Annotated in this window: 108 protein-coding genes, 1 tRNA gene, 1 pseudogene and 2 riboswitches (2 of these 112 running past the window's edge); of the genes and pseudogenes, 70 read left to right on the top strand and 40 right to left on the bottom strand. The window is 66.2% G+C overall.

Annotated features, from left to right (window positions below):
- The 5 genes in view from ACQR1F_RS22665 to ACQR1F_RS22685 are tightly spaced (at most 38 nt apart) and all read left to right on the top strand, a layout consistent with a single transcriptional unit that may run on beyond the window.
- On the top strand, nt 1-312 hold the end of the coding sequence (locus ACQR1F_RS22665; RefSeq protein ID WP_434913911.1) for a branched-chain amino acid ABC transporter permease. 606 nt of this gene lie to the left of the window's left edge; the window shows 312 of its 918 coding nt (coding positions 607-918); its start codon lies off the left edge, out of view; its stop codon occupies nt 310-312.
- Nucleotides 309-1,256 carry a branched-chain amino acid ABC transporter permease gene (locus tag ACQR1F_RS22670; protein WP_434848373.1) on the top strand — a complete coding sequence of 316 codons (948 nt, stop codon included), beginning with the start codon at nt 309-311 and terminating at the stop codon, nt 1,254-1,256. The genes ACQR1F_RS22665 and ACQR1F_RS22670 overlap by 4 nt, the downstream gene beginning before the upstream one ends.
- Nucleotides 1,249-2,019 carry an ABC transporter ATP-binding protein gene (locus tag ACQR1F_RS22675; RefSeq protein WP_434838128.1) on the top strand — a complete coding sequence of 257 codons (771 nt, stop codon included), beginning with the start codon at nt 1,249-1,251 and terminating at the stop codon, nt 2,017-2,019. The genes ACQR1F_RS22670 and ACQR1F_RS22675 overlap by 8 nt, the downstream gene beginning before the upstream one ends.
- Before the next feature lie 16 nt (nt 2,020-2,035).
- Nucleotides 2,036-2,740 carry an ABC transporter ATP-binding protein gene (locus ACQR1F_RS22680; protein WP_315801771.1) on the top strand — a complete coding sequence of 235 codons (705 nt, stop codon included), beginning with the start codon at nt 2,036-2,038 and terminating at the stop codon, nt 2,738-2,740.
- 38 nt (nt 2,741-2,778) lie between these two features.
- Nucleotides 2,779-3,078, top strand: a complete 300-nt coding sequence (locus tag ACQR1F_RS22685) for a hypothetical protein (protein ID WP_434913912.1) — start codon at nt 2,779-2,781, stop codon at nt 3,076-3,078.
- A 33-nt stretch (nt 3,079-3,111) separates the two neighbouring features.
- Here the strand turns inward: ACQR1F_RS22685 and ACQR1F_RS22690 are convergent, their stop codons facing one another.
- The gene (locus tag ACQR1F_RS22690; protein WP_434913913.1) at nt 3,112-3,474 is read right to left on the bottom strand and encodes a hypothetical protein; all 363 of its coding nucleotides are present in this window, start codon (nt 3,472-3,474) and stop codon (nt 3,112-3,114) included.
- 218 nt (nt 3,475-3,692) lie between these two features.
- A riboswitch (guanidine-I (ykkC/yxkD leader) is annotated at nt 3,693-3,794 on the top strand.
- 74 nt (nt 3,795-3,868) lie between these two features.
- Between ACQR1F_RS22690 and ACQR1F_RS22695 the strand changes: the two genes are divergently transcribed.
- The 5 genes and pseudogenes from ACQR1F_RS22695 to ACQR1F_RS22715 all read left to right on the top strand — a co-directional run.
- Nucleotides 3,869-4,939, top strand: a complete 1,071-nt coding sequence (locus ACQR1F_RS22695) for a putative urea ABC transporter substrate-binding protein (RefSeq protein ID WP_316182023.1) — start codon at nt 3,869-3,871, stop codon at nt 4,937-4,939.
- 146 nt (nt 4,940-5,085) lie between these two features.
- Entirely contained in the window at nt 5,086-5,907 is an 822-nt protein-coding gene (locus tag ACQR1F_RS22700) for an ABC transporter permease (protein ID WP_315801612.1), read from the top strand.
- Entirely contained in the window at nt 5,907-6,680 is a 774-nt protein-coding gene (locus tag ACQR1F_RS22705) for an ABC transporter ATP-binding protein (RefSeq protein ID WP_434838122.1), read from the top strand. Before ACQR1F_RS22700 ends, ACQR1F_RS22705 begins: the two co-directional genes overlap by 1 nt.
- 40 nt (nt 6,681-6,720) lie before the next feature.
- A complete protein-coding gene (locus ACQR1F_RS22710) occupies nt 6,721-7,926 on the top strand; it encodes an arginase family protein (RefSeq protein ID WP_315801610.1) in 1,206 nt (401 codons plus the stop codon).
- A gap of 143 nt (nt 7,927-8,069) precedes the next feature.
- Nucleotides 8,070-8,438, top strand: a pseudogene (locus tag ACQR1F_RS22715) (hypothetical protein); the annotation flags it as partial.
- A 2-nt stretch (nt 8,439-8,440) separates the two neighbouring features.
- Here ACQR1F_RS22715 and ACQR1F_RS22720 read toward each other — a convergent pair.
- The 3 genes from ACQR1F_RS22720 to ACQR1F_RS22730 all read right to left on the bottom strand — a co-directional run bounded on the left by ACQR1F_RS22720 (nt 8,441) and on the right by ACQR1F_RS22730 (nt 10,101).
- Nucleotides 8,441-8,698 (bottom strand): hypothetical protein, encoded by a 258-nt coding sequence (locus tag ACQR1F_RS22720; protein WP_316237357.1) that lies wholly within the window; start codon nt 8,696-8,698, stop codon nt 8,441-8,443.
- A gap of 4 nt (nt 8,699-8,702) precedes the next feature.
- Entirely contained in the window at nt 8,703-9,053 is a 351-nt protein-coding gene (locus tag ACQR1F_RS22725) for a PilZ domain-containing protein (RefSeq protein ID WP_315801608.1), read from the bottom strand.
- A 127-nt stretch (nt 9,054-9,180) separates the two neighbouring features.
- The gene (locus ACQR1F_RS22730; protein WP_315801607.1) at nt 9,181-10,101 is read right to left on the bottom strand and encodes a helix-turn-helix transcriptional regulator; all 921 of its coding nucleotides are present in this window, start codon (nt 10,099-10,101) and stop codon (nt 9,181-9,183) included.
- Nucleotides 10,102-10,210: 109 nt separating this feature from the next.
- On the opposite strand from ACQR1F_RS22730, the gene ACQR1F_RS22735 reads away from it, so the two are divergent.
- The 4 genes from ACQR1F_RS22735 (at nt 10,211) to boxB (ending at nt 16,083) form a co-directional block, all read left to right on the top strand.
- Nucleotides 10,211-11,749: a benzoate-CoA ligase family protein gene (locus ACQR1F_RS22735; protein ID WP_434882501.1), complete on the top strand. Its 1,539-nt coding sequence runs from the start codon at nt 10,211-10,213 to the stop codon at nt 11,747-11,749.
- Between the two features lie 177 nt (nt 11,750-11,926).
- Nucleotides 11,927-12,730: an alpha/beta fold hydrolase gene (locus ACQR1F_RS22740; RefSeq protein ID WP_316237355.1), complete on the top strand. Its 804-nt coding sequence runs from the start codon at nt 11,927-11,929 to the stop codon at nt 12,728-12,730.
- 95 nt (nt 12,731-12,825) lie between these two features.
- Nucleotides 12,826-14,514: a 2,3-epoxybenzoyl-CoA dihydrolase gene (gene boxC, locus ACQR1F_RS22745; RefSeq protein ID WP_315801604.1), complete on the top strand. Its 1,689-nt coding sequence runs from the start codon at nt 12,826-12,828 to the stop codon at nt 14,512-14,514.
- Between the two features lie 117 nt (nt 14,515-14,631).
- Entirely contained in the window at nt 14,632-16,083 is a 1,452-nt protein-coding gene (gene boxB / locus ACQR1F_RS22750) for a benzoyl-CoA 2,3-epoxidase subunit BoxB (RefSeq protein ID WP_316237354.1), read from the top strand.
- Nucleotides 16,084-16,233: 150 nt separating this feature from the next.
- Here the strand turns inward: boxB and ACQR1F_RS22755 are convergent, their stop codons facing one another.
- Together ACQR1F_RS22755 and ACQR1F_RS22760 are read right to left on the bottom strand one after the other, a co-directional pair.
- Entirely contained in the window at nt 16,234-17,043 is an 810-nt protein-coding gene (locus ACQR1F_RS22755; RefSeq protein ID WP_316182009.1) for an SDR family oxidoreductase, read from the bottom strand.
- 113 nt (nt 17,044-17,156) lie between these two features.
- The gene (locus tag ACQR1F_RS22760; RefSeq protein WP_315801601.1) at nt 17,157-18,215 is read right to left on the bottom strand and encodes a polysaccharide deacetylase family protein; all 1,059 of its coding nucleotides are present in this window, start codon (nt 18,213-18,215) and stop codon (nt 17,157-17,159) included.
- A 164-nt stretch (nt 18,216-18,379) separates the two neighbouring features.
- Between ACQR1F_RS22760 and ACQR1F_RS22765 the strand changes: the two genes are divergently transcribed.
- The 4 genes from ACQR1F_RS22765 to ACQR1F_RS22780 all read left to right on the top strand — a co-directional run bounded on the left by ACQR1F_RS22765 (nt 18,380) and on the right by ACQR1F_RS22780 (nt 22,979).
- Entirely contained in the window at nt 18,380-19,774 is a 1,395-nt protein-coding gene (locus tag ACQR1F_RS22765) for an OmpA family protein (protein ID WP_315801600.1), read from the top strand.
- 4 nt (nt 19,775-19,778) lie between these two features.
- The gene (locus ACQR1F_RS22770; protein ID WP_315801599.1) at nt 19,779-20,084 is read left to right on the top strand and encodes a hypothetical protein; all 306 of its coding nucleotides are present in this window, start codon (nt 19,779-19,781) and stop codon (nt 20,082-20,084) included.
- Nucleotides 20,085-20,587: 503 nt separating this feature from the next.
- Entirely contained in the window at nt 20,588-21,643 is a 1,056-nt protein-coding gene (locus ACQR1F_RS22775) for a lysylphosphatidylglycerol synthase domain-containing protein (protein WP_315751236.1), read from the top strand.
- 28 nt (nt 21,644-21,671) lie between these two features.
- Nucleotides 21,672-22,979: an ATP-binding protein gene (locus ACQR1F_RS22780; protein ID WP_316237352.1), complete on the top strand. Its 1,308-nt coding sequence runs from the start codon at nt 21,672-21,674 to the stop codon at nt 22,977-22,979.
- Nucleotides 22,980-23,099: 120 nt separating this feature from the next.
- On the opposite strand, the gene ACQR1F_RS22785 is transcribed toward ACQR1F_RS22780, so the two are convergent.
- The gene (locus ACQR1F_RS22785) at nt 23,100-23,615 is read right to left on the bottom strand and encodes a GcrA family cell cycle regulator (RefSeq protein WP_315717142.1); all 516 of its coding nucleotides are present in this window, start codon (nt 23,613-23,615) and stop codon (nt 23,100-23,102) included.
- Between the two features lie 478 nt (nt 23,616-24,093).
- Between ACQR1F_RS22785 and ACQR1F_RS22790 the strand changes: the two genes are divergently transcribed.
- The 3 genes from ACQR1F_RS22790 to ACQR1F_RS22800 all read left to right on the top strand — a co-directional run bounded on the left by ACQR1F_RS22790 (nt 24,094) and on the right by ACQR1F_RS22800 (nt 27,500).
- On the top strand, nt 24,094-25,305 hold the full coding sequence (locus tag ACQR1F_RS22790; protein ID WP_316182001.1) for an aspartate aminotransferase family protein: 1,212 nt from the start codon (nt 24,094-24,096) through the stop codon (nt 25,303-25,305).
- 8 nt (nt 25,306-25,313) lie between these two features.
- Nucleotides 25,314-26,240: an ornithine carbamoyltransferase gene (gene argF / locus ACQR1F_RS22795; RefSeq protein WP_315801770.1), complete on the top strand. Its 927-nt coding sequence runs from the start codon at nt 25,314-25,316 to the stop codon at nt 26,238-26,240.
- A gap of 264 nt (nt 26,241-26,504) precedes the next feature.
- Nucleotides 26,505-27,500, top strand: a complete 996-nt coding sequence (locus tag ACQR1F_RS22800; RefSeq protein ID WP_316181999.1) for an Hsp33 family molecular chaperone — start codon at nt 26,505-26,507, stop codon at nt 27,498-27,500.
- Between the two features lie 127 nt (nt 27,501-27,627).
- Here ACQR1F_RS22800 and ACQR1F_RS22805 read toward each other — a convergent pair whose 3' ends face one another.
- Entirely contained in the window at nt 27,628-28,173 is a 546-nt protein-coding gene (locus ACQR1F_RS22805) for a TetR/AcrR family transcriptional regulator (protein ID WP_316181998.1), read from the bottom strand.
- Between the two features lie 75 nt (nt 28,174-28,248).
- On the opposite strand from ACQR1F_RS22805, the gene ACQR1F_RS22810 reads away from it, so the two are divergent.
- Nucleotides 28,249-29,217 (top strand): NAD-dependent epimerase/dehydratase family protein, encoded by a 969-nt coding sequence (locus ACQR1F_RS22810; RefSeq protein ID WP_434913914.1) that lies wholly within the window; start codon nt 28,249-28,251, stop codon nt 29,215-29,217.
- 193 nt (nt 29,218-29,410) lie between these two features.
- The gene (locus ACQR1F_RS22815) at nt 29,411-29,776 is read left to right on the top strand and encodes a hypothetical protein (RefSeq protein WP_315801593.1); all 366 of its coding nucleotides are present in this window, start codon (nt 29,411-29,413) and stop codon (nt 29,774-29,776) included.
- Nucleotides 29,777-30,266: 490 nt separating this feature from the next.
- On the opposite strand, the gene apaG is transcribed toward ACQR1F_RS22815, so the two are convergent.
- The gene (gene apaG, locus ACQR1F_RS22820; protein WP_315801592.1) at nt 30,267-30,662 is read right to left on the bottom strand and encodes a Co2+/Mg2+ efflux protein ApaG; all 396 of its coding nucleotides are present in this window, start codon (nt 30,660-30,662) and stop codon (nt 30,267-30,269) included.
- 323 nt (nt 30,663-30,985) lie between these two features.
- Here apaG and ACQR1F_RS22825 point away from each other — a divergent pair, with 323 nt between their 5' ends.
- From ACQR1F_RS22825 to ACQR1F_RS22835, 3 genes are read left to right on the top strand one after another with little or no spacing between them, the layout of a single operon-like run.
- Nucleotides 30,986-32,326: an OpgC domain-containing protein gene (locus tag ACQR1F_RS22825; protein ID WP_434913915.1), complete on the top strand. Its 1,341-nt coding sequence runs from the start codon at nt 30,986-30,988 to the stop codon at nt 32,324-32,326.
- Nucleotides 32,326-33,084, top strand: coding sequence for an SGNH/GDSL hydrolase family protein (locus ACQR1F_RS22830; RefSeq protein ID WP_434913916.1), 759 nt, complete (start codon nt 32,326-32,328; stop codon nt 33,082-33,084). The genes ACQR1F_RS22825 and ACQR1F_RS22830 overlap by 1 nt, the downstream gene beginning before the upstream one ends.
- Before the next feature lie 13 nt (nt 33,085-33,097).
- Nucleotides 33,098-34,258 (top strand): GDSL-type esterase/lipase family protein, encoded by a 1,161-nt coding sequence (locus ACQR1F_RS22835; protein WP_434913917.1) that lies wholly within the window; start codon nt 33,098-33,100, stop codon nt 34,256-34,258.
- A 132-nt stretch (nt 34,259-34,390) separates the two neighbouring features.
- Here ACQR1F_RS22835 and ACQR1F_RS22840 read toward each other — a convergent pair whose 3' ends face one another.
- Entirely contained in the window at nt 34,391-35,599 is a 1,209-nt protein-coding gene (locus ACQR1F_RS22840) for an O-succinylhomoserine sulfhydrylase (RefSeq protein ID WP_434913918.1), read from the bottom strand.
- A gap of 78 nt (nt 35,600-35,677) precedes the next feature.
- Nucleotides 35,678-35,757: riboswitch (SAM riboswitch) on the bottom strand.
- A 112-nt stretch (nt 35,758-35,869) separates the two neighbouring features.
- On the opposite strand from ACQR1F_RS22840, the gene ACQR1F_RS22845 reads away from it, so the two are divergent.
- The gene (locus tag ACQR1F_RS22845; protein WP_434913919.1) at nt 35,870-36,976 is read left to right on the top strand and encodes a 2'-deoxycytidine 5'-triphosphate deaminase; all 1,107 of its coding nucleotides are present in this window, start codon (nt 35,870-35,872) and stop codon (nt 36,974-36,976) included.
- Between the two features lie 128 nt (nt 36,977-37,104).
- Entirely contained in the window at nt 37,105-38,583 is a 1,479-nt protein-coding gene (locus ACQR1F_RS22850; protein WP_434838114.1) for an MATE family efflux transporter, read from the top strand.
- A 4-nt stretch (nt 38,584-38,587) separates the two neighbouring features.
- Here the strand turns inward: ACQR1F_RS22850 and ACQR1F_RS22855 are convergent, their stop codons facing one another.
- The 5 genes from ACQR1F_RS22855 to ACQR1F_RS22875 all read right to left on the bottom strand — a co-directional run bounded on the left by ACQR1F_RS22855 (nt 38,588) and on the right by ACQR1F_RS22875 (nt 41,499).
- Nucleotides 38,588-38,989: an SRPBCC family protein gene (locus ACQR1F_RS22855; protein ID WP_316218166.1), complete on the bottom strand. Its 402-nt coding sequence runs from the start codon at nt 38,987-38,989 to the stop codon at nt 38,588-38,590.
- Nucleotides 38,990-38,999: 10 nt separating this feature from the next.
- Complete coding sequence (locus tag ACQR1F_RS22860; RefSeq protein WP_434891665.1) at nt 39,000-39,359, bottom strand: VOC family protein; 360 nt, start codon at nt 39,357-39,359, stop codon at nt 39,000-39,002.
- A gap of 52 nt (nt 39,360-39,411) precedes the next feature.
- Complete coding sequence (locus ACQR1F_RS22865; RefSeq protein ID WP_434838112.1) at nt 39,412-40,251, bottom strand: helix-turn-helix transcriptional regulator; 840 nt, start codon at nt 40,249-40,251, stop codon at nt 39,412-39,414.
- Nucleotides 40,252-40,327: 76 nt separating this feature from the next.
- On the bottom strand, nt 40,328-40,900 hold the full coding sequence (locus ACQR1F_RS22870; protein WP_316218167.1) for a methylated-DNA--[protein]-cysteine S-methyltransferase: 573 nt from the start codon (nt 40,898-40,900) through the stop codon (nt 40,328-40,330).
- 170 nt (nt 40,901-41,070) lie between these two features.
- Nucleotides 41,071-41,499, bottom strand: coding sequence for an SPW repeat protein (locus tag ACQR1F_RS22875; RefSeq protein WP_434913920.1), 429 nt, complete (start codon nt 41,497-41,499; stop codon nt 41,071-41,073).
- Nucleotides 41,500-41,714: 215 nt separating this feature from the next.
- Between ACQR1F_RS22875 and ACQR1F_RS22880 the strand changes: the two genes are divergently transcribed.
- A tRNA-Gly gene (locus tag ACQR1F_RS22880) sits at nt 41,715-41,788 on the top strand.
- Between the two features lie 616 nt (nt 41,789-42,404).
- Nucleotides 42,405-45,785, top strand: coding sequence for a hypothetical protein (locus tag ACQR1F_RS22885; protein ID WP_434913921.1), 3,381 nt, complete (start codon nt 42,405-42,407; stop codon nt 45,783-45,785).
- Nucleotides 45,786-45,896: 111 nt separating this feature from the next.
- Here the strand turns inward: ACQR1F_RS22885 and ACQR1F_RS22890 are convergent, their stop codons facing one another.
- Both ACQR1F_RS22890 and ACQR1F_RS22895 read right to left on the bottom strand, forming a co-directional pair.
- A complete protein-coding gene (locus tag ACQR1F_RS22890; RefSeq protein WP_434913922.1) occupies nt 45,897-47,765 on the bottom strand; it encodes an AMP-dependent synthetase/ligase in 1,869 nt (622 codons plus the stop codon).
- 174 nt (nt 47,766-47,939) lie between these two features.
- Nucleotides 47,940-48,305, bottom strand: coding sequence for a nuclear transport factor 2 family protein (locus ACQR1F_RS22895; RefSeq protein WP_434913923.1), 366 nt, complete (start codon nt 48,303-48,305; stop codon nt 47,940-47,942).
- Between the two features lie 165 nt (nt 48,306-48,470).
- Here ACQR1F_RS22895 and ACQR1F_RS22900 point away from each other — a divergent pair, with 165 nt between their 5' ends.
- From ACQR1F_RS22900 to ACQR1F_RS22925, 6 genes are all read left to right on the top strand, one after another.
- Nucleotides 48,471-48,830, top strand: a complete 360-nt coding sequence (locus ACQR1F_RS22900) for a hypothetical protein (RefSeq protein ID WP_434874015.1) — start codon at nt 48,471-48,473, stop codon at nt 48,828-48,830.
- Between the two features lie 707 nt (nt 48,831-49,537).
- Nucleotides 49,538-50,062, top strand: a complete 525-nt coding sequence (locus ACQR1F_RS22905) for a hypothetical protein (RefSeq protein ID WP_315801575.1) — start codon at nt 49,538-49,540, stop codon at nt 50,060-50,062.
- A 159-nt stretch (nt 50,063-50,221) separates the two neighbouring features.
- Nucleotides 50,222-50,386 carry a hypothetical protein gene (locus tag ACQR1F_RS22910; RefSeq protein WP_434913924.1) on the top strand — a complete coding sequence of 55 codons (165 nt, stop codon included), beginning with the start codon at nt 50,222-50,224 and terminating at the stop codon, nt 50,384-50,386.
- A gap of 21 nt (nt 50,387-50,407) precedes the next feature.
- A complete protein-coding gene (locus ACQR1F_RS22915; protein WP_434913925.1) occupies nt 50,408-51,001 on the top strand; it encodes an SCO family protein in 594 nt (197 codons plus the stop codon).
- A 98-nt stretch (nt 51,002-51,099) separates the two neighbouring features.
- On the top strand, nt 51,100-52,005 hold the full coding sequence (locus ACQR1F_RS22920; RefSeq protein ID WP_316181978.1) for a transporter substrate-binding domain-containing protein: 906 nt from the start codon (nt 51,100-51,102) through the stop codon (nt 52,003-52,005).
- A 184-nt stretch (nt 52,006-52,189) separates the two neighbouring features.
- A complete protein-coding gene (locus ACQR1F_RS22925; protein ID WP_316181976.1) occupies nt 52,190-53,836 on the top strand; it encodes a lysine--tRNA ligase in 1,647 nt (548 codons plus the stop codon).
- A gap of 191 nt (nt 53,837-54,027) precedes the next feature.
- On the opposite strand, the gene ACQR1F_RS22930 is transcribed toward ACQR1F_RS22925, so the two are convergent.
- Nucleotides 54,028-54,789 (bottom strand): carbonic anhydrase, encoded by a 762-nt coding sequence (locus ACQR1F_RS22930; RefSeq protein ID WP_315801570.1) that lies wholly within the window; start codon nt 54,787-54,789, stop codon nt 54,028-54,030.
- A gap of 254 nt (nt 54,790-55,043) precedes the next feature.
- Here ACQR1F_RS22930 and ACQR1F_RS22935 point away from each other — a divergent pair, with 254 nt between their 5' ends.
- Together ACQR1F_RS22935 and ACQR1F_RS22940 are read left to right on the top strand one after the other, a co-directional pair.
- Complete coding sequence (locus tag ACQR1F_RS22935) at nt 55,044-55,388, top strand: DUF952 domain-containing protein (RefSeq protein ID WP_315801569.1); 345 nt, start codon at nt 55,044-55,046, stop codon at nt 55,386-55,388.
- Nucleotides 55,385-56,479, top strand: coding sequence for a quinone-dependent dihydroorotate dehydrogenase (locus ACQR1F_RS22940; RefSeq protein WP_315801568.1), 1,095 nt, complete (start codon nt 55,385-55,387; stop codon nt 56,477-56,479). Before ACQR1F_RS22935 ends, ACQR1F_RS22940 begins: the two co-directional genes overlap by 4 nt.
- 110 nt (nt 56,480-56,589) lie before the next feature.
- Here ACQR1F_RS22940 and ACQR1F_RS22945 read toward each other — a convergent pair whose 3' ends face one another.
- From ACQR1F_RS22945 to ACQR1F_RS22965, 5 genes are all read right to left on the bottom strand, one after another.
- Entirely contained in the window at nt 56,590-57,876 is a 1,287-nt protein-coding gene (locus ACQR1F_RS22945) for an MATE family efflux transporter (RefSeq protein ID WP_315801769.1), read from the bottom strand.
- A 107-nt stretch (nt 57,877-57,983) separates the two neighbouring features.
- On the bottom strand, nt 57,984-58,718 hold the full coding sequence (locus ACQR1F_RS22950) for an MBL fold metallo-hydrolase (protein ID WP_434891674.1): 735 nt from the start codon (nt 58,716-58,718) through the stop codon (nt 57,984-57,986).
- A gap of 13 nt (nt 58,719-58,731) precedes the next feature.
- On the bottom strand, nt 58,732-59,040 hold the full coding sequence (locus ACQR1F_RS22955; protein ID WP_315801566.1) for a DUF6460 domain-containing protein: 309 nt from the start codon (nt 59,038-59,040) through the stop codon (nt 58,732-58,734).
- Nucleotides 59,041-59,358: 318 nt separating this feature from the next.
- On the bottom strand, nt 59,359-61,239 hold the full coding sequence (locus ACQR1F_RS22960) for an ATP-dependent DNA ligase (RefSeq protein WP_434891675.1): 1,881 nt from the start codon (nt 61,237-61,239) through the stop codon (nt 59,359-59,361).
- Nucleotides 61,236-62,273 carry a ligase-associated DNA damage response exonuclease gene (locus ACQR1F_RS22965; protein ID WP_434900173.1) on the bottom strand — a complete coding sequence of 346 codons (1,038 nt, stop codon included), beginning with the start codon at nt 62,271-62,273 and terminating at the stop codon, nt 61,236-61,238. Before ACQR1F_RS22965 ends, ACQR1F_RS22960 begins: the two co-directional genes overlap by 4 nt.
- Nucleotides 62,274-62,394: 121 nt before the next feature.
- On the opposite strand from ACQR1F_RS22965, the gene ACQR1F_RS22970 reads away from it, so the two are divergent.
- The 4 genes from ACQR1F_RS22970 (at nt 62,395) to pdeM (ending at nt 68,544) form a co-directional block, all read left to right on the top strand.
- A complete protein-coding gene (locus tag ACQR1F_RS22970; protein WP_434913926.1) occupies nt 62,395-63,321 on the top strand; it encodes a methyltransferase domain-containing protein in 927 nt (308 codons plus the stop codon).
- Nucleotides 63,322-63,430: 109 nt separating this feature from the next.
- On the top strand, nt 63,431-64,660 hold the full coding sequence (locus tag ACQR1F_RS22975; RefSeq protein ID WP_315801562.1) for an ABC transporter substrate-binding protein: 1,230 nt from the start codon (nt 63,431-63,433) through the stop codon (nt 64,658-64,660).
- Nucleotides 64,661-64,953: 293 nt separating this feature from the next.
- On the top strand, nt 64,954-67,716 hold the full coding sequence (locus ACQR1F_RS22980) for a ligase-associated DNA damage response DEXH box helicase (protein ID WP_434913940.1): 2,763 nt from the start codon (nt 64,954-64,956) through the stop codon (nt 67,714-67,716).
- Nucleotides 67,717-67,896: 180 nt separating this feature from the next.
- A complete protein-coding gene (gene pdeM / locus ACQR1F_RS22985) occupies nt 67,897-68,544 on the top strand; it encodes a ligase-associated DNA damage response endonuclease PdeM (RefSeq protein WP_434913941.1) in 648 nt (215 codons plus the stop codon).
- 219 nt (nt 68,545-68,763) lie between these two features.
- On the opposite strand, the gene ACQR1F_RS22990 is transcribed toward pdeM, so the two are convergent.
- Nucleotides 68,764-69,630 carry a LysR family transcriptional regulator gene (locus ACQR1F_RS22990; RefSeq protein WP_434913927.1) on the bottom strand — a complete coding sequence of 289 codons (867 nt, stop codon included), beginning with the start codon at nt 69,628-69,630 and terminating at the stop codon, nt 68,764-68,766.
- A gap of 97 nt (nt 69,631-69,727) precedes the next feature.
- Here ACQR1F_RS22990 and ACQR1F_RS22995 point away from each other — a divergent pair, with 97 nt between their 5' ends.
- Entirely contained in the window at nt 69,728-70,648 is a 921-nt protein-coding gene (locus tag ACQR1F_RS22995) for a DMT family transporter (RefSeq protein WP_434913928.1), read from the top strand.
- Nucleotides 70,645-71,406, top strand: a complete 762-nt coding sequence (locus ACQR1F_RS23000) for an MBL fold metallo-hydrolase (protein ID WP_315801559.1) — start codon at nt 70,645-70,647, stop codon at nt 71,404-71,406. Before ACQR1F_RS22995 ends, ACQR1F_RS23000 begins: the two co-directional genes overlap by 4 nt.
- Before the next feature lie 13 nt (nt 71,407-71,419).
- On the opposite strand, the gene ACQR1F_RS23005 is transcribed toward ACQR1F_RS23000, so the two are convergent.
- The 5 genes from ACQR1F_RS23005 to ACQR1F_RS23025 form a co-directional block, all read right to left on the bottom strand.
- The gene (locus tag ACQR1F_RS23005) at nt 71,420-72,199 is read right to left on the bottom strand and encodes a TIGR02186 family protein (RefSeq protein ID WP_315801558.1); all 780 of its coding nucleotides are present in this window, start codon (nt 72,197-72,199) and stop codon (nt 71,420-71,422) included.
- Entirely contained in the window at nt 72,196-73,122 is a 927-nt protein-coding gene (locus tag ACQR1F_RS23010) for a sulfite exporter TauE/SafE family protein (RefSeq protein WP_315801557.1), read from the bottom strand. The genes ACQR1F_RS23005 and ACQR1F_RS23010 overlap by 4 nt, the downstream gene beginning before the upstream one ends.
- 153 nt (nt 73,123-73,275) lie before the next feature.
- Nucleotides 73,276-74,109 (bottom strand): hypothetical protein, encoded by an 834-nt coding sequence (locus ACQR1F_RS23015; RefSeq protein WP_316181962.1) that lies wholly within the window; start codon nt 74,107-74,109, stop codon nt 73,276-73,278.
- Between the two features lie 156 nt (nt 74,110-74,265).
- A complete protein-coding gene (locus tag ACQR1F_RS23020) occupies nt 74,266-77,787 on the bottom strand; it encodes a hypothetical protein (protein ID WP_434913929.1) in 3,522 nt (1,173 codons plus the stop codon).
- 188 nt (nt 77,788-77,975) lie between these two features.
- On the bottom strand, nt 77,976-78,563 hold the full coding sequence (locus ACQR1F_RS23025; protein ID WP_434913930.1) for a PadR family transcriptional regulator: 588 nt from the start codon (nt 78,561-78,563) through the stop codon (nt 77,976-77,978).
- 137 nt (nt 78,564-78,700) lie between these two features.
- Here ACQR1F_RS23025 and ACQR1F_RS23030 point away from each other — a divergent pair, with 137 nt between their 5' ends.
- The 4 genes from ACQR1F_RS23030 (at nt 78,701) to ACQR1F_RS23045 (ending at nt 84,663) form a co-directional block, all read left to right on the top strand.
- Entirely contained in the window at nt 78,701-79,099 is a 399-nt protein-coding gene (locus ACQR1F_RS23030) for a nuclear transport factor 2 family protein (RefSeq protein WP_315717936.1), read from the top strand.
- A 129-nt stretch (nt 79,100-79,228) separates the two neighbouring features.
- Complete coding sequence (locus tag ACQR1F_RS23035; RefSeq protein WP_315801553.1) at nt 79,229-81,019, top strand: acyl-CoA dehydrogenase C-terminal domain-containing protein; 1,791 nt, start codon at nt 79,229-79,231, stop codon at nt 81,017-81,019.
- A gap of 81 nt (nt 81,020-81,100) precedes the next feature.
- Nucleotides 81,101-82,309, top strand: coding sequence for an acetyl-CoA C-acetyltransferase (locus ACQR1F_RS23040; protein ID WP_315801552.1), 1,209 nt, complete (start codon nt 81,101-81,103; stop codon nt 82,307-82,309).
- A gap of 140 nt (nt 82,310-82,449) precedes the next feature.
- Nucleotides 82,450-84,663 (top strand): 3-hydroxyacyl-CoA dehydrogenase NAD-binding domain-containing protein, encoded by a 2,214-nt coding sequence (locus tag ACQR1F_RS23045; RefSeq protein WP_315801551.1) that lies wholly within the window; start codon nt 82,450-82,452, stop codon nt 84,661-84,663.
- A gap of 190 nt (nt 84,664-84,853) precedes the next feature.
- On the opposite strand, the gene gstA is transcribed toward ACQR1F_RS23045, so the two are convergent.
- Nucleotides 84,854-85,468, bottom strand: a complete 615-nt coding sequence (gene gstA, locus ACQR1F_RS23050) for a glutathione transferase GstA (RefSeq protein ID WP_434889756.1) — start codon at nt 85,466-85,468, stop codon at nt 84,854-84,856.
- Between the two features lie 146 nt (nt 85,469-85,614).
- On the opposite strand from gstA, the gene ACQR1F_RS23055 reads away from it, so the two are divergent.
- From ACQR1F_RS23055 to ACQR1F_RS23075, 5 genes are all read left to right on the top strand, one after another.
- Nucleotides 85,615-86,103 carry a MarR family winged helix-turn-helix transcriptional regulator gene (locus tag ACQR1F_RS23055; protein WP_434889757.1) on the top strand — a complete coding sequence of 163 codons (489 nt, stop codon included), beginning with the start codon at nt 85,615-85,617 and terminating at the stop codon, nt 86,101-86,103.
- 96 nt (nt 86,104-86,199) lie between these two features.
- On the top strand, nt 86,200-87,570 hold the full coding sequence (locus ACQR1F_RS23060; RefSeq protein WP_316181954.1) for a glutamate--cysteine ligase: 1,371 nt from the start codon (nt 86,200-86,202) through the stop codon (nt 87,568-87,570).
- Between the two features lie 249 nt (nt 87,571-87,819).
- On the top strand, nt 87,820-88,482 hold the full coding sequence (locus tag ACQR1F_RS23065) for a PAN domain-containing protein (RefSeq protein WP_315801766.1): 663 nt from the start codon (nt 87,820-87,822) through the stop codon (nt 88,480-88,482).
- A gap of 132 nt (nt 88,483-88,614) precedes the next feature.
- The gene (locus tag ACQR1F_RS23070; protein ID WP_315801547.1) at nt 88,615-89,013 is read left to right on the top strand and encodes a thioredoxin family protein; all 399 of its coding nucleotides are present in this window, start codon (nt 88,615-88,617) and stop codon (nt 89,011-89,013) included.
- 6 nt (nt 89,014-89,019) lie between these two features.
- Complete coding sequence (locus tag ACQR1F_RS23075) at nt 89,020-89,736, top strand: cytochrome c biogenesis CcdA family protein (RefSeq protein WP_316181952.1); 717 nt, start codon at nt 89,020-89,022, stop codon at nt 89,734-89,736.
- 91 nt (nt 89,737-89,827) lie between these two features.
- Here the strand turns inward: ACQR1F_RS23075 and ACQR1F_RS23080 are convergent, their stop codons facing one another.
- From ACQR1F_RS23080 to tldD, 4 genes are all read right to left on the bottom strand, one after another.
- Nucleotides 89,828-90,397, bottom strand: a complete 570-nt coding sequence (locus ACQR1F_RS23080) for a nucleotidyltransferase family protein (RefSeq protein WP_316237378.1) — start codon at nt 90,395-90,397, stop codon at nt 89,828-89,830.
- A gap of 83 nt (nt 90,398-90,480) precedes the next feature.
- A complete protein-coding gene (locus tag ACQR1F_RS23085) occupies nt 90,481-90,819 on the bottom strand; it encodes an MmcQ/YjbR family DNA-binding protein (protein WP_434913931.1) in 339 nt (112 codons plus the stop codon).
- Between the two features lie 10 nt (nt 90,820-90,829).
- Nucleotides 90,830-91,636, bottom strand: a complete 807-nt coding sequence (gene lepB, locus ACQR1F_RS23090) for a signal peptidase I (protein WP_409997896.1) — start codon at nt 91,634-91,636, stop codon at nt 90,830-90,832.
- Nucleotides 91,633-93,057, bottom strand: coding sequence for a metalloprotease TldD (tldD, locus tag ACQR1F_RS23095; protein WP_315801544.1), 1,425 nt, complete (start codon nt 93,055-93,057; stop codon nt 91,633-91,635). The genes lepB and tldD overlap by 4 nt, the downstream gene beginning before the upstream one ends.
- An 84-nt stretch (nt 93,058-93,141) precedes the next feature.
- On the opposite strand from tldD, the gene ACQR1F_RS23100 reads away from it, so the two are divergent.
- Nucleotides 93,142-93,642, top strand: a complete 501-nt coding sequence (locus ACQR1F_RS23100) for a GNAT family N-acetyltransferase (protein WP_316218186.1) — start codon at nt 93,142-93,144, stop codon at nt 93,640-93,642.
- Nucleotides 93,643-93,708: 66 nt separating this feature from the next.
- Here the strand turns inward: ACQR1F_RS23100 and ACQR1F_RS23105 are convergent, their stop codons facing one another.
- A complete protein-coding gene (locus ACQR1F_RS23105) occupies nt 93,709-94,338 on the bottom strand; it encodes an invasion associated locus B family protein (RefSeq protein WP_315801543.1) in 630 nt (209 codons plus the stop codon).
- 480 nt (nt 94,339-94,818) lie between these two features.
- Between ACQR1F_RS23105 and coxB the strand changes: the two genes are divergently transcribed.
- The 14 genes from coxB (at nt 94,819) to ACQR1F_RS23175 (ending at nt 107,980) form a co-directional block, all read left to right on the top strand.
- Nucleotides 94,819-95,655 (top strand): cytochrome c oxidase subunit II, encoded by an 837-nt coding sequence (coxB, locus tag ACQR1F_RS23110; protein WP_434888224.1) that lies wholly within the window; start codon nt 94,819-94,821, stop codon nt 95,653-95,655.
- Nucleotides 95,656-95,723: 68 nt separating this feature from the next.
- Entirely contained in the window at nt 95,724-97,337 is a 1,614-nt protein-coding gene (gene ctaD, locus ACQR1F_RS23115) for a cytochrome c oxidase subunit I (RefSeq protein ID WP_316218188.1), read from the top strand.
- Nucleotides 97,338-97,480: 143 nt separating this feature from the next.
- On the top strand, nt 97,481-98,419 hold the full coding sequence (locus tag ACQR1F_RS23120; RefSeq protein WP_316218189.1) for a heme o synthase: 939 nt from the start codon (nt 97,481-97,483) through the stop codon (nt 98,417-98,419).
- Between the two features lie 20 nt (nt 98,420-98,439).
- Nucleotides 98,440-98,616: a CoxF protein gene (locus tag ACQR1F_RS23125; RefSeq protein WP_315801539.1), complete on the top strand. Its 177-nt coding sequence runs from the start codon at nt 98,440-98,442 to the stop codon at nt 98,614-98,616.
- A gap of 34 nt (nt 98,617-98,650) precedes the next feature.
- Nucleotides 98,651-99,283 (top strand): cytochrome c oxidase assembly protein, encoded by a 633-nt coding sequence (locus ACQR1F_RS23130; RefSeq protein WP_315801762.1) that lies wholly within the window; start codon nt 98,651-98,653, stop codon nt 99,281-99,283.
- An 87-nt stretch (nt 99,284-99,370) separates the two neighbouring features.
- Nucleotides 99,371-100,228, top strand: a complete 858-nt coding sequence (locus ACQR1F_RS23135; RefSeq protein ID WP_315801538.1) for a cytochrome c oxidase subunit 3 — start codon at nt 99,371-99,373, stop codon at nt 100,226-100,228.
- Between the two features lie 166 nt (nt 100,229-100,394).
- Nucleotides 100,395-100,784 carry a DUF983 domain-containing protein gene (locus ACQR1F_RS23140; protein ID WP_315717920.1) on the top strand — a complete coding sequence of 130 codons (390 nt, stop codon included), beginning with the start codon at nt 100,395-100,397 and terminating at the stop codon, nt 100,782-100,784.
- 334 nt (nt 100,785-101,118) lie between these two features.
- Nucleotides 101,119-101,877, top strand: a complete 759-nt coding sequence (locus ACQR1F_RS23145; RefSeq protein WP_434913932.1) for an SURF1 family protein — start codon at nt 101,119-101,121, stop codon at nt 101,875-101,877.
- A gap of 146 nt (nt 101,878-102,023) precedes the next feature.
- On the top strand, nt 102,024-102,503 hold the full coding sequence (locus tag ACQR1F_RS23150) for a MerR family transcriptional regulator (protein ID WP_316237326.1): 480 nt from the start codon (nt 102,024-102,026) through the stop codon (nt 102,501-102,503).
- Nucleotides 102,430-102,861 carry a carboxymuconolactone decarboxylase family protein gene (locus ACQR1F_RS23155; RefSeq protein WP_315801534.1) on the top strand — a complete coding sequence of 144 codons (432 nt, stop codon included), beginning with the start codon at nt 102,430-102,432 and terminating at the stop codon, nt 102,859-102,861. The genes ACQR1F_RS23150 and ACQR1F_RS23155 overlap by 74 nt, the downstream gene beginning before the upstream one ends.
- A gap of 934 nt (nt 102,862-103,795) precedes the next feature.
- Entirely contained in the window at nt 103,796-105,211 is a 1,416-nt protein-coding gene (thrC, locus tag ACQR1F_RS23160; RefSeq protein WP_434913933.1) for a threonine synthase, read from the top strand.
- Nucleotides 105,211-106,500 carry a M16 family metallopeptidase gene (locus ACQR1F_RS23165; protein ID WP_434913934.1) on the top strand — a complete coding sequence of 430 codons (1,290 nt, stop codon included), beginning with the start codon at nt 105,211-105,213 and terminating at the stop codon, nt 106,498-106,500. The genes thrC and ACQR1F_RS23165 overlap by 1 nt, the downstream gene beginning before the upstream one ends.
- A gap of 132 nt (nt 106,501-106,632) precedes the next feature.
- The gene (locus tag ACQR1F_RS23170) at nt 106,633-107,220 is read left to right on the top strand and encodes a GNAT family N-acetyltransferase (RefSeq protein WP_316181937.1); all 588 of its coding nucleotides are present in this window, start codon (nt 106,633-106,635) and stop codon (nt 107,218-107,220) included.
- Nucleotides 107,221-107,362: 142 nt separating this feature from the next.
- A complete protein-coding gene (locus ACQR1F_RS23175) occupies nt 107,363-107,980 on the top strand; it encodes a hypothetical protein (RefSeq protein WP_315801760.1) in 618 nt (205 codons plus the stop codon).
- 106 nt (nt 107,981-108,086) lie between these two features.
- Here the strand turns inward: ACQR1F_RS23175 and ACQR1F_RS23180 are convergent, their stop codons facing one another.
- The 5 genes from ACQR1F_RS23180 to ACQR1F_RS23200 form a co-directional block, all read right to left on the bottom strand.
- Nucleotides 108,087-108,578, bottom strand: coding sequence for a F0F1 ATP synthase subunit B family protein (locus ACQR1F_RS23180; RefSeq protein WP_315801532.1), 492 nt, complete (start codon nt 108,576-108,578; stop codon nt 108,087-108,089).
- On the bottom strand, nt 108,578-109,153 hold the full coding sequence (locus ACQR1F_RS23185; RefSeq protein WP_315801531.1) for a F0F1 ATP synthase subunit B family protein: 576 nt from the start codon (nt 109,151-109,153) through the stop codon (nt 108,578-108,580). Before ACQR1F_RS23185 ends, ACQR1F_RS23180 begins: the two co-directional genes overlap by 1 nt.
- A 28-nt stretch (nt 109,154-109,181) precedes the next feature.
- Entirely contained in the window at nt 109,182-109,409 is a 228-nt protein-coding gene (locus tag ACQR1F_RS23190; protein WP_006615622.1) for a F0F1 ATP synthase subunit C, read from the bottom strand.
- Between the two features lie 40 nt (nt 109,410-109,449).
- Nucleotides 109,450-110,193, bottom strand: coding sequence for a F0F1 ATP synthase subunit A (locus ACQR1F_RS23195; RefSeq protein WP_316181934.1), 744 nt, complete (start codon nt 110,191-110,193; stop codon nt 109,450-109,452).
- A gap of 87 nt (nt 110,194-110,280) precedes the next feature.
- The gene (locus ACQR1F_RS23200; protein ID WP_315801529.1) at nt 110,281-110,658 is read right to left on the bottom strand and encodes an AtpZ/AtpI family protein; all 378 of its coding nucleotides are present in this window, start codon (nt 110,656-110,658) and stop codon (nt 110,281-110,283) included.
- A 287-nt stretch (nt 110,659-110,945) separates the two neighbouring features.
- Between ACQR1F_RS23200 and ACQR1F_RS23205 the strand changes: the two genes are divergently transcribed.
- On the top strand, nt 110,946-111,569 hold the full coding sequence (locus tag ACQR1F_RS23205; RefSeq protein ID WP_434874870.1) for a 2-hydroxychromene-2-carboxylate isomerase: 624 nt from the start codon (nt 110,946-110,948) through the stop codon (nt 111,567-111,569).
- A 102-nt stretch (nt 111,570-111,671) separates the two neighbouring features.
- A protein-coding gene (locus ACQR1F_RS23210) for a hypothetical protein (RefSeq protein ID WP_315801527.1) crosses the window boundary here: on the top strand, nt 111,672-111,928 show its 5' portion. 298 nt of this gene lie beyond the right edge of the window; the window shows 257 of its 555 coding nt (coding positions 1-257); the start codon lies at nt 111,672-111,674; its stop codon lies beyond the right edge, outside the window.

A 111,928-nucleotide genomic window follows, 5' to 3' on the forward strand; every position in this document is an offset into this window, starting at 1 on the left:
CTCGCCGGGCTGATGCAGGCGCCGATCCTGACCGTGCAGATCGGCATGGGCGAGAACATCCTGATCCTTGCCTTCGTCGTGATCGTGATCGGCGGCATCGGCTCGATCCGCGGCGCCTTCATCGCCGCGATCATGATCGGCCTGATCGACACGATGGGCCGCGCCTTCCTGCCAAACCTGTTGCGCCAGGTGCTGAACTCGGCGGCGGCGTCCACGGCGGCGCCGGCGATGTCGTCGATGCTGATCTATTTCCTGATGGCGATCGTGCTGGTGGCGCGGCCTGAAGGTCTGTTTCCGGCCAACCGCAGATGAAATCACAGCTCAACGTCTCAAGCCTCGTGGCCGCACTCGTCGTGGCCGGCCTGGTGCTGCTGCCGGTCTATTCCAACCTCTCCGGCAACATTTTCATCCTCACGCTGTTCACCCGCATCGTGATCCTGGCGCTGGCGGCCGTCAGCCTCAACCTCATCATGGGCTATGGCGGCATGATGAGCTTCGGCCATGCCGCCTATCTCGGCATCGGCGGCTACGCCGTCGGCATCCTGGCGCAGGAAGGCATCGGCTCCGGCTGGGCGCAGTTCGCGGTGGCGATCGCGGTGTCGGCGCTCTATGCGCTGGTGATCGGTGCGCTTTCCCTGCGCACCCGCGGCGTCTATTTCATCATGATCACGCTGGCTTTTGCGCAGATGGCCTACTACGTCGCGTCCGGCCTCGCCCGTTACGGCGGGGATGATGGGCTCACCGTCTACAAGCGCAGCGATTTCGGTGGCCTGATCAACCTCGGCAACCGCGTGCAGTTCTATTATCTCTGCCTGTTCTGCCTGCTTGCCGTCGTGGTGCTGATCTGGCGCATCGTCAATTCGCGCTTCGGCCTCGTGCTGCAGGGCCTGCGCTCCAACGAGCAGCGCATGCAGGCGATCGGCTTCCCGTCGAAGCGGTACAAGCTGGCGTGCTTCGTCATCGCCGGCATGCTGTGCGGCCTGTCCGGCGCACTGCTTGCCAACAATACCGATTTCGTCAGCCCTGCCGTGATGTACTGGACCCGCTCCGGCGATCTCATGGTGATGGTCATCCTCGGCGGCATGGGCACCCTGATGGGGCCGGTCGTCGGCGCGGTGGTGTTCCTCGTGCTGGAAGAGGTGCTGTCGCAGATCACCGAATATTGGGCGCTGATCATGGGGCCGCTGCTGCTCCTGATCGTGCTGTTCGGCCGCGGCGGCATCATGGGCATGCTCGGGAGGTTGAACCGTGGCTGAGCCGCTGCTTCGCGTCGACAATCTCGTGCGCCGGTTCGGCGGCATCGTCGCCACCGATCACGTCTGCCTGGACGTTGCCAAGGGCGAGATCCACGCCATCATCGGGCCGAACGGCGCCGGCAAGACCACGCTGATCAGCCAGCTCACCGGCCACCTGGCGCCGCATGCGGGGCGCATTTTCTTAGGTGGCCGCGACATCTCGCATTTCCCCGCCTATAAGCGCAGCGCACTGGGGCTGGCGCGTTCGTTCCAGATCACCTCGCTGCTGACCGACTTCACCGCGGCCGACAATGTCGCGCTGGCGGCGCAAGCCCATGACGGCAAGCACTCGTTCCGTTTCTTCGCAGCCGCGCGCAAGGACAAGCCGCTGCGCGCCGCCGCGCACGCCGCGCTGGAGCGCGTCGGTCTCGGCCATCGCGCCGACGTGCTGGTCTCGAAGCTCAGCCATGGCGAGCAGCGCGAGCTGGAGCTCGCGGTCGCGCTCGCGACCAAGCCGCAGCTCCTGCTGCTCGATGAGCCGATGGCCGGCTTGGGGGTGACCGAGTCGCAGCGCATGGTGAAGCTGCTCAATGAGCTGCGCGACGAGGTCTCGATCGTGCTGGTCGAGCACGACATGGAGGCGGTGTTCGCGCTCGCCGACCGCATCTCGGTGCTGGTCTATGGCCGCATCATCGCCTCGGGCAAGCCGGACGAGATCCGGCAGAACGAGGAGGTCAAGCGCGCCTATCTCGGCGACCAGCATGTGGTCGTCGGCCATGGTTGATCTGGGGACAAGCGCCATGCTGCTCGAGGTCGACGGCATCGAGACCTGTTACGGCCTGAGTCAGGTCTTGTTCGGCCTGTCGCTGGCGATCCGTCCCGGCGAGATGGTCTCGCTGATGGGCCGCAACGGCATGGGCAAGACCACCACGATCCGATCGATCATGGGCCTGACCCAGGCGCGCGCCGGCCTGATCCGCTTCAGCGGCCAGGAGACGCGAAAGCTGCCGTCCTACAGGATCGCCCAGCTCGGCATCGGCCTGGTGCCGGAGGGACGGCAGATCTTTCCGAATCTGACCGTCACCGAGAATCTCGTAGCGGCTTCGGCCAACCGGCTCGGCGCGTCCGATCCTTGGACGCTCGACAAGATCCATGCGCTGTTTCCGCGGCTCGCCGAACGCGGCAGCAACATGGGCAACCAGCTCTCCGGCGGCGAGCAGCAGATGCTGGCGATCGGCCGGGCGCTGATGACCAACCCAAAACTCCTCATTCTCGACGAGGCGACCGAGGGGCTGGCGCCGTTGATCCGCGAGGAGATCTGGAACTGCCTGTCGCTGCTGAAATCGCGCGGGCAGTCGATTCTGGTGATCGACAAGAATGTCGAGCATCTGACCCGCATCTGCGACCGCCACTATATCATCGAGCGTGGCCGCACGGTGTGGCACGGCACATCGGACCAACTGATGGCCGAGCCGGAGCTGCAGCACCGTTATCTCGGTATCTGAGGGCGGAGCGCTGCCGGCTATGACGACGTGGAAGCGGATTGACTCAAATCAAGATCGCGTCGCGCGAGGGGCGTAGATTTCATAATCGTGCTGGCATGCGCCGATTTTTCGCATTGAGGCGCGGCGTGGACGGGATTATTCTTCAGGGTAGTACTTTGTTTCACCCTTTACCAAAGGTTGAGCAAATGCGTGCGCCTCATCTCCGAATCGAAGCACCGAAAAAGGCCGCGGCCAGTCTGCGCAGCTTCTGGTCTGCTCATTCCGACCTCGAGACGGCGCTTTGTCTCGCCTTCATGCTGATCGTCGGAATCATCGTCAAGATGACGCCGCCAACCTAGGCGCCGCCGATCTGCGCATCGCCGCCTCCGCGCTCAGCGGTCGAACGGGATGTACTTCTGGTATTCCTTCGGCACCCGGCTGCGATAGCGCGAGGGCACCTTGCCGCTGCGCAGGGAGTCTTCGACTTCCTGCCGGGTGGTCTTGGTACGCTTCTTCTTTTTCGTGGCGGCCGCATCGGCGGCCGGCTTTGTCTCGGCCGGCTTTTCGGTCGCGGCTGCCGGCGCCGGAGCAGGTGCCGCCGCGGCAGGGGAGGGACTTGGCGTCGGAGAGGGAGTTGCGGCGGGAGCAGGCTGGGCCGGCGCATCCGCTGCCGGTGCGCTCTGCGCCATGGCCGCTCCGGACGCAAGACTCACGACCAGCATGCTTGCCATTGCGATCCCTGACAACTTGATCATGACAACGAGACTCCCAACACAGCACCGGATGTGCCGACCTGATGAGGTCGTTCGCGCTCGGCCACCGGTTCATGCCACTGATGAATGGCCGCCGAGCGCCAACGATCCTCATCGCCTAAGATGAATTCGTGATGCCGTCTTTTTGAGCATATGCTGTGATTTGTTCCGTTGAATCGCAAGCATTTTCCGTGGCACGCGGATTGCTCTTCCAGTTGCTCAGAGTTGGCAGCTAGGGTTCCGGTTCTCGGTCGAGAACGCTGGTCCGAGAGCAGCCGCCAGGGGAGAGCCCTGGTGCACGGCGGGATAAAAACCCGGGAGACCTCAGTGGCCGCGCTTGGCAGGCACGAGGTTCTTCATGCCAGTCCGCGGTCAGAAAACCGATGAGGGACTGGACATGTTCAAAGCGCGAAATCTGTTTGTTGCCCTGCTCGCGGCATCGACGCTGGCGACCGCGTCGCTGTCATCAGCGTCAGCCGAGAAGAAGAAGGAATTCAACATCGCCTGGACGATCTATGTCGGCTGGATGCCGTGGCCCTATGCGGCCGAGTCCGGGATCGTCAAGAAGTGGGCCGACAAATACGGCATCACGATCAAGGTCACGCAGATCAACGACTACGTCGAATCGATCAACCAGTATACCGCCGGCAAGTTCGACGGCGTCACCGTCACCAACATGGATGCGCTGACCATCCCCGCTGCCGGCGGCGTCGACACGTCGGCCATCATCATGGGCGACTACTCCAACGGCAATGACGGCGTCGTGCTCAAGAAGGGCAAGACCATGGCCGACATCAAGGGCCAGAAGGTCAACCTCGTCGAGCTCTCGGTGTCGCATTATCTGCTGGCGCGCGGTCTCGAGACCGCGAAGCTGTCCGAGAAGAACATCAAGACGGTCAACACCTCGGACGCCGACATCGTCGCCGCCGCGAAGTCGCCGGACACGACGGCCGTGGTCACCTGGAATCCGCAGCTGCTGGAGGTGAAGGCCGAGCCTGGCGCGACGCTGGTGTTCGACTCCAGCAAGATCCCCGGCGAGATCGAGGATCTCATGGTCGTCAACAGTGCGACGCTCAAGGACAATCCCGAGCTCGGCAAGGCGCTGGTCGGCATCTGGTACGAGACCATCGCGCTGATGAAGGACCAGAGCGAGAAGGGCAAGGCCGCGCGCGAGGCCATGGCCAAGCTGTCGGGCACCGATCTCGCCGGTTTCGAGACCCAGCTCAAGACCACGTTCATGTATTATGAGCCGAAGGACGCGCTCGCCTTCGTGACCGGACCGGAATTGCCGAAGATCATGGATCTCGTGCGCACCTTCTGCTTCGATCACAACCTGCTTGGCGAGAACGTGAAGTCGAAGGACGCGGTCGGCATCTCCACGCCAACGAAGACGCTGGGCGCGGCCGGCAATGTCAAGCTGCGCTTCGATCCGACCTTCATGAAGATGGCCGCCGACGGGAAGCTCTGAGCCGTCTGTCCGCTGCGCAACTCGTGTCACCCCTCACCCTGAGGAGCTTGCGTCAGCAAGCGTCTCGAAGGGTGAGGCCGAGGTGGGCCTCATGGTTCGAGACGGCGCTGCGCGCCTCCTCACCATGAGGAGTTAGGGAGCCATCCATGACGCGTGCGATGAACGTCGTCCCGAACCGGGGCAGCCGGCTGTTGCTGGCGCTGCTGCCGTTCCTGCTGATCGCGCTGATCTACGTGGTGGGGTCGGCGCAGCGGCGTGCGGACAATCCGGACGACAAGCTGCTGCCGCCGGTCTCCGAGATGGTCGCGACCTCGAAGCGGCTCGCGACCGAGCCGGATCGTCGCTCCGGCGACTACGTGCTGTGGTCGGACACGGCCGCGAGCCTGCAGCGGCTCGCGCTCGGGCTCGGCATTGCCGCCGTCATCGGCCTCGTGCTCGGACTCGCCATCGGCTTGCTTCCGATCGCCGGCGCCGGCTTCGGCACGCTGATTGCGGTACTGTCGATGATCCCGCCGATGGCGGTGCTGCCGGTTCTGTTCATCGTGTTCGGCCTCGGCGAGCTGTCCAAGGTGGTGCTGATCATCATCGGCGTTACGCCGACCCTGGTGCGCGACCTCTCGCTCGAGGTGCAGAACATGCCGCGCGAGCAGCTGATCAAGGCGCAGACCCTGGGCGCCTCGACCTGGCAGGTCGCGATCCGCGTCGTGCTGCCGCAGATCATGCCACGCCTGATCCAGGGGCTGCGGCTCATGATCGGGCCCGCTTTCCTGTTCCTGATCTCGGCCGAGGCGATCGCCTCCGATGTCGGGCTCGGCTACCGCATCTTCCTGGTCCGGCGCTATCTGTCGATGGACGTGATCCTGCCTTACGTCGTCTGGATCACGCTGCTCGCCTACATCTTCGACTATGCGCTGGTCTGGTTCGGACGGCGCGCCTTTCCCTGGGCCTATGCGCGAGGGAGCCGCTGATGAGCACGCTGTCCTTCCGCAACGTCTGGGTCGAATATGGCAACCAGGTCGTGCTCGAGCGCATCAATCTCGAAATCGCCTCCGGCACCTTCCTGTCGATCGTCGGCCCTTCAGGTGCAGGCAAGAGCACCTTCCTGCGCCTGATCCTCGGCCAGGAGAGGCCGACCGATGGCGCCGTGCTGCTCGATGGACAGCCGTTTCCGGCCGAGCCGGGGCCGGACCGCGGCATCGTGTTCCAGCGCTATTCGGTGTTCCCACATCTGACCGTGCTCGGCAACGTGCTGCTCGGCTATGAGCTTGCCGGCAGCCCGTTCACGGCGCGGCTGTTCGGGTCGGCGCGCAAGGAGGCGATGGAGAAGAGCCGTGCGCTGATCGAGGCCGTCGGCCTGGCCGAGCATCGCGACAAATATCCGAGCGCGCTGTCCGGCGGCATGCAGCAGCGGCTGGCGATCGCGCAGGCGCTGGCGAAGCAGCCGCGCGTGCTGCTGCTCGACGAGCCCTTTGGCGCGCTCGATCCCGGCACCCGTGCGCAGATGCATGGGCTGATCAAGCCGTTGTGGCGCGAGCACAACATGACCATCGTGATGGTCACCCACGATATCAAGGAGGCGTTCGGCCTCGCCACCCGGTTGATCGCGCTCGACCGCCCGCGCAAGGATCCGCAGGCGCCCGAGCGCTTCGGCGCGCGCATCACCTACGACCTCGATCTCACCCGCGACAGCGCCGTGCCGGTGCTCGGATTCATCCGCGCCAGCCTGCAGGCGGCGCAATAGTCAGTTCAAGAAACGTCGAAAGAAACGAAGGAGAGTCTCCATGTCATTCCCACTCATGCGCCGGTCGCACCGCGCCGGATTGCACGCGCAGCGCCGGCTCATGCGGCGTCACCATCCGGACTTCGACAAGATGGCGACGCAAGGCTGGCAGGCGCTGGAGGCCGAGGGCAGGCTGCCGAGCAACGGCTGGCGCAGGGAGAAGCAATGGGCGCTCGACATGGGTTTGCCCGGCGCCGACACGCTGACAGATCGCGAGATCCCGACCTTTGCGCGCGGCGAGCTGCCGCATTTCGCCGGGATCAACACCTTCATGAAGGCGCCGTATGTCGAGAACGTCCGCGACGTCGGCAAATACGACGCCGCGGTGATCGGCATCCCCTTCGATTCCGGCACCACCTATCGGCCCGGCACCCGCTTCGGGCCGCAGGGCATCCGCCGCATCTCCGCCCTGTACACGCCCTACAACTACGAGCTCGGCGTCGACCTGCGCGAGCAGATGACCCTGTGCGATGCCGGCGACGTCTTCACCATCCCCGCCAACCTTGAAAAGAGTTTTGACCAGATCAGCCGCGGCGTCGCGCATGTGTTCTCGTCCGGGGCGCTGCCGATCATGCTCGGCGGCGACCATTCGATCGGCTTCCCCTGCGTTCGCGGCATCGCGCAGTGCACCGACAAGCGCATCGGCATCATCCATTTCGACCGCCACATCGACATCCAGGAGAAGGATCTCGACGAGCGCATGCACACCACGCCCTGGTACTGGGCGACCAACCTGCCGAACGTGTCGCCGACCAATCTTGTGCAGCTCGGCATCGGCGGCTGGCAAGTGCCCCGCGAGGGCGTCGAGGTCGCGCGCAAGCGCAACACCAACGTGCTGACCATCGCCGACATCGAGAAGATCGGCCTGGAGAAGACCGCCGAGATCGCGCTGGAATTGGCCTGGAAGGATGCCGACGCGGTCTACATCTCGTTCGACGTCGATTCCATCGATTGCGGCTTCGTGCCGGGCACCGGCTGGCCGGAGCCCGGCGGCTTCCTGCCGCGCGAGGCGCTGAAGCTGCTCGGCCTCGTCGCCGCCGAGGGCCTGTGCGGGCTCGAAGTGGTCGAGGTCTCGCCGCCCTACGACACCTCGGACATCACCGCGCTGATCGGCGTGCGCGTCGTCGTCGAGGCGCTCGGCTCGATGGTCGCCCACGGCAAGCTCGGCAGCCACAAGTCCATCATCAACAAGCCGGTCAGCTTCTGAGGCTCGCGATGCGTCATCATCACCACCATCATGGCCATCATCATCACGATCATGGCCATGCTCATGATCATGATCACCACCATGACCACGATCACCCCCCGCACGGTCCCGGTCACAACCATCCCCACGGCGGCCGCTCGCCGGTACAGTGGCAGACGCCGCATCAACCGGACGGCGCCAAGCCCGCCGCGGCGGCCGAACCGGATCTCGACAAGGTCGAGGCTGCCTTTGTCGACGGCTTCATCGCCGCGCCGGATCCGACCAGCTTCCTGCGGCTGGCGCGGGTTCCGTTCGAGATCCTGCGCGACGGCACGAGCCTCAAGCTGCTGCGCGTCGAGATCGACGCGCTGACCGATGTCGGCAGCCTGACGCCGCATCTCGGCGGCGGCACCTTCCGCTACGATCCGCTGCCGTCGAACTTCGTCTCCCGCCGCCGCCGGTTGCGCTTCGTCTATTTCGATGGCGCCAGCCTCAAGCCGCTCACCTACGCGGAGCTGCGGGAAATGGAATGAGCTTACCGCAGCGGCGTTCGCTTGAGCGCCGCTGCGAGGGCCTCGAAGCGGTCGACGACCTCCGGCAGCACATAGGATCGCACGGTGGACGCCGCTGCGACGCCGATCAGCAGCACGATGACATATTGAGCGGCGAGCAGGAGGGCGACGCGCCGCAGCCACGCCAGCCGCGGCCGGCGCTCGGCAGCGCGAGCGGGGCTCTGCGGCGCATCGGGACCTGCAAGCAGCAGGTCGTCTCGGTCTCGCGAGACCTCGGACATCAGCTCAGTACCCCGACAGAATCTGTTCGAGGCGGGATTTGAGCCGCTTGTTGGTGCGTTCGCGGTCGCGCAGCGTGCGAGCCCATTCCAGCGAGACGACCTCGCTCTCCTTGTCGAAGGCGAGGCCGGCGCCGGCACCGTCGCGCCACACCATGCGGGCCGGCCGCGACCATCCGCGCCGTTCGATCGTGACGTCGACGCGGTCGGGCAGCAGCACGCTCCCTTCCAACTCGATCTTGATGCCTCGGTTGTTGAAGTTGCGCACGACGCAGGCGAGCGTCGAGCAGCCGGCGTTGAATGTCAGAACGCCGCCATAGTAGACGCGTTGGCGGGCCTCGTTGCGACGGTTGTCCATGACACGTCCTCCAGTCACTTAACGATCTATTAAGCAATCGGAGGGTGTGTGGCCACCATCGGCGGTATGAAAATGACGGCGGTGGTTAACGCATGCCGGGATGTGCCGGCATTGACGTTGCGCGCGTTCACCCTCGCGCAAACATCCTGGCCTCTTTGGCGATGACCGGCTTCACAGCTTCACCCAGCCGCGCGGCGGCCGCGTCGACCGACAGGCCCGCTGTATCCACGACGGCGTTGGCCCTTGCGTACAGCGGCTCGCGGCTGGCGAGGATGTTGCGCAGCTCGGCCATCGCCGAGCGGTCGTCGGCCATCGGGCGGAGGTCGCCCTGCTTGCGCACGCGCCCCATGTGCTCCTCCGGCTCGGCCTTCAGCCAGATCGTGTAGAACGAGGTCAGGATCAGGTCGAAGGTCACCGGTTCAGAGACGATGCCGCCGCCGGTCGCCAGCACCATCGGCTCCTTGCGCGCCAGCAGCTGCACCAGGGCGGCCTGCTCCATGCGGCGAAAGCCTTCCTGGCCGTAGAGCGCGATGATCTCGGCAACCGACAGCCCGTTCTGCCGCTCGATCTCCTTGTTCAGCTCGACGAAGCTCCAGCCGATCCGCGCCGCCAGCATCTTGCCGAGCGTCGACTTGCCGGCACCGCGCAGGCCGATCAGCGCAATGCCCGAGAACGAACGCCGCAGCGGCGCCGATGCGCCGCCGGCAAGCAGCTCCTTGACCTCGGCGATCTGGCTCGGGCTCGCCTTCTTCAGGAGATCGCGAATGACTGGCCAGTCCGGCGATGGCTCGCCGCCGGGGATGATGTCGTCGAGCGGCGCGTTGATCGCGTTGGCGATGCGGCGCAGCAGCACGATCGAGACATTGCCCTTGCCGCTCTCGAGCTGGGCGATGTAGCGCTCGGAAATCCCGGAGACCTCGGCCAGCACCTTGCGAGACATGCCGGCGAGGCCGCGCATCCGCCGCACCCGCTGGCCCAGCTGGTCGAGGAAATCGGTCTCGGCCGCGGACTGGCCGTCGTCGCGCGGGGCATCGCTGTGTGGCGTCATATCCCTGAGGTACTCTTTTGAGCAGGAAACATAATGCCGGGGAGGATTGACAGCAAGCGATGTTGGTGGCCTTGTATGAATTATAATTCAAAAATCCGGGGAGAATGCCGTGAAGTCGTACAATGCGGTATCGTGGTTGCTTGACCGCAATGTCGAGGCGGGGCGCGGCGACAAGCTCGCCTACACGGACACGGTCTCCGAGCTGACCTATCGCGGTTTGCAGCAGCAGACCTGCCGCGTCGCCAACATGCTGCGTCGCCTTGGCGTCCGCCGCGAGGAGCGCGTGGCGATGATCATGCTCGATACGGTGGATTTCCCCGCGGTGTTTCTTGGCGCCATGCGCGCGGGCATCGTCCCGGTGCCGCTCAACACGCTGCTGACCTCGGAGCAATACGCCTATGTGCTGGCCGACTGCCGCGCCCGCGTGCTGTTCGTGTACGAGGCGCTGTATCCGGTGGTGAAGGACATTGTCGGCCGGATGCCCGATCTCGATTGCGTCGTGGTCTCCGGCGCCAATGCCTTCGGCCACAAGCTGCTCACCGAGGAGCTCGCGCGCGAGAGCGATCAGTTCGACACGGTCGCCACCCACGAGGACGAGCCGGCGTTCTGGCTGTATTCGTCGGGCTCGACCGGCATGCCCAAGGGCGTGCGCCATCTGCACGGCAATCTCGCCGCGACGGCGGAGACCTATGCCAGCCAGGTGCTCGGCATCCGCGAGAGCGATGTCTGTCTGTCAGCCGCAAAGCTGTTCTTCGCCTATGGCCTCGGCAATGCGCTGACTTTCCCGCTCTCTGTCGGTGCAACCACGATCCTCAATTCCGAGCGTCCGACGCCGGCGCTGATGTTCAAGCTCCTCAACCGCTACAATCCGACCATCTTCTACGGCGTGCCGACCTTGTTCGCCGCGATGCTGCACGATGAGTCGCTGCGCCATGAGAAGGCCGGCAGCGCTCTGCGCATCTGCACTTCGGCCGGCGAGGCGCTGCCGGAATCGGTCGGCAATGCCTGGAAGGCGCGGTTCGGCGTCGACATTCTCGATGGCGTCGGCTCGACCGAGCTGCTGCACATCTTCCTGTCCAACGTGCCCGGGGACATCAAATACGGCTCATCGGGGCGCCCCGTGCCGGGCTATCAGGTTCGTCTTGTCAACGAGGCCGGTGAGGGCGTGCCGGACGGCGAGGTCGGTGAGATGCTGGTGCACGCGCCCTCGGCTGGCGAAGGCTACTGGAATCAGCGCCACAAGACCCGCTCGACCTTCGAGGGCTATTGGACGCGCACCGGCGACAAATATGTTCGCGATGCCGATGGCCGCTACACCTTCTGCGGCCGCTCCGACGACATGTTCAAGGTCTCCGGCATCTGGGTGTCGCCGTTCGAGGTCGAGAGCGCGCTGATCACGCATCCCTCCGTGCTGGAGGCCGCCGTGGTGCCGGAAGCCGATCCGGAGGGCCTGCTGAAGCCGAAGGCCTATGTCGTGCTGCGCCCGAGCGTCGATCGCTCGACCCTGCACGAGGCACTGAAGGAACACGTCAAGCAGAAGATCGGCCCGTGGAAATATCCGCGCTGGATCGAGGTGGTGGAATCCTTGCCGAAGACCGCGACCGGCAAGATCCAGCGCTTCAAGCTGCGCGAGGGGGCGAGCCAGTAATTGGTCTTCCTGCCCGTAAGTTGGCCCTGCTTTTAGTTGTCGTCATGGCCGGGCTTGACCCGGCCAACCATCCCGCCGCGACGAAGAAAGGCGTGGATGCCCGGGCCTTCGCCGCGTCGAAGCGGCTTCGGCCGCGCAGGCGGGTCAAGCCCGGGCATGACGAAGGAGAGAGTGACCGTGCAGCTTTCACCGAACGGCTTCCTCACCATCGACTCCGCCCAGCTCGAATATCGTCTCATCGGCCCGCAGCCGTCCGACGCCCCTTGCATCGTGCTGCTGCATGAAGGGCTGGGCTCGGTCGGCCTGTGGGGCGACTTCCCCGACAAGCTCCAACAGGCCACCGGCGCCTCCGTGCTCGCCTATTCCCGCGCCGGCTACGGCGCCTCGAGCCCGGTCACTCTGCCGCGCCCGCTCGACTACATGCAGCGCGAGGCGCGCGATGTCCTGCCAAAGCTGCTCGACGCGATCGGCTTCCGGCGCGGTCTTCTCGTCGGCCATTCCGACGGCGCCTCGATCGCGGCGATCTATGCCGGCAGCCACGCCGACCATCGCCTCCAGGGTATCGTGCTGATCGCGCCGCATGTCATCGTCGAGGACGTTTCGGTGTCGTCGATCGCCGCGATCAAGACAACTTACGAAACCACGGAGCTGCGCACCAAGCTCGGCCGCTGGCACAAGGACGTCGACAATGCGTTCCATGGCTGGAACGGCGCCTGGCTCGATCCGGCGTTCCGGACCTGGGACATCACGGCTGACCTCGCCTACATCCGCGTCCCCGTGGCCGTGATCCAGGGCGTCGATGACCAGTACGGCACCGTCCGCCAGGTCGAGATCCTCCAGGAGGAGTGCTACTGCCCGGTCGAGGTGACGATGCTGCCCAAGACCGGCCATTCCCCGCATCGCGAGGCGCCCGAGGCGACCCTGCGCGTTATCGCCCAGTTCGCCGCAGCCACCTTGCCGTCACCGGCATCACAAACATGAAACAAAGTGCATGTTCTGGCATTTAACGGTAGACGCCAGCCATAACATGAATTATTGTGCATCTCAACGATAAGCACTCCAACGAAGGGTGACTCATGGCCGGGGAAGACCGCGTGCTCGCGGGAGGCAAGACGTTCATCGATTTTCAGACCGATCCCTCCCGCTACAAACATTGGAAGCTCTCGATCGACGGCGAGGTGGCGACGCTCGCCATGGATGTCGACGAGAATGGCGGCCTGTTCGAGGGCTACCAGCTCAAGCTCAATTCCTATGATCTCGGCGTCGACATCGAGCTTGCAGATGCCGTGCAGCGGCTGCGCTTCGAGCACCCGCAAGTGAAGGTCGTGGTGCTGCGCTCGGCCAAGCCGCGCGTGTTCTGCGCCGGCGCCAACATCCGCATGCTCGCGGGCGCGACCCACGCCCACAAGGTGAACTTTTGCAAGTTCACCAACGAGACCCGCAATGGCTTCGAGGATTCATCCGAGAATTCCGGCCAGCGCTTCATCACCGTGGTGAACGGCACCGCGGCCGGCGGCGGCTATGAGCTCGCGCTCGCCACCGATCACATCATCCTCGCCGATGACGGCTCGTCTTCAGTGTCGCTGCCGGAGGTGCCGCTGCTCGCGGTGCTGCCCGGCACCGGCGGCCTGACGCGCGTCGTCGACAAGCGCAAGGTGCGCCGCGACCGTGCGGACGCGTTCTGCACGACGGAGGAGGGCGTCAAGGGCAAGCGCGCCGTGCAATGGCGTCTCGTCGACGAGATCGCGCCGAACTCCAAGGTCGACGCCAAGGTCGCCGAGCGCGCCAGGGAGTTCGCGGCCGCATCCAAGCGCAACGGCAGCGGCAAGGGCGTCGCGCTCACGCCGCTCAAGCGCATCATTGACGCGAGCAGCGTGCGCTACGGCTTCGTCAATGTCGACATCGACCGCGCCGCCCGCATCGCCACCATCACGGTCTCAGCTCCCGAGGCCGCGCCGCCGGCCGACATCGACGGCATGATCGGGCAGGGCGCCTCGTTCTGGCCGCTGCAGGTCGCGCGCGAGCTCGATGACGCCATCCTGCATCTGCGCATCAACGAACTCGGCATCGCAATGCTGGTGTTCAAGTCGCAGGGCGAGAACTCCCAGGTCCTGGCCTACGACGCCTTCCTCGAAGCCAACAAGGCGCATTGGCTGGTCAACGAGATCAGGCACTATTGGAAGCGCGTGCTCAAGCGCATCGACGTCACGTCGCGCACGCTGGTGACGCTGGTCGAGCCCGGCTCGTGCTTCGCCGGCACCTTGGCCGAGCTCGTGTTCGCCTCCGACCGCTCCTACATGCTGATCGGCACCATCCAGGGCGACAACCGCCCGGCGCCTTCCATCGAATTGTCGGCGATGAATTTCGGTCCCTATCCGATGAGCCACGGTCTGACCCGGCTGCAGTCGCGCTTCCTCGACGATCCCAACGGGCTCGAGCGCGTGCACGAGCAGGTCGGCAAGCCGCTGGAGGCAGATGAGGCCGAGGAGCTCGGCCTCGTCACCTTCGCGCTCGACGATATCGACTGGGAGGACGAGATCCGGGTCTTCCTCGAGGAGCGCGCCAGCTTCTCCCCCGACAGTCTCACCGGCCTCGAGGCTAATCTGCGCTTCGCCGGTCCCGAGACGATGGAATCGAAGATCTTCGCTCGCCTGACCGCCTGGCAGAACTGGATCTTCCAGCGCCCCAACGCGGTCGGCGAGGAGGGCGCGCTCCGGCGCTACGGCACCGGCGAGCGGCCGCAATACGACATGACGCGCGTGTAGTTATCATCCGTCATGGCCGGGCTTGGCCCGGCCATGACGGGCTCATCGACACGAACGACGTGGATGCCCGGCACAAGGCCCGGCATGACCACCGGGAAGATTTCAGGGAGGCACGCCATGAACATGAACATCATGAACGTCGACTACTCGACCAAGATTCCGAACAACGTGAATCTCGCCGAGGACCGCCAGGTCCTCAAGGCGCTGGAAGGCTGGCATCCCGGCTATGTCGACTGGTGGAACGACATGGGCCCGGAAGGCTTCCAGCAGTCGCTCGTGTATCTGCGCACGGCCTATTCGGTCGATCCGCGCGGCTGGGCGAAGTTCGACTACGTCAAGATGCCGGACTATCGCTGGGGTATCCTGCTGGCCCCGCAGGAAGAGGATCGGAAGATTCCGTTCGGCGAGCATTATGGCGAGCCGGCGTGGCAGGAGGTCCCCGGCGAATATCGCGCGCTGATGCGCCGCCTGATCGTGATCCAGGGCGACACCGAGCCGGCCTCGGTCGAGCAGCAGCGCCATCTCGGCAAGACGGCGCCGTCGCTCTACGACATGCGCAACCTGTTCCAGGTCAACGTCGAGGAGGGCCGTCACCTCTGGGCGATGGTCTACCTGCTGCAGAAATATTTTGGCCGCGATGGCCGCGAGGAGGCCGACGAGCTGCTGCGCCGCCGCTCGGGCGATGCGGACAGCCCGCGCATGCTCGGCGCCTTCAACGAGAAGACGCCGGACTGGCTGTCGTTCTTCATGTTCACCTACTTCACCGACCGCGACGGCAAGATGCAGCTGCACAGCCTCGCGCAGTCCGGCTTCGATCCGCTGTCGCGCACCTGCCGCTTCATGTTGACTGAAGAGGCGCATCACATGTTCGTCGGCGAGACCGGCGTCGGCCGCGTCATCCAGCGCACCGTCGAGGCGATGCGGGCCGCCGGCATCGACGATCCCACCGATATCGCCAAGGTCCGCGCGCTCGGCGTCATCGACCTGCCGACCATCCAGAAGAAGCTGAACCTGCACTACACGCTGTCGCTCGACCTGTTCGGCTCGGAGGTCTCGACCAACGCGGCGAACGCCTTCAACGCCGGCATCAAGGGCCGCTATCACGAGACCCAGATCCAGGACGATCACCAGCTCAAGAACTCGACCTATCCGGTGCTCAAGCTGGTCGACGGCGAGATCAAGCGGGTCGACGAGCCGGCGCTGACCGCGCTCAACATGCGCCTGCGCGACGACTACTCGCAGGACTGCATCAAGGGCCTGTTGCGCTGGAACAAGATCATCACCACCGCCGGCTACGACTTCCAGCTCAAGCTGCCGCATACCGCCTTCCACCGCGCCATCGGCGAGTTCAAGGACGTCCATGCGACGCCCGAGGGCATCCTGATCGACGAGGGCACGTGGGCGAAGCGCAAGGGCGACTGGCTGCCCTCGGCCGACGACGGCGCCTACATCGCCTCGCTGATGAAGCCCGTCACCGAGATCGGCGAATACGCGTCGTGGATCGCGCCCCCGAAAGTCGGCATCGACAACAAGCCGGGTGATTTCGAGTACGTGAAGATCGAGACCTGAGACCTGGACCCGGTCTGTTCCCTCCCCCCTTGTGGGGGAGGGCTAGGGAGGGAAGCCGCGGAGACGGTCGTTCGTGGCTTACCCCCCCTCTCCACCCCTCCCCCACAAGGGGGGAGGGAGCCGACCTTTCCTTGGGTTACTAATTCGGCCTCAACTATCCCAGCCCGCGCCTGGAATGCCGGGATTCGCGTAGACGATGCCGCCATCGACGGCGATCGTGTTTCCCACCACATAGTCGCCCGCCCGCGACGCCAGGAAGATCGCCGTCCCCGCCATGTCCTCGTCGGTGCCGATGCGGCCCGCGGGCACGCGCGCGGCGACCTCGTCGGCGTTGTCGCGCGCGGCCTTGTTCATGTCGGACTTGAACGGGCCCGGCGCGATCGCGGTGACCACGATGTGGTCCTTGATCAGCTTGGCGGCCATGCGCCGCGTCAGATGGATCAGGCCGGATTTGCTCGCCGCATAGGAATAGGTCTCGAGCGGGTTGACGAAGATGCCGTCGATCGAGGCGATGTTGATGACCTTCGCCGGCCGCTCGGCGCTGGCCGCCGCGCGCAACGGCGCCGCCAGCGCCTTGGTCAGGAAGAACGGCGTCTTGAGGTTGAGGTTCATCACCTTGTCCCAGCCGCTCTCGGGAAACTCATCGAAGTCGGCGCCCCAGGCGGCGCCGGCATTGTTGACGAGGATGTCGAGCCTGGGCTCGCGCGTCTTGATCTCGGCCGCGAGCATGTCGATACCCGCCATCGTCGAGATGTCGATCGGCAGCGCGATGCACTCGCCGCCATATTCCGCCGTCAGTGCCTTGGCAGTCTCCTCGCACGGACCGGCCTTTCGCGCCGTGATGTAGACCCGCGCTGCGCCCTGCGCGAGCAGCCCGGACGCGATCATCTTGCCGATGCCGCGCGAGCCGCCGGTGACGAGCGCGATGCGGCCTTCGAGCGAGAACAGGTTCTTGAGCATGGTGCCTCCCTTTTGCTTATGTCGTGCGCTTGTGTGCGGGACGCGCTGGCACTGTCAAGTGAGACGCAGTCGCAAGGATTTGCCGCAATTCATCGGGGGTGTGAAGACGCGGCCTATGCCGCGTCGATGCGGCGGAAGCCGTTCCACATCGCGGTCGCGGCGCCCGAGGTCAGCACCGGCAGCACGCGGGCGTCCTGGTAATGGCCGTTCAGCGAGACGCGCGACAGAGCCGTGAGATGATCGGCGCTTTCGGCGAAGATCATGCCGGGCCGGGTGGTGACGGCGGTCTTGTAGCCGCTCGCGGCCGCCAGCACGAATTCGCGCTGCGAGGCGGCGGCGCGGTCGCCGTAGGGGTAGGCCATGTGCAGCACAGGCCGCTGCAACTCGTTCTCGATCCGGGCACGGCTGTCGGCGATCTCGATGCGCGCCGTCTCCTCGGTCTGCTTGGCGAGATTGCAGTGACTGATCGAATGCGCGCCGATCGAGATCAATGGCTCCACCGACAGCGCCCGAAGCTCGTCCCAGGACAGGCAGAGCTCACGGCAGATCGACGCCTCGTCGACGTCGTAGCGCGCGCACAGCGCGCTGATCTCGCGCCGGACGTCGTGTTCGCCCGGCAGTGCGCGCAGCCAGTCGTGCAGGCGCTGGAACGTCACGCATTTGGCTGCCGGCGTCGATGCATCGAGCTGCAACGACAGCCCGCCGATCTTGATGTCGATCGCGTTGGTCTTCGCGACCAGCCGCTCCAGCGTCACCCACCAGAGCCGGCCGTTTCCGGACGCGAAATCGGTGGTCACATAGATCGTGAACGGCGCATCGAACTCGCGCATGACAGGCAGCGCGAAGTCGCGATTGTCGCGATAGCCGTCGTCGAAGGTGAAGCAGGCAAAGCGGCGCGAGAAGTCCTTCGCCATCAGCCGGCTGTGCAACTCGTCGAGAGTGATGATCTCGATGTCGTGGTCGCGCAGGTGCGACAACATCTCGCGCAGGAAATCCGGCGTGACCTCGAGGTGACAATTGGGCTGGAAATCGGCGTCGCGGTGCGGCCGCACATGATGCAGCGTATAGATCGCACCCACGCCCGAGAAGATCGGGCGCAGCCAGACATGCGCGCCGCTCAGATACAGCGCTTCCAGGCCGGCACGGATAAAGGTTTTGCGAAATCGCCTCATCTGAAATATGCGGCCCGGTGAGTGTCGGGACAAGGTTACCGACGAATGATTGAAGAAAACCTTAGCCTGCGGTCGCAACGTACCGTGCGGCGCTCCTCATTTCCGGTTTGACAGGCATGCAAGGGTTTGTTTTCTCTCTGCTTCCTCGATGCGACGGATGACGAATGCGCGGACTTTTCAGGTGGAGCGGGAAATGGTGGCCTGGTGTCATCCCGCTGATCGTGCTTTGGGGCTTCGCGGCCTGGACCAGCACCGTTCCCCTGGAGAATGATCTCGCCGGTCGCAGTGCGGCCGCTCTGAAGGGGGCGGTGCTCGACAGGACGAGCATCACGGTGGATGGCCGCGATGTCTCGCTGCGCGCCAATGCGTTTTCCGAGGCCGGGCGCCGCGATGCCGTCGCCGCGGTCGACGCCGTGGCCGGCGTGCGGCTCGTCAACGACGAGACTCGGCTGGTCCCCGAGGCCAAGCCGTTCGTCTGGTCGGCCGAGCGTGACGTCGTCCGGGTGACGCTGGGTGGCAGCGCGCCGTTGCCCGCCTTGAAGGGCAAGCTGATGGACGCGACCCGGGCGGCGCTGCCGGGCGTGGAGGTCGCTGACCAGATGGGCCTGGCGCGCGGCGCGCCGGCGCGCTTCGAGGATGCGGCGCTGCTGCTGATCGGCCAGATCGCCAAGCTGAAGGACGGCAAGTTCACGATCTCCGACGGCGACGTCACATTGTCCGGCATGGCGCGCGAACTCGGCGGCCGCGAGGCGATCGCGGCCGCGCTCGGAAAGCTGCCTGACGGCTTCAAGGTCGCCAGCAACGAGGTCAAGGCGCCGCCCTATGTCTTCCAGGCCTACAAGGACCCGGTCGCGGTGACCGTGACGCTCGCCGGCAACGTTCCAGACGAGAACATCCACGCCGTCGTCATCGGCTCCTCATCGCGCAAATTCTTCAGCGAGAAGGTCGTGGACAATCTCAAGAACAGCCTCGGCGCGCCGGCCAATTTCGTGAATGCGGTGGTGCCGGCGCTGGGCGCCTTGTCGCGGCTGTCGACCGGCACGCTGGTGGTGTCCGACCGCGACATCAAGATTTCGGGTGATGCGCTTTACGACGCCGCCGCCGCCCAGATCCGGACCGGGCTCGCCAAGGACGTGCCGCAGGGCTGGCAGGTGAAGGCCGAGATCACGGTTAAGCCGGCAGCCGCCCCGGTCGATCCCACGGTGTGCCAGCAGCTGTTCTCCGACCTGCTCGGCAAGGCCAAGATCCGCTTCGAGACCGGCCGCAGCGACCTCGACCGCGATTCCACCGGTCTGCTCGACCGCCTCGTCGAGATCGCGTTCCGCTGTCCCTCCGCCAATGTCGAGATCATCGGGCACACCGATGCTGAAGGCGACTCTGCGGCCAATCAGGTGCTGTCGCAGAAGCGCGCCCAGGCGGTCGTCGATTATCTGGTCAAGGCCGGGCTGCCGGCCGATCGTTTCAGCGCGATCGGCTATGGCAGCACCCAGCCGATCGCGGCCAACGACACCGCCGACGGCCGGGCGCAGAACCGGCGCATCGAATTCGTGGTGAGGTAACGTCATGGCCTATCTCGTTGCCTTTCACTGGGGCTGGCTGGCCGGCGCATTCGCCATCGGGCTGGCGATGGGCTGGGTCGCCGTGGTGCATCGCGCCCCGCGCGTGTCGGGCTGGCTGACCTGGCTGCTGGCGGCGCTGGCCGCCGGCCTGGTCGCGGCGGCCGTGGTCTCCCTGATCCCCGGCCGGGCCGGCTACTGGCTCGAGCTGTTGCTGATCATGTTCGTGCCCTACCTCGTCGGCTGCGCCATCGGCACCTGGCTGCGGGCGCTGGTGGTGATCCGCAGCATGCGGACGAAATCGGCGGCCTGAAACCGCCCGCACCGGACTGCCCCCGACGCCACCTGCCGAGACTGCGGCGGGCGCGCCCATCGTCCGCGTGCCCAGGTCATCGCAACTGCGAGACACGAAGGTTTGACGAGGCGCGAACCTGTCAAACGCGCAGCTCGCGCTTATCGTTGAGCCATGCCGACCCGCCGAGCCATGGGGCGCCCCGGAAAGCCCGGAGATCCGCGTTCCTCACCAAAGTTTAACCTGGGGTTTGCAGGCTGGCGGGAGCGTGCGCTGACCCGCCGTCCTGCATGAGGCCTTGCCTGACGTCTTTGCCTGATGTCTTGCCTCATGTGCGGCAAAACGGTGCATCGCATTTCCGTAAAGCCTGCTAAGTATATCCATGTGTACGCTTTTGTTCGCACGCTCCGTGTTCCCCAATGCGTCGAAACGCGCTACGAGGGCGTTGTATGCGCACATGATGCTGCGGCCTCCGGGGCGCGGCATCCCCGGCCGTCGTGATCGGATCACGGTGAGAGGTGTAGATGCTTGAAGCCATACGCAGAGCGGCCACGTTCCTGCGCGAGAAGCAAGTCCTGCACAAGCTCGGCGTGCTGATCAGCATCGCGGTGATCGCGGTCGCCTGCTACGTCCTCTACCACATGCTGCGCGGCATCGACACCTACGAGGTGCTCGAGGCGATCAAGAGCACGGAGCCTCATCAGATCGCGCTCGCCGCGCTGTTCGTCGCCGCCGGCTATTTCACGCTGACCTTCTACGATCTGTTCGCGGTGCGCGCCATTGGCCACGACCACGTGCCCTACCGCGTCAACGCGCTGGCCGCCTTCACCAGCTATTCGATCGGCCACAATGTCGGCGCCAGCGTCTTCACCGGCGGCGCCGTGCGCTACCGCGTCTATTCGGCCCATGGGCTGAACGCCATCGACGTCGCCAAGATCTGCTTCCTCGCCGGCCTGACGTTCTGGCTCGGCAATGCCGCCGTGCTCGGGCTCGGCATCAGCTATCATCCGGAGGCCGCGGCCTCGATCGACCAGCTGCCGCCCTGGGTCAACCGCATGGTGGCGATCGCGATCCTGGTCGGCCTGTTGGGGTATGTCGCCTGGGTATGGACCAAGCCGCGCGTGGTCGGCCGCGGGCCGTGGACCGTGGTGCTGCCGAGCGGCCCGCTGACCCTGTTGCAGATCGCGATCGGCATCATCGACCTCGGCTTCTGCGCGCTGGCGATGTACGTACTGGTGCCGGACGAGCCCAATCTCGGCTTCGTCGTGGTGGCCGTGATCTTCGTCTCGGCAACCCTGCTCGGCTTCGCCAGCCATTCCCCCGGCGGGCTCGGCGTGTTCGACGCCGCGATGCTGGTCGGGCTGTGGCAGATGGACCGCGAGGAGCTGCTGGCCGGAATGCTGCTGTTCCGGATGCTGTATTATTTGGCGCCGTTCCTCATTTCTGTAATCTTGCTGACGTTTCGCGAGGTTATCATCAGCACGCGGTCGAAGCGGCTGCGGCAGGCCGCGCTCAGCCTCGATCCGGGCCCCCCGCCCGAAGCCGCTTTTGTGAGGAAACGCAGCGATTCCGGTGCCTGACGCCAGTTCAAGGGAACAATCGGACCAGATGGCCCTCGACGCTCCCTCCGACACCTCGCTCTCGATCTTCACCCCCTGGCCGGACCGGCTGCGCCATTCCGCGATCATCCTGCTCGCTGCGGCGCTCGCGCTTGTCGGGCTCGTGCTGCTGGACGAGCTGCTGCCGCTGCGGGCCCTGGCGGTATTCCTGTGCATTGCCGCCGCCGCCCTGGTGCCGTGGCGGCTGCATGGCGCGGTCGCCAAGCGCGAGGAGGAGCGCCACGCCAACCCGGTCGAGGCGCCGGCCGTGAGCGCGGTGGTCGAGGGCATCCCCGATCCCGCCGTGCTGCTCGACCGCGCCGGCCGCGTCATCCACCTCAATGGCGCCGCCGCGCAGCTCGCGCCGGCCCTGCGCAAGGGCGAGCTCGCCCAGTTCGCGCTGCGCACGCCGGAGATCATCACCGCGCTGCGCGAGGCGATCGCCACCACCGAGATCCGTCGCGCCACCTATCACGATCACGTTCCGGTCGATCGCTGGATGGAGCTGATCATCACGCCGGTGCCGGTGCCGACGGCGTTCGGCGGCACCGACAAATGCATGCTGATGACGTTCCACGATCTGACCCCGCTGCGCCGGGTCGAGGAAATGCGCGCCGACTTCGTCGCCAATGCGAGCCACGAGCTGCGCACGCCGCTGGCGGCGCTCTCGGGCTTCATCGACACGCTGCAGGGGCCGGCGAAGGACGATCCGAAGGCGCGCGAGCGCTTCCTCGGCATCATGCACATCCAGGCGACGCGCATGGCGCGGCTGATCGACGATCTCCTGTCGCTGTCGCGGGTGGAGCTGTCGGCGCATGTCCAGCCCCACGCCATGGTCGACGTCGTCCCCATCATCCGCCAGGTCACCGACGGGCTGGAGTCGCTGGCCAGGGAGCGCCAGGTGGTGATCGAGACCAGCCTGCCGGAGGCGCCGGTGACGATCGCCGGCGACCGCGAGGAATTGCTGCGCGTGTTCGAGAACCTGATCGAGAATGCGCTGAAATACGGCGCCTCGGGCGGGCGCGTGATCGTCTCGCTGGAGCAGGCCGTCTCCGCCGAGAACGCGCCGGAGATCCGGGTCAAGGTGCGCGATTTCGGCCCGGGCATCGCGCCCGAGCATCTGCCGCGCCTGACCGAGCGCTTCTATCGCGTCGACGTCGGCGACAGCCGCGCGCAGGGCGGCACCGGGCTCGGCCTCTCCCTGGTGAAGCATATCCTCAACCGCCATCGCGGCCGGCTGCTGATCGAGAGCGTGCCGCGCAATGGCGCCGCCTTCACGGCCTGCTTTCCGCAGTCGAAGCCCGCGCGGGGCGCCTGATCGGCGGGCGCATCCTGCGGCCCGGCGCAGGCCGGGCACACGTCATCGATCGTTCTGAGTAAGCAGCCGGAGATCGCGGGGCGATGTGGAGCATCCTCATCGCCCGTCGCGGCCAACCGCTCAGCGCGTGGTCGACTTCGCCGGCTGGCGGCGGCGGTCGGCCGCAGGCTGATAGGCGACGCGCGAATGCTGCGCGCAATAGGGCAGGCCGGACAGCGCCTTGCCGCCGCAGAAGAAGAAATCCGCGCTCGAGGGATCGCCGACCGGCCAGTGGCAGGTCGCCTCGTTGAGCTCCAGCAGCGACAGCCGCTGGTTCATCGGCACGACGTTGTCGAATGCAACCGGATCGGGCTCCGCCTCGACCTCGAAAACCTGTGCGAGCGCCGTGTTGCCGCGCGCAACCGGGCGCGCCACCCGCATCATCGGCTGGGCCGGGCGGGCCGCCTTGCGCTGGCGCGGTGCCGCGGTGGCCGGGCTCTTGGCGCGGCCGGACAGGCCCAGCCGGTGCACCTTGCCGATCACGGCGTTGCGCGTCACGTTTCCGAGTTCCGCGGCGATCTGGCTGGCCGATAGTCCGGCTTCCCAGAGTTTTTTCAGTTGCTCGACGCGATCGTCGGACCAGGTCAATACGGTCATCGAACCTTTCCCTTCGCGTTGCGCCGGCCAATTCCGGGACGGCGCTGCGATGCTGTCTCAAGAAAATCCCTGGCGGCAGAATCCCTTATCCCTCGCCGGGCGCGCACGAGGCACCCGGACGTTACGCAAACTCAGAGAACTTCGAGAGGGATCAGAACTGCCGCACGAGATGTCGTACTCGACGTCGAAAACGCTACAATATGGCGTGACTCTCGCGCAAGAGTCGGTGGCCGCAGTCCACACATTCCGTGGTTCCCTGTGGCACGTCTCGAGCCGTGTCGTGCGTCCGCAATCTCACGGGCCGGCCCCGCCATGCATCGGCTGACGCGTAGTTGACTCCCACCGCTGCCCGCATACAATAGATGTACGTGCCGCCTTGAAAAGGCGGCACATTTTGTTTTCCAGGGTGGGGTCCCTGATGCGCGATGGCGCCGCGTGGCGCGTGTCTCGGCCGGCCCGTCAGCTCATGTGATCCGCCATGACCAGTGTTGCCGCTACGCATCTCCTCCCCGTATTCGCCCGGGTCGATCTTTCGTTCGAGCGCGGCGAAGGCGCGTGGCTGATCGCGACCAATGGCGATCGCTATCTCGATTTCACCTCGGGCGTCGCCGTCAATTCGCTCGGCCATGCGCACCCGCATCTGGTCAAGGCGCTGCAGGAACAGGCGGCCAAGCTCTGGCACATGTCGAACCTGTTCAAGAGCCCGGATGGCGAGCGCCTCGCCGCGCGGCTGTGCGAGCAGAGCTTTGCCGACTACGTGTTCTTCGCCAATTCCGGCGCTGAGGCGATGGAAGGCGCGATCAAGATCACGCGCAAATATCACGCCGCCAAGGGCCATCCCGAACGCTACCGTATCATCACCTTCGAAGGCGCGTTCCACGGCCGCACGCTGGCGACGCTCGCCGCGACAGGTTCCGCGAAATATCTCGACGGCTTCGGTCCGCCGATGGACGGCTTCGATCAGGTTCCGTTCGGCGACATCGAAGCGGTGAAGAAGGCAATCGGTCCGCACACCGCCGGCATCCTGGTCGAGCCGGTGCAGGGCGAGGGCGGCGTGCGCACCGCGCCGCTGCCGTTCTACAAGGCGCTGCGCCAGCTCTGCGACGACAACGGTCTGTTGCTCGTCATCGACGAGGTCCAGACCGGCATGGGCCGCACCGGCGATCTGTTTGCGCATCGCTGGCTCGGCGTCACGCCGGACGTGATGTCGCTGGCCAAGGCGCTCGGCGGCGGCTTTCCCATCGGCGCCGTGCTCGCCACGGCCGAGGCCGCGTCGGGCATGACGCCGGGCTCGCACGGCTCGACCTTCGGCGGCAATCCGCTGGCGGTCGCCGCGGCCAACGCCGTGCTCGACGTGATGCTGGCGCCCGGCTTCTTCGATCACGTCCGCAGGATGTCGCTGCTGTTGAAGCAGAAGCTTGGTGCCGTCCTCGATCGTCATCCCGACATCATCTCCGAGATCCGCGGCGAGGGCCTTCTGATCGGCGTCAAGGCGGTGGTGCCGTCGGGCGATCTGGTCGCGGCGCTGCGCGATCAGAAGCTGCTCACGGTGGGCGCCGGCGACAACGTCGTGCGCTTTCTGCCGCCGCTGATCGTCAACGAATCCGAAATCGAACAATCGGTCGAGATGCTCGATCGCGCCTGTGCGGCGCTGTCGGGCAAGCCTGCCAGGCAGGCGGCCGCATCATGAGCAAGACCATGGGCAACACGCCGCGTCATTTCCTCGATCTCACCGAGATGCCGGTCGAGGAGCTGCGCAACGTGCTGGCGCTGTCCAGCGCGATGAAGAAGACCTTGAAGGCGCGCGAGCCGGCGAAGAAGCCGCTCGAGGGCAAGGTGCTGGCGATGATCTTCGACAAGCCGTCGACCCGCACCCGCGTGTCGTTCGACGTCGGCATGCGCCAGCTCGGCGGCGAGGCGATCATGCTGACCGGCACCGAGATGCAGCTCGGCCGCGGCGAGACCATCGCCGACACCGCGCGCGTGCTGTCGCGCTATGTCGACGCCATCATGATCCGCATCCTCAGCCACGAGGCGCTGCTCGAGCTCGCCGCGCACGCCACCGTGCCGGTGATCAACGGCCTGACCCGGCGCTCGCATCCCTGCCAGGTGATGGCCGACGTGATGACCTTCGAGGAGCATCGCGGTTCGATCGAGGGCCGCACCGTGGCCTGGACTGGCGACGACAACAACGTGCTGGCGTCCTGGGCGCATGCCGCCGAGCGCTTCAAGTTCCGGCTCAACGTCGCCACCCCCCCGCAGCTGTCGCCGGGCAAGCCGATGAAGGATTTCATCCGCGCCACCCGCGCCGACATCCATCTCGGCCACGACCCGGAAGTGGCCGTGGCGAATGCCGACTGCGTCGTCACCGACACCTGGGTGTCGATGGGCGACAAGGACGGCGAGCATCGCCACAACCTGCTCAAGCCGTATCAGGTCAATTCGAAGTTGATGTCCTTGGCCAAGCCCGAGGCGCTGTTCATGCACTGCCTGCCCGCCCACCGCGGCGAGGAGGTTACCGACGAGGTGATCGACGGCCCGCAGTCCGTCGTCTTCGACGAAGCCGAAAACCGCCTGCACGCCCAGAAGGGCATCCTGGCGTGGTGCTTCGGCGAGCGGGCGTAGGGTTCGACGGCGCTACACCACAATTGTCGTCCCGGCCTTGAGCCGGGACCCATACCGCGTGATCGAACTGGTTTGCAGCGGTGGCCGTTGCTCTGCTTAGTTGTCGGGATCGTGGTTCGTTCGTCAAGGCCTGGTGTGGGCTACAAGACGAGTGACTACTACCGACGTCCCTCGATAGCATCCGCGGTATGGGTCCCGGCTCAAGCCGGGACGACAGCCGGGGGGTGCCCTTCCATTCGTGCCAAAAAACCCCAAATACGCCCCATGACAGCCAATCCCCCCGCTACCAACATCAACCTCGACACCAGCCGCGCGCCCTCGGCGGTGCCGGTCGACGACGCCGTGCTGCCGTTCGAAGTCGCGGCGCTCGATCTGCGCGGGCGGCTGACCCGCATGGGCCCGGCGCTCGACGACATCCTCACCAAGCACGCTTATCCCGCGCCCGTGGGCAAGCTGCTCGGCGAAGCCATCGTGCTGACGACCCTGCTCGGCTCCTCGCTGAAGTTCGACGGTCGCTTCATCCTGCAGACCCAGACCGATGGTCCGGTCTCGTTTCTGGTTGTCGACTTCCAGGCGCCCGACCGGTTGCGCGCTTACGCACGCTATGACGAGGCGCGGCTCTCGGAAGCGAAGGACTCCGGCGGCCTGCTCGGCAAGGGCCATCTGGCGATGACCATCGACCAGGGCGCCGACATGAGCCGCTACCAGGGCCTCGTCGCGCTCTCCGGCGGCAGCCTGGAGGAGGCCGCGCACGAATACTTCCTCCGCTCCGAGCAGATCCCCACGCGGGTGCGCCTCGCCGTCGGCGAGGAGTGGAGCGGCGGCAAGCACCGCTGGCGCGCCGGCGGCCTGCTGACGCAATTCCTGCCGCAGGCGCCCGAGCGCCTGCGCCAGGCCGATCTGCATCCCGGCGATGCGCCGGAGGGTACCGAGCTGCACGCGGTCGAGGAAGACGAGGCCTGGATCGAGGGTCAATCGCTGGTCGCGACAGTCGAGGATATCGAGCTGATCGACCCGGCGCTGTCCGGCGAGCGGCTGCTGTATCGCCTGTTCCACGAGCGCGGCGTGCGCGTGTTCGACACCGTGCCGCTGCAGGCGCGCTGCTCCTGCTCGCGCGACGCGGTCGCCAACATGCTGAAGAGCTTCTCGTCCCAGGACCGCGCCGACATGGTCAAGGACGACAAGGTCGTCGTCACCTGCGAGTTCTGCTCCTCGGTCTATCAGTTCACCCCGCACGAGGCGGGCGTGACGGAGAACTAGGCCGTCGATTCACGACGCGACGGCCCGGCAGGAGTGATTGGACGGCCGGCGATGCGCCAGCGAGCGATGCCGCAAGGCGTGATGCGCAACAGGGCGCCGGATCGTGACGCGATGGGATGGAGTCGCATTACTGATCAGTTCGCACAAACCTCGCGACAAGCGCCTCCAGCAATATGTCACTCGACCGCTTGATCTCGGCGGCCGGCACGTCCTGCAAGAACAGGGTCAGAACGCCGTTCGAAGCCGCCCAGATCGTTCGTGACGCGGTGTCCACGTCGGTCGTCAAACGCCCTTGGGCTTCAAGCCGCTCGACCACCGCCCGCATGAGTCCGAAAGCCTCTCTGGACGCGCCTGGGTCCGACCGGGTTTGATCGATCATCATGCGGAACAATTTTGGTCGTTCGAGTGCGAAAGCGATCCAGCCGTTCCAGCCGCGCTTCAGATCGGCGAGGGCGTCAGCGGTGTGACGGTTGGTCCGCTTCTGTGTCATGAACGTCTCGACCCCCCGCAAGACCAGGGCACGCAGCAATCCGCTCTTGTCACCGAAGTGGTGATAGAGCGTTGGCGCGGTGACGCCCGCCGCTTGGCACACCGCCCGCGTCGTCACGGCTTCGGGGCCCTGCCGTTCCAGGATTTCAGCGGCGGCGGATAGAATCTGATCTTCGGTCGACATCGACAGTCCCTGACGGATCTTGCATTGGCCTATAGCGGTGCTATATGAGTGCTATAGCAACGCTATAGAGGTAGCATGAAAAACGTCTTTGTCACAGGCGGCTCCGGCTTCGTCGGCAAGCGCCTCATCGCGCGGTTGCGGGAGATGAATGTGCGAGTGGTCGCGCTGGTTCGCAGCGACGAGGCGGCGGCGGCCCTCGAGGGCCCGGGTGTCGTGACCCGTCGGGGCGACCTTCAGGATGAGATGGCGCTGACCGAGGGTATGCAAGGGTGCGACACGGTCTTTCACGTGGCCGGGCACTTGAGCGAGTGGGACCCTCATACGCTGTTTCGCGAGGCCAATGTTGACGGCACGCGCAAGATGCTGGCCGCCGCCAAGGCGGCTGGCGCATCGACATTTGTCGCCGCCGGAGCCGCCGCGGTGGTGATGGGACGTCCGAAGCCGATGAGGGACGTCAGCGAGGATGCGACGCTGCAAAGGCCGTCCTGGGCGCCCTACATCGCGACCAAGGCGGACGCCGACCAGATGGTGCGGCAGGCCAACACGGCTGCGTTTCGCACGATCGTGGTCCGGCCGCCGCTGATCTGGGGCGAGGGGATGCCGATGCTCGATGCCATGGTCGAAACCGCGAGGGCAGGTCATTTCGCGCTGCCCGACGGCGGTGGACAGCTCATGTCCACGAGCCACGTCGACAATGTCGTCGCATGCCTGCTATTGGCGGCCGAAAAAGGCCGGGGCGGGCAGGCCTACCATGTCACCGACGGGCAGGCCGGCACGCTCAAGCAGGTGATCACCGATCTGCTCGGCACCCGGGACGTTCCCCCCATCCAACGATCCGCACCGTTCGGCATCGCCTGGCGCATGGCGGCCGTCATGGAGACCGTCTGGCGCATGTTTCATCTGCGCTCCAAGCCGCCGATCACGCGCCAGACACTGCGCATGATCGGCCAGGATTTCACGCTCGACATCAGCAAGGCGCGAAGCGACCTCGGCTACACCCCGGTCGTGACCTGGGCCGAAGGCATCGCGCGCATGCGGGGATGATCGAAGGGCGTCGCGCTGGCGGCACGGTGGCCCCGACGGCGCCTCCGAGCGTGATCGCGTTCCCACGATCGCGAGCGGTGGTCGCGGGCGGTGGGCACGGCGCCGTGCACTTGTGCCTCTATCGTCGGGCCTCCAAGTGCCTTTTGCCCGCCCTATGGTCCGGTGCTTCGTCGCTATTAGTTCATCCTGGATCGTGCCGACCGCACTGCCCGTCGCGCTCCTTTGTCGCAGCAACAAACAACTTGTGTCGTCGGGCAAATCACTGGCACATTTCCGCGCGTCTCTGCTGCCGCATGAGGGGCGTTTCGCGACCGTCACGAACCGTTGGCAGTGGGATGCGATGGGCGTGTATTGCCGCAGCGTGGATCAGTCCGCGCGGACGAACGGCGATGCACGCACGGTCAAGTCGCGCGGTCCTGATATCCCGACGCTGATATCAACTCACGCCGGAGCTTTCGCTTCGCGTGGGGATGGTGGCCAGAAAGCACGGCGCACCAGGGAGAACGCGAAGCAGCCGTTAAAACCGATCGCGCAGGGAGGGCCGGGTCGTTCCGGCTGAACCTGTGGTACCTGCCGCCTGCATTCTTTTCGCAGGCGGGCCACGGGCCTCAGCCGAGGCCCGGCCTTCCCTGCGCCCTCTGCTTGGAGAGGGCGAACGAATCGACAAAGCTCGGGCGCGGGATGCGTCGCGAGAACGCGAAGTGCTGTGACGTCAGTCAGAGAGGGGCGGTGTGACGCAATCTCGCTTCGACAGAAATGGTTTCGTCCCCGCCTAGTGCGCAATTGCGCACGTCGCGCGGGGAACCATAACCACAGGGTCTTGCGGTGAAACGGCATCGTCGCTCCAGCCGTCGCCAAACTGCACACTGTGGTTATGGGTCCCGGGTCGGCGCATCCGCCAACGCTGGCGCGTTGTCGGACGCTTGCCCGGGACGACAGCTGAGCAGAAGTCAGCGGGTGTGCCGGGCCGATACGCGATGAACGTTGAAAGCCAAGTACAAAAATGCGGGTGCACGATCGGTCATCAGCCGAACCAAGTGCACGCTCGGCTAATTCAACACCCGCTTGCCGCCGTCCGGGCTGTCGAGCGAAAACGCCGGCACGGCGATGTCGAAGTGCTCGCCGCTCTCGCTCTCCATCTGGTAGGAGCCGGCCATGAAGCCGGACGCGGTGGTGAGCGGCACGCCGGAGGTGTATTCGAAGCGCTCTCCTGGCGCGAGCACCGGCTGCTCGCCGACCACGCCCTCGCCGCGCACCTCCTGCTGCCGGCCGATCCCGTCGGTGATGATCCAGTGGCGGCTGCGCAGCCGCACCGTCTCCTCCCCGCTGTTGGTGATGACGACGGTATAGGACCAGAACCAGCGGCCATCGGCCACCGAAGACTTCTCAGGCAGGAAGTTCGGTTCGACGGTCACTTCGATGTGGCGAGTCACGGCGCGATACATGGTGGCATTGTAGCGGAAACCCGCGCCGGAACCAATCGCGACGCCATCGTGCTTTCAACACAGTTCCGCATTATGGCACCAGAATCGTGGACTCTGTCGGCCGTACGCGCGGTCCGTTCCTTGGACTCGGATCGGGCGCGGCCGGCAGAGCCTGGCGGCGATCGACCTGTCCTGCGTCGTGCGATCGCCCACCAGCTGGCCGCCAAGGTCGAAAAACTGGGCACGGCCCAGCTGATAAGTCCTTCATCGCTTGCGCAAAAACTGCGCAGCCCTACATTTCCCCTGCCGGGCCTCGAAGGCTGGCAGCCTTGACGCGGTGCCTGATGACGTCGATTGCCGATCGCCTTGCCGGACCGTCCGCCCCCGCAGCCAGCGCCGCACCCGCGCCGGCTGCGGAGACCGCCGCCGCGGCGAGCGCGGCTGCACCTGTGGTCGCATCAGCATCCGCCGTCGCGGCCGCGCCGGCCGTCACTGCTGCACCCGCCACCACCGCTGCTCCGGCGATCACCTTCCCGGCGGTCGGCGAGCGCGAGCTGCGGCTCGACCTGTTTCGCGGGCTGGCGCTATGGCTGATCTTCATCGACCATCTGCCGCCGAACCTGCTGACCTGGTTCACGATCCGCAACTACGGCTTCTCCGACGCCACCGAGATCTTCATCTTCATCTCCGGCTACACGGCGGCGTTCGTCTATGGCCGGGCGATGCAGGATGCCGGCTTCATCGTCGCCACCGCGCGCATCCTGCGCCGCGTCTGGCAGATCTACGTCGCCCACGTCTTCCTGTTCACGATCTTCCTCGCCGAGATCTCCTACGTCGCGACCAGCTTCGAGAACCCGCTCTACACCGAAGAGATGGGGATCATGGATTTTCTCAAGCAGCCGGACGTGACCATCGTGCAGGCGCTGATCCTGCGCTTCCGCCCCGTCAACATGGACGTGCTGCCGCTCTACATCGTGCTGATGCTGTTCCTGCCGCTGATCCTGTGGCTGATGCGCTGGCGTCCGGATGTCACGCTCGGGCTCTCGGTCGTTCTCTATGCACTCACCTGGGAGCTCGATCTCTATCTGACGGCCTATCCGAACGGCTTCTGGGCGTTCAACCCGTTCGCCTGGCAGCTCCTGTTCGTGTTCGGTGCGTGGTGCGCGCTCGGCGGCGCCCAGCGCATGTCGCGCATCATCAACTCGCCGATCACGCTCGGGCTCTGCGTCGCCTATCTGGTCGCGGCGTTCTGCGTGACCCTGACCTGGTACATCCCGCAGCTCGGCCATCTGATGCCGCGCCGAATCGAGCAGTGGATGTATCCGATCGACAAGACCGACCTTGACGTGTTGCGCTTCGCGCATTTCCTCGCACTCGCAGCACTCACCGTGCACTATCTGCGCAAGGATTGGCCGCTCCTAAAATCGCCGTGGCTGCGCCCGTTGATTGTTTGCGGGCAACACTCGCTCGAGATCTTCTGTCTCGGCGTTTTTCTGGCGTTTGCGGGCCACTTCGTTCTTGCCGAAGTGTCCGGCGGCGCCATGATGCACGCGGTGATCAGCCTTTGCGGCATCCTCATCATGTGGGGGGTGGCGTCGTTGATTTCGTGGTACAAGCGTGAGGCCGATAAGGGCGCGGCGCGAAAAGGTGCGCGCAGCAACGCCGATCTGGCGGGAGGGGGCTGATGAAGTCCGTCTCGTGGTTAAGGTTTGGTATCGCGGCGCTGGCTGTTTCGCTGGCGGCCTCCGCGCGCGCGGAAGACGCGCCGCAGAACTGCGAGGTGCCGGCCTACCTGCTGACCACCGAGAGCCCGCTCCCGAAGGTTGCAGACGCCGTCAAGAACGGCCGCACACTCGATATTCTCGTCGTCGGAAGCCGCTCGTCCTCGATCGTCAACACCTCCGACGCCAATGCCTACCCCGCCCGTCTGCAGGCTGCGCTGAAGGACAAGCTGCCAGCGGTCGCCGTCAATCTCAGCATCGAGCTGCAGCCAAAGAAGACGGCCGAGGAAGTCGCGGGCAATCTCGTTAAACTGGTGGAAGGAAAAAGGCCTAATTTGGTCATCTGGCAGACCGGCACGGTCGACGCCATGCGGTCGATCGATCCTGATGAGTTCCGGCAGGCGGTCGACGACGGTGTGGCGACGCTGCAGAAAGCGGGAGCTGACGTCGTCTTGATGAATCTGCAATACAGTCCGCGGACGGAAACATTGATCTCCGTGCCGCCCTATGTCGACAACATGCGTGTGGTGGCGCAGCAGCGCGACATTCCGCTGTTCGATCGGTTTGCCATCATGCGGCAGTGGAACGAGCAGGGCGATTTCGACCTGTTCAATCCGACGCACGGGGTCGAACTGGCCAGGCAGGTTCATGACTGCATCGGCCGGGCGCTGTCGAAGTTCATCATCGACGCGGCGCATATCGGGCCGGCGCAGCAGAACTAGGATTATGTCGTTCATGACGTCGAATGAGTGTCACCGCGTATCCGGGACATGGGAGAAGCTTTCGGCCGTTGCGGTCATTGCCATCGCCCTCGCGCTGAGCCCGCAGAAGCTACGGGCCCAGAGCGCAGCGCCGGTTGCACCCGCCGCGCTGTCCGATGTGGAGAGCTCCGGTCCGAAGACTCCGCTGATCAGCGAGCTGCGACCGAGCATCGGCTACGTCACATTGGCGCAGGCGAACGATCAGGTGCGCGGGCCGATCGCCGCGGTGCGCCCGGCGGCCACGACCGCGCCGTCTGCGGCGACGACTGCGCCGGCCATGACCGATGCACAGCCGCCGGCTGCAGCCGGGCAGGCCGTCGCGGCCGCGCCGCCGCAATCGCGCAGCATCACCGAGCGGGCGATCGACAAGGTCAAGCAGGTCGCCAAATCGGCCACCGACATCTTCAACCGCGTGCCGTGCCTGGCGCCGAAGGGCGTCGCGAAGAAGAATTTCATTTCGCTGCCGCACGTCGCCAACAAGCTCGCCTCCGGCCTGCCGATCGTGATCGTCGCCTTCGGCTCATCGTCGACGCAGGGCTATGGCGCAAGCGCGCCGGACTACACCTATCCGAATCGGCTCGCCGCGCAGCTGCGCCGGCAATATCCGATGGTCGACATCAGCGTCATCAATGCCGGCGTCGGCGGCGAGGATGCGCCGGAGATGATGAAGCGGATCGAGACGTCGGTGATCGACCGTCACCCGGATCTCGTGATCTGGCAGGTCGGCACCAATGCCGTGCTGCGCGATCTCGATCCGGCCGAGACCGCCAGGCTGGTCGAGGACGGCGTCGCCAAGATCCAGGCCGCAGCCTCCGATGTCGTGCTGGTCGATCTGCAATATTCGCCGCGCGTGAACGAGCGGCAGGAGAGCGCGGGTCGCATGAACAAGCTGCTCGGCCGCATCGCCGAGCTGCATCACGCCGGCATCTTCCCGCGCTTCGAGGTGATGCGCGACTGGCACGAGCGGCAGGCGATCCCGATGAACGAGTTCGTGATCTCGGACGGCTTGCACATGAGCGATTGGGGTTATGCCTGCTTCGCGCAGCTGCTCGGCGACGACATCATCCGCTCGGTTGGCCAGGTCAAGCTCGGCATCAACGCGCCGGCCGAGGTGCCGACCTATCGGCCGATGTGACGCCGCGGGCGTTATCCCGGGGCGCTCGCCGCGCGAGCGAACCCCGGGATCCGGAGGTGATGTGCGGATGAGGAATGACAAGTAGCGCGCAGCGATGAGATCGGTCTACTCGCGACGCCACTTCACCATTCGCTACGCCGCGCTGAGGGCGGCGTCGAGATCCTCGATCAGATCGTCGGCATGCTCGAGCCCGGCGGAGAAGCGGATGAAGCCCTCGCTGATGCCGAGCTCGGCGCGCGCGTCCGGCGTCAGCCGCTGATGCGTGGTCGTTGCGGGATGCGTGACCAGCGTCTTGGCGTCGCCGAGATTGTTGGAGATGCGCGCGAGCCTCAATCCGTTGAGCATACGGAACGCCGACGCCTTGCCGCCCTTCACCTCGAAGCCGACCAGGGTCGAGCCGGCGCGCATCTGCTTCTTGACCGTCGCCGCCTGCGGATGGTCCTCGCGTCCGGGATAGATCAGCCGCGAGATCTTCGGATGCGCGGCGAGGAAGTCGGCCACCTTCGCCGCCGTCTCGGTCTGCGCCCGCACCCGCACCGCCAGGGTCTCGAGGCCCTTGAGCAGCACCCAGGCGTTGAACGGCGAGATCGACGGGCCGGTCTGGCGCATGAAATTGTGGATGTGCTCGGCGATGAACGCCTCCGACGACAGGATCACGCCGCCGAGGCAGCGGCCCTGGCCGTCGATGTGCTTGGTCGCGGAGTAGACGACGACGTCCGCGCCGAGCGCGAGCGGGCTCTGCCAGAGCGGGGTGGCGAACACGTTGTCGACGATCAGCCGCGCGCCATGGGCGTGCGCGATCTCGGCGATCGCGGGAATGTCCATCACGTCGAGCGTCGGATTGGTCGGGCTCTCGAGGAAGAAGCTCTTGGTGTTCGGCCTGACGGCCTTCTGCCACTGGTCGAGATCGAGCCCATCGACCAGCGTCGACTCGATGCCGTAGCGCGGCAGCAGATCCTCGACCACGTAGCGGCACGAGCCGAACAGCGCCTTGGCCGCGACGACGTGATCGCCGGCCCGCAGGGGGGCCAGGATCGCGGTGGTGACAGCGGCCATGCCGGTTGCGGCCGAGCGGCAGGCCTCGGCGCCCTCGAGCTCGATCATGCGGCCCTCGAACATCGCCGTGGTCGGATTGGAGAAGCGCGAATAGATGAAGCCGGGGTCCTCGCCCTTGAAGCGCGCCTCGCACTCCTCGGCCGTGGCGTAGACGAAACCTTGCGTCAGATAGAGCGCTTCGGCGGTCTCGCCGAATTCGGAGCGCAAGGTGCCGGAATGCACCAGCCGGGTTTCGGGACGATACTGGGCGAACGACACCGGCGCCTTCGCGGGGGACTTCGACATGTGACCTCCATCGTGACCACCGCGCTCGGCGCGATGGGCACAAAAAAACCGGCCTGGGAAAACTCCTCAAGGCCGGGATCACATTCGTCCCCGGCCTGTTTAGCGACTTATTTAACGTGGCTGCAAGCCGGCCGGCTCAAATCACCACGGGATAAGTCGTGCTCATAGTCGCAACCGGCCTTTCCGTCAAGCCGGCCATCGGATAACCGGTCAAAAGACCCTATATTGGCTCCACAAGCCGCCGTTCCGGCGCCTGCAAAGGATCAGGCCTTGCCGTTTTCGCTTCCCGCCGACGCCCACGGCATCCTCCCCGATCGCATGATCGTGGCGATGGCGGAGGCCGGCCTGATCATTCCCGAATATGATTTCGTCGAGAGCCAGATCCAGCCGGCGAGCCTGGACCTGCGGCTCGGCGACGTTGTCTATCGGGTGCGCGCGAGCTTTCTGCCAGGGCCGGGGTCGACCGTCGCCGAGCGCATCGACGAATTGAAGCTGCACGAGTTCGCGCTTGCCGATGGTGCCGTGCTCGAGACCAACTGCGTCTACATCGTGCCGCTGCTGGAGAGCCTGGCGCTGCCGAAGGACATCGTCGCTGCCGCCAATCCGAAGAGCTCGACCGGGCGGCTCGACGTGTTCACGCGCGTGATCGCCGACGGCACGCGACGCTTCGACATGATCGGCGCCGGCTACCACGGCCCGCTCTATGCCGAGATCAGCCCGAAGACGTTTCCGGTCCTGTTGCGCGAGGGCTCGCGGCTGTCCCAGGTTCGCTTCCGCTATCGCGACGCGGTCCTGTCGGAGGACGAATTGATCGCGCTGCACCAGGCCGAGCGGCTGGTCGATCGCGATGATGCGGATCTCGCCGGCGGCGTCGCGCTGTCCGTCGACCTGTCCGGCAGCAATGCGAACGGCTATGTCGGCTACCGCGCCAAGCGCCATACCGGCGTCGTCGACGTCGACCGCCGCGCCGGCTATCCGGTCGAGGAGTTCTGGGAGCCGATCAAGGCGCGGCCCGACGGCAGCCTCATCCTCGATCCCGGCGAGTTCTACATCCTGGCCTCGAAGGAAGCCGTGCAGGTGCCGCCGGACTACGCCGCGGAGATGGTGCCGTTCGATCCGCTGGTCGGCGAATTCCGCGTCCACTATGCCGGCTTCTTCGATCCCGGTTTCGGCTATGCCGGCGCCGGCGGGCAGGGCTCGCGCGCGGTGCTCGAGGTGCGCTCGCGCGAGGTGCCGTTCATCCTCGAGCACGGCCAGATCGTCGGCCGCCTGGTCTACGAGAAGATGCTGGCGCGTCCCAACGCGATGTATGGCAGCCGCATCGGCTCCAACTACCAGGCCCAGGGCCTGAAGCTTTCCAAGCACTTCCGCTTCTAGCCGGCTGCGTCTGCCGCGCACCCCCAATGCGCCTGCCGCACAGGGCGCGCGCCAGCGCCGTGCTAGGAAAGCGAAAGCAATCGAACGATAAGACGGCCGCGACCTGCGCGGCCGAGCGGGGAGCTGAGATGTCCGAGATCGGCCTGGCCGACAATCCGGTCGGCGAGGGGCGTGCATTGCCGCCCCCCGAGAAGCCGATGCGGAATAAGCTCGTCGACGGACCCATCCTGCGCACCCTGCTGTCGCTGGCCTGGCCGAACATCATCGCCAACACGGCCGGCACCTGCGTCGTCATTGCCGAGACCTCCTATATCGGCCGGCTCGGCATCGAGGCGCTGGCGGCGATGGCGCTGGTGTTTCCGCTGGTGATCCTGACCATGACGATGTCCGGCGGCGCGATGGGCGGCGGTGTGGCCTCGGCGATCGCACGGGCGCTGGGCGCCGGCGACACCGATCGCGCCTCGACGCTCGCCTCGCATGCGCTGCTGATCGCGCTGCTGTTCGGCGCGACCTTCATGATCGGCATGCTGGTGTTCGGCCCGGCCTTGCTGGAGTTGCTCGGCGGCCGCGGCGCGGTGCTGAGCCATGCCACGGCCTATCTGCAGATCTTCTTCGGCGGCGCGATCCTGCCCTGGCTGATGAACTCGATGGCCGGCATCCTGCGCGGCACCGGCAACATGAAGCTGCCGTCGTTCATGATCCTGAGCTCGGCGATGCTGCAGATCGTGCTGGGCGGCACGCTCAGCCTGGTCCTCGGGCTCGGTATGCGCGGCGTCGCGGCCGGCGCGCTGCTGGCGTTCTGCGTCAGCATCTCGGTGATGGGCTGGTACCTGTTTTCGGGGCGCGCGCGCGTCCGGCCGAAGCTGCGCGGCCTCAGGATCAGCGGCGCGATGTTCGCCGACATTCTCAAGGTCGGCGCCGTCGCCTGCTTCTCGCCGCTGCAATCCGTGCTGTCGATCGCGATCTTCACGCATATGCTGGCGTCGTTCGGCACCGCGGTGCTCGCCGGCTACGGCATCGGCGCGCGGCTCGAATTTATGATGACCACGGTCGCCTTCTCCGTCGGCATGGCCTCGGTGCCGATGGTCGGCATGGCGATCGGCGCGCAGCGAATCGCGCGCGCCCGCCGCATCGCCTGGACGGCGGGGCTGGTGTCGTTCGCGTCGGTTGGCGCGCTGTCGACGCTGATCGCGATCGTCCCACAATTGTGGGTCGACATCTTCACCCAGGACGAGAGCGCGCGCGGCGCCGGCCGGCACTATCTGCAGGTCGCCGCGCCGATGTATGCCTTCATCGGCCTGGCGATCTCGATGTACTTCTCTTCGCAGGGCGCAGCCAGGGTGATCGGTCCGGTGCTGGCGCAAACGGTGCGGCTCGTGTTCATCGCCGCAGGTGGCTCTTATCTGTTGAGCCATGCCGCGACCGAGGGCGACTTCTTCATGCTGGCGGCGTCCTCGATGGTGCTGCTCGGCGTGCTGACGCTCGCGAGCGTCATGCTCACGCGGTGGGGGCCGAAGCCGGCCGCGGCGCTGGAGCTGCGCCCGGCCGTGCTGGCGGCCGGACGCGGTCCTGACGCGCACGCGCCGCCCCCGGCGCGTGTCGGCTGAGCCGCTATCCGCGCAGCCTGCCCAACGTGTCCTGCATCGCGCGCGCGCCGAGCTCCATCTGCTGCTCGATATAGGGCGCGATCTCGTGCGGCAGCACGTCGGTGGTCCAGATCACCCGGCAGCGCTCCTCGCCTTCCGCGATGATCTGAAACGACGCACTGTGCTGGCTGATGCGTTCGTTCCTGATGGCGTAGACGAGGCGCCGGCGCTGATCGTTGCAGTCGACCAGCTGCTCGCGCACCACGCTGCCGTTGGCGAAGCTGACAATGCGGACGTCTCCGTCGAGCCTGGTGCCGGTCACGAAGCCGCGCGCCACCCTGGTATGAACGGCGCCGAAATCGCGCACTGCGTCCCACACTGCACCGGCCGGGGCCGCGATCGGAATGTCCTTCTGGATGGATGCCATGACGCTGACCTCACGGACATACGGCTTCGACGTTGTTGCCGTCGGGATCGATCAGGAAGGCGGCGTAATAGGTCGGGCTGTAGTCCGTGCGCGGCCCGGCGCCGCCATTGTCGCCGCCTCCTGCCTTCAAACCCTCGCTGTGGAATCTGGCGACCGCCGCGTGGTCCTTGGCGCGGAACGCGATATGCGCGGTGCCTTTGCTGGCGCCCTTGTCGAGATACAGCCACAGCGCCGGCTCCCCCTTCGGGCCGATTCCCGCCGACGCCTCGTCCTTGGAGCAGAGGATGTGGCCGAGCGGCGCCAGCGCGGCGGTGTAGAAGCGGACGCTGGCGTCGAGATTGCCGACCCTGAGGCCGATATGATCGTACATCGATGATCTCCATGCTTCGCATGCGGCTGCCGCACGCGCCGGGATCATCCAATCAATGGCGGCTCAGACGGTCTTGGAGAATCTTGCGCTCGCCGCGCGAGGCCTTGCGAAACTTCGCCGGCGACACGCCGGCAGCGCGCGCGAAGGTGCGGGTGAAATTCGACAGATCGGCAAAGCCCGAATCGTAGGCGATGGCGGTGACCGGCGTATCCTCCTCGCTGAGGCGCCGCGCGGCGTGCCGCAGGCGGGAGCGGATCAGATATTGATGCGGCGTCACGCCGATCGTAGCGGCGAACATCCGGAGGAAATGAAACGGGCTGACGCCGGCCTCGCCTGCCGCAGCCGCCAGGTCGATGTCATCATGCGCATTGTCGTCGATCCACAACGCGCTCTCGACCGCGCGCCGTCGGTCGCGAGGGCCTGGTGTCGCGGCGCGCGCCTGCTGGCCCGTGGCGGTCGCGACGAAGCGGCTGGCGATGATATGGCCAATCTCGTCGAGGCCCAGGGTCTGCTCGCGCGCGGCGACGGCCTCTGCGAGCTCAGCGAGGACCATGAGCTCCGGCAGCGGCGGCATCGCGCCGGCCCGCCAGGCCTGCCTGTCGCCGCCGATCTCGTCGATCAGCGCATCGTCGAAGAAGAACGACAGGCATTCGTCGCCGCAGACGTGGTCGTGCGTACACATGAACTCATCGCCGGGATGCCCGACCAGCAGCGCGCCGGTGACCAGCTCGAAGACGCGGCCGCGGTGCCGACAGCCGAAGCTGCCCTTGCGCACATAGGACAGCGAGTAGCCGGCATACTGCTCGACATAGGGACGCTCGCCCGGCATCGCTGCACAGCGGAACTCGGACACGGTGACGTCACGGCTTTCGAACAGGATGGTGGCGGTCATCCTGCAAATCTAGCGCATTGCGGAGGAAAGTGGAGGGCGATGCGCGAGATAATATCGCGCGACGCGAGGCGTCCGCTTACGACGCGCGCGGCCGGTCGACGGCGAGAAACGCGTCGAACAGCGTCAGGCCCGCATGAGGCCGTGCGCCTTCGAGCGACAGCAGCCGACGCTTGGAGACGATGCCGCTGTTGGGCGACGGCTTGTCGAGGCCGTTGCCGATGTCGCGGACGCGATGGCAAGGGACGATCAGGACGAACGTATTCTTGGTCAGTGCCTGCGCGATCGAGTTCAGCGCCTTGGGCACGTGCAGTTCGTCTGCGATCGCGTCGGCGGTGCGCGTCTCGCCGCGCGGAATCGCGCGAATGCAATCGTAGACGCGCTGGTTGAAGGGCGTGACGCCGTCGAGGTCGAGCGCAACGTCGGAGAAGTCGACCTCCTGCCCGCGCAGCATGGCCGCGATGCCTTCGATGGCGAGTTCAGTATTCGAACACGAGCGCTGCTCCCGTGCGTCGGGAAACTGACGAAACAGGCGCCGCCGCGTCTCGATTTCCCGCGCTTCCGGCAATTGTACGCCGGTGATTCCGGCATCGCTCCATGCAATGCCGCAACGGCCGAGGGCCGTATCAAAGATCGTATACCCACGCCCCATGACGCCACCCCAACCCCACGCACATCATATCATCGTCACGATCGCCCGCATCAACTTTGTTTACAAAGTGTTAACAGCGCGGCGTGACGGGGGCGGGTTTGCCCTGATTTGGGTGATGGTTGTCAAGCGTTGCGTTGCGATCTCTGTTGTCGCAGGCGAGACGCGATCGATCAGAGCGCAGACGAGCGGCTCACCATTCCGGTGCGATCGCCAGCAAAATCAGGATCATGCGCGAGCCACAGCTCGAGGAGGCTTAGGAAGGTCACGGCGATCCCGACCGTGATGCTGACATGCATCGCCGATGTATGCGCGAACCCGAGCAGCCACGGCGCTGCAATCAGCCATACGCCAAGCGCAACCTTCAGCCACTCCTCCCAATCGGCGAACGCCACGAGGCCGCCGAACGAGAGCGCGACGACGGCAGCTCCCGCCAGCTCAGCATCGATCCGGCCGGCGCTGCGCGCGAAGCCGAACAGCGCGGGCGCGAAGGCCAGGAACAGGCCGCAACCGAGCGTGTAGAGGTCGAGCGCCGACGGGCCCGACATGAAGGCGAGGGTTTTCGAGGGGGCGGTCGGAGACTTGTGGCCATGGCTCTGCATGATGTGAACTCCCAGCACACGGCGCGGCGACGCGAGCGCCGGCTCCAATGGCAAGGCGAGATCGCCCAATCTGTTCCCGAGACTTGCGGTTGCGACCGATCACGATCGGGCGATCCGGCCATCGCAGACCTTTCGCGTTCGCCGTCTGGGCCCGCAGATCGCGCGGCAACAAGCCGCTTGGCGAAACGCATCGTGTCGGCTAAGCATTGGCGAGCGCGGGCGTAGTTCAATGGTAGAACGGCAGCTTCCCAAGCTGCATACGAGGGTTCGATTCCCTTCGCCCGCTCCAAGCTCCGCATTGGATGCCGACAATGCGAAGGTGAATTGTCCACCGCTTCCGATAGCGCCGGATAAGACGAGTACGCGGTTTATGCTGCGCGATGAGGTGCAGCTGCGGCGTCAGGACGGTATGCGTTGCGCGCGCCCGGTGGAGGGCGGACCTCCCCTGCCGCTCCGCACTTTCGCTGCAAATCGATCAGGACCGCGCGGTTTCGAACCTGACACCAACCCGACGTTCGCGGGAGATCGTGAAGATGGGCGTCGCGGCAGGTGCAGACCTTTTGGCTGTCGCGATCGACTGACGGGCAGGGACCGTGCGCGCGCCGGAGCGTCGTTGCGGCCCTGGCTTCCTCAACCTGCGCGGCTGACGACACGGCGGCCGGCCGGAGGAGCGGTTCTGAAGATCGTCCGGTTGCCAAGATGCAGCTGGGACATGATCACGCCTCTCATCCTCGAAAAACTGCCATCGAATACACCTTTAAGGTGTATTTCAATTGACTGGAAATTCCTGAGGGCGCAAGTTTCGCGGGTATATATTTTCATTACAATCATAGATCAAGCCCAATCATGGATTGTTAAGGGGCCGGATCGGCCCCGACATTCGTTTCGGCAAGGGGGAACGTCCAGTGGCAGAGCAGCCTGTCTCATCGACGGGAGTCGATAACTATTCCCGATACGGCGACTATCTTTCCGCGCAGATGCAGTCCAACCGCAGCTTCGGTTACGGTCTGTTCATTTGCAGGATGCAGGCGGCACCAGGTCCCGTCTGCTCGGCATTCTGGCTCTACTCCAACGCGCCCTCGGCGGCGCAATCGCCCGACGTAGCGCAGAACTGGAATTGGAACGAGGTCGATTTCGAGTTCGTCCCCTTCACCCAGGCGACCCAGGCGGCCTACGCCACCTTCGCGGGCGGGCTGCCAAAACCGAATGACCTGCAAACCTTCGGCGCAACCGTCGCTCTGGGAGATCCGCGTTCGCAGACACTCGATCCGGCCGCGACCTCTTGGACACTCGGCTTCACGCGGACCGATGAGGCCATCGCGCAGCAGATGTGGGCCTACTACAATACGTGGATGGGCGCGCCGGGCGCTCCGCCCAGCGGCGGAACGTTCGTCCTGGAGGACGGCACGACTGGCGCCAAGACCGGTGATCTTGCTTACAATATCAGTTCCGGCGACCTGCAGACAGCGCTCAACAAACTCAACAGCGGCACCGGCTTGTTCGGCGCAGGGCCGGTCACGGTCACCGTCGCGGCGTCGGGCGGTTCGGGAAACATCAACAGCGGCCAGCTCAATCAGATCGATATCACCACGGTTGGCCTGATCGGACAGCTTTCGGGCGGCGAGGCGGTCTCCGCCGTGGGTAACCCCGGTCTCCTTCCCGAAGGGACCTTCATCTCCGAGGTCGACCAATCGACGTCGATCGTCACGCTGAGCCAGGCCGCCAGCGCGCCCGTATCAGGCCAGACCTTCCAGTTCACCCCCGTGAACGTTTGGTCGGTTGGCCTCGCCGGTAGCCAGCCAGTCAAAGACGTGCTGATCATCGATACAAGTGATCTCACGCCGGAGGGCACGCTCGGAAGCGTGATCGCCGGCCTCAGCGGTCCCGGTGGCAACGAGGAGACCGCATTCAATGTCTCCGTCTTCCAACCCCTGCACGCGCCGGCGCGCGGGTCGACCTGGTGGGAGTTGCTCGTCGACCAGACCGGGCCCAATTTGATCTGGCCTGACGCGACGACCTGGAAATATCCGCTGACATCGCTCGCGGCTCCATCCGACCTCGACATGACCAATGCCGTGGCGCTCAACTACTGGCGGAGCCCTGCCGGCCAAGCCTCGAATACCGTCGATTTCACCGGATGGCCCGACGTCACGCACACCGGAATACTCCGGGTGAGCCCCATACCCGGCACGAGCGATCCGAACTCCTTCACCTCGGCGGTGCTCAACAACGAGGCGTATCTGTTCGACACGTCTGGAAACTTCGCGCCTTACAGCGAGTTTCATACGTACACCATCGCGTGGACGCCGACGCGTGTGGCGCAGTACATCGACGCGCCGAACGGCGGCCGCGACATCTCCAAAGCCACCCCGGTCGCGGTGTTCGACCGCACTGATTTCCCGTCTGTCGCCAAGTCCGGACCACAGGCGCCGGGCGCGGAGATCCCGTGGATCAGCAGCGAAATGAACATGCCGGTGGGGAACGTCACGATAAATCTCGCCAACTACGTCGCCTTCATGGCTGCCGGTGCGGGACCAAACCCTCCGGTCGAGACGACAGGCAGCCTCACCGCAAATTCGACGGCCGTCACCGTTTCCGATCCATCGGGGATTTTCGCCAGCCAAGTCGTCTCCGGGGCGGGAGTGCCGGCGGGAGCGACGGTGACGGGCGTCAACGGAAGTATTGTGACGATGAGCCTCGCCGCCACGACGAGCGGCACGGGGGTCCCGCTGCAATTCGTGCCGACCGCCACGGTCACGACGACAGGCGACCTCGCGACCGGATCGCCGACGATCTCCAACATCGCTGCGGCGCAGGGAATCTTCGTCGGCCAGCAGGTCTCGGGGGCAGGCGTCCCGGAGGGGACGACGGTGACAGGCGTCGCGCCGCCCGATGTGATCATGAGCGCCAACGCCAGCGCGAGCAGTTCGGGAGCGCCGCTGACCTTCACCACATTGTTCGACGCGACGACGACCGGCGATCTGACCCAAGGTTCGACGATCATCACCAATGTCGCCAATCCCTCGATTGCCCTCCCGGGCCAGTCCGTCTCCGGTCAAGGGATACAGAATGGGACGAGCGTGGTCAGCGTCAACGACACCATGGTCACGCTGACCCAGGCCGCCGCCGCGAGCGGGACGGGCGTCGCGCTGACGTTTGCCACGATGCAGTCCGGCGTCGGGTGGTCGGGTCCCCCTCCCGGTTCTGACTTCACCAACGTGGCGGCCTTCGTGCAGACAATCGGCTGGTACCCGCTCATCCCTTTCAAGTCCGGCAAGGACACGTCGGATTTCGACCTGCAGAGCGACGATGCCCTGTGGCTCGATTTCTCCGACGGAACGTGGACTGCGAGCGATTTCGCGACCGACTTCTCGAAATATTTCGGCATCCTCTACGCGCAGGACTTCACCAGCGCGGGCGGCGCCGGCTCGGCTCCGCTGCGCGATTCGAAGAGCCCTCTCGCCGTATCGTGGGTGGGGGGGCCCAACGGCACTGGCGCCATGCAACTCGCCTGTGCATCGTCGGTGGCCGATCCGGCACGCAATTTCTTCGTCCTGCTCCCGAGCCAGGAAAGTCCGGGCGTGTTGGGCCCCGGCAATCCTCTCGTGCGCGCCGTGGTTCAGTCGACCGGGATCACTTTGAGCGCCAACGCGACCCAAAATGGCGACGCGTTGCTGACCTTCACCAGCACGACCACAGGCGATCTGTTCGAAGGAATAACGGCGATCTTCAACGTCGCAGACCCGTCGCTCGTCCAGATCGGTCAGTCCGTATCCGGACAGGGAATCGCGACCGGCACCGTGGTAACCGACGTCAATGCATCGGCCGTCACCATCAATTGGCCTCCGACGTCTTCCGGCACGGCGGTCGCGGTGACCTTCGTCAGCACGACGACCGCGACGCTGATCCAAGACGAGGCCGCCGTCACCCTCGCTGACCCCTCGTGCGTCGTTGCGGGCCAAGCGGTCACCGGGACAGGAGTGCCGGCGGGCACGACCGTGGCGCGTGCGAGACAATACTACGCCGCAACCAGCTCGGTGGGCACGCCCACCGCGTTCTACGCGCCGCCGGCGAACACGAGCGTCGAGCTCTTCGTAGGCGTCTGGACCAGTTCGGCCAGCTACTTCCCCCAAGCGACGGTCCAGCCGTACTACACCGCCGAGATCATTGCTTCGACCAGTGCGGAGGGGGCGGTGTCGTGGGCGATCAAATCAGATCCGAAGGGAGCCCTGACCATCGATCCGAGCAACCCGTTCCGCATCGCCGTCGCAGCGCCTTCCGGTTAATCGGATCGCTGGCGGTTTCGGCCAGGTAAGGTTCGCCGAGGCCGGCGCACGGACCTCGCCGGCGTGCCCTCGCCAGCATGCCCTCGGCGCGAGACCAGGGATGCGAGCGGGTCAGCCGCGGGCTGAGCCTGAAACGGCAGTCTGTGGCGCCACCCGCTTCGCATAGATCGCCTCGAGCTCCGTCGCGAAAGCACGCTCGATCGCCGGGCGCTTGTTCTTCAAGGTCGGCGTGATCAGGCCTTCCTGTATGGTCCACGGCTCCAAGGTCCAATGCACGGCTTTCGGCGTCGCGTAGGAGGGATAGGCCTTCACGGCGCGGGCGATGTGCCGCAGCAGCGATGCCGCCTCGGCCTCGGTGCCGCGCTGGCCGTGCGCCGCGAGCCGCGCCTGCTGCTCGGCCCAGCCCTTGGCATTGAGCACGACGATCGCGGCCAGGAACGGCCGGTTCTCGCCGATCACGATCGCCTGCTCGAACAGCGGATCGGTCAGGATCGCGGTCTCGAGATCGGCAGGCGCGATCTTCTCGCCGGTCGAGGTGACGAGGATGTCCTTGATCCGACCGGTGATGGTGATGCGTCCCGCATCGATGCGGGCCTGGTCGCCGGTGTGCAGCCAGCCGTCCGCTTCCTTGATCCGCGCGGTTTCCTCCGGCCGGCGCCAGTAGCCGAGCATCACGTTCGGGCCGCGCACCATCAGTTCGTCATTGTCGCCGATGCGCACCTCGATGCCGGGCAGGGCGCGACCGACGGTGCGCGGGTCGTTGTCGTCGGGCGTGTTGACGCTGACGACGGGCGAGGTCTCGGTCATGCCGTAGCCCTGCAGCACCTCGAGCCCGAGCGCCAGGAACAGCCGCACCACCGGCTCGGCGATCGGCGCGCCGCCGCTGACGGCGACCCGCAGCCGTCCGCCGAACCGGGCCAGCACCTTGGCGGCGACCAGGCGCTGCAGCAGCGGCCACGCGATACGGTCGAACGCTGACAGGCTCGTTTCGCGCCCATGCTGCGCATCGAAGCGACGGCCGCCGATCGCGATCGTCAGGTCGAGCAGCGCCCGTTCGAGCGGGTTTGCGGTCCCGCGATGATGCATGACCAGCGAGTAGATGCGCTCATAGATGCGCGGCACCGAGATCAGGATGGTCGGACGGACCTCCACCAGATCTTCGGACAATTGTTTCACCGACCGCGCATAGGCGACGCAGGCGCCGATGGCGATCGGGTAATAATAGCCCGCGGTGCGCTCGAACGTGTGCGACAGCGGCAGGAACGACAGGAACACGTCGTCGGTGTCGGCCGCGAGCCGTTGATGAATCGCCTTGAGGTTGGAGACGACGTTGTCGTGCGACAGCATCACGCCCTTGGGCCGGCCCGTCGTGCCGGAGGTGTAGACGATGGCGGCGAGGTCGTGCGGCGCGATGGCGGCCTGGGCGCCGAAAGGCGCGGCGTTGCCGGCTGCGTTCAACCACGCGTCCAGATCGACGAGGCGCGGATCGCCGGTCGGGCCAGCCGGTTGTCGGTCGGCGCAGACGATGCGCCGCAGCTCGGGCAGGGCCTCGCGGACCGCCGCGATCTCCTCCCAGCGGGCGTCCGAATCGACCAGCAGCAGCCGGGCGCCGGAATCGGCGAGGATGTAGGCGATGCTGTCGGCGTTATCGACGGCGTGCATCGGCACCGGCACCAGGCCGAGCGACAGCGCCGCCTGGTCCATCGCGAGATGCGCGATCCCGTTCGGCATCAGGATGGCGATACGCTCGCCCCGGTCGAAGCCCTCGGCCACAAGCGCCCGCCGCCAGCGGGCGACGACGAGATCGATCTCGCGCCAGCTGAAGCTCACCCATCGGCCGCCTCGCGCGTCGAAATGGCGGTAGGCCGACTTGTCCGGGCTCTGTGCGACGCGCCAGCGCCAAAGCTCTGGCAGGGTGGTGATGGCGGCCAGCGTGCCGGCCGCCATGTCGTGATCATCGATGGGATTTGATTGCTGCACGCCCGTCTCCGGCGATCCTGGACTCCGTTGCGAGCAGAAGCTCTGCAGCGGCGGATCGCGTCCGACGTTGACGTAGCGCAATCATCGCAAGGCAGGTCGCGCATCCGCGCATGGGAGCCCGGCCATCGCGGCAGGCCGGCACCGCAGCGGACGCCGGACCGGTCGGAGCGTCCATCAGGCGCCCTGCGGGACCTTGTCGAGAAATCCGGTGACGCGCTGGATGCGGCCGTCGGCCAGCTCGACGAAATCCATGCCCTGGATCGGGGCTTCCGCATTCTCGGGGCCGAGCTCCCAGGAAAACCGCAGATGAGGACCGTGGCCGTCCGCAGCGCCGACCAGGCGAAAGCGGAAGCCGGGAAAGCGCTGCTGCACGCCCGCGACCAGGCCATCCACCGCGTCGCGTCCTTCGCCGCGCATCATCGGGTCGACGTAGAGCGCATCCTTGGTCCAGTTGCGCGCGAGCAAGGTGCCGCGCTGCGCGGCGTCGCGTTCGTTCCACAGCGCGATGTAGCTCTCGGCGATCTCGGTCGGGTTGGTCATCGGTGCTCTCCATGTTGTGAACGATGAGGAGCCCATCATCGCGCCCGGCGCGCAGCGAATCGATTACGTCGAACGTCATCTCATCCGGAATGACAGAACTGTAAGTTGCCGCCTGTTTGCGCGAGGCCTACGTCTCGCGCGGCGGCGGTGCGGGGAATGCGTCTCATGATGTCCGACACTTGGAAGTGGATTGCCGTCGCGATCTGCCTGGTGCTGTTCACGGCGGATACCGTGCTCAAGCCGCAGGACAAGCCCAATCGCATGGTCTTCTTCGAGCTGCATCGCGGTGAGAGCCCGACGATGATCGGCATGATGCGCGACGACCTCTTCAAGCTGCCGGGACGCGGCGCCAGCCGCATCCGCGATGCGCTGGCGCGTGGCGAGACGTTAACGGTCTGGCAATATGAATTAAAAAAGATTGAAGACGGCAGCTATCAGGAGGTGCCGGAGCGGCAGATCGAGCTCGGCGCCGCCGATGCGCCGCTCGTCACCTTCGGTGCGCGGATTCGGCTGCCCGATAATTAGTTCGATCCGCCGGGGGCGTGAGCGTCGGGAGGCCGATCGTCTCCCGGCCGCTGGCGCGATGTCGGCGCGACCTCGCTTCATCTCCCTCTCCCGATCAGACGGCGCGGTGCCGCCTGACCCCACCGCAGTCATTGCGGCGCAGGGCCAGGAGCGGACGGCACAAACTTGTGATTGCATCGACGGCCTCTCTTGACGTCGTCGCATGACGCCATGCCCGCGCGAGCCCACCCGCCATCGGGACCGCACCAGCGCCGCTGGGCCGGCGATCCGCAGGACTCGCCTCCCGCCCTGATTGGGGTGTGTCGTGCGAAAGCGCGGCCCCCGGGGTTTCTCCGGAGTGCCGGTCGTGCCGCCGTGACGCCGCTGCCGCGCCGATGGGCGAATCATGCCGGGCCTCTGCCTTGCTCGTGGCGCCACCGCCATGTCCGGAACCAGCGGTCGTCCATTTTCGGTGGTAGCGACTCATTGGTGCAGCGGGCTTGCAACACTCGCGGTGAATTTGGCTTTCGCAGCCGCGCTCTCCTGGACAAAAACACGATCTCGAAACACGCTGCATGTGCGATTTGGATTTGGCCTTCGCGTTCCGGTTCTGCGGAAGGGGTCGTGATTGCAAGGTCCACCGCAGTCCAAGCATCACAAGAAGCGCATCACACGAAGCGTGCCAAAGTCGGTCAGATCGGTTTCGCCGGGTTGCACTGGGGCTCGACATGAAATTCTGGACGGGATTGCTTGCGGTCGTTCTGTTGCTGTCGGGGGTCGGCGCCAGCCAGGCCGTGGTCCGGATCGCCGATGACCGCGGCGGCCGGATCGGAACCTATGTCGACAAGTACCAGGGCCTGCGGTCTTCCGGCGAGTATGTGATCATCGACGGGCTCTGCGCGTCGGCCTGCACCATCGTGCTCGGGGCGATCCCGCACGAGAAGATCTGCGTCACCTCGCATGCCAATCTCGGCTTCCATGCCGCCTGGGATTTCGGCGCCAACGGCCGGGCCGTCACCAATCCCGAGGCGACCCAGATGCTGTACTCGATGTACCCGTCGCCGATCCGCCGCTGGATCACCCAGCGCGGCGGCCTGACGCCCCGGATGATCTTCCTGAAGGGCAAGGAGCTGCAGGCGATGTACAAGCCCTGTTACATGGATGCCCAGGCCTCCTCGCCCTCGTCCTCGCATGTCGCGCCCAATGCACCGGCGATCTCGCCGGCCGCGGCCAAGGCCTCCGCTTCGCATTGATAATTGCTGGCATCTGGGCTGATCGGCCGCCCGACTGCGGCGCTTGCCTGGACCGGTTGCGCGGCTTATCTGGAGCCAGAGGGGCGGACCGCTTGGTCGGCTCCGGCCGATGAGTACGCCATCATGCAGCCTCTTTCAGCGCCGCAAGAGATACCGTCCGTGTCGCAAGTCGTGTCACAAGCCCGGCGTCCCGCCTCTGTGCCGGTGATCGCGGCGGGACTTGCGGCGATCGGGCTCGTCCTCGGAGCCGTGACGATGTGGGCGCAGTACGGGACCGCGGTGTTCTTCGAGACCCTCGCGGCCGGCTTGCAGGCCTGCTTCTGAGAGACAGTGAAGGAGCGCGCAATGCCGTCCAATATGACCCGTCCGCTGGTGATCGTCGGAGCCTTCGCCGCCAGCCTTGTGATCGGGCTGTCGCTGATGTTCCTCGTCATGGGCGGCGGACGGAACATCGCGGCGCCGGCGGCGATCGGCGGCCCGTTCCAGTTGACCGACCAGAGCGGTGCGGTCGTCACCGAGAAGAGCCTGGAGGGGCGGCCGACCCTGATCTTCTTCGGCTTCACCCATTGCCCTGACGTCTGCCCGACCTCGCTGTTCGAGATCTCCGAGGTGCTGCGCGCGATGGGCAAGGATGCCGACAGCGTCAACGCCTATTTCGTCTCGGTCGACCCGGAGCGCGACAATCCGGCCGCGATGAAGGATTACCTCTCGAGCTTCGACCCGCATCTCAAGGGCCTGACGGGCGATCCCGAGGTGCTGGCGAAGGTTCTCACCGAATACCGCGTCTATGCCAAGAAGGTTCCGCTGAAGGACGGCGACTACACCATGGACCACACTGCTTTGGTGTATCTGATGGACCGCAATGGCCGGTTCGTCGCGCCGTTCAACCTGAAGCGGACGCCCGAGGAAGCTGCGGCGGATCTCAAGAAATACCTCTGAGCGCGTTAACGCTCCAGCCGGGCGGCTGCCTCCCGGCCGAATCCAGCCTCGAATTTGCGCTGGGATGCTTTATAAGGCGGTGACCATCGGGACCGCTGATGCCGACCGTCTTGTCAAAGCCCGTGAAATCGACCCGTCTCGCCCGCGCCGCCGCTGGCGCGTTGCTGTGCTTCGGCCTCGCCGCGGCCGGTTCCGAGGTGCGCGCGCAAGCGCCGGTGAGGCCGGTCGTCGAGGCGGCGCCGCAGGCCGTCCCTGGTTTCTGGGATCCGCGCCGCCGGCCGGAGCGGCCCGATCTGTCGCGCCTCACCGTGATTCGGTTCCTGACCGAGACCGACTATCCGCCGTTCAACTTCACCGGCCCGGACGGCAATCCGGCCGGCTTCAACGTCGATCTTGCCAGGGCGATCTGCGACGAGATCAAGGTCACCTGCACCGTCCAGATGCGCCGGTTCGAAACCCTGCTCGACGCGCTGTCGTCCAACCGGGGCGATGCGATCATCGCCTCGATCGCGGTGACGCCGCAGATGCGGGCGCGGGCCGACTTCTCCGATCCGTATTACCGCGCGCCCGCGCGTTTCGTGTCCCGCCGCGACGCCGTCATGACCGAGATCCGCCCCGAATTTCTCGAGGGCAAGAAGATCGGTGCCGTCGCCGGCACCGCGCACGAGGCCTACCTCAAGGCGATGTTCACCGACGCCGAGATCAAGACCTATCCGAACGACGAGGCGCTGCGGCAGGCGCTGCGCCGCTCTGAGGTCGACCTGATCTTCGGTGACGGCATCTCGCTGGCGTTCTGGGTCAATGGCACCGATTCCGGCGATTGCTGCGCCTTTTCCGGTGGACCTTTCGTCGAAAGCCGTTATTTCGGCGAGGGCGTCGGCATCGCCGTGCGCAAGGGCAACGACCTCCTGCGCCAGGCGCTGAACTGGGCGCTGTTCCGGGTCTGGGAAAAAGGCCGCTACACCGATCTGTGGCTGCGCTACTTCTCGATCAGCCCGTTCTAGAGTTTCACCTGCCGGGTGGGCGAAGGCGTCATGCGCCCGGCCCGCCGTCGCTGCGCATCCACCGTCATTGCGAGGAGCGGAGCGACGAAGCAATCCAGAAGCCTTGTGACGGCTGGATCGCTTCGCTTCGCTCGCGATGACGCCCTGTGTTAGTTTTCTGCTCCTTCGAAACCGGTACTTCAAGATGTCCACGATCGATCTCGTCCCGACCAGCCCGAGCGACCTGCGCGCGCTTGCCGAAAACTCCAACGCCTGGCCGTTCGAGCAGGCGAAGGCGATCGTCAACCGGCTGAAGAAGACCCCGAAGGACGAGGTGCTGTTCGAGACCGGCTACGGCCCGTCCGGCCTGCCGCACATCGGCACCTTCGGCGAGGTCGCGCGCACCACCATGGTGCGCCACGCCTTCCGCGTGCTGACCGAGGACAAGATCAAGACCCGCCTGATCGCGTTCTCCGACGACATGGACGGCCTGCGCAAGGTGCCGGACAACGTGCCGAACAAGGAGATGCTGGCCATGCATCTCGGCAAGCCGCTGTCGCGCATCCCCGATCCGTTCTCCAACGAGTATCCCTCGTTCGCCGCGCACAACAATGCCCGGCTGCGCGCCTTCCTCGACCGGTTCGGCTTCGACTACGAATTCGCCTCCTCGACCGAGTACTACACCTCCGGCAAGTTCGATGCGGCGCTGTTGCGCATGCTGGAGCGGCTGGAGAAGGTGATGGCGATCATGCTGCCGTCCCTGCGCGAGGAGCGCGCGGCGAGCTACTCGCCGTTCCTCCCCATTTGCCCGCGCACCGGGCTGGTGCTGTACGTGCCGATCGTCGAGCACGACGCCAAGGCTGGTACGATCTCCTATGACGATCCCGAGACCAAGGAGCGGATGACCGTTCCGGTCACCGGCGGCCATTGCAAGCTGCAATGGAAGCCGGACTGGGCGATGCGCTGGCACGCGCTCGGCGTCGACTATGAAATGGCCGGCAAGGACCTGATCGATTCGGTGAAGCTGTCGGGCAAGATCTGCGCGGCGCTCGGCGGCACGCCGCCGGAGGGCTTCAACTACGAGCTGTTCCTCGACGAGAAGGGCCAGAAGATCTCGAAGTCGAAGGGCAACGGCCTGACCATCGATGAGTGGCTGCGCTATGCCTCGCCGGAATCGCTGTCGCTGTTCATGTATCGCGAGCCCAAGGCAGCGAAGCGGCTGTATTTCGACGTCATCCCGCGCAACGTCGATGATTACCAGCAGTTCCTCGAGGGCTTCTCCAGGCAGGACGCCAAGCAGCAGCTCGGCAATCCGGTCTGGCACATCCATTCCGGCAAGCCGCCGAAGGCCGACATGCCCGTCACCTTCCAACTGCTGCTGACCTTGGTGTCGTCGTCGAACGCCGAGAATGCCGAGACCCTATGGGGCTTCATCGGCCGCTACCGGCCAGGCGTGACGCCGCAAACCCATCCCAAGCTCGATGCGATGGTCGGCTACGCGATCAACTACTATCGCGACTTCGTCGCGCCCACCAAGACGTTCCGCGAGCCGACCGAGGGCGAGCGCGTGGCGCTGCAGGATCTGCGCGACGCGTTGTCGAACCTGCCGGCGGAGGCGACGGCCGAGGACATCCAGAACGTGGTCTACGAGATCGGCCGCCGCGAGCCGTTCCTCGACCACGCCAAGAAGGGCAAGGACGGCCGCCCGGGCGTGTCGCTCGACTGGTTCAACATGCTCTACCAGGTGCTGCTCGGCCAGGAGAAGGGCCCGCGCTTCGGCTCCTTCGTCGCGGTCTACGGCCTGAACAATGCGGTGGCGATGATCGACGGGGCATTGGCACGCAGCGCGTAAGGCCAACGCTGGTCATGACACAAAAGGTGTCGTCCCGGCCTTGAGCCGGGACCTATAGCCACCGGCCAACATGTGGCGGAGGGTCTCCGCCATCTTCTCAACCAATCAGGATTCCGCGGTATGGGTTCCGCTTTCGCCGGGACGACGGCGGAATGCGCGGCGGCGCTTTCCACCGCCGCGCGGCGAGCGAACTACACCCCTTGCAGCACGAAGCGGCGGTCGAGCTTCTGCACCGGGCGGGCGTTCATCGGATACAGTTTGGCGAATTTCGCCACGTCGGCTTCCGCGACCGAGACCGGCTCGCTCAGCAGCAGCCATTCGACCACCTCCGAGCAGGGCGGCGTCGTCAGCGAGCCGGCATAGCGATAATAGGAGCGGCGCGCTGGCAGCATCATGTGGGGATTGATGCGCGGATCAGCCTTGACCGCGGGACCCTCCTTGTCCGGCATCGTCGCGACGATCTGCGCGAAGGCGGCGTTGGGGCGGCCGGTGGTCATGAGCACGCCGAGGACGGCGAGGCCGCCGGAGGCGGCGCGATGCACGAAATGCGCCTCCATCGGATAGTTCTTGCCGCCGATCTGGTGCTCGCTCGGACGATGGAAATGCACCTGCAGCAGCTTGTAGGTGGTGCCCTCGAGCTTCATGGTGCTGCTGCCATCGGCGAAGTTGAGCTGGATGGTGTGGCCGTTGTTGACGATGGTGTCGGCGGTCCTGGCCCAGTTCAGCCTGAAGTCGGGCAGCTGGGCCCGAGTCGAGTGCTCGATGTCGATGGGCGATTGCTGGGTGCCGACGCCGCAGACCTTGTTGGCCGCGTCGAGATCACCCCATTTGGCCGGTCCGGTCGCGCCCTCATAGCTCCAGTGCGGGGCGCCCTCGGCGGCGAAGCCCGGGGTGGCGCAGACGGGGCACAGGGCGAGCCCCGCCAGGGCCTTCAAGACGTGGCGGCGGTCCATGACAATCTCCAAAGGTTCAAGCGTGGGCATGATCGGCTGCGAATCGCGCGCAACAGGAAAGCCGAATCAGGTTAACTCTTGCTGAGGAACCGGTTGCACCCTCGCGAATTCGCCGTCGCTCGGATACAACCTGAGCGGGTCAGCCGCTGAACTGTCCCGGGCAAACGATGCTTGAGTTCGCCGCCCCCTGCCGATACGGTCGGCCGCTCCCGAAAACATCAGCAAACTCAAGCTCAAGCCAGGACCGCGCGAAGGTGCCCAAAATCTACAAAATCTGCTCAGCTTCGGCCTGGCGCGAGGCGGAGCGGCTGGGCGTGTACCGCGGCAGCGCGGACGATCTGCGCGACGGGTTCATCCATTTTTCGACCGCCTCCCAGGTGCCGGAGACGGCGCGGAAGCACTTCTCGGGGCAGAGCGCGCTGTTCCTGGTCGAGGTCGAGGCGGATGCGCTGGGGGCAGGCTTACGCTGGGAGCGCTCGCGCAACGACGAGCTGTTCCCGCATTTGTATGGCGAGCTCGATCTCGGCGCCGTGACCGCCGTTCACCAGATGCACAGCCGTGCCGATGGCGGCCACGACCTTCCGGAATTGAAGCCGTGATCCGCGCTTTCGACCAGCTCTCGCTGCCGCTGCTCCGATGGCTCGACGCCGAGGATGCGCACCGGCTCGCCATCCAGGGCCTGAAGCTGCTGCCGGCGATCAAGCCGCGACCGGATGATGCCAAGCTCGCGGTGCGCGCCTTCGGGCTGAACTTCCCTAACCCGGTCGGCATGGCCGCCGGCTTCGACAAGAACGCCGAGGTGCCGGACGCGCTGCTGCGGCTCGGCTTCGGCTTCGTCGAGATCGGTTCGGTGACCCCGCGGCCGCAGAGCGGCAATCCGCGCCCGCGGCTGTTCCGGCTGGAGCGCGACGAGGCGGTCATCAACCGCATGGGCTTCAACAATGACGGCGCCGAGATCGTGCTGCGCCGGCTGGCCGGCCGCGCTCATCAGGGCGGCATCGTCGGCGTCAATGTCGGGGCCAACAAGGATTCGGCCGACCGCGTCGCCGACTATGTCCGGCTGATCGAGACCTTCGCGCCAGTGGCGAGCTATTTCACCGTCAACATCTCCTCGCCCAACACGCCGGGCCTGCGCAATCTGCAGCAGGCCTCGCAGCTCGACGAGCTCTTGTCCAAGGTGCTCGAGGCGCGCGACCGTATCAGGCGGAAATCCGGTGACACCCCGGTTCTGCTCAAGATCGCCCCCGATCTCAGCCTCGCCGAGCTCGACGACGTCGTCCACGTCGCCCGCTCGCGCGGCGTCGACGGCATGATCGTGTCGAACACGACGCTCGCCCGGCCGAGCTCGCTGCGCGAGCAGTTGCGCGCCAGGGAGCAGGGCGGCCTGTCCGGGCGGCCGCTGTTCCGGCTGTCGACCCGCATGGTGGCCGAGACCTTCGTGCGCGTCGAAGGCGCGTTCCCGCTGATCGGCGTCGGTGGCATCGACACCGGCGGCGCCGCGCTGACCAAGATCCGCGCCGGCGCCAGCCTGATCCAGCTGTATTCCTCGCTGGTCTACAAGGGCCTCGGCCTGGTCGAGAGCATCAAGGCCGACCTGACCTCGACCCTGCTGCGCACGGGACGCGATTCGCTGTCGGAGATCGTGGGCGCCGATGCCGCCACGATCACCGCCGAGGATTGGCCGGTCTAGCGCGCGGTCTATCGTCGACAAAGAATGTAGGGTGGGCAAAGCGCAGCGTGCCCACCATTTGCACGTCAAGGAAGGCGGCGGGAACGCTGCGCTTCGCCGCCCTACGACCCTCATGATTTCCCGAACGACGCCCGCAACAGCGCCGGATAGCGCGCGGCCTGGAAGCCGCCGCGGGCCGCGTAGAAGCTCAGCATCGCGATCCACAGGCCCGTATTGCCGAAGCCGCGCAGCGCCAGCCAGGTGCCGAGGAAGACGACCAGCGCCGCCACCATGAGGTTGCGCATGTCGCGCGCCCAGGTGGCGCCGATATAGACGCCGTCGAATGCGAAGGCGAACACCGACAGCAGCGGCGACGCCACCACGAACGGCAGGTAGTCGCGCGCCGCACGGCGCACGGCATCGCTTGCCGTCATCACGTCGATCAGCACCGGCCCGAACAGCGCGAAGATCGCGGCCACCGCGAGCGCGAAGCCGAAGCCCCAGGTCAGCACCAGCCTCGTGGCGCCGGCGAAGGCGTCCTTGTTGCGCGCGCCGAACGCGTAGCCGCAGAGCTGCTCGGCGGCATTGGCGAGCCCGTCGAGGAAGAAGGCGGCCACCAGCAGGAAATTGTTCAGCACCGCGTTTGCGGCGAGCGTCGTGTCGCCGGCGCGCGCGCCTTGCGAGGTGAAGAACAGGAAGGCCACGATCATCGCCGCGGTGCGGATCATGATGTCGCGGTTGACGGCCATCATGTGCATCAGCTTGGCGCGGTCGAGCAGCGCCGCACGCGACATCCGGGCGTCGGCCTTGACCAATCGGCGCGCCAGCACGAGGCCGATCGCGACACCGACCGTTTCCGCGATCACGGCGGCGATCGCCGCGCCGGCGATGCCGGCCTGCAGCACCTGGACGAACAGGATGGTCGCGGCCATGTTGATCAGGTTGATCGCGACCTGAACGCCCAAGGCCAGCCGCGCACGCGCCAGTCCGACCAGCCAGCCGAGCAGCACGTAGTTGGCGAGCGCCAGGGGCGCCGACCAGATCCGGACGATGAAATAGCTGTGGGCCGCGCTCAGCACGGCGTCGCTGCCGCCCATGATGTCGAAGATGATCGCGCCCAGCGGCAGTTGCAGCGCGATCAGGCTGACGCCGATCAGCGCGGCCAGCACGAGGCCGCGGACCAGGACCATCAGGATCTCGTCGGTCTCGCCGGCGCCGAGCGATTGCGCAGTGAAGGCGAGCGTGCTGGCGCGGAGGAACGCGAACAGCCAGAAGAGGCAGTCGAAGATCACCGAGGCCATGGCGACGCCGCCGAGCATGGCCGCTTCACCGAGCCTGCCGATCGCTGTGGTCGAGACGATGCCGATCAGCGGCGTGGTCAGATTGGCGATCATCGCGGGGCCCGCGATGTCGAACACCTGCGCAGTCGTGACTTTGGCTGAAGCGGTCAAGAACGGCTCTTTGATTGGCGAAACGCGCGACACGCGCGTCTCTGCCGTTCTTAGCGACCTTTCGCGTCTCCCGGCTAGAGGTCGATACTCATGCCGTCATGCGCGGCCACGTGGTCGATGCGGTCCAGCCGGCCCAGCATGTCGTCGCTCATATGGGTGAGCACCAGTCGCTTCGGCCTGATAGCATCGAGATGCGCCTCCAGCGTCGCGAGGCTGAGATGGTTCTTCACCGCCTTGTCGTAGGTATAGGCCTCGGCGATCAGCAGGTCGGCGTCGCGGCCGAGCGGGATCAGGCTGTCGGTCCATTCGGTGTCGGCGGTATAGGCGACGACCTTGCCTTCCGCCTCGATGCGGTAGCCGAGAAACGGCCCTCCGGAGTTGCCGTGCACCACCGCAAACGGCGTCACGCTGATGTCACCGAAGCGCGTCGTCTCCTCGGGCACCAGCTCGATCACCGACAGCTCGAACTTGCGCGGCGTCGTCGACGAATGCTCGAACAGCGCTTCCATCACCTGCGTCAGCCGCGCCGCGATGCCGGCGGGGCCGGCGATCACCAGCGGCGTCGTTCGCCGTGAGAACTGCGCATCGAGCAGCAGGAACGGCAGGCCGGCGAAATGATCGCCATGGAAATGCGTGATCAGGATCAGTTCGATGGCGTTGCAGGCGATGCCGAGCCGCTTCAGCGCCGGCAGCGACGAGGCGCCGCAGTCGATCAGCAGGTTGGTGCGCTGGCCGGTCAGATGGAAGCAGGTGTTGGACCTGCCGCCCGATCCGAACGCGTCGCCGCAGCCGACGAAGCGGAGCTGCATCGGCTGCGGCTCTCTATCGGCCGCGCGGGGCGAACAGCCGCGACAGGAACCAGATCGGGATCACGATCACGGCGCCGAGCAGGAAGTAGCGCCAGAGCCAGTTGAAGGCGTCGAAACCGAGCTCGTACAGCCGGATGAACAGCAGCCGGATGCTGTGCAGGATGTTCAGCGGATCGAAGCCGATCGCCGACAGGACGACGCCGACCAGGATCGACAGCAGCACTAGCCTGAACGCCACCGACAGCGGCGAGCCGCCGAGAAAACGGTACAGGCCATCCGAGCTGCGGGCGCGGGCCGGATAGTCCCTGACGTCGTTCGACATGGCATCGTCTCCAGGCGGGTTCGTCGGATTCGCGAGCCCGATTATAAAGCACGGCAGGGCAGGTGGGGAACCCGGCTCAGCGCCGCAAGCCGGTTGCCGGCATTTAATGTTCCTCCGCGCTGCCGGACATTTGCGGATCGCCGCGCATTTCAATGCTGTCATGGCCGGGCTTGACCCGGCCATCCATCTTTCGAGTGAGGATGGATGCCCGGGCCTTCGCCGTGCCGAAGCGGCTACGGCCGCGCAGGCGGGTCAAGCCCGGGCATGACGAGTCCCCTATTGTCAGGCCATTTTGGGGTCTAGACACGCGAGACGCTGTCACGCCACGCTCTTCAGCAGGCGCTCCAGCGTCTCCAGCCGGTCGGCGTCGCGCGGCGGCTTGTCCCAGCGCAGCCGGCTGATGCGCGGAAAGCGCATCGCGATGCCGGATTTGTGCCGCGGCGAGCGCTGCAGGCCCTCGAACGCCACTTCGAGCACAAGGCCCTGCTCGGGCTCGTGCACGACATGCCGCACGGGACCGAACTTCTCGGTGGTGTTGCGGCGGACGAAGCGGTCGATCTGCAGGAGCTCCTCGTCGGTGAAGCCGAAATAGGCCTTGCCGACGGGGACGAGCTGATCGCCGCCGTCTCCTGCCGTCCAGACGCCGAACGTGTAGTCGGAGTAATAGGACGAGCGCTTGCCATGGCCGCGCTGCGCATACATCAGCACGGCATCGATGATGTGCGGATCGTGCTTCCACTTCCACCATTGCCCCTTGGGACGGCCGGGCAGATACAGCGCGTCCCGCCGCTTCAGCATCACGCCTTCGACCGCCTCGGCATCGTCGCCGGCACCGGCCGAGGCGGGATTGGCACGCGCAGCCTTCAGCTCGTCCCAGGTCGCGAACGCAATCGTCGGCGACAGGTCGACGCGCGGGTCATCCAGACGCCGGATGAACGCTTCGAGCCGCTCGCGCCGCTGTTCGAACGGCAGCTCGCGCAGATCGTGCTCCTCATCGCCGAGCAGGTCGTAGGCGCGCAGGTGGATCGGATACTCCTTCATCAGCTTCGGCGACACCGTCTTGCGGTTCAGCCGCTGCTGCAGCACGTTGAAGCTCTGCACGCGACGGTCGCGCACCACCAGCAGCTCCCCGTCGAGCGCGCCGGGCAGATGCAGCGAGGGCAGCAGGTCCGGGAAGCTTGCCGTGATGTCCTCGCCGCTGCGCGAATACAGCCGCGTGACGACGCGGCCATCGGCCTCGCGGCCGCTCACTGCCTGCACGCGGATGCCGTCCCATTTCCATTCCGCGACGTAGTCGGCTGCCTTCATGTTGGCGAAGTCGTCGTCGTCGACGGCATGCGCCAGCATCACCGGCCGGAACGGCGCGGGATCGCGATTGACCGGCTTGTCGCCGCGGCCTTCCAGCCAGGCGAACAGGTCGAGATAGGGCGGCGCGAGGCCCGGCCAGATCAGCTCGACCTCGTGCGGGTCCTTGTCGCCGAGGGCGGCGGCCGCGGTCTTGGCGAGGCGCGCGGAGATGCCGATGCGCAGGGCGCCGGTGACGAGCTTCAGCAGTGCCCAGCGCCCAGTTTCGTCGAGTTCATCCAGCCATTGCGCGAGCTGCCGCGGCATCTCCGTCTTGCCGAGCGTGCGCAAGGTGGTGACGACCTCGGTGAGCGTCGGCGGTGGCGGGTTGTTGTGGCCTGCGGCGTGCGATCCGGGTGTGTGCGCTTCAGGGAAACCGCCTGTGTGGCACCCCCCTCCCTGACCCTCCCCCACAAGGGGGGAGGGAACGGAGGGAGTGGTGCTCGGAGGAGCAAGAGCACTTTTCGAGCTGCCGTTCGCTATCGAATGAGATGCAAACTCCGGGTCCCACTCGGCTCCCTCCCCCCTTGTGGGGGAGGGCTGGGGAGAGGGGTACCCGGAAACGAGCTGCTCATTAGGAGCGCCCTTCGGCCACATCAGCGCGACCGTCTCCGAGAGATCGCCGACATAGTCATACGACAGCGCGAACAGCGCCGGATCGGTGCGCGCGGCGATGAGATCGCGGATCAGGGCCGGCTTGGCGTGCTTGAACGACAGCGCGCCGGTCAGCGCTGATAGCGCGTAGCCGCGATCGGGGTCCCCGACCTCGCGGAAATACGCCGTCAGCAGCCGCAGCTTGTTGTTGCGGCCGGGCTCGTAGGCGAGGCGGTCGAGCAGCTCGGCGAAGCGGTTCATGCCTCGGCGTCCTCCGTCGCCGCCACTTCGCTCTCCTCCTCGTCGCCGTAGCCGACCAGGTCGAGCGGCCGCGCGGCAAGCCCGCGCGACTGGCACCAATGCACCAGCGCGTCCTCCTGGCCATGGGTGACCCACACTTCGCTTGCGCCGGTCGCCGCGATCGTCGCGGTCAGCCCGGCCCAGTCGGCATGGTCAGAAATCACCAGCGGCAGCTCGATGCCGCGCTGCCGGGCCCTGGCGCGCACCCGCATCCAGCCCGAGGCGAAGGCGGTGACGGGATCGGGAAAGCGCCGCGTCCACAGGTCGGAGGTCGCGCTCGGCGGCGCAAGCGTGATGGTGCCGGCGAGCTCGGCCTTCTTGACGCCCTTCACAGGCCGCAGCTCGCCCAGCGCGATGCCCTTGTCCTGATAGTAGCGCGTGATCTTCTCCATCGCGCCATGCAGGTAGATCGGCCGATCATAGCCGGCCTCGCGGATCAGCGCGATCACGCGCTGCGCCTTGCCGAGCGAATACGCGCCGACCAGATGCGCGCGCTCGGGAAACAGCGCTACCGAGGCCAGCAGCTTGTTGACCTCCAGCGCCGCGTCGCCGTGACGGAACACGGGCAAGCCGAACGTCGCCTCGGTGATGAAGACGTCGCATTGCACGAGCTCGAACGGCGTACAGGTCGGATCGCGCGCATCCTTGTAGTCGCCGGAGGCGACGATGCAGGTCCCGCCGCAGGACACTTTGATCTGCGCCGAGCCCAGCACATGGCCCGCCGGGTGGAAGCTCACGGTGACGTCGCCGAGCCTGATCTCCTCGCCATAGCGGATCGGCTGCGTGTTGCCGGCAAAATTCTCGCCATAGCGCAGCCGCATGATGTCCAGCGTCTCCTGCGTCGCCAGCACGGCGCCGTGGCCGGCACGGGCGTGGTCGGAATGGCCATGGGTGATCAGCGCCCGCTCGACCGGGCGCACGGGATCGATATGAAAGCCGCCGGACTTGCAGCACAGGCCGGACGGAACGGGCAACAGAATGTCTTGCGGGCGCATCAAGTTCATATAGGTCTCGTCAGCCGGATTTTCAGTCTGTCCCATTCCCGGCCGGGATGCGCGGGCTTGACCCGCGCATGCATCTCCTGGAATGACAGCCCGCCCAGACCACGGTTCCAGCATGCCCCACCGTTTCTTCCTCTCCTCCGGCGACCTGATCGCCGACCGCCGCTACGAGTTCGCCCGCGACCTGCAATTGAAGGGCGATCTGGCCGCGGCCGCGGAGGTGATGGAGCAGGCCATCGAGGTCGCGCCGAACTTCGCCTCGGCGTGGTTCGAGCTCGGCCAGATCAGGATTGCGCTCGGCGAAACCGACAAGGCGGTCGCCGCGTTCCAGAACGCCCGGGGCGCCGATCCGGATGACCGCCATGGCGCCGGCGTGCGGCTGATGCAGCTCGGTGCCGCGCCGCTGTCGGATATGCCGAAGGCCTATGTGCAGTCGCTGTTCGACCAATACGCGCCGCGCTTCGAGTCCGAGCTGATCGAGCGGCTCAACTACCGGGCGCCGAACATCCTGTTCAAGGCCGTGCTCGCGGTGCGCGCGGCTGAGCGCAAGCCGGCCTACTTCAAGCGCGCGATCGATCTCGGCTGCGGCACCGGGCTGGGCGCGGCGGCGTTCGCCAAGAACGTCGACAGCTTCATCGGCATCGACCTGTCGGCCGGCATGATCGCGGAAGCGCGCGCCACCGGGCTCTATGCCGGGCTCGAGGTCGACGATATGACCGCAGGGCTGGCGCGCCAGGACGATGCGTCTGCGGATCTCATTCTTGCTGCCGATGCGATGGTCTATGTCGGCGACCTCGGCCCGGTGTTGCGCGAGGCGCAACGTGTGCTGATGCCGGGCGGACTGCTGGCCTTCACCGTCGAGACCCATGACGGCGACGGTGTCATCATGGGCAAGGGGCTGCGCTATGCCCATGGCGCGGAATATGTCCGTAGCGTGATCGCAGCCGCGGGATTGAAGCTGGCTCACCTCGCGCCGGCATCGCCTCGGACCGAGGAGCAGCTGCCGGTGCGCGGGCTGGCCGTGGTCGCCACCAGGACTTGAGTCTACACGCTATTGAATGCGCTGCACGCAGCGTCCAATGCGGCAACTTCGCTCTTGCCGCAGCTCTCTCGATGCCAAAAAATGCCGGCAGTCCAGGGAGAGACAAAAAATGAAAAAACATCTGACGCGGCGCGATTTCTGCGCCACCGCGCTTGCGACCATCGGCGCCTCGACGATCGCGTCGCCCTATGTCTGGGCCGCCGAGAAGAAGTATGACGCCGGCGCCAGCGATACCGAGATCAGGATCGGCCAGACCATTCCGCATTCCGGCCCCGGCTCGCTGTATGGTGTGCTCGGCCGTGTCGGCGAGGCCTATTTCCAGATGCTGAACGAGCAGGGCGGCATCAATGGGCGCAAGGTCAAGTTCCTGACGATGGACGACGCCTATAGCGCGCCGAAATGCGTCGAGGCGACCCGGCGGCTGGTCGAGCAGGACGAGGTGCTGGCGCTGTACGGCTCGCTCGGCACCGCGCCGCAGACCGCCGTTCACAAATACCTCAACTCCAAGGGCGTGCCGCAGCTCCTGCTCAATACCGGCGCCTCGAAGTGGAACGACCCCAAGAACTACAAATGGACCATGGCCGGCCTGCCGCTGTATCCGACGGAGGCGCGCATTCTCGCCAAGCATGTGCTGAGCGTGAAGCCGGAAGCCAAGATCGGCATCCTCTATCAGAACGACGATTTCGGCCGCGATTTCCTGGGACCGTTCAAGAAGGTGCTGGCCGATGCTGGCGGCAAGGCGCAGGTGATCATGGAGCAGACCTATGATCTCACCGAGCCGACGGTGGACTCCCAACTGATCAATCTGTCGAAGTCGGGCGCCGACGTGTTCTACAACATCACCACCGGCAAGGCGACGTCGCAGTCGATCCGCAAGGTGGCCGAGCTCGGCTGGAAGCCGCTGCAACTGCTGTCGGCCGGCTCGACCGGCCGCTCGATTCTCTCGGCAGCCGGACTCGAGAACGCCAAGGACATCGTTGCCATCCGCTATTCCAAGGATGCCGGCGTGCCGCAATGGAAGGACGACCCGGACGTCAAGGGTTTCGAGGCGCTGCGCGCCAAGTACCTGCCCAACATCGATCCCGACAACACCATCGCCTATGCCGGCTACGGCCAGGCGGTCTCGATGGGCGAGATCCTGCGCCGCTGCGGCGACATGCTGACCCGCGAGAACGTGCTCAAGCACGCCACGACGCTCGCCGGCTTCCATTCGCCGTTCTTCCTCGATGGCGTCAACTACGCCTACACGCCGGACGACTACACGCCGATGAAGACTCTCTACATCTCGATCTTCGACGGCAAGGATTGGAGCATCTCCGAGAAGCCGATGACGGAGTAGGGATTTTCTCTCCATCGGATGATGACACCGGAGCTGTGGCTGCACTCTCCGGTGTCGTGCCGGCGAACGCAGGGACCCATACCGCGGGGTCAATCGGTCAGGCATAACTGCCAGTCATCGTCTCGTCGGGGTCGGTGGCTATGGGGCCCTGCGTTCGCAGGAACGACAAAGGAGTTTGCTGGGGCGCTGGTGCGCTCCAGCATGGGCTGGGCCGACGGCGGAGGTGGTCGAGGCAGTCGCGTGTTATCGCCCCGACCCTCGACGAACCGCGCGTGACTGCCTACCTTCCCCCGGTGCCGCCCCGCGTCTCACCAGTCCCGTCCGACGACAGCGCCGCGCTGCCCGACCATTTCGCAAAATGGTTCGCGGCGCGCGGCTGGGCGCCGCGCGCGCATCAACTCGCACTGCTGGAGAAGGCGCGGGCGAACCGGTCTGCACTGCTGATCGCTCCGACCGGCGCCGGCAAGACGCTCGCCGGGTTCCTGCCAACCTTAGTGGAATTGGGCTCGGCCTCTGCGTCGAATGACCGATCTGCTCGCGCCAAACAATCCGCTCTCTCCACTCCCTCCCCCCTTGTGGGGGAGGGGCGGGGAGGGGGGCCTCTGGCGGAAGTATCGATGAGTCCCGCGCCTTCCCGCCGGTCCGCCTCGCACGAATCTGGCGAGTCCGCGGCCGCGAATCCCGATCCTTCGCCTTCGCGGGCGGCAGGAACCAACCCGGCAGCTGCAAAGGTGATTTCAACGGGGCGATCCGTCGTTCGCTCCACCGGCCTGCACACGCTCTACATCTCGCCGCTCAAGGCGCTCGCGGTCGACATCGCGCGCAATCTCGAGGCGCCGATCTCCGAGATGGGTCTGCCGATCAAGGTCGAGACCCGCACCGGCGACACGCCGGTGTCGCGCCGGCAGCGGCAGCGCCGCTATCCGCCGGACATTTTGCTGACGACACCGGAGCAGATGGCGCTGCTGCTGTCGTCGGACGATGCGCCGTTCCTGTTTTCCTCGCTGAAGCGCGTCGTGCTCGACGAGCTGCACGCGCTGGTCACCTCCAAGCGCGGCGATCTCTTGTCGCTCGCGCTGGCACGGCTGTGGCGGCTCGCGCCGGACATGCGCATGATCGGCCTGTCGGCGACGGTCGCCGAGCCCGAGCAGCTCGCGCGCTTCCTGGTGCCGCAGCCGCGCGGCGGCATCGCTGCGGCCGATGTCGTGGTCGCCGGCGGCGCCGCACCGCCGGTGGTCGAGATGCTCGACACCCAAGAGCGGCTGCCATGGGCCGGCCACAGCGCGCGCCATGCGCTGGCCGAGATGTACGAGCTGATCAAGCAAAACAAGACCACGCTGGTGTTCGTCAACACCCGCAGCCAGGCCGAGATGCTGTTCCAGGAATTCTGGCGCATCAACGACGACAACCTCGCCATCGCCCTGCATCACGGCTCGCTCGACGTCGCGCAGCGCCGCAAGGTCGAGGACGCGATGTCGGCGGGCCGGCTGCGCGGCGTGGTCTGCACCTCCTCGCTCGATCTCGGCGTCGACTGGGGCGACGTCGATCTCGTCATCAATGTCGGCGCGCCCAAGGGCTGCTCGCGGCTGATGCAGCGCATCGGCCGCGCCAATCACCGGCTCGACGAGGCCTCGCGCGCGGTGCTGGTGCCGGCCAACCGCTTCGAGGTGCTGGAATGCTCGGTGGCGATCGACGCCATCGCCGACAATGCGCAGGACACGCCGCCGCTGCGCATCGGCGCACTCGACGTGCTGGCTCAGCACGTGCTCGGCTGCGCCTGCGCCGAGCCGTTTCTCAGCGACGAACTCTATGCGGAGGTGATCACCACCGCGCCCTATGCGTCGCTGTCGCGGGCCGATTTCGACGACGTCGTCGACTTCGTCGCCACCGGCGGCTACGCACTGAAGACCTATGAGCGGTTCGCGCGCATCAAGCAGGATGCGAAGGGCCGCTGGCGCGTCGCCAATCCCAAGGTGCGGCAGAGCTATCGCCTGAACGTCGGCACCATCGTGGAAGAAGCGATGCTGAAGGTGCGGCTGGTGCGCGCGCGCGGCGGCGGCACGGGAGCGACCGGCGCGATCGCGCGCGGCGGCCGGCTGCTCGGCGAGATCGAGGAGGCGTTCATCGAAGGCCTCACGCTCGGCGACACTTTCGTGTTCAGCGGCGAGATCGTGCGCTACGAGGCGCTGGCCGAGGACCAGGTCTATGTCAGCAGGGCCAACGACTCCGATCCGAAGGTGCCGTCCTATATGGGCGGCAAGTTTCCGCTGTCGACCTATCTCGCCGAGCGCGTGCGCAGCCTGCTCGACGACCGCACGGCCTGGCGCGCGTTGCCGGAGCAGGTGCGCGACTGGCTGTCGTTGCAGAAGGACGTGTCGCGCATCCCGGCCCGGCGCGAGCTGCTCGTCGAGACCTTTCCGCGCTCCAACAAGCACTACATCGTCTGCTATCCGTTCGAAGGCCGGCTCGCGCATCAGACGCTCGGCATGCTGCTGACGCGCCGGCTCGAGCGGGCGCGCGCCCGGCCGCTCGGCTTCGTCGCCAATGAATATGCGCTTGCGGTGTGGGGGCTCGGCGACATGTCGCTGATGGTCAAGCAGGGGCGGCTCGACCTCGCCGCTTTGTTCGACCCGGATATGCTCGGCGACGATCTCGAGGCATGGCTCGCCGAATCCGCGCTGATGAAGCGCACGTTCCGCTCCTGCGCCATCATCTCCGGCCTGATCGCGCGGCGGTCGACGACCGAGGAGAAGACCCGCCGCCAGGTGCTGTTCTCGACCGATCTGGTCTACGACGTGCTGCGCCGGCATCAGCCCGATCACATGCTGTTGCGCGCGGCGCGCGCCGATGCCGCCACCGGCCTGCTCGATCTGAAGCGACTCGGTGATATGCTCCAGCGCATCGAGGGACGAATCACCCATCGGGAACTCGATCGCGTCTCGCCGCTGGCGGTGCCGGTGATGCTGGAAATCGGCCGCGAATCCGTCTATGGCGAGGCCGCCGACGAGCTTCTGGCCGAGGCTGCCGAGGAACTCGTGAAGGAAGCGATGGGGTAGTTGATAGTTGGGGCACGCAATGCGCGGCGCAGCAGGTCTACTCCCTCCCCCCTTGTGGAGGAGGGCCGGGGAGGGGGGCAGCCCCGAGGAGCGGCCGTCGTGAGTCTTCCGATCGCCATCGCCTCGGCTCATCCAGATCAGCACGGTGGTGCGCAGCGCGGCCGCTCCGCCGCGCTCGAGATCGCCGGCCTGTCGCTGCGCGTCGATCTCTCCGGCGCGCTGGTATGGGACGCGCAGCAGTTGCTCGTTGTCTCCGACCTGCATCTGGAGAAGGGCTCGAGCTACGCCTCGCGCGGCACGCTGCTGCCGCCGTTCGACACCATCGCGACGCTCCAGCGCCTTGCCTCGGTGATCGCACACTACAATCCGCGCACCGTGATCGCGCTCGGCGACAGCTTTCATGATCGCGATGCGCATACGCGCCTGACCGGCGACGACCGCGCTGCGATCGCAAATCTCCAGGTCGGCCGCGACTGGGTCTGGATCACGGGCAACCACGATCCGGCGTCGCGCGGTATCGGCGGCGAGGTTGCGGACGAGATCACGTTGGGCGCGGTGACGTTCCGCCACGAGCCGACCGGCGCGCGCGGCGAGATCGCCGGCCATCTGCATCCCAAGGCGCGGGTGGCGACGCGGGCGCGCACTTTGGAGCGCCGCTGCTTCGTCTCCGACGGCGAGCGCGCGGTGATGCCGGCGTTCGGCGCCTATGCCGGCGGCCTGAGCGTGCGCGACGCAGCCTTCGCCAGGCTGTTCCCGAAGCGTGCTTTCGTCGCGCATGTGCTCGGCGACCGGCGGCTGCACAGCATCGCCGCGACGAGGTGTTATTAGTTCAGTGGAAGGTCGGTAGTTAGAATTCGGAGTGGGACTGACCATACAAGCAACGAACTCCGCCGCGCCCTCTCCCCCGCGTGCGGGGGAGAGTTGGAGAGGGGCGCCACGCGCACCGCCGTTGGAGCGGCCCCCTCCCTAGCCCTCCCCCGCAAGCGGGAGAGGGGACGCACCGCCATCGTGGCGGCAGGGTGGCAGGAGCCGTAGACAAGATACTCGTCACGCCGCCTTCGCCTGCACCTTCTCGCAGAACTCGGCCAGCCGGTCCGCGAGCCGCAGCGTCGCCGGGCTGGCGTCGGGCGAGGCGACCAGCGCGACCTCGGTGCGGTCGATCGGCGCAAAGCCTTCGCGGGCCGTCAGCACGCGGTGCTCCGCCTGCACCGACATGTCGGAGAGAATGCTCAGCCCCATCCCGGCGGCAACCGCGGCCTGGATACCGGCGAGGCTCGACGATGTGTAGGCCATGTGCCAGGCGCGTCCCTCGCTCTCCAGCGCATGGATCGCGCGGGTGCGATAGATGCAGCCGAGCGGGAAGCCGATCAGCGGCAGCGAGCGGGCCTCGAGGCTGACCGGATGGCTCTTGCTGGTCACCCAATAGACCTGCTCCGGCCATGCCGCGATCGCCGCGTGTGAGTCGTCGGCGCCGCGCTTGAGCAGCGCCAGATCGAGGTCGCCGCGCTCGATGTCGCGCTTGAGGTTGAGGCTCTGGTCGGCACGCACGTCGAGCCGCAGATCGGGATGGGCGCGCGAGAACGCCGCGAGCAGCTTGGCGAGGCGGTAGGCGGCAAAGTCTTCGGGGATGCCGAGCTTGACCGCGCCGGCCGGACCCGGCCGCGCGACGACGTCGCGGGCCTCCTCGGCGAGCGCTAGCAGGCGGCGGGCGTAGGACAACAGCCGCTCGCCGGCCTCGGTCGGCGTGACCGCGCGGCCGTCGCGGTTGAGCAAGGTCCGGCCAAGGTCGTCCTCGAGCCGCCGGATCTGCTGACTGATGGTCGACTGCGTACGGTGGACGCGCTCGCCCGCGCGGGTGAAACCGCCCGCCTCGACCACCGAGACGAAGCTGCGCAACAGGTCCAGATCGAGCATTCCTGGCCCCCATTTGGAAAACCACTGAGTTTCAGTCTATCATTTAATTTCCAGATGGGAAAGAACAGCCCTACATCGAGGACGAAGGAGATCCCCGATGTCGTCCCTATCCTCCGTTGCGGTGACCCCCGTGAAGTCGAACCTGCTGCCGCTCGAGATCGGCCTGTTCTGCCTGCTGTGGAGCTTTGCCTTCGTCGCCGGCAAGATCGGCGTGACCTATTGTCCGCCGCTCCTGCTGCTCGCGGCGCGGTTCTCGCTCGCCGGCGTGCTCATTCTCGCGGTGCCGGCTATCCGGGGCGAGCTGCGCATGAGCTGGCGCGATGCGGCGGTGTTCGCGATCATCGGCATCGCCAACAACGCACTCTATCTCGGCCTCGGCTATACCGGCTTGCAGACGGTGTCGGCGGGGCTCGGCGGCCTGATCGTCTCGGCCAATCCGGTGTTCACCGCGGTGTTCGCCGCGCTGCTGCTCGGCGAGCCGCTGACCCTGCGCAAGGTCGCGGGCCTCGCGCTCGGCACCGTCGGCGTCGCCATGATCGTCTGGCACCGCATGTCCGTCGGCACCGACCACCTCGAAGGCATCCTCTATACGCTGGCGGCGCTGGCCTCGATCGTCACCGGCACCATCCTCTTCAAGCAGCTCGCGCCGAAGGGCAGCCTGTGGGTCGGCAACGGAATCCAGAATCTCTCCGCCGGGCTGGTGCTCTGGCCGGTGGCGCTGGGCGTGTCGCACGTGGGCGAGATCGTGCTGAATGCGCAACTGATCGGTGCGTTCGCCTTCCTGGTGCTCGGCGGCTCGATCCTCGCCTACGTGCTCTGGTTTCACCTCCTGAAGGTCTGCGGTGCGACCGCCGCCAGCGCCTATCACTTCGTGATGCCGCCGCTGGCGATGATCTTCGCCTTCGTGGTGCTCGGCGAGCACGTGGCGCTGCAGGATCTGCTCGGCGTCATACCCGTCGCGCTCGGGATCTATCTGGTCACGCGGGCTCCGGCCCGCACGGTGGGAGCACAAGCATGAGCGTTGCGATCACGCTGATCGGCGGCCCGACCGCCCTGATCGAAATCGACGGCTTCCGCCTGCTGACCGATCCGACCTTCGACGATCCCGGCACATATCAGCTGCCGCACGTCACCCTGGAGAAGCTCTCGCGACCGGCGCTGACGGCAGATGCGGTCGGCGACGTCGACGCGGTGCTGCTCAGCCATGATCAGCATTCCGACAATCTCGATCATGGCGGACGGGCCTTCCTGTCCCGTGCGCGGCGCGTGCTGACCACCGAGATCGGTGCAATACGGCTCGGTGCGTCAGCCGAAGGGCTCGCGCCCTGGAGCGAAACCGAGCTGACGAAGAATGGCAGGTCGTTGAAGGTCGTGGCGACCCCGGCGCGCCACGGTCCGGCCGGCATCGAGCCGGTCGCGGGCGATGTCATCGGATTCGTGCTGCAGTCGAAAGGGTCTGCGCCGATCTATGTCAGCGGCGACACCGTGTTCTACGACGGCGTCGCCGAGGTGGCGCGGCGCTTTCGTGCGGGAATCGTGCTGCCGTTTGCTGGCGCGGCGCAGACGCGCGGGCCGTTCCACCTGACCATGGACACCAACGACACGATCGAGACGGCCCGGGTGTTTTCTGACGCGCTGATCGTTCCCGTCCACACCGATGGCTGGGCACATTTCCGGCAGAGCGCGCAGGACCTGCGCAACACGTTCGACGTACTCGGCTTCGGGGCGCGGCTGAAGCTGCTGGAGCCAGGTGTGCGGACGGTGATCGAACGCTGACCTCGCACAGCGACTAATCCCTTCGGAACACGATCGACGCCATCCATCCCGTCATCAGCGCCATCGCGGCGGTGACCAGGCCATAGACGAAGCCGTTCTGCTTGGCGGAGGCCGCGACGAACTGCTCGAAGCCGACCTTGACGATCTCGAACGCAGTCTCGGTCTTGGTGACCAGCGCGCCGTCGGCGAGCAGCTTGATCTCGACCTCGTAGGTGCCGATCGGGACCGCAGCGGGCAACGGGATTCCGGTGCGGAACAGCGTCGGCGTGAGGAAGGTCACCGCGGACGTATCCTCGCGGTACAGGCCGTGCTGCGACTGCAGCCGCACGAAGGCGCTGCGGAACGCGTCGTTCGGGACGACATCGGCATAGTCGGGACCGACGCGCTGCGTGAGCAGCACGTTGTTGAGTCCGAGCTGCTGCCGGCGCAGCACCTCGGGCGCGGCCATCGCATCGAAGGGGCGGTTGGCGAACAGCGCCAGATAGCCGGGCACTTTCAGGAACTGGCGGGAGTCGGTGTTGATCCAGATGCCGAACTTTCGTTCCTTGCGTCGCGTCACCATGTCGGCCCGCGGTCCGCGGACGGTGACGACGAGGTCATAGGCGGTGCGGCCCGGCGGCGTCTGGATGTCCTTCTCGACCGAGCCGAACAGCACCAGCTCCTCGCCGGAATAGTTCGGCGTCACCGTCACGCGATGGTTGGAGACCGAGACGATCAGGCGCTCGGCGCGTGCGGATGCGGCGCCGGCCAGCAGCAGCATGACGATAAGGCTGGCGAGGCGGAGCGGCGTCATTGGCTGATCTCGGTCTCGCGGATCGTGAACAGGTCGTCGGGCTTGATCACGAGCTCGATCGCGAACCGGATGCCGACGGCGAGGATCAGCAGGCCGAGCAGCAGCCTAAGCTGCTCGCCGCGGATCATCTGGCCGGCGCGGGCCCCGAACTGCGCGCCCGTGACGCCGCCGACCATCAGGATCAGCGCCAGAACGGCGTCGACCAGATGATTGCTCATCGCGTGCAGCATGGTCGCGATCATCATGGTCGCGAGCGTCAGCACCATCGAGGTGCCGATGACGGTCGAGGTCGGCACACGCAGCAGGTAGATCAGCAGGGGCACCAGAATGAAGCCGCCGCCGATGCCCATCACGGCGCCGAGGAAGCCGATGATCAGGCCGATGCCGATCACCGGAATGACGGAGACGTAGATCTTCGAGCGCTTGAAGCGCATCTTCAGCGGCAGGCCATGGATCCAGACATGGCTGCCCGGACGCCGCACGGTCGCGACCGCGCCCTGGCGCGCGCGCATCATCGCGCGCAGTCCTTCCCAGAACATCGTGCCGCCGACGCTCGTCAGCAGCGCGACATAGGACAGCGCGATCATCAGATCGAGCTGGCCGAGCGACCGCAACAGAGTGAAGGTGGCGACGCCGAGCCCCGTGCCGAGCGCGCCGCCGATCATCAATACCGCGGCCAGCGAGGGATCGATGGCGCGCCGCCGCCAATAGGACAGCGCGCCGGAGAACGACGAGGCGGCGATGTGGCTGGAGACCGAGGCGACCGCAACTGCTGGGGTGATGCCGACGAAGATCAGGAGCGGCGTCATCAGGAACCCGCCGCCGATGCCGAACATGCCGGAGACGAAGCCGACGGCCGCGCCCATCGCCAGCAACAGGAAGATGTTGACCGGGATGTCGGCGATCGGAAGATAAATCTGCATCCGCGCGGCCTCTGCCATCCTTCGAGCGAGCATCCCGCGCATGCCATGCAGGACGCCAAGCTCCTGCATAACCGAAAATCGCAGCGAAGGGATCAGTCATTCCCGCCCGAAGTCACATCCGCCGACGCCGAGCGTGGGGTTCTGAGGGCTCGGTCAAAGGGCCTTGAGCTGCGCGGTCACCAGCCTCATGGCCTCGGCGTCGCTCGGATCGAGCCAGCGGATGTCGCGGGTCTGCGACATCGCCTCGATGACCTGCGACGATACGCCCATGCGCGTCATGTAGCCGAGGATGGCACCGGTGACGCGCTGGGTGTCGGCGACCGCGTCGGCGCCGCGGGCCTCCGACGTGAAGCGGTGCACGCCGAGCGCCGAACCATCGAGGCCGTAGCGGGTCTGCCCGCCGGCAAAGGCGAACACGCAGGCGCTGGCGCAGAATCCCGGACGGATGCGGCCGCCATTGTCGGCCACGCCGACGGCGGTCGCGAGTCCGTGGGCGCGGATGATCTCGCCCATCAGCACCCCCTGGTCGAGGTTGCCACCGGGCGAGGACAGCAGGATCACGTCACCCGGCTTGAGACGGGCCTCGCTGATCCGCTCACGCAGCCAGCCGGCCGCCGCTGGTCCGATGGGGCCGCTGACGGCGAGCACGGCGCGCCTGTCGCCCAGCCCGGCAAGGACGGGGTCGGCGACCAGCGCCGCCGACAGACTTGGCGAAATGTACTGATCCTTCCAGAACGACCAGGCGTCAGGCCGCGACAGGTCGCGGTAGGCGCGAATGCCCCCGCCGAGCACGATTGCAACGAAGAAGATGACGGAAGCCAGCCGGCGCCATCGGAACGCCGCAGGATAGCCGTCGGTCACTTGCTGCATTCGTTGGCGAGGAGGCGGAGCAGCGACGACGTTCGCCGTGGTCCGCGGCGGCACGCGGGGCCCCGTCGGCGACTGCAGGAAGTGCGCGCCGTCCTGTTGTTCGTTCCCCGCTGACACCTGTCGATGCTCCTCGCGGCGCTCGTGATGATCCGCCGCGACAACCTATATCGATCGACCGCGCGACACTATGGCGGCGCGATCGCAAGCCGGGAGGATTTTTTTGGGCTGCGCGCGAGCGCTCGTCCATGTCGAGAGTGGGGCGCTATACCCGTGTCAGCGCGGCGCCGTCGCCGCCGCGCGCTTCGCCAGGGCCGCCTTGGCGGCGGCAGCCTTCGCGATCGCCTGCGTGCCATCCCAGCCGCCGGCGGGCGCCGGCACGTTCACGGCGTCGTCGGGCTGCGGTTCGACCGTGAAGGTCTGGATCGCGAGCTTGGCCGCGGCGAGCGACTGGACATCGAGCCGCTTGGCGACATCGTCGCGCTTGCGCCCTGCGTCGACGTCACCCTGCGCTGCGGCCAGGGTGAACCATTTGTAGGATTCGGCGAGGTTCTGTTCGACGCCGATGCCACGGGCATAGAGAATGCCGAGGTTGAACTGGCTATCGGCGACACCGCGCTCGGCGGCCTTGCGGAACCATTGCGAGGCGCTCTTGTAGTTCGCGCCCTTGCCGCCGCCGTCGGCGTCCAGCACGGCGAGATTGTGCATCGCCTTGGCATTGCCGCGCTCGGCGGCGACCACGTAGTAGCGGCGGGCGATGTCGGCGTCCTTCTTCACGCCGAGACCCTTCTCGTAGAAGGTGCCGAGACGGAAGACCGCCGGGATCAGCCCGGCCTGCGCCGCGCGGTCATACCACTTCGCGGCTTCCTCATAGTTCGCCGCGACACCCTTGCCCTCGGCAAAGCGCACGCCGACTTCGTAGGCGGCGGTCGGATCACCCTTCAGTGCGGCATTGCGCAGCGCCAGTCCGCCGATGGCATCGGGCAGCTTCTCGGAGGCGGGCACCTGCACCAAACCGAGCTTCTGGCCGTTGGCAGCGGTGGGGATCGTGCCGGTGACGTCAGTGGGGACGGCAGCGGGTAAGGTGGCTGGCTTTTCGACGTCCTGCGGGATCGCGAGCATCGCGATCGTCTCCGCTTCGCTCGGCATGGCCCGATTGTAGGACTGACGGTCGAGCGGCGTCGGCGAGGTCAACGACGGCGCGCTCTGGTCGGGCGTCGTCGGCCGCGGCGACAGGCTCGGCGAGGCCGACGGCATCTGCGCGCGCGGCGCCTCGCCCTGAGTCTCCATCGGCGAGATCGGCGGCGGCGTGCTGCCGCTGTCGAGCAGCGACATCGCGAATTTGAAGGTGCCGAGCACGATCACCACGACGCTTGCACCGACCAGGAGCGAACGGATCTTCGACCCGATGGTCGAGACCTCTTCGTCGCCCTCGGCGGTGAGAGCGAACGTCGGCTTGTCCTTGGGTTTGGCCTTGGGCTTGACAGCGTCGCTGGCGACGTCCTTGGGGAGGTCTTTCGGCGGCTCCTTGGCCTTGTCCTTCGGCTTGTCCTTCTTCGCCTTCTTGGCGTCTACAGGCTGTGCGGCCGCCGCGGCCTGCGCCGCGCGGCGCGCAGCCGCGATGAAGCTCGATGTCGACACCGGCTCCCGCTTGCCGGCGGGAAGCTCGCTCAGGGCATCCTCGGACGCGGCGATCCGCTCGGCGGGCGATGCGGTCCGGCCAGGCGGACGGGTGCCGGGTTCGAGCGGATGATCCGGTGGCAGCTCGGGGACGATAACGGTCGGGCGGGGCGCCTGCGCTGCGTGCGGCTCCAGGATGTCGGCGATCGCCTTCGGCGGAATCGGCGGCGGCATGGCAGCCGATGACGCCTGCGCGGCGTGGAAGTCGCGCGAGGCCGCTGCGAACGCCTGTTGACCCGCGGCCGGAGCGACAATCTGTCCCGCTGGCTCCTCGGCCGCCGGATTGGGCAGCTCCGGGCGGTAGGCAGGCTCTGGCTTGGCCGGCTCGGCATAGGCCTGGGGCGCCGTCGCGCGTGCGGCCGGCATCGGCGACTCGATTGGCGGCGCCAGCGGCGGCAGCGCGGCCGGCGGGCTCGCGGTGGCGCGCACATTGCGCAGGTCGCCTTCGATCATGGCGAGGCGGTCGACGACGTGCCCCAGCGTGTTGTGGACGGCCTCGAGCGAGTCCTGGGTGTTGCGGTCGGTCTCGGTCTGGCTGAAGCGGATGTCGGACAGCTCGCGCTTGACCATGTCGATCAGGCCGCCGTCATGCGACGTTTCGCGCTGCGACCGGCTCTCCGCCAGCGCTGCGAAGGTCGCCTGCTGCCGTTCGAGATAGCGCAGGATGTCCTGCAGGCCATCCTCGACCCGGGTCATGTTGCCGCCGCGCGGGTCGTTGGCGGCTTCGAGCCGTTCCAGCAGGTAGCTGATCCGCTGTTCGAGATGCGTGATCGCCGATGAGCCGTCGCTGCCGACCTGCAGGCGGTCGATCCGGTCGGACAGGCCGCGCAGCGCGTCCTCGATCTGGGCGGTGTTGTCGGGCGCGGCCGCCGGCGGCTCGCGGCTCTCCAGGGTCGAGGTCAGCGCGGCGATGCGCTGTTCGAGCGCCGCAAACGACTCGTGGAACGAGTCGTGATTGTCGCGCGCCTGCGTGACCTGGTCGACCTTCGACGACAGCTGGCGGAGATCGTCCGACAGCCGTTCCAGCGCGTCGTTGGAGGCGACATTGGCGACGATCGCACGCAGCGCCGCGATGGCGCTTTCGAGCTGCTGCACGGTGCCGGGGTCGTCATTGGCGCGCAGGATCAGGTCGAGCTTGGCGCCGAGATTGCGGATCGCCTCGTCATAGACGGCGAGCTGCTCGGCAGGCTTCAGCGAGCCGACGACCTCGCGGATGTCGGTCAGCGCGCGCTCGATGCCGGCCAGAGCCTGGCCGTCGACGCCGGTGTTGCGGTTCTCGTCGATGCGGCGCGACAGCGAGCGGATCTCGTTCTCGATCGACTCGATCGCGCGGCGCGGCATCGCCTCGGTAATGGCGTGACGGATCTCGGAGAGCTCGTTGCGGAAGCCGGCGATCGACTGCTCGATGCCGTCCTCGGGGCGATGCAGCGCCTCGATCTGGCTCGTGATCTTCAGCAGATGGCGTTCGAGCAGCGAGAAATCGGGAGTGGGTGCCGCCGGTTGCGGCGGCGTCAGCGGCGCGCTGATCGGGGTCATCAGCGGCGCTGCTGCGGATGCCATGGCAGGCGCGGTCGGCGGCGCCTGGTGCGACGGCAGCGGGCGCGCATTGTCGAGCTCGCTCTGGCGGGCGCTGATTTCGGCGACGGCCACGTCGAACGAGCCTGCGCTGAGCGCCTGGGCCGGCCGGTAGAGCTGTGCGGCGGCGCGCTCGACGCCGTCAGGACCACGATAGCGGTCCTCGGTGTCCGGCTTGCGCAGCGGCGTCGAGATCTGTGACAGGCGGGCGTCGAGCCGCGAGATCGCGTCGTTGAGCTGGCGCGCGACGCCCTGCTCGTCGCGCGGCGCATCCTTGCGCGCGACGGGGCGCGACATCTGCTCGATCTGCCGTGCGATGGAGTCGAGCCGCTGATGGATGTCGGTCACCTCGCGGGCATCGCGGCTGACGGTCGGCGTGCTGCGTGGCGCGGGGCTGCCGCGGAAATCGGGCGGGGCCGATGCGCCGAGCGTGGAGTTGATCCAGTCGTTCAGCGTCATGCCGGCGCGTTGCGCCGCGGCCTCGGCCCTTTCACGGACGGACGGGTCGATGCCTTCATTACTCCACGGTACGCGCGAATTCATGTCTCGTCCGGTTCCGCTTCCAGCGCTCCACCAAGCGCCTCCAGCCTCCCCACGCGTCCCGGACATGAACATGAACGGGTCCGCGCAGATCGTCTGCTCCAGGTCCCGACTTTTGACTTTTACGGTAAATAACGCGTTAAGTTTACCGCCGGCGCGGTCAGAAGTTTTGCGCTGTCAAACGGCGCGTATCAGCCGGCATTTTCGCGTGATGATGGATCGAGCGGCCGCACGCTGCTCGCGCCGGATATCGTCGACAGCGCGGTGATCGCCTCTTCGCACCATTCCGCCACCATGCGCTCGTGGCGCAGGCCGAGACGCAGGTTGAGGAGCTTGCCCATATCGGCAGGGGCGACGCTGCCGTCAGCGTAATGCTTCTTGAGGATGCGGTCGTAGCGCTCGGCACGGTCGCGATGATGTTCCAGCCGCGCCATCAGGTCGGCCCGGATCGGCCCGATGTCGGCGGCGCCCAGTGCATAGAGCCGGACGAGAAGATCGTCCTTCGTGGAAGCCGGTGTGCTCGGCCGCGCCGCCCAGCTGCGGAACGCCGCGCGGCCCTCGGGGGTCAATGTGTAGACCAGCTTGTTGGGCTTGCCGGTCTGCACCACCTCGCGACCTTGGATGTAGCCGCGGTCGCGCAGCCGCGACAGCTCGCGGTAGATCTGCTGGTGGTCCGTCTTCCAGAAGTAGCCGATCGAGGAGTCGAACGTCTTGGCGAGCTCGTAGCCCGTCATCGGATGTTCGGTAAGGCAGGCGAGGATGGCGTCGCCGAGGGCCATGGCCGGAAACTGCTCCCGTTTTTCTGATCGTGTTCTATCCCGCTCCACGCTTGACATTATGCACACTGGCGCATATGCGTCAATGTGCATATGGGGTGGTTGTGGTGCTGGCCTGTTCCGCCCCGAGGAGACGCCCAATGACAATGACCGGCCTCGATGGATGGTACGGCTATATGAGGTCTCACGATCTCGGCGCTTTGCGGGAGCTGCTGCACCCGGACGCCGTGTTCGAAAGTCCCGTCGTGCATACGCCGCAGCGTGGCCGCGACATCACCTTCAAATATCTCGCAAGTGCCGAGAAAGTCCTGGGCGGTCCCGGATTCAAGTATGTCGGGGAGTGGCGTAACGCCACGGGCGCCGTGCTCGAATTCGAGAACGAGATCGAAGGCATCAAGCTCAACGGCGTCGACATCATCAGCTTCGACGACGCCGGTCTGATCACCCATTTCAAGGTCATGGTGCGCCCGCTCAAGGCGATCAACCTGCTGCACCGCCTGATGGGCGAACAGCTCGCCGCGATGAGCAAGCCGTCGTGACGTGACCGACGGCCGCAACGTGACGGCTGCCGCAAGTGCCTCAAACCCGCTACAGTCCGCGGCCTGCATTGTCTGCCGCGTCCGTGGAAATCCCAGTCTGAAACTTCAGCCTTCCTGCCGGAGACGCCGATGCCGATCTACAAAGCCCCCGTGGAAGATGTCACCTTCCTGCTCAACGACGTGTTCCAGATCGACCGCTACGACAATCTGCCGGGCTTCTCCGATGCCTCGGCCGATGTCCGCGAGGCGATCCTCGGCGAAGCCGCCAAGCTCGCCGAAGAGGTTCTGCACCCGCTGAATCGCGTGGGCGATCTCGAGGGCTGCAAGCGCCATGACGACGGCAGCGTGACAACGCCGAAGGGCTTCAAGGACGCCTACAAGCAGATCGTCGAGGGCGGCTGGCTCGGCCTGTCGGCACCGACCGAATATGGCGGCCAGGGCCTGCCGGTGACGCTCAGCCAGACCGTCAACGAATTCCAGTGCTCGGCCAATATGGCGTTCTCCATGTATGGCGGCCTCACCATGGGCGCCACCGCGGCGCTCATCGTGCACGGCAATGAGGAGCAGAAGAAGACCTACGTGCCGAAGATGGTCGCCGGCGAGTGGACCGGCACCATGAACCTGACCGAGCCGCATTGCGGCACCGACCTCGGTCTCTTGCGCACCAAGGCGGTGCGCCAGGCCGACGGCAGCTTCAAGATCTCCGGCACCAAGATCTTCATCTCCGCCGGCGAGCATGACCTCGCGGACAACATCATCCACCTCGTGCTCGCCCGCATCGAGGGTGCGCCGGCCGGCATCAAGGGCGTGTCGCTGTTCGTGGTGCCGAAGTTCATGGTCAACGCCGACGGCTCGGTCGGTGCGCGCAATGGCGTCAGCTGCGGCTCGATCGAGCACAAGATGGGCATCCACGGCAACTCGACCTGCGTGATGAACTACGACAACGCCACCGGCTGGCTGATCGGCGAAGAGAACAAGGGCATGCAGGGCATGTTCGTGATGATGAACGAGGCCCGGCTCGGCGTCGCCGTGCAGGGTCTCGCGCAGTCCGAGGTCGCCTATCAGAACGCGGTGGCCTATGCGCGCGAGCGCATCCAGGGCCGCTCGCTGACCGGCGCCAAGGCGCCGGACAAGGCCGCCGATCCGATCATCGTGCATCCCGACGTGCGCCGCACCCTGCTGTCGATCCGCGCCTTCAACGAGGCCGCGCGCGCGATGGTGGTGTGGACCTCGCTGAAGAGCGACGTCGCGCACCGCTCGGCTGACCCGAAGGACCGCCAGGCGGCCGACGACCACATGGGCCTGATGACGCCGGTCATGAAGGGCTACATGACCGACATGGGCTTCGCCAACGCCGTCCAGGCGCAGCAGATGTATGGCGGCCACGGCTACATCGCCGAGCACGGCATGGAGCAGTTCGTGCGCGATGCGCGTATCGCCATGATCTACGAGGGCGCCAACGGCATCCAGGCGCTGGACCTCGTCGGCCGCAAGCTGCCGCGCGACGGCGGCCGTGCGGTGATGGCGTTCTTCAACGAGGTCGGGACCTTCGCCAAGGAGCAGGGCGGCAATGACGCGATGAAGCCGTTCGTAGCTCCCTTGTCGACCGCGCTCGGCCATCTGCAGCAGGCCACGACCTGGCTGATGCAGAACGCGATGACCAAGCCGGACAATGCCGGCGCCGCCGCGACCGACTACATGCATCTCTTTGCGCTGGTCACCTTCGGCTACATGTGGGCGAAGATGGCGAAGGTCGCGCAGGACAAGATTGCGGCCGGTGACAGTTCGACCTATCTCACCACCAAGCTGGTGACGGGGCGCTTCTTCATGGAGCGCGTGCTGCCAGAGACGGCGGCGCATCTCGCCCGCCTCCAGGCCGGCTGCGCGACCGTGATGGAATTGCCGGCGGAAGCCTTCTGAGGATCAGACGAGAGCCGGTGCGCGCCGCGCGCCGGCTCTCGTCTATGCCAACAACAAATCTGACCAGATGAGGAGGGCGTGATGCCTGAGGCCTTTATCTACGACCACGTACGGACTCCCCGCGGCCGCGGCAAGGCCGACGGCAGCCTGCATGAGGTGACCGCGCTCGCGCTCGCCACCGTGCCGCTGAAGGCGCTGAAGGACCGCAACAACATCCCTGAGGACGCGGTCGACGACGTCGTGCTCGGCGTGGTCGATCCGGTCGGCGAGGCCGGCTCCGACATCGCGCGCTTCGCCGCGCTGAATGCGGGTCTCGGCGATGCCGTTCCGGGCATTCAGATCAGCCGCTTCTGCGCCTCCGGCCTTGACGCCGTGAACTTCGCCGCGGCGCAGATCATGAGCGGCCAGCATGAGCTGGTCATCGGCGGCGGTGCGGAATCGATGAGCCGCGTCGGCATCGGTGCTTCCGGCGGTGCCTGGCCGATGGATCCGTCGATGGCGGTGCCCGCCTACTTCATGCCGCAGGGCGTCTCGGCGGACCTGATCGCGACCAAATACGGCTTCTCGCGCGACGACGTCGACGCCTATGCGGTCCAGAGCCAGCAGCGCGCCGCGAAATCCTGGGAGGAAGGCCGCTTCGACAAGTCGGTCGTGCCGGTCAAGGACATCAACGGCCTGACCATCCTCGCCAAGGACGAGCATATGCGTCCGTCGACGACGATGCAGTCGCTGGCGCAGTTGCAGCCGTCGTTCGTGCAGATGGCGCAGATGGGCGGCTTCGACGCAGTGGCGATCCAGTCGCATCCGGAGATCGAGCGCGTCAACTACGTGCATCACGCCGGCAACTCCTCCGGCATCGTCGACGGCGCAGGTGCGGTGCTGCTCGGCAGCAAGGAGGCGGGCGCGAAGTATGGCATGAAGCCGCGCGCGAAAATCCGCGCGTTCGCCAATATCGGCTCGGAGCCGGCAATGATGCTGACCGGCCCGGTCGACGTCACCGAGAAGCTGTTCGAGCGCTCCGGCATGAAGAAGTCGGACATCGACCTGTTCGAGCTCAACGAGGCGTTCGCCTCGGTTGTGCTGCGCTACATGCAGGCGTTCGAGATCGACAAGGACAAGATCAACGTCAATGGCGGCGCGATTGCGCTCGGCCATCCCCTGGGCGCCACCGGCGCGATGATCCTCGGCACCGTGCTCGACGAGCTCGAGCGCACCGGCAAGGCGACCGCGCTGGTGACGCTGTGCATCGGCGGCGGCATGGGCACCGCGACCATCATCGAGCGGGTGTGACAACCGTAGGGCGGGTTAGCCGGAGGCGTAACCCGCCGTGTTGCGAGAGGCGGTGGGTTACGCTGCGCTAACCCACCCTACGATCGACGAATACAGGACAACGCCGCGCCGACCGGCTGCTGGCACCGAGGGAGATCCATATGGCCTTCAAGAACTTCAAGCTCGAAACCGATGCCGACGGCATTGCGCTGATCACCTGGGACATTCCGGGCCGTTCGATGAACGTGCTGGACGAGACCTCGACCAACGAGCTCGAGGCCATCGTCAAGCAGACCACCGCCGACGCCGCCATCAAGGGCGTCGTCATCACCTCGGCCAAGGAGGCGTTCTGCGCCGGCGCCGATCTGTCCATGCTCGAAGGCATGAACCGCATCTATGCGGATGTGCTGAAGAGCAAGGGTGAGGAAGCCGCCAACCAGATGCTGTTCGACACCAGCCGGCGCTTCTCGCAGATCAACCGCTCGATGGAGACCTCGGGCAAGCCGTGGGTCGCCGCGATCAACGGCCTCGCGCTCGGCGGCGGCTTCGAGATCACCCTGTCGTGCCACTACCGCGTCGCGGCCGAGAACCCGAAGACCCGCCTCGGCCTGCCCGAGATCAAGGTCGGCCTGTTCCCCGGCGCCGGCGGCACCCAGCGCGTGCCGCGCATCGTGCAGCCGCAGGACGCCATGAACCTGCTGCTGAAGGGCGAAGCGCTGACGCTGGACAAAGCCAAGGCGCTCAAGCTGGTCGATGCGATCGTGCCGGCCGCGGATCTCATCAAGGCGGCCAAGGACTGGATCAAGGGTGGCGGCAAGGCGGTTCAGCCGTGGGACGAGAAGGGCTTCAAGCTGCCCGGCGGCCCGGTGTTCTCGAAGAACGGCATGATGATGTTCCCGGCCGGCAACGCCATCTATCGCCGCGAGACCTACGACAACTATCCGGCCGCGCGCGCCATCATGAGCTGCGTGTATGAGGGCCTGCAGTTGCCGATCGACGCCGCGTTGCGGGTCGAGTCGCGCTACTTCACCAAGATCCTGCGCTCCAAGGAAGCGGCGGCGATGATCCGCAGCCTGTTCCTGTCGATGCAGGAATTGAACAAGGGCGCGCGTCGTCCGGCCGACGTGCCCGCGACCAAGCTGAAGAAGATCGCCGTCATCGGCGCCGGCTTCATGGGCGCGTCCGTCGGCTATGTCTCGGCGCGCGGCGGCCTCGAGGTGGTGCTGATCGATCGCGACCAGGAGAGTGCCGACAAGGGCAAGGCCCACGCGCAGAGCGTGATCGATGGCCTCGTCAAGAAGGGCCGCGCCAAGCCGGGCGAGGCCGAGGCGATCATGGGCCGCATCACCGCCACCGCCGACTACGCCGCGCTGAAGGATTGCGATCTCGTCATCGAGGCCGTATTCGAGGACCGCAAGGTCAAGGCCGAGACCTATGCCAAGGCGCAACAGCACCTGAAGGACGGCGCGATCTTCGCGTCGAACACCTCGACTTTGCCGATCACCTCGCTGGCCGAGGAGTTCAAGGACCAGGGCCGCTTCATCGGCATCCACTTCTTCTCGCCGGTCGAGAAGATGATGCTGGTCGAGATCATCATGGGCAAGGCCACCGGCGACGTAGCGCTGGCGACCGCGCTGGACTATGTCCGCACCATCGGCAAGACCCCGATCGTCGTCAACGACTCCCGCGGCTTCTTCGCCAACCGCTGCGTGATGCGCTACATCGCCGAGGGCAACGAGATGTTCCTCGAAGGCGTGCCGCCGGCGATGATCGAGAACGCGGCCAAGATGGCCGGCATGCCGGTCGGCCCGCTGTCGCTGTCGGACGAGGTCGCGCTCGATCTCGGCCTGAAGATCATGAAGGCGACCGAGCACGATCTCGGCCCCAACGCGATCAACCAGGACCACAAGAAGCTGATGGTCGAGCTGGTCGAGAAGCAGGGCCGCTTCGGCCGCAAGAACGCCAAGGGCTTCTATGACTATCCCGAGAAGGGCAAGGGTCAGAAGAGCCTGTGGCCGGATCTGGCCAAGCTGCAGCCGAAGCATCTCGATCCGGATACGCTGGATGTCGAGGAGCTGAAGCAGCGCTTCCTGGTGGTGCAGGCGGTCGAAGCCGCGCGCACGGTCGAGGACCACGTCATCACCGACGTGCGCGAGGCCGATGTCGGCTCGATCCTCGGCTTCGGCTTCGCGCCGTTCACCGGCGGCACGCTGTCCTACATCGACTTCATGGGCACCAAGAAGTTCGTCGAGCTGTGCCACACCTTCACGGCGAAGTACGGCTCGCGCTTCGCGCCGCCGAAGCTCCTGGAGGAGATGGCCGCCAAGGGCGAAACCTTCTACGGCCGCTTCCCGCCGAAGAAGGCGGCGGCTTAGTCCTGTTGTGAGTTAGCACGGAGCCGGCCTCGCCCGATCTCCGTTCCCTCCCCCCTTGTGGGGGAGGGTTAGGGAGGGGGGTAGCCACAGGCGACGGTGTCCGTGGCTACCCCCCTCTCTATCTCTCCCCCACAAGGGGGGAGAGAACAGACCGCCCGAGGTGCAGTCGTGAGTTCTTTCAACGTAGAACTCACCCCGCCTTCATCAGCCCTTCCTTGGTCAGCGCTTCCTGCACCTTGGGACGCGCCGCGACGCGGTTCTTGTAGGCCACGAGATTCGGCATCGCCGACAGGTCGAACTTCATCCGGTCGGCCCAGGTCAGGATCGTGAACAGGTAGCCGTCGGCGACCGTGAACTGGCTGCCCATCAGGTAGTCGCGGCCGGCGAGCTGGCCGTCGATGTACTTGAACTTGCCCATCACGCGGTCCTTGAAGAACGCCTTGGCGTCGTCGGCGAGCACCGGCGAGAACATCGGGCCAAAATTCTTGTGCAGCTCGGAGGTGATGAAGTTCAGCCATTCCAGCAGCTTGTAGCGCTCGCCGCTGTCGCGCGCCGGCGCCAGTCCCTTGTCCTTGGCTTGGTCGGCGATCATCTGGACGATCACCGGGCCTTCGGTCACGATCTCGCCGCTCGGCAGCCCCAGCGCCGGCACCTGGCCCTTCGGATTGACCTTCAGGTAATCGTCGCCATTTTCCAGGGTCTTGGCCCGCAGATCGACCTTGACCAGATCGTAGGGCAGCCCGGCCTCGAGCAGGGCGATATGGGGCGAGAGCGAGCAGGCGCCGGGTGAATAATAAAGCTTCATCCTGTATTCCTCCGTGAGACCGTTTTTGTCCTTGGAACCTGTCGAGCGGTCACACCCGCCCTTACATGCAGATGCATGGAATAGTCAAGATTGATGCAGCTGCATCGAATGCGCTAGACTGCGCATCTGAGGATACGAGCCGGCCCATGAAACGCAAACCATCGACCGAGGCGACCGCCGCCTGGATCCGCCTGATGCGGGTCCAGAGCCGGGTGCTGGACTGCGTCGAGCAGGAGCTGAAGAAGGCCGGGTTCCCGCCGCTCGCATGGTATGATGCGCTTCTCGAACTGTCGCGCGCGCCCTCCGGCGAGCTACGTCCGGTCGAGCTGGAGCGGCAGATGCTGATCCCGCAATATTCCACCTCCCGGCTGATCGACCGTTTGGTCGACGAAGGTCTGGTTATCCGGCGCGAATGCAAGATGGACAAGCGCGGCCAGTTCGTCGAGATCACCGAGGCCGGGCGCGAGCTGCAGAAGCGGATGTGGTCGGCCTATTCCGCCGCGATCGAGAAGCATGTCGGCTCCAAGCTGTCGGATACCGACGCCGCAAAGCTCTGCATGCTGCTGGATCGCCTCGGCTGCTCCTGTGGTCAGGCCGCTCCGTTGGCGGCCGGAGAGGGCGCAGCGATCCGATGAAGCATCCGTTCCCATTCACATCCGCGGCCCCCTGGGGTCCGCGGCCCTTCCTGTCACCACGCGCGACCCTCGAAGCGCTTCTGAACCGAGACTCCCATGGCGCGTGACCAGATCGATATGACCCCGCTGCAGTCGCGCGACGAGCTCGTGGCCTGGCTGGCCGCCGGCGTGAAGCCGCCGTCCGCCTTCCGCATCGGCACCGAGCACGAGAAGACGCCGTTCACGCTCGACGGTCACCGCCCGGTCCCCTACGAGGGTGCGCGCGGCATCGGCGCGCTGCTCGAAGGCATGAAGCTCTTGCTCGGCTGGGAGCCGATCATGGAGCGCGGCAACATCATCGGGCTCTATGACGTCACCGGCGGCGGCGCCATCTCGCTGGAGCCCGGCGGCCAGTTCGAGCTGTCCGGCGCGCCGGTCGAGACCGTGCACCAGACGCATGCGGAGCTGATGGCGCATCTGGCGCAGGTGCGCGAGATCGCGACCCCGCTCGGCATCGGCTTTCTCGGCCTGGGCATGACGCCGTCCTGGTCGCGCGCCGAAATTCCGATGATGCCCAAGGGCCGCTACAAGATCATGACCAGCTACATGCCGAAGGTCGGCAGCTACGGGTTGGACATGATGTACCGGACCTGCACCGTGCAGACCAATCTCGACTTCTCCTCCGAAGCCGACATGGTCAAGAAGCTCAGGGTCTCGGTGGCGTTGCAGCCGATCGCAACCGCGCTGTTCGCCAATTCGCCGTTCACCGAGGGCAAGCCGAACGGCTTCCTGTCGTTCCGTTCCGAGATCTGGCGCGACACCGACAATCAGCGCTCGGGCATGATCCCGTGGGCGTTCGAGGACGGTATGGGCTTCGAGCGCTGGGTCGACTACGCGCTCGATGTTCCGATGTATTTCGTGAAACGCGAGGAGACCTATATCGACGTCTCCGGCACCTCGTTCCGCGACTTCTTCGCAGGCAAGAACCCAGCGATGCCGGGCGAGCGGCCGACGCTGTCGGATTGGGCCAATCACCTCTCGACGATCTTCCCCGAGGTGCGTCTGAAGCGCTACCTGGAAATGCGCGGTGCCGACGGTGTGCCATGGGGCCGGCTGCCGGCGCTTCCGGCGTTCTGGGTCGGCCTGCTCTACGACGATGTCAGCCTCGATGCGGCCTGGGACCTCGTCAAGGACTGGACCGCGTTCGAGCGCCAGAACCTGCGCGACGACGTGCCGCGCCTCGGCTTCAAGACGCGCATCCGCAATCGCTACGTGTTCGAGGTGGCGAAGGAGTGCCTGACGCTCGCCCATCACGGCCTGCGCCGCCGCAACCGCGTCGATCAGAATGGCCGCGACGAGAGCCGCTATCTCGAGCCGCTCGATCAGATCATCGATTGCGGCCGCTCGCCGGCGGAGGAGATGCTGGAGAAGTTCGACGGCCCGTGGGGCGGCTCGGTCGAGCCGGCCTACGACGAATATGCGTTCTGATCGGAACGGCCGTCCCTGCAGCCGTCGCAGGTTCGCTGCGTCGCCTGTTCCACGTTGAGGCGGTCGGCGGCTCGGGTCCCCTGTTCTCTGTTGCGATTTGTGTCTCAGGTTCGATTCAGCGCCTGGGCGCCGCTGCTTTGCCTTCCGCAGCTCCCCCGGTCCGGGCCGTTCATCCGCCGTACAGGTTCGTGGCGATCAAATGACTGCCTAAAAACTCGCAAGAAAACTCGAACACTAACAATGGGTCGGATGGTTCAGCGGCGGCGCGTGGGGCGCTTCATCGGGGCATGGCTGAGGGCACTGGCGTGCCTGTTCGTGGCTGCCTGCCTGACGCCGGCTTCAGCCCAGACCTATTCCGATCGCCCCGGCGGCGACTACATGAGCGCGCCGATCGCCTCCGGCGACCCGGCCGATTGCGCGCTGCTGTGCGAGCACGACCGGCGCTGCCGCGCCTGGAGCTTCAGCTATCCGACCGTGATGGAAGCGGGTGCGGTGTGCTGGCTGAAGAACAGCGTGCCGTCGCGGGTGCCGGACAATTGCTGCGTTTCCGGCGTGCGCGGCGCGGGTGTCGTCGAGATCCGCAACGATGCGGTCGAGACGTCGATCGACCGTCCCGGCGGCGACTACCGCAGCTTCGACATCAAGACCACTGATCTGAAGGGCGGCGACAAGGCCGAGAAGGCCGCCGACAAGGGCGACAAGAGCAGCGGCGACAAGGCGGTGGACAAGAAGGAAGAAAAGGCCGCCGACGCCGAGGAGATCTGCAAGGCCGCCTGCACCGGCGACAACAAGTGCCGCGCCTGGACCTTCGCCCGACCCGGCTATGCCGGCAAGGAGGCGCATTGCTTCCTGAAGAAGGAAATCAAGCCGCCGCGGCGCAAGGCGGGCTTCACGTCGGGCGTCGTTCGCTGACCTGGCAAACGTCCGGCCCGCAGATTTTCTGCATTGTCGGGTAACATTGCATCCGTCTCCTGCGTATTGAACGACGGCACCGGACGGCTTTCGCCGCCGGCTGCCTGTCGCAACGCAGAGATCGGGTGTGTCATGACGTTTTCGCGCAGGTTCTTCGTCACCGCAGCAGTCGCTGCCACGTTTGCTTTCGCTGGGCTGAAGGCGGCCTCCGCCATCGAGACCGCCTATTCGGACGCCGCCTTCAAGGCTGCTCAAGCGGCTGGGCAGCCGATCCTGATCGAGATCCATGCCGGATGGTGCCCGACCTGCAAGGCGCAGAAGCCGATCATCGACAAGCTCGCGGCAGAACCCAAATTCAAGGACCTCAAGATTTTCCGCGTCGACTTCGACGACATGAAGCCGGTGGTGAAAGCGTTCGGCGCGCAGATGCAGTCGACCCTGATCACCTTCAAGGGAACCACCGAGACCGGACGTTCGGTCGGCGACACCAAGGAAGCCTCGATCGCGGCGCTGCTCGACAAGAGCCTGTAGCGCATCATGCTTGCGCTGCTGCTGGCCTTCGTGGCCGGCCTGCTCTCGATCCTGTCGCCCTGCGTGCTGCCGCTGGTGCCGATCGTGCTCGGCGCGGCGGCCTCCGCGCATCCGCGCGGTGCGCTGGCGCTCGCGGCCGGCCTTGCGCTGTCCTTCACCGGTATCGGCCTGTTCATCGCCCTCGCGGGCAACTCCATCGGCCTCGATGCCGGCGCGTTCCGTCTTGTCGCAGCGATCATCATGCTGGCGATCGGCGTCGTGCTGCTGGTGCCGTCCTGGCAGGCGCAACTCGCCGTCGCAGGTGGACCGGTGCAGCGCTGGGCCGACTGGCATTCCCAGGGCTTCGCAACGTCGGGCGCCGGCGGCCAGTTCATGATCGGGCTGCTGCTCGGCGCGGTGTGGTCGCCCTGTGTCGGTCCGACCTTGGGCGCGGCGTCGCTGCTGGCCTCGCAGGGACGCGACCTCGTGATGGTGAGCCTGACCATGCTGGCCTTCGGCCTCGGCGCCGGCCTGCCGCTGGTCGTGCTCGGGGTGCTGTCGCGAACGACCATGGTACGCCTGCGCGCGCGGCTGCTGTCGGCCGGCAAGCTCGGCAAGATGCTGATGGGGGCGGCCTTCGTCGTCGTCGCGGTCGCGATCCTCAGCGGCGTCGACAAGCAGCTCGAGGCGTGGCTGGTCGCCGTCTCGCCGGCGTGGCTGACGGAGCTGACGACGTCGATCTAACGTCCGAGCTGCATAGGCGGACCCACAACTCAGTGTCATTCCGGGGCGTGGCTCCGCGCGCGCCGGAATGAGCTGTTGCTATCCGCGTGGATCATTCCTCAGGAGCGATCACCGTGATCTCCGGCCACAGTGCCTTCCAGCGCGCCGCCTTGGCCGTGTAGTTCGTCACCGAGAAATTGGCCGTATAGTTCGGACGCACGATCATCTGGCCGATGTCGTCGAGGCCCTTGGGGGCATAGACCTCGTAGCCGCCAGAAGCCGGTCGGATGCCGACCTGCGTGTTCACGGTGAGGAAGCGATCGATGCCGTCGGTGGACCGTGTCACGGCAGGGTAGGGCCGGCCGTGCTTGGTCGGATACCAGAGATGCACGCGCGCCTGATTGCGGACTTCGACTTTGGCATCGACCCGATCGAGACAGGATGCCATGCGCCGGATCACGGCATCCTCGGCATCCCACGACGTGTCGGGGTCGAAGTAGAAGATATCGTAGTCGTTGATGCCGTGATCGACCGGGCGGCCGGTGCGCACGTTCCAGACCGTCTGGGTCAGGCAGCCGGCGACGATCCACGCATCAGGCAGCGTCGTCACGCGCAGCATATCCAGGATCGCCGTGTTGACGGGATTGCGGAGCGCTGACGCGACGAAGTCCTCTTCGGTCATGCCCGTGGATAGCATGCAAATGGCATCCGATCATGCGGACATTGCTGCACCCGCCGCACCGGATGCGGGAAAAAGCCGAGCGCTCAACCGCAATCGAACGCGGCGACGGCTTTCCGGGACGCCAGTGCCCGCCACTGCCGCCGCAGCAGCGGCGCGACGTCAGCGGCTCTCGCCTCGGACAGCCGCAGCAGCACGATTGAATAATCGCGGTAGTGATCAGTGAAATAGAACAGCTTCGGCCGGCTTTCCACCAGCATCGCGCGTTCGTCCGGCGGCACGCCCGGAAGGACGAGACTGTCCCCGTCCTCCTTCAGGCGCGCCAGCATCTTGTTGCGCACCTTCAGCGCTGACGTCCCATAGGACGTGCCGTCCTCGACCTCCGGCCATGCCAGCGCGAGCGCCCTGACATCGTCGAAGGTCATCGGCGTTCGTTCAACGCACCGCGGTGAAGAAGCGATCCAGCCGGAAGCCGGACAGCCAGGCCCAGACCGGCTGGTTCTTGTAGCCAAGGTCCCAGGAGCCGACCACGGCATCGGCGCGGCCGACGAGATTGTCGATCGGCAGCAGGCCGACGCCGCCATCGCGCAAGGCCACGCGGCTGTCGGCGGAGTTGTCGCGGTTATCGCCGAGCACGAACAGCTTGCCGGGCGGCACCGTCACCTCCGGCGTGTTGTCGAGACGGCCGTTGTCGCGCATCTTGAAGATCAGGTGCGAGACGCCGTTCGGCAGCGTCTCGACGTAGCGATAGGCCGGATCGTTGCGGCCGGTGTCGTCCTCGGCATCGCCGATGCCGTCCGGCTTCAGCGCGGCCGCCTGGCCGTTGATGTAGAGCTGACCCTGGCGCATCTGGATGCGGTCGCCGGGCAGGCCGACGACGCGCTTGACCCAGGCCTGCGAGGTGTCGCCCGGCCAGCGGAACACGACGACGTCGCCGCGCTTCGGCGTCTCGCCGAACAGGCGGCCGGTCTCCGGCAGCGTGATCTGCATCGGCAGCGACGAGGTGCCGTAGCCGTAGGGGAATTTGGAGGCGAGCAGGGCGTCGCCGATCATCAGGGTCGGCTCCATCGAGCCCGACGGCACGTAGAACGGCTCGGCGATCGCGCCCTTGGCGACGAACACCACCATGACGACCGCGACGAGCTGCGCGAGCTGGCCGCCCCAGGTGCTTTCCTTGCGGACGGCGCCCGTGCGCGGGGCCTTGGTGCTGGTCTTGTCCGTGGACATCTTCTCAAGGCTCATCGGCCCGTGCCTCCGACCGTAATGCGATCCATGCGAAGCGTCGGCTGGCCGACGCCGACCGGCACGCCCTGGCCGTTCTTGCCGCAGGTGCCGATGCCGGTGTCCAGCGACAGATCGTTGCCGATCATGCTGATGCGGTTGAGGTCGGTCGGACCGTTGCCGATCAGCATCGCGCCCTTCACCGGCGCGCCGACCTTGCCGTTCTCGATCCTGTAGGCCTCGGTGCACTGGAAGACGTATTTGCCCGAGGTGATGTCGACCTGGCCGCCGCCGAAATTGACGGCATAGATGCCGTTCTTGACGGAGGCGATGATCTCGGCCGGATCGCGCTCGCCGGCCAGCATGTAGGTGTTGGTCATGCGCGGCATCGGCACGTGTGCGTAGCCCTGGCGGCGGCCGTTGCCGGTCGGCGCCATGTTCATCAGCCGGGCGTTCTGGCGGTCCTGCATGTAGCCGACCAGGATGCCGTCCTCGATCAGCACGGTGCGGCTGGTCGGCGTGCCCTCGTCGTCGATCGACAGCGAGCCGCGGCGCGAGGCCATGGTGCCGTCATCGACCACGGTGACGCCCTTGGCGGCGACCGGCTTGCCCAGCAGCCCCGCGAAGGCGGAGGTCTTCTTGCGGTTGAAGTCGCCCTCGAGGCCGTGGCCGACCGCCTCGTGCAGCATCACGCCGGGCCAGCCGGCGCCGAGCACGACGTCCATCTCGCCGGCGGGGGCGGGCACGGATTCGAGGTTGACCAGCGCCTCGCGCAGCGCGCCGTCGGCGGCCTCGCGCCACGCCTTGGTCTCGATGAAGCGGGCATAGGCCTCGCGGCCGCCATAGCCCTTGCTGCCGCTCTCCTGGCGGTCGCCCTGGCCGGCGACGACGGAAACATTGACGCGCACCAGCGGGCGGATGTCGCGATAGCTCTCGCCGTCGGGACGCAGGATCTCCACGACCTGCCAGGTCGCGCCGAGGCTCACGGTCACCTGGCGCACGCGCGGATCCTTGTCGCGCAAATACGCGTCGATCTCGCCGAGCAGCTTGACCTTGCTTTCGAACCCCGGGGCGTCCAGCGGATTGTCGTCGCCATAGAGCCGGACGTTGGTGTGCGGCGGCGCGCTCGCGAACGTGCCGGAATAGCCGCCGCGCACGGCGCTGACGGCATCGGCCGCGCGCATCAGGGCCGGCAGCGAGACGTCGGAGGAATGGGCATAGCCGACTGCATCGTCCTTCACCGCGCGCAGGCCAAAACCCTGGCTGGTGTCGTAGGTCGCCTGCTTCAGCCGGCCATTGTCGAAGGTCAGTGCCTCGGTCTGGCTGTATTCGAAGAACAATTCGCCGTCATCGGCGCCGGCCAGGCCACGCCCGACCTCGCTCCGGACCGCATCACGGTCCAGGTTGGCGCGCTCGAGCAGGGAGGTGGTGGGAGCAGTCATGTGTCAATCCGTTGTCGGAGCGTTCATTCCAAGATAGTTGTTTTGACGCCGGGGCGCGAGGGGCTGGATGATTACCGAACTGACATGGTTGAGATCGTTCCCATCACGTCCGCTCACATCGAGAGCTTCCACCGCACGCTCGATTACGTCGCGCGCGAACGGCGCTATCTGTCGTTCGTGCAGGCGCCGCCGCTCGAGTCGACGCGCGCCTTCATTCTGAACAACATCCACGAGGGATATCCGCAATTCGTCGCTCTCTCGGCCGGGGAGGTGGTGGGCTGGTGCGATGTGACGCCCAAATCAGGGCCAATCGATGCCCGGATCGGGGTGCTCGGCATGGGCCTAATGCCGCAGTTCCGGCACCAGGGCCTGGGCCGACGACTGATGGCGGCGGCGCTCGAGGCGGCGCGGGTGGCTGGCTTCTCGCGCGTCGAGCTCACCGTTTACCGCAGCAACACCAACGCCATCAGGCTGTACCAGCAGGCCGGATTCCTGCTCAAGGCGGTGCAGCCGCGGGAGCCCGGCGATGACGGGTTCGACAAGACCCTGCTGGTGATGGCGCTGGCGCTCGACGGGCGACGCTGAGATCGCGTCACACCGTCTCACGGCCCGATCACGGCATCGTGCGAATCCCGTCAATCGCAGCCGACGTCAGGGCAGCTTGTCGAAGCCCTCGGCGAGGCCGTTGAGGCTCAGCGGGAAGCCGATGCCTTCCTCCGGCGTCTCGAAGATGATGAAGGTCGCGGTCTTCGCCGTCTTGAGCTGGCCGAGCAGCTTGTCCTCCAGCACCACCTCGGCGACGCAGCCATTGGGCAGACAGCGCACGAAGCCGGCGCGGCCGACGTCCTGGTTGTCCAGCTTCAGGCCGAGGCCGGACGGCAGCAGCACGCCGAGCGGCGCCACCACACGCATCAGCCGGCTCTTCTGGTCGGCGGTCTTCAGCATGATCACGGTGAGGCCGGCATTGGAGCGGTCCTCGGCTACGACGCTCTGGATCAGCGCGCACTGCTCGGCCTGCGCGCCGGGCGGCGTGTCGCAGCGGATCTGCCAGTCGCCATGCACCGAGCGCACCGCGCCCTGCGCCCACGCGGCATGCGGCACGCCGACGACCGTCGCAGCGATCATCGCGACCGCGGTCGCTGCGGCGGAGGTCATCGCGGCAACACGCGTGAGTCGCGCACGCACCGCGCTGAATCGGTACAAACGGCGCGAGTCATTCGCAGCTGGGGTCGACATGTCAGCTGTCCTGTCCGTTGAAACCCTGATCCGGGTCGGTGCCATGACAATTTCCTGTGGGTGATCTGCGCGTCCGACGCCATGATACGGCAATGATGGCGTCTTGAGGACAGCGTCGTCGGCGTACGGCACGAAACGATACCAAAAATGGCCGCACCCTGGTGGGCGCTGCCGCTGCGCCTCGCCGAATCAGCCTCGCAAACGGCCGTGTCCCGTTTGCCTACATCGCGCCGCACGCCTGTCAAGCGCCCGTTGCCCGCGAAATCACGGCATGCGGCAATCTCCCGGAAAATACGCTTGTCGCGGCGAACAGCGCGGCGCGCGATATCAGGCGCAAGACTGCATTGCGATAGATCAAGAATTATGGTTTGAGAAGAAAGATTTCGTCATTCCAGTGAACTGGCCCAGGTGCTTTTCTATGCATCCGCCCGAAGGCCATTTGTCAGGAGAGCGGATCGAACGACGCGCCGCTGCGTGAAGCGGGCGGTGCGCCGAGGGGGAAAGTTCTGAAGGGAGCGCGACGGCATGAAGATGTCGAAAGGCCAATTGGGCGCCTTGCTGGGGTTGGCCGTAACGGGCATGACGCTCGTGTCGGGTGGAGCGGCGTTTGCTGAAACGGGCCAGCCGGCGCCATGGGAAGTCAAGCTGCAGGAGGCCGCGACGCCGGTGATGGAGAACATCACCTGGTTCCACGGGCTGCTGCTGACGATCATCACCATCATCACGCTGTTCGTGCTGGCGCTGCTGATCGCCGTGGTGGTCAAGTTCAACGCGCGCGCCAACCCGGTGCCGTCGCGGACGACCCACAACACGCTGATCGAGGTGGCCTGGACGCTGATCCCGGTGCTGATCCTGGTCATGATCGCGGTGCCGTCGTTCCGGCTGCTGTTCCTCGAGCTGGATGTGCCGAAGGCCGATATGACCATCAAGGCCACGGGCAAGCAGTGGTACTGGAGCTACGCCTATCCCGACAACGGCAAGTTCGAGTTCGACTCGCTGCTGGCGCAGGACAAGCAGCCGCGCCTGCTCGCCGTCGACAACGAGATGGTCGTGCCGGTCAACAAGGTGATTCGCGTTCAGACCACCGGCGCCGACGTGATCCACTCCTGGGCGATCCCGTCGTTCGGCGTCAAGATCGACGCCATTCCCGGCCGCCTCAACGAGACCTGGTTCAAGGCGACCAAGGTCGGCATGTATTACGGCCAGTGCTCCGAGTTGTGCGGCAAGGATCACGCCTACATGCCGATCGCGGTGCGCGTCGTGAGCGATCAGGAATTCACCGCCTGGGTCGAGGACGCCAAGAAGAAGTACGCCAGCGCGCCCACGAGCACCTATGCGTCGGCTGCGGGCGTGTCGCAGTAGCCGAGCGCGGATGAACGCTAAGATTGAGGGCCGCCTTGGCGGTCCACGGGGACACTGAGGATTGGACAATGGCGACGAACGTAGCGACCCATGCAGGCCATGACGATCACGCGCACGACCACCCGACCGGATGGCGGCGCTGGATCTATTCGACCAACCACAAAGACATCGGCACGATGTATCTGATCTTCGCGGTGTGCGCCGGCATCATCGGCCTCGCCATGTCGGTCGCGATCCGCATCGAGCTGATGTATCCGGGCGTGCAGCTCTTTCACGAGAACCACACCTACAACGTGTTCGTGACCTCGCATGGCCTGATCATGATCTTCTTCATGGTCATGCCGGCGATGATCGGCGGTTTCGGCAACTGGATGGTGCCGCTCATGATCGGCGCGCCGGACATGGCGTTCCCGCGCATGAACAACATCTCATTCTGGCTGCTGCCCGCCTCGTTCGCGCTGCTCCTGACTTCGACCTTCGTCGAGGGCGAGCCCGGCGCCAACGGCGTCGGCGCCGGCTGGACCATGTATGTGCCGCTGTCGACCTCGGGCCATCCCGGACCGGCGGTGGATTTCGCGATCCTGTCGCTGCACCTTGCCGGTGCGTCGTCGATCCTCGGCTCGATCAACTTCATCACCACCATCTTCAACATGCGCGCGCCGGGCATGACCCTGCACAAGATGCCGCTGTTCGTGTGGTCGATCCTGGTGACGGTGTTCCTGCTGCTGCTGTCGCTGCCGGTGCTCGCCGGCGCCATCACCATGATGCTGACCGATCGCAATTTCGGCACCACCTTCTTCGATCCGGCCGGCGGCGGTGATCCGGTGCTGTTCCAGCACCTGTTCTGGTTCTTCGGCCATCCGGAAGTGTACATCCTGATCCTGCCCGGCTTCGGCATGATCAGCCAGATCGTGTCGACCTTCTCGCGCAAGCCCGTGTTCGGCTATCTCGGCATGGCCTACGCCATGGTCGCGATCGGCGGCATCGGCTTCGTGGTGTGGGCGCACCACATGTACACGGTCGGCATGTCCTCGGCGACGCAGGCCTATTTCGTCGCCGCCACCATGGTGATCGCGGTGCCCACCGGCGTGAAGATCTTCTCCTGGATCGCCACGATGTGGGGCGGCTCGATCGAGTTCCGCGCGCCGATGCTGTGGGCGGTGGGCTTCATCTTCCTGTTCACGGTCGGTGGCGTCACCGGCGTCGTGCTGGCGAACGCCGGCGTCGACCGCGTGCTGCAGGACACCTATTACGTCGTCGCGCACTTCCACTACGTGCTGTCGCTCGGCGCGGTGTTCGCCATCTTCGCGGGCTGGTACTACTGGTTCCCGAAGATGTTCGGCTACATGTACAACGAGACCATCGCCAAGGCGCACTTCTGGGTGACCTTCATCGGCGTGAACCTCGTGTTCTTCCCGCAGCACTTCCTCGGCCTGTCGGGCATGCCGCGCCGCTACATCGACTATCCCGATGCCTATGCCGGCTGGAACCTGGTCTCGTCGATCGGCTCCTACATCTCGGCCTTCGGTGTCCTGATCTTCATCTATGGGGTGGTCGACGCCTTCATGCGCAAGCAGCAGGCGGCGAACAATCCGTGGGGACCGGGCGCGACGACCTTGGAATGGACCCTGTCCTCGCCGCCGCCGTTCCACCAGTTCGAGGTGCTGCCGAAGGTGCAGTAACCCTGCTCTCGCGATGCGGCGCCGATCCGGCGCCGCATCGATGTCCGCCGGCAGCGCGCTCGACGGCGCGCCGTCGGGATCCTTGAAGCGAGGTGCTGACGCGACATGCGTCGGGGCCGTTTGAATTGAAGTCTGGATTCGTCGTGTCGGTCATTGATCAGAACGCCATTGCCGTCGGCCCGCGGATTTCCGAGGCCGATGTCGGCGATTATCTCGCGCTCCTCAAGCCGCGGGTGATGTCGCTCGTGATCTTCACGGCGCTGATCGGTCTGCTCATCGCTCCGGGCCATTTCCACCCGGTGCTCGCCATCACCTCGCTGCTGTGTATTGCGGTCGGGGCCGGCGCCTCCGGCGCGCTCAACATGGCGCTGGAAGGCGACATCGACTCGCTGATGTCGCGCACCGCCAACCGTCCGATCCCGCGCGGCCGCGTCACCCGCCAGGAAGCGCTGGCCTTCGGCATCACGCTGTCGTTCTTCTCGGTGCTGACGCTCGGCATCCTCGTCAACTGGTTCGCCGGCGCCCTGCTCGCCTTCACCATCTTCTTCTACGTCGTCGTCTACACGCTTTGGCTGAAGCGCTGGACCGCGCAGAACATCGTCATCGGCGGCGCCGCCGGCGCCCTGCCGCCGGTGGTCGCCTGGGTGTCGTCCACCGGATCGATCGCGCCGGAGCCGCTCTGGCTGTTCCTGATCATCTTCTTCTGGACCCCGCCGCATTTCTGGGCGCTGGCGCTGTTCCGCAGCGATGACTACGCCCGCGCCGGCGTGCCGATGCTGCCGGTGGTCGCCGGCCCGGACGCGACCCGGCTGCAGATCCTGCTCTACACCATCGTCCTGGTGGCGATCGCGGCTGCGCCGTGGCCGCTCGGCTATTTCGATGCCGTCTACGGCGTCGTCTCGCTGGCGCTCGGGGCCGGCATGCTGTGGCTCGCGGTCGAGGTGTTCCGCAAGCGCGAGCGCAGCGCCTCGCTTCGCGCCAACCGCAAGCTGTTCGCCTTCTCGATCCTTTATCTGTTCGTGCTGTTCGCGACGCTCGGACTCGAAGCGGTCGCGCGCATGATCGCGCCGCTGATCTGGTAAGGGGCGCGAGACTGGAAAACATGGCGACCACGATGGCGGATCGAAACGAGTCAGAGGGCATCGTCCTCACCGAGGCGCAGCTGCGCAGCCGGCGCCGCCGCTCGATCGCGATCGCGCTCGCGCTCGGCGTGCTGGTGGTGCTGTTCTTCGCGGTGACCATGGTGAAGGGTCCCGCGGTGCTGAATCGGCCGATGTAGAGACGCGATGCAGGACGGGACGAAGCAGACCGCGATGGAGACAACCGACCAGAACGTTCCGGCGACCGCGCCGGCCGCGCCGCGCCGCGGCCTCAGCCGCGATGCGCTGGTCGGCGGCATCTGCGGCGCCGTCGCGGTGCTGATGGTGGGCGCGGCCTATGCCGCCGTGCCGTTCTACAACTGGTTCTGCCGCGCCACCGGCTTCAACGGCACCACGCAGGTGGCGACATCAGCGCCATCCGCGGCGCCGCTGGCGCGCCGGATCTCCGTGCGCTTCGACTCCAATGTTGCCGGCGGTCTGCCCTGGAAGTTCGAGCCGGAGAAGACCGAGATCGATGTCGCGATCGGCGAGGTGGTCACGGTCTACTACAAGGTCACCAACGAGGCGGCGCGCACCACCATGGCGCAGGCGGCCTACAACGTGTCGCCGCTGACATCAGGCGCCTACTTCCAGAAGATCAACTGCTTCTGCTTTACCGAGCAGACCATGGCGCCGGGCGAGACCCGCGAGATGGCGGTGGTGTTCTACGTCGATCCGGCGATAGCAGCCGATCACGAGAACGACAGCTTGAAGACGATCACGCTGTCATACACCTTCTATCCCGTCCGCGACACGCCGAAGCCGGTCGCTGCGGGCGAGCCGGACAAGCCGCGGGGCAGCCTATGACTGTGCGGAAATCCGATATCCGGGGACCATCGCTGTTGAACGACACCGTGCCGGCGCGACCGGCATCGATCTGGGGAGAGACTTGCCATGGCTGAGGCGCACGCCAAGCATCACGACTACCATCTCGTCGATCCGAGCCCTTGGCCGTTCGTCGGCTCGGTCTCGGCCTTCATCATGGCGTTCGGCGCGATCGGCTGGATGCACAAGATGTACGGCGCCGCGCCGATCGTGTTCGGCATCGGCACCATCGGCGTGCTCTACACCATGGCGAGCTGGTGGGGCGACGTCATCAAGGAAGCGCAGTACAAGGGCGACCACACCCGCGTGGTGCAGCTGCATCACCGCTACGGCATGATCCTGTTCATCGCCTCCGAGGTGATGTTCTTCGTCGCCTGGTTCTGGGCCTATTTCAATGCCGCGCTGTATCCGAACTACGAGGTGCAGGCGACCCGCGACGCCCTGTTCGGCGGCGTCTGGCCGCCGAAGGGCATCGAGACCTTCGATCCCTGGCATCTGCCGCTGCTCAACACGCTGATCCTGCTGACCTCGGGCACCACGGTGACCTGGGCGCACCACGCGCTGCTCGAGGGCGACCGCAAGGGCCTGAAATACGGCCTGATCCTCACCATCCTCCTGGGTGCGACCTTCACCTGCGTGCAGGCCTACGAGTACAGCCACGCGACGTTCTCGTTCGCCGGCCACGTCTACGGCTCGACCTTCTTCATGGCGACGGGCTTCCACGGCTTCCACGTCCTGGTCGGCACGATCTTCCTGATCGTCTGCCTGGCGCGCGCCTATGCCGGCCACTTCACGCCCAAGCAGCATCTCGGCTTCGAGTTCGCCGCCTGGTACTGGCACTTCGTCGACGTGGTCTGGCTGTTCCTGTTCATCTGCATCTACGTCTGGGGCCACGGCGCCGAGGCGATGGCCCACGGCGCGCACTGAAGCCGGCGCGCACCGGTTCCGTCGAACGTGCTAAGAAGGGGCGGCCGTCGGGCCGCCCTTTCTCGTTTGCGGCGGCGCCCGGCGGTTGATCGAAATGTGATCCGCCGTCGCCGCCTCCGGTTGTATCACCAGGGGGCGCCGCCCGGCCGCCCAGGGGCAAGACACCATGACCACGCATCCGCCCGTCACTTTGGCCCAGACCGTCCTGCGCGGGCTCGCCTGCCGCTGCCCGCGCTGCGGCCAGGGCAAGCTGTTCGACGGCTTCCTCAACCTGCGCAAGCGTTGCGAAGCCTGCGATCTCGACTATGCCTTCATCGACACCGGCGACGGTCCGGCGATCTTCATCATGATGCTTGCCGGCGCCATCGTGGTCGGCGCCGCCCTGATCGTCGAGGTGAAGTATCAGCCGCCGTTCTGGGTCCATGCCGCGCTCTGGGGGCCGCTGATCCTGGTGACGACGCTGCTGCCGCTGCGCGCGATGAAATCGCTGCTGATCGCCCTGCAATTCCACCACAAGGCCGCCCCCGGCCGTTTGGTGGACAAGACGCCGCGATGAACGGTCCGAGTTCCGCGGAGCGGCGCTCCGGTTTTGAAGCGCTGCTCAGGTCCTGCCGTTGCGGTCTGTCTCCCCGGACATGGGTCAAGCCGCTTCCGGACGCAGAAGAAAAGGTAAGCCCTCGCCGCAAACACGCTGCGCTCCCTCCCCCCTTGTGGGGGAGGGTTGGGGAGGGGGGTAGCCTCAACGGCAGTCTTTGCTGGGGCACCCCCACCCCCAACCCCTCCCCGCAAGGGGGAGGGGAGCGCACTGTCCGCGCGGTGAAAGCGGGAGGCTATCTCACGCGTGTGGACACCATCGAACTCAAGCCGGCGCGCAGCGTCGGAGTCGCCGCATGACCTCCGCCCGTCCCACCACCTCATCCCGCGCCTTCGCCGCCTTCACCTTCGTCATGGTCGCACTGTTCATCGGCCTCGGCGTCTGGCAATTGCAGCGCCGCGCCGAGAAGCATGCGCTGATCGCCGCGCTGACCGATCGCGTCGCTGCCGCACCCGCACCGCTGCCCCCGCCGAGCGACTGGCGCACGCTCACGCCGGAGCGCGACGAATTCCGCCGCGTCAGCTTCACCGCGACCTATGCAAAGCTGCCGGATGCGATGGTCTACAGCGCCGGCTCGGCCGTGCGCGAGGACGTCTCCGGGCCGGGCACCTGGGCGTTCCTCCCCGCGCGCCTGCCGTCTGGCGAGACCATCGTGATCGACGCCGGCTTCGTCGCCAACACGATGCAGGAGCGCAGCATCCAGGATCGCCAGGTCGGCAAGCTCGTCACCGGCGAGCCCGTGACTTTCACCGGCTATCTGCGCTTTCCCGAGGCCGCCGGCCTGCTCACCGCGGCCGAGAGCCGCGACAAGCGGCTGTGGTTCACGCGCGACCATCGCGCGATGGCCAGGACGCTCGGCTGGGGCGAGGTCGCGCCGTTCTACATCGACCTTGAAACGCCGGTGCCGGACAACGGCATCCCAAAACCCGGTCCGCTGTCGCCGCATCTGCGCGACGAGCACATGCAATACGCGGTCACGTGGTTCTCACTGGCCGCGGCGCTGATCGCCGCCTTCGCGGTATGGGCGAGGGGACGACGCGCGGCGAACCGATGACCCGTAGCCCGCATGAGCGCAAGCGACATGCGGGACCGGTGCCGACCCGCATGTACCTTGGCCACGCTGCTGGCAAAACGGCGCTTGACTTAGAGCGCGCTCGAACCCGTAGCCTGCCTGGCGTCGTGAATGGAGATAAAGCGCGCATGAAGATCGGCGAGCTGGCGAGGCAGTCGGGGCTGACGCCCCATACGATCCGCTACTACGAGCGGATCGGGCTGCTGCCCAGGGCCGATCGCGATCATGCCCGCCAGCGGGACTACGACGCATCGATCCTGACCTGGATCGAATTCCTCGGCCGCCTCAAGGCCACGGGAATGCCGATCCGGGACATGCTGCGCTACGCCGAGCTGCGCGCGGGCGGCGCTGCCACCGAGCCGGAACGATGCCGGCTGCTGGAGCGTCATCGCGAGGCGGTCCGGGCGCGCGTCGCCAGCCTGCAGGATTGCCTTCTCGTTCTCGACGGCAAGATCGCCGGTTATGCCGGCAGCAGCGAGAGGACGAACGATGATGACGCGATCAACGCCCAGCCAAGCCACGACGACGAGCCCGATGCCGGGCGCCACGCCATCCGGCGCCAACACCGATCAGGATCGGCTGGCGCGCGGCCGGCGCGCGCTCGATAGCATCGACGGCGAGGCCGGCCACAATGTGATCGCGGCGCTCGCCGACATCGCGCCGGACTTCGCCACCTACGTGATCGAGTTTCCGTTCGGCGACATCTATTCACGCCCCGGCCTCGATCTGCGCAGCCGCGAGATCGCGACCATCGCGGCGCTGACCGCGCTCGGCAATGCCAGCCCGCAGCTCAAGGTTCATATCCATGCTGGCCTCAATGTCGGCCTCAGCCGCGACGAGATCACCGAAGTGATCATGCAGATGGCGGTCTATGCCGGCTTCCCCGCCGCGCTCAACGGATTGTTCGCAGCCAAGGCGGTGTTTGCCGAGGCCGACGCGAAGGCCGGTGAGGCCGCCTCGGTTTGATTAGCGGGCTACGCACCGCGCCTCGCCACCGCGATCGTCGCGATTCTGCCCCGAGTCGCCCGACAGGCTATTCGCAACGGCATGAGCTGGCGTCCGATATCAAGAATTCGGCCGCGCCGGAAAACTGATTATGTAAGCATCCTCAACGCGCTGATGAGTTCAGCATCGACCGGCGGCAATTTTTTACTTTCATTTTTTCCGAAATCATGGTTGTCTCTTCCCATTCCGCCTCGCCAGCGAGGGACGTACGCGTCGTCACGGACGTTGAGGTGGGATGCGATGGACGGGTCGGCTGCAACTGACGAGTGCGGCCGGCACGGACGGCGAAGTCGCGTGGTCCTGATACCCCGACGCTGGTATCAAGTTGGCGCTGGTGCCGATGCATCGCGTCGATGACGGTGGCCAAAAAGCCCGGTGCACCGAGGAGAGCGCGTATAAGTCGTAAGCCATCGCGCAGGGAAGGCCGGGTCGCTCTGGCTGAACCTGTGGTTCCTGCCCCGTGCATTCTTGTTCGCACGGGGGCCACGGGCCTCAGTCGAGGTCCGGCCTTCCCTGCGCCCTCCGTTTCCGGAGGGACGAGATTCCGCAAAGCTCGGGTGCCGATCGCGCCGCGAGGATAAGAAGCTGTGTCTTGCGGGCCGGGGCGCCGCCTCCACCGCCGCCATGCCCGAAGGCGGGGATCCAGTAGGCCGCGGCAGTGCGGTTGACCATGGTCGCCACGGCGTACTGGGACGGAGCACCTTCGTGTGCTGCCACCCCGCGCCGGCGTCCGTAACGCCGCCGTAACCCGGAGCCGCGACCATTGCTGTGCCAACAACCGGTTTCGCCCACGGGCCAAAACCATTATGGTGCCGGACCATGTTGCCGCCGGGCGGTTCCGATTTCGAATTCAATCAACGGGTTATGGCCTAGTGACGCAGGTCAGGAGAGCGGTTTGACGCGCTATGTTTCGACCCGCGGGGAAGCCCCCGCGCTCACCTTCTGCGATGTGATGCTGACCGGGCTCGCCCGTGACGGCGGCCTGTACGTGCCCGAGACCTGGCCGCAGCTGACGCCGGCGACGATCGCGTCGTTCTTCGGCCGGCCCTATTGGGAGGTCGCCGTCGAGGTCATCAAGCCGTTCGTCGCCGGCGAGATTTCCGACGAGGAGCTCGGCCGCATGGCCAACGAGGCCTATGCGACCTTCCGTCACCCCGCCGTGGTGCCGCTCGACCAGACCGCACCGCATCAGTTCGTGCTGGAGCTGTTCCACGGCCCGACCTTGGCGTTCAAGGACGTGGCGATGCAGCTGATCTCGCGGCTGATGGACCACGTGCTGGCCAAGCGCGGCGAGCGCACCACCATTGTCGTGGCGACATCAGGCGATACGGGGGGCGCCGCGGTCGAGGCCTTCGCCGGCCGCGACAATGCCGACCTCATCGTGCTGTTCCCGCATGGCCGCATCTCCGAGGTGCAGCGGCGGATGATGACCACGTCGGGGGCATCCAATGTCCACGCGCTGGCGATCGAGGGTCATTTCGATGACTGCCAGGCGATCGTGAAGGGCCTGTTCAACCATCACGGCTTCCGCGATTCGGTGAAGCTGTCCGGCGTCAACTCGATCAACTGGGCGCGCGTCGTCGCCCAGGTGGTCTACTACTTCACCTCGGCGGTCGCGATCGGCGCGCCGCACCGCGCCGTCGACTTCACCGTGCCCACCGGCAATTTCGGCGACATCCTCGCCGGCTATGTCGCCAAGCGCATGGGCCTGCCGGTGCGGACCTTGCGCGTCGCGACCAACGTCAACGACATCCTCGCCCGGACGCTGACGACCGGCATCTACGAGGTGCGCGAAGTGCATGCGACGGCTTCGCCCTCGATGGACATCCAGGTGTCGTCGAATTTCGAGCGGCTGCTGTTCGAAGCCGGCGGCCGCGACGCCGGCACCGTGCGGCGGCTGATGGACGGCCTCAAGCAGTCCGGCCGCTTCGTGCTGCCGGATGCGATGCTGGCGGCGATCCGCGCCGATTTCGATGCCGGACGCGCCGACGAGACCGAGACCGCCGCTGCGATCCGCGCCGCCTTCCGCGAGGCCGGCGATCTCGTCGATCCGCATACGGCGGTGGCGCTGGCGGTGGCCGATCGCGACGGAACGGATCTGTCGGTGCCGAACATCGTGCTGTCGACGGCGCATCCCGCCAAATTCCCCGACGCGGTCGAGGCCGCCTGCGGGATGCGGCCGCATCTGCCGGCGTGGCTCGAAGGGCTGATGAGCAAGCGCGAGGACATCAGGATCATGCGGAACGACCAGGCCGAGGTGGAGAAGTTCATCCGCTCGGTCAGCCGGGCCGCCAAGCAGGGAATTGCATGATGGGTGTGGAAGTCACCAAGCTGCCGACGGGGCTGACGGTCGTCACCGACACGATGCCGCATCTGGAGACGGCCGCGCTCGGGGTCTGGGCCGGCGTCGGCGGCCGCGACGAAAAGCCGGATGAGCACGGCATCTCGCATCTGCTCGAGCACATGGCATTCAAGGGCACGACGACGCGCAGCGCCCGCGAGATCGTCGAGACGGTTGAGGCCGTCGGCGGCGATCTGAATGCCGGGACCTCGACCGAGACCACGGCCTATTACGCCCGCGTGCTGAAGGCCGACGTGCCGATGGCGCTCGACGTACTCTCCGACATTCTCGCCAATCCGTCGTTCGTGCCGGAGGAGCTGGAGCGCGAGAAGAACGTGATCGTGCAGGAGATCGGCGCGGCACAGGATACGCCTGACGACGTCGTGTTCGAGCATCTCAACGAGCTGTGCTTTCCGGACCAGCCGATGGGCCGCTCGCTGCTCGGCACCGCCAAGACGCTGGAGGCGTTCGATCGCGACAAGCTGCACGGCTATCTGTCGACGCATTACCGCGGCCCCGACATGGTGGTCGCCGCCGCCGGTGCCATCGACCATCAGCGGGTGGTCGAGGACGTGACGAAGCGCTTTGCGAGCTTCAATGGCGGCGAGGGGCCGAAGCCGCTGCCGGCGGCGTTCGGCAAGGGCGGCTCGCGGGTCGTGCATCGCGATCTCGAGCAGGCGCATCTGACGCTTGCGCTCGAGGGCGTGCCGCAGGCCGACCCGTCGCTGTTCTCGCTGCAGGTGTTCACCAACATCCTCGGCGGCGGCATGTCGTCCCGGCTGTTCCAGGAGGTGCGCGAGAACCGGGGGCTCTGCTACTCCGTCTACACGTTCCACGCGCCCTACAGCGACACGGGGTTCTTCGGCCTCTACACCGGGACCGATCCGGCCGACGCCCCCGAGATGATGGAGGTCGTGGTCGACATCATCGGCAATGCGGTGGAGACCCTGAGCGAGGCCGAGGTCGCCCGCGCCAAGGCGCAGATGAAGGCCGGGCTCTTGATGGCGCTTGAGAGCTGCAGCGCCCGTGCCGAGCAATTGGCGCGGCATATCCTGGCCTATGGCCGGCCGCAGACCTTGCAGGAGATGGTCGCCAAGATCGAGGCGGTCAGCGTCGAGAGCGCGCGCGATGCGGCGCGGGCGCTGCTCGCACGCAGCAAGCCGGCGGTCGTCGCGCTCGGCACCGGCAGGGGTCTGGACACGGCGGTCACTTTCGCCGAAGGTCTGACCGGTTCGCGATCGAAGGCCCAACTGCACTGAGCGTGGTTCGGCTCGGTGCGGTCCGCGCGCATTTGAATCTCGCCAGATCTTGGCCTTGGAGATCTCGGCATTGGAGATCTGGGGTGGGTCGGAGCAGGCTTCGACCCGGAAAGAGCAGGGGGAGCATCACAGATGGCCCTGTTTCGCTTGCCATCCAACGGACCGGCTGCGCTGGCTCCGCGCGGCCAGGGCCTGCTGCTGCGTGCGCCGCAGATGGCCGATTACGCGCAATGGGCGCGGCTGCGCGAGATCAGCCGCGACTATCTCACGCCGTGGGAGCCGATCTGGCCGTCCGACGACCTGACGCGCTCCGGCTTCCGCCGCCGGCTGCGCCGCTATGCCGAGGACATCTCGGCCGACCGGTCCTATCCGTTCATCGTCTTCCGCGAGCAGGATGGCGCCATGCTCGGCGGCATCACGCTCGCCAATGTCCGCCGCGGCATCGTTCAGGCCGGCACCATCGGCTACTGGATGGGGCAGCCGTTCGCGCATCATGGCTACATGACGGCGGCGCTGCGGCTGCTGCTGCCGACCCTGTTCGGCGAGCTCAATCTGCACCGGGTCGAGGCGGCCTGCATCCCGACCAATATGCCGTCGATTCGCGTGCTGGAGAAATGCGGCTTCACCCGCGAGGGCCTGGCGCGTCGCTACCTCTGCATCAACGGGGTCTGGCAGGACCACTATCTCTACGGCCTGCTGCACGAGGATTTCCGGGGGTAGCAATCGTGATCGTGATTGCCGCGGGAGAGGCCGATCGGGGCTGGTTCCGGGCTCTGAAATGGGTATAGACGCCTTGGCTGGGCGACCGAGTTGCCGGGGATATCAGACGATGCGAGAGACGAGCGTGATCAGGGCTGGGACGTTGGCAGCCGTGCTGCTGGCCTTGGGAGCCGCGAGCGCGGCGCCGCCGGCCGCCGCCCAATCGCTGACCGACCGCTTCAAGAGCCTGTTCGGCGGCGGCTCCGACGACAAGGGGCAACAGAATCTGCCCGCCAGCGGCGGACCGCCGGTCGATCCGACCGATGGCCTGACCTGTCCGCCGGTCAATATTCGCGCCGGCGCCTCGACCTACGCCGTGGCCGCGCCCGGCAAGCAGGCGGTCGGCAACGACGTCCGGTTCCAGGCGTCGATCACCAAGACCGCGCGTGAATGCAATCTCAACGGGGCCGAGATCACCGCCAAGATCGGCATTCAGGGGCGCATCGTCGCCGGCCCCGCGGGCGCGCCGGCGAGCGTCGACATTCCGATGCGCATTGCCGTGGTCCAGGGCGGCATCGGCGAGAAGGTGATCGCGACCAAGTCGTATCGCACCACGGTGCAGATGACCGAGGACGGCAGCGTGCCGTTCACGATCGTCGCCGAGGACATGGTCTATCCGGTGCCGCCGCCCGGCGCGAATGCCGACAATTACGTCTTCTACATCGGCTTCGACCCGCAGGCCCTGACCCCGGAGCGGCCGCACGGCAAGAAGCGGAGGTGACGATTGCCGTCGCGCGAAGCGGTCGCCGGAGAGTGTGAATAGCAAAAGGCCGGTGCGATGGGATCGCACCGGCCTTTTGAAGATGATGGATGAGATGGGCTGCCGCTCAGTTCAGCTTGCGGCCGACTTCGGCGATGCCCTTGGCGACGAGGTCTTCGCCAAGAGCGCCCTTGACCGACTGAGACAGCACGGTCGCTGCCGCCTGGACGGCGGCCTCCGCCGCAGCGGACCTGACGTCGGCGAGAGCCTGGGCTTCGGCGAGGGCGATCTTGCCCTCGGCGGCCTTGGTGCGACGGGCGACGAAGTCTTCCATCTTGGCCTTGGCCTCCGCCGCGATGCGCTCGGCTTCCGCCTTTGCGCTGGTGACGATCTCCTCGGCCTCACGCTCGGCGCTGGCGCGGCGGGTCTTGTAATCGGCGAGCACCTTGGCCGCCTCTTCCTTGAGCCGCTTGGCCTCCGCGAGCTCGTTCCTGATGCGCTCGGCGCGGTGGTCGAGCGCCGTCAGGACCATGCGGTGGACACCGAGATAGGCGAACAGGCCCATCAGGATCACGAAGGCGATCGCGACCCAGGTTTCCGGATCAGCAAGCAAATGCATCAGGCTGTTCCCTTCAACGATGCATCCACCGCAGCCTCGACCGTCTTGGCTGCGGGGGCCTTGCCGGTGAGCTGCTTCACGATCGCGCTGGCTGCATCTGCGGCGATGCCGCGGACATTGCTCATTGCGGTCGTGCGCGTGGTGGCGATGGATGCCTCAGCCGCCGCGAGCTTGGCTGCGAGGCTGTCTTCCAGCGCCTTGCGCTCGGCGTCCGAAGAGGCCGCGAGCTTCTCGCGGGTCTCGGCTCCGATCGCCTGGGCACGGGCACGAGCCGTCGCCAGCTCGCTCTCATATGCCTTCATCGCGGCTTCGGATTCATCCTTCAGCCGCTGCGCTTCAGCCAGATCGCCGTCGATTGACTTCTGGCGGGCGTCGATGACGGCCCCGACCTTCGGCAGCGCCACACGCGAGACGATCACGTACAGCGCCACGAAGGCGATCACCAGGGAGACGATCTGGGAGGGAAAGGTTTCCTTCGAGAACGGAGGGAAACCATGCCCGCCATCGGCCTCCGTATGGGCGCTTGCGGTGCCCTTGGCCTCGCCACCCTTGGCTTCGCCATGACTTTCAGCCACGGGCTTCTCCTGTCCGGCTCAGGCCGTCTTAGACGGCGTACAGCAGGAGCAGCGCGATCAGCAGCGAGAAGATGCCGAGCGCTTCGGTCACCGCGAAGCCGAAAATCAGGTTGCCGAACTGGCCCTGGGCGGCCGACGGATTGCGCAGAGCGGCCGACAGGTAGTTGCCGAAGATGATGCCGATGCCGGCACCCGCGCCACCCATGCCGATGCAGGCAATGCCCGCGCCAATGTACTTCGCTGCAACCGGATCCATGAAACGAACTCCTTTGAGGGGTTTGGTAGAGAGGGCCGGATCAGTGGCCCGGATGGATAGCATCGTTGAGATAGATGCAGGTGAGGATCGTGAAGACGTAGGCCTGGAGGAACGCGACCATCAGCTCGAGGCCGGTCAGCGCGACCGTGAGGCCGAGCGGCAACAGCGCGCCGACCTTGCCGACGAAGCCGAGCGCACCGAGCATGGTCACGAAGCTCGCGAACACCTTCAGGGTGACGTGGCCGGCCAGCATGTTGGCGAACAGACGGACGCTGTGCGAGATCGGACGGGAGAAGAAGGAGATGATTTCGATCACGACCACCAGCGGCAGGATCACCGCGGGGATGCCGGAGGGGACGAACAGCTTAAAGAACTTCAGGCCGTTCTTGTAGAAGCCGTAGATGATGACCGTCAGGAACACCAGCAGCGCCAGCGCGAAGGTGACGATGATGTGGCTGGAGACGGTGAAGGTGTAGGGGATGATGCCGACGATGTTCGAGACGAAGATGAACATGAACAGCGAGAACACCAGCGGGAAGAACGTCATGCCGTGCGAGCCGGCGCTGGTTCTGATGGTGTTGGCGACGAATTCGTAGGACAGCTCGACCACCGACTGGAACCGGCCCGGCACGAGCGCGCGCCCTGCGGCCATCATCATGACGGCGATCAGCACGACCGCGAGCAGCATGTACGCGGACGAATTGGTGAAGGCGATCTCCTGATTGCCGATGTGGCCGATCGTGAAGATCTTGTTGAGGTGGAATTGATGGATCGGATCGATCATCCGCGTGGCGTCTCAGTTGTTCACCGGCCACGCCGGCGCTTTGCAATTCACTCGTTGGTCTTCCGCGCGAGGTCTTCCGCGCATGTCTCACTGGCGGGGCCTGTCGGGAGCTATGCCTGCGGATCTCACCACGTTCAACACGCCGGCCGCGAAGCCGAGCAGGAAAAACACGATGAATCCAAAGGGCGATGTCGACAGCAAGCGGTCGAAGCCCCAGCCAAGCACCGCACCGACGAGGACACCGGCGATCAACTCGGAGGACAGTCGCAGGCCACGCGCCATGGCCGAAGCCCGGGCTGCAGTGTCACCGCCGCCGTTTCCAGGTTGATCAGCCCCGATCTTTCGGCCGTCGCGAAATTCGGACAACCGTTGGTCGAGACTTCCGAGCCTTGCGGAAAGCGCAACCTCATCGGGCGACTTGTCGCGATCCCCGTGTCCGCCGCTCTCGTTCGTGCCATCCGCCATGTGCTTATCCGCCATGTGTGGAGACCCGATCCGTTGCCGCGAGTGTCAGGAAATAGCGCCCCATCGCCCTTTAAAGCCGCGCGGACCATACTGACCGCATCCCCCCAAGTCAAGATTGCGTGTTGAACTGTTAGATGCCTGATTCTGCTCGTCTTCTCGGCTTTTTCGTCAGATCGGTCGCGCGTGTCACCGCGCCGCATCAACAGTGTTCTGTGCAACTGCGATCTTGCCCCTGTCAGGGCCCTCTGATCCGATGTCGCTGAACTCCAACCAGCACGGGAACCCGCATGTCGCGCCAGATCGATTACTATTTCTCGCTGCAGTCGCCATGGGCCTATATCGGCCACCGGCTGTTCCGCGACATCGCCGCGAGCCACGGCGCGAGCGTCAACCTCAAGCCGGTCATGCTGGTGGATCTGTTCGCCGAGACCGGCGGGCTTCCGCTGGCCAAGCGCCATCCGGCGCGGCAGCGCTATCGCATCGTCGAGCTGAAGCGGTGGCGCGACAAGCGCGGTCTCGATTTCCACATCCAGCCGAGCAACTGGCCGTTCAATGCCCGGCTCGCCGACGGCGTCGTCATTGCGGCGCAGCAGGGCGGCCTCGATCCGGAGCCCTATCTGCAGCGCGCCTTCCCGGCCATCTGGGAGCAGCAGCTCAATCTTGCGGATGCCGAGGTGATCGCCGGCCTGGCCGATGCAGCCGGACTGCCGGGCCGCGATCTCGTGACGCAGGCGGCGAGGGACGTGGTCGGGGCGGCCTACGAGCAGAACCGGCAGGACGCGATCGCGGCCGACGTGTTCGGCTCGCCGGCCTACGTGCTGGATGGCGAGATGTTCTGGGGGCAGGACCGGCTCGAACTGCTGGCGGACGCGTTGAAATCCGGTCGCTCCGCCTATACGTCCGAAACATAGGTGCGGCCTGTGGCAGCGGATCGCACCTGAGGCAACGTCATGGCCGCGACACAATGTCGGCGTGCATGGCGGCGGTTGCGAATGCGCCTGGGAGAGCCAGCCATGAGTCTCACGAAGCCCTACCGGCCGCCGCTCCTCGCGCTGCTGGCGTTAAGCTGCCTGGGCGGAGAGGCGTTTGCGGTCGAGGACACAACGCCTGACGGCGACAAGGGACGCTACACGATGTCGACGACATCGGACGGCGTGATCCGGCTCGATACCAAGACCGGTGCGGTCTCGATGTGCAACAACAGCGGTGGATCGGGCTTTGCCTGTTACGCGGTGCCTGATGAGCGCGCCGCGCTGGACGCCGAGATCGG

It is taken from the genome of Bradyrhizobium sp. HKCCYLS3013 (assembly GCF_051167615.1).
In the GTDB taxonomy this organism is placed as follows: Bacteria; Pseudomonadota; Alphaproteobacteria; order Rhizobiales; family Xanthobacteraceae; genus Bradyrhizobium.

Excerpts from the sequence above, each read along its gene's own strand:
- ACQR1F_RS23060 (WP_316181954.1), top strand. The coding sequence starts at position 86,200 with ATGGCGCGTGACCAGATCGATATGACCCCGCTGCAGTCGCGCGACGAG.
- ACQR1F_RS22695 (WP_316182023.1), top strand. The coding sequence starts at position 3,869 with ATGTTCAAAGCGCGAAATCTGTTTGTTGCCCTGCTCGCGGCATCGACG.
- ACQR1F_RS22670 (WP_434848373.1), top strand. The coding sequence starts at position 309 with ATGAAATCACAGCTCAACGTCTCAAGCCTCGTGGCCGCACTCGTCGTG.
- ACQR1F_RS23165 (WP_434913934.1), top strand. The coding sequence starts at position 105,211 with ATGGGTGTGGAAGTCACCAAGCTGCCGACGGGGCTGACGGTCGTCACC.
- ACQR1F_RS23195 (WP_316181934.1), bottom strand. The coding sequence starts at position 110,193 with ATGATCGATCCGATCCATCAATTCCACCTCAACAAGATCTTCACGATC.
- ACQR1F_RS23130 (WP_315801762.1), top strand. The coding sequence starts at position 98,651 with ATGGAGACAACCGACCAGAACGTTCCGGCGACCGCGCCGGCCGCGCCG.
- ACQR1F_RS23070 (WP_315801547.1), top strand. The coding sequence starts at position 88,615 with ATGACGTTTTCGCGCAGGTTCTTCGTCACCGCAGCAGTCGCTGCCACG.
- ACQR1F_RS22730 (WP_315801607.1), bottom strand. The coding sequence starts at position 10,101 with ATGACGCCACACAGCGATGCCCCGCGCGACGACGGCCAGTCCGCGGCC.
- ACQR1F_RS23150 (WP_316237326.1), top strand. The coding sequence starts at position 102,024 with ATGAAGATCGGCGAGCTGGCGAGGCAGTCGGGGCTGACGCCCCATACG.
- gstA (WP_434889756.1), bottom strand. The coding sequence starts at position 85,468 with ATGAAGCTTTATTATTCACCCGGCGCCTGCTCGCTCTCGCCCCATATC.
- ACQR1F_RS22915 (WP_434913925.1), top strand. The coding sequence starts at position 50,408 with ATGCCGTCCAATATGACCCGTCCGCTGGTGATCGTCGGAGCCTTCGCC.
- ACQR1F_RS22930 (WP_315801570.1), bottom strand. The coding sequence starts at position 54,789 with ATGGACCGCCGCCACGTCTTGAAGGCCCTGGCGGGGCTCGCCCTGTGC.
- ACQR1F_RS22835 (WP_434913917.1), top strand. The coding sequence starts at position 33,098 with ATGACGTCGAATGAGTGTCACCGCGTATCCGGGACATGGGAGAAGCTT.
- ACQR1F_RS22870 (WP_316218167.1), bottom strand. The coding sequence starts at position 40,900 with ATGGGGCGTGGGTATACGATCTTTGATACGGCCCTCGGCCGTTGCGGC.
- ACQR1F_RS22780 (WP_316237352.1), top strand. The coding sequence starts at position 21,672 with ATGGCCCTCGACGCTCCCTCCGACACCTCGCTCTCGATCTTCACCCCC.
- boxB (WP_316237354.1), top strand. The coding sequence starts at position 14,632 with ATGAACATGAACATCATGAACGTCGACTACTCGACCAAGATTCCGAAC.
- apaG (WP_315801592.1), bottom strand. The coding sequence starts at position 30,662 with ATGTATCGCGCCGTGACTCGCCACATCGAAGTGACCGTCGAACCGAAC.
- ACQR1F_RS23140 (WP_315717920.1), top strand. The coding sequence starts at position 100,395 with ATGACCACGCATCCGCCCGTCACTTTGGCCCAGACCGTCCTGCGCGGG.
- ACQR1F_RS23170 (WP_316181937.1), top strand. The coding sequence starts at position 106,633 with ATGGCCCTGTTTCGCTTGCCATCCAACGGACCGGCTGCGCTGGCTCCG.
- ACQR1F_RS22810 (WP_434913914.1), top strand. The coding sequence starts at position 28,249 with ATGAAAAACGTCTTTGTCACAGGCGGCTCCGGCTTCGTCGGCAAGCGC.
- ACQR1F_RS23180 (WP_315801532.1), bottom strand. The coding sequence starts at position 108,578 with ATGCATTTGCTTGCTGATCCGGAAACCTGGGTCGCGATCGCCTTCGTG.
- ACQR1F_RS22830 (WP_434913916.1), top strand. The coding sequence starts at position 32,326 with ATGAAGTCCGTCTCGTGGTTAAGGTTTGGTATCGCGGCGCTGGCTGTT.
- ACQR1F_RS22855 (WP_316218166.1), bottom strand. The coding sequence starts at position 38,989 with ATGGCATCCATCCAGAAGGACATTCCGATCGCGGCCCCGGCCGGTGCA.
- ACQR1F_RS22950 (WP_434891674.1), bottom strand. The coding sequence starts at position 58,718 with ATGCAGCTCCGCTTCGTCGGCTGCGGCGACGCGTTCGGATCGGGCGGC.
- ACQR1F_RS23155 (WP_315801534.1), top strand. The coding sequence starts at position 102,430 with ATGCCGGGCGCCACGCCATCCGGCGCCAACACCGATCAGGATCGGCTG.
- ACQR1F_RS22800 (WP_316181999.1), top strand. The coding sequence starts at position 26,505 with ATGACAGCCAATCCCCCCGCTACCAACATCAACCTCGACACCAGCCGC.
- ACQR1F_RS23085 (WP_434913931.1), bottom strand. The coding sequence starts at position 90,819 with ATGACCTTCGACGATGTCAGGGCGCTCGCGCTGGCATGGCCGGAGGTC.
- ACQR1F_RS22965 (WP_434900173.1), bottom strand. The coding sequence starts at position 62,273 with ATGCGCCCGCAAGACATTCTGTTGCCCGTTCCGTCCGGCCTGTGCTGC.
- ACQR1F_RS22840 (WP_434913918.1), bottom strand. The coding sequence starts at position 35,599 with ATGTCGAAGTCCCCCGCGAAGGCGCCGGTGTCGTTCGCCCAGTATCGT.
- ACQR1F_RS23065 (WP_315801766.1), top strand. The coding sequence starts at position 87,820 with ATGGTTCAGCGGCGGCGCGTGGGGCGCTTCATCGGGGCATGGCTGAGG.
- ACQR1F_RS23020 (WP_434913929.1), bottom strand. The coding sequence starts at position 77,787 with ATGAATTCGCGCGTACCGTGGAGTAATGAAGGCATCGACCCGTCCGTC.
- ACQR1F_RS22920 (WP_316181978.1), top strand. The coding sequence starts at position 51,100 with ATGCCGACCGTCTTGTCAAAGCCCGTGAAATCGACCCGTCTCGCCCGC.
- ACQR1F_RS23105 (WP_315801543.1), bottom strand. The coding sequence starts at position 94,338 with ATGGCACCGACCCGGATCAGGGTTTCAACGGACAGGACAGCTGACATG.
- ACQR1F_RS23045 (WP_315801551.1), top strand. The coding sequence starts at position 82,450 with ATGGCCTTCAAGAACTTCAAGCTCGAAACCGATGCCGACGGCATTGCG.
- lepB (WP_409997896.1), bottom strand. The coding sequence starts at position 91,636 with ATGAGCCTTGAGAAGATGTCCACGGACAAGACCAGCACCAAGGCCCCG.
- ACQR1F_RS23205 (WP_434874870.1), top strand. The coding sequence starts at position 110,946 with ATGTCGCGCCAGATCGATTACTATTTCTCGCTGCAGTCGCCATGGGCC.
- ACQR1F_RS22700 (WP_315801612.1), top strand. The coding sequence starts at position 5,086 with ATGACGCGTGCGATGAACGTCGTCCCGAACCGGGGCAGCCGGCTGTTG.
- ACQR1F_RS22765 (WP_315801600.1), top strand. The coding sequence starts at position 18,380 with ATGCGCGGACTTTTCAGGTGGAGCGGGAAATGGTGGCCTGGTGTCATC.
- ACQR1F_RS23055 (WP_434889757.1), top strand. The coding sequence starts at position 85,615 with ATGAAACGCAAACCATCGACCGAGGCGACCGCCGCCTGGATCCGCCTG.
- ACQR1F_RS23145 (WP_434913932.1), top strand. The coding sequence starts at position 101,119 with ATGACCTCCGCCCGTCCCACCACCTCATCCCGCGCCTTCGCCGCCTTC.
- ACQR1F_RS22975 (WP_315801562.1), top strand. The coding sequence starts at position 63,431 with ATGAAAAAACATCTGACGCGGCGCGATTTCTGCGCCACCGCGCTTGCG.
- ACQR1F_RS22860 (WP_434891665.1), bottom strand. The coding sequence starts at position 39,359 with ATGTACGATCATATCGGCCTCAGGGTCGGCAATCTCGACGCCAGCGTC.
- ACQR1F_RS23035 (WP_315801553.1), top strand. The coding sequence starts at position 79,229 with ATGCCGATCTACAAAGCCCCCGTGGAAGATGTCACCTTCCTGCTCAAC.
- ACQR1F_RS22925 (WP_316181976.1), top strand. The coding sequence starts at position 52,190 with ATGTCCACGATCGATCTCGTCCCGACCAGCCCGAGCGACCTGCGCGCG.
- ACQR1F_RS22875 (WP_434913920.1), bottom strand. The coding sequence starts at position 41,499 with ATGCAGAGCCATGGCCACAAGTCTCCGACCGCCCCCTCGAAAACCCTC.
- ACQR1F_RS23125 (WP_315801539.1), top strand. The coding sequence starts at position 98,440 with ATGGCGACCACGATGGCGGATCGAAACGAGTCAGAGGGCATCGTCCTC.
- ACQR1F_RS22960 (WP_434891675.1), bottom strand. The coding sequence starts at position 61,239 with ATGAACCGCTTCGCCGAGCTGCTCGACCGCCTCGCCTACGAGCCCGGC.
- ACQR1F_RS22895 (WP_434913923.1), bottom strand. The coding sequence starts at position 48,305 with ATGACCAACCCGACCGAGATCGCCGAGAGCTACATCGCGCTGTGGAAC.
- ACQR1F_RS22990 (WP_434913927.1), bottom strand. The coding sequence starts at position 69,630 with ATGCTCGATCTGGACCTGTTGCGCAGCTTCGTCTCGGTGGTCGAGGCG.
- ACQR1F_RS22790 (WP_316182001.1), top strand. The coding sequence starts at position 24,094 with ATGACCAGTGTTGCCGCTACGCATCTCCTCCCCGTATTCGCCCGGGTC.
- ACQR1F_RS22775 (WP_315751236.1), top strand. The coding sequence starts at position 20,588 with ATGCTTGAAGCCATACGCAGAGCGGCCACGTTCCTGCGCGAGAAGCAA.
- ACQR1F_RS23075 (WP_316181952.1), top strand. The coding sequence starts at position 89,020 with ATGCTTGCGCTGCTGCTGGCCTTCGTGGCCGGCCTGCTCTCGATCCTG.
- ACQR1F_RS22970 (WP_434913926.1), top strand. The coding sequence starts at position 62,395 with ATGCCCCACCGTTTCTTCCTCTCCTCCGGCGACCTGATCGCCGACCGC.
- ACQR1F_RS22805 (WP_316181998.1), bottom strand. The coding sequence starts at position 28,173 with ATGTCGACCGAAGATCAGATTCTATCCGCCGCCGCTGAAATCCTGGAA.
- boxC (WP_315801604.1), top strand. The coding sequence starts at position 12,826 with ATGGCCGGGGAAGACCGCGTGCTCGCGGGAGGCAAGACGTTCATCGAT.
- ACQR1F_RS23005 (WP_315801558.1), bottom strand. The coding sequence starts at position 72,199 with ATGACGCCGCTCCGCCTCGCCAGCCTTATCGTCATGCTGCTGCTGGCC.
- ACQR1F_RS23040 (WP_315801552.1), top strand. The coding sequence starts at position 81,101 with ATGCCTGAGGCCTTTATCTACGACCACGTACGGACTCCCCGCGGCCGC.
- ACQR1F_RS22770 (WP_315801599.1), top strand. The coding sequence starts at position 19,779 with ATGGCCTATCTCGTTGCCTTTCACTGGGGCTGGCTGGCCGGCGCATTC.
- ACQR1F_RS22760 (WP_315801601.1), bottom strand. The coding sequence starts at position 18,215 with ATGAGGCGATTTCGCAAAACCTTTATCCGTGCCGGCCTGGAAGCGCTG.
- ACQR1F_RS22710 (WP_315801610.1), top strand. The coding sequence starts at position 6,721 with ATGTCATTCCCACTCATGCGCCGGTCGCACCGCGCCGGATTGCACGCG.
- coxB (WP_434888224.1), top strand. The coding sequence starts at position 94,819 with ATGAAGATGTCGAAAGGCCAATTGGGCGCCTTGCTGGGGTTGGCCGTA.
- argF (WP_315801770.1), top strand. The coding sequence starts at position 25,314 with ATGGGCAACACGCCGCGTCATTTCCTCGATCTCACCGAGATGCCGGTC.
- ACQR1F_RS23030 (WP_315717936.1), top strand. The coding sequence starts at position 78,701 with ATGACAATGACCGGCCTCGATGGATGGTACGGCTATATGAGGTCTCAC.
- ACQR1F_RS23135 (WP_315801538.1), top strand. The coding sequence starts at position 99,371 with ATGGCTGAGGCGCACGCCAAGCATCACGACTACCATCTCGTCGATCCG.
- ACQR1F_RS22690 (WP_434913913.1), bottom strand. The coding sequence starts at position 3,474 with ATGATCAAGTTGTCAGGGATCGCAATGGCAAGCATGCTGGTCGTGAGT.
- ACQR1F_RS23000 (WP_315801559.1), top strand. The coding sequence starts at position 70,645 with ATGAGCGTTGCGATCACGCTGATCGGCGGCCCGACCGCCCTGATCGAA.
- ACQR1F_RS22755 (WP_316182009.1), bottom strand. The coding sequence starts at position 17,043 with ATGCTCAAGAACCTGTTCTCGCTCGAAGGCCGCATCGCGCTCGTCACC.
- ACQR1F_RS22905 (WP_315801575.1), top strand. The coding sequence starts at position 49,538 with ATGAAATTCTGGACGGGATTGCTTGCGGTCGTTCTGTTGCTGTCGGGG.
- ACQR1F_RS22725 (WP_315801608.1), bottom strand. The coding sequence starts at position 9,053 with ATGGACAACCGTCGCAACGAGGCCCGCCAACGCGTCTACTATGGCGGC.
- tldD (WP_315801544.1), bottom strand. The coding sequence starts at position 93,057 with ATGACTGCTCCCACCACCTCCCTGCTCGAGCGCGCCAACCTGGACCGT.
- ACQR1F_RS22720 (WP_316237357.1), bottom strand. The coding sequence starts at position 8,698 with ATGTCCGAGGTCTCGCGAGACCGAGACGACCTGCTGCTTGCAGGTCCC.
- ACQR1F_RS22850 (WP_434838114.1), top strand. The coding sequence starts at position 37,105 with ATGTCCGAGATCGGCCTGGCCGACAATCCGGTCGGCGAGGGGCGTGCA.
- ACQR1F_RS23100 (WP_316218186.1), top strand. The coding sequence starts at position 93,142 with ATGGTTGAGATCGTTCCCATCACGTCCGCTCACATCGAGAGCTTCCAC.
- ACQR1F_RS23200 (WP_315801529.1), bottom strand. The coding sequence starts at position 110,658 with ATGGCGGATGGCACGAACGAGAGCGGCGGACACGGGGATCGCGACAAG.
- ACQR1F_RS23010 (WP_315801557.1), bottom strand. The coding sequence starts at position 73,122 with ATGCAGATTTATCTTCCGATCGCCGACATCCCGGTCAACATCTTCCTG.
- ACQR1F_RS23025 (WP_434913930.1), bottom strand. The coding sequence starts at position 78,563 with ATGGCCCTCGGCGACGCCATCCTCGCCTGCCTTACCGAACATCCGATG.
- ACQR1F_RS22995 (WP_434913928.1), top strand. The coding sequence starts at position 69,728 with ATGTCGTCCCTATCCTCCGTTGCGGTGACCCCCGTGAAGTCGAACCTG.
- ACQR1F_RS22680 (WP_315801771.1), top strand. The coding sequence starts at position 2,036 with ATGCTGCTCGAGGTCGACGGCATCGAGACCTGTTACGGCCTGAGTCAG.
- ACQR1F_RS22955 (WP_315801566.1), bottom strand. The coding sequence starts at position 59,040 with ATGTCGAACGACGTCAGGGACTATCCGGCCCGCGCCCGCAGCTCGGAT.
- ACQR1F_RS23080 (WP_316237378.1), bottom strand. The coding sequence starts at position 90,397 with ATGACCGAAGAGGACTTCGTCGCGTCAGCGCTCCGCAATCCCGTCAAC.
- ACQR1F_RS22865 (WP_434838112.1), bottom strand. The coding sequence starts at position 40,251 with ATGACCGCCACCATCCTGTTCGAAAGCCGTGACGTCACCGTGTCCGAG.
- ACQR1F_RS22785 (WP_315717142.1), bottom strand. The coding sequence starts at position 23,615 with ATGACCGTATTGACCTGGTCCGACGATCGCGTCGAGCAACTGAAAAAA.
- ACQR1F_RS22705 (WP_434838122.1), top strand. The coding sequence starts at position 5,907 with ATGAGCACGCTGTCCTTCCGCAACGTCTGGGTCGAATATGGCAACCAG.
- ACQR1F_RS22825 (WP_434913915.1), top strand. The coding sequence starts at position 30,986 with ATGACGTCGATTGCCGATCGCCTTGCCGGACCGTCCGCCCCCGCAGCC.
- ACQR1F_RS22900 (WP_434874015.1), top strand. The coding sequence starts at position 48,471 with ATGATGTCCGACACTTGGAAGTGGATTGCCGTCGCGATCTGCCTGGTG.
- ctaD (WP_316218188.1), top strand. The coding sequence starts at position 95,724 with ATGGCGACGAACGTAGCGACCCATGCAGGCCATGACGATCACGCGCAC.
- ACQR1F_RS23190 (WP_006615622.1), bottom strand. The coding sequence starts at position 109,409 with ATGGATCCGGTTGCAGCGAAGTACATTGGCGCGGGCATTGCCTGCATC.